Raw genomic sequence first — 113,870 nt, forward strand, 5'->3', positions numbered from 1 at the left:
ATCATAGCTTATGTCAGTGTCCGAAATTTGGGGGGTAGCTCAATTTACTGGTTATGAATCCTGACCCTACGCCGTGACCTCGAGCCAACGCGAAACAGAGAAGCAGTGGTGCTCTTTCGCGGCAATGTTCGCGACGGCCGCATCCGTTTTCGGCCTAAAGCCGCCATCAAATCCGCGGGAATGCTGCGGCGCAGTTTCAGAAAAGCGGGCATCTGCGTTGTCTTCGTGCGTGACCGAGCGTCAGACGGCCTGTTGCGAGGACATGTCGGAATTGAGCTTACTCCAGCGCGTCAACGAGAATGGCGTTAAGAGTCAAGCCAGAGCGCCGTAGCACGGCAAGAGACTGGAATTCATCAGATGCCCAGAACGCTTCGGCGTTCTTGCGGTTAGGAAATTCGAGGATGAAAGCAGCATCCGGCAAGGTTCCTCCTCCCTCCATGCGCTTGGGGCTACCGCCGCGGACGCAAAACTTCCCTTTATGCTGGTCCACGACATCCGGAATCCTGGAGAAGTAATCTTCCATCCAATCGCGATTGTGAATCAGCATCTGACCGATAATGAATGCCGTCATAGCGATTTCCTGAGCTGCGGTGGAACGGGTTCTGGCAGTGTAAGGTGCATTTTCTGCGCCGCAACATCGATGATCCAAGCGTCAGCCCGGATGAGTGCAATCTTCACCAAGACGACGGATGTGCGCACCGTGCCAAGGCGTAGGCGCACCGAGCCCTTCGGCGCATTTGGATGGACTTGGGTCGCCGAACGGTATGAACTCTGATCTGAGACAAATGAAGAGGACGAACCATGGCTGACGCCCGCTTGATCTCGGAGCACTGGGGAGCCGGCGACGTGTTTTCCAAGATCTATGCGGCCATGCTGGAGGCCGGCATCGATCCGTCTCGCGTCACGGTCGATCAGCTGGCGCCGGTCGATCATTTCCATGCACGCGGCTTTCCCGCAACGAGGGATCTCGCGGATGCTCTGCCGATCGGCGAGGACGAGCGCATCCTGGATATAGGATGCGGCGTCGGCGGGCCGGCGCGCTATCTGGCACAACGTTTCGGTTGCAGGGTGGATGGCATCGACATCACCGCCCCGTTTGTTGAAGCCGCGAATAAGTTGACGGACCTTGTCGGCCTTGAGGATCGCGTCACGATCCAGATCGCAGATGGGCAGAGCCTTCCCTTTGTGGACGCTCAATTCGATGGCGGCTATTCGCAGCATGTGACGATGAACGTCGCCGACAGGGACCGGTTCTTCGCTGAAGCGTTCCGCGTCCTGAAGCCGGGCGCGTTCTTCGCGCTCACCGAACATGGCCTCGGGCCAACTGGTGATCCGCACCACCCCGTGCCGTGGTCGCAGGACGGTGCAGGCGCTTTCTTGGTCCCGCCGTCCGAGACGGTGCAAAGCCTGTCGAAAGCCGGTTTCTCCCGAATCGGAGTGACCGACACGGGACAGGACTATCTGGACGCCTATCGGAGTGCGATCGCGGCGGCTGGTCGTGGCGAGCTGCCCGCCTTCGGCGTTCACATCCTCTTGGGGGAGACAGCCGACGAGAAGGTTCGGAACGCTGCGCGGAACATCGAGGAGCACAGAACGCACCCTGTGCAGATCATCTGCCGAAAGCCAGCCGCCTGACCGGACTTGCCTAACACGCACAGCAACGGCGACCTGTGGCGGCGCAGCTTGAGCGGGACATTCGGACCGAGAAGGAGCAACAGGTGGTGGGACCGGACAGAGCTATCGGGATCGTCGGCGGAACGGGCATGCTCGGACGAGCCATCGCGGATGCGCTTCTGGACCGTCAGGTCGTGTCGGCAAGGCAATTGTGGGTCGCGAACAGAAGTGGTGCCGAGGGCGCCTTTGATGACCACCCAGGTGTCAATATGACCACAAGCCATCAGGCTGTTGCCGATGCTTGCGACGTCATCCTGCTCGTCGTGCCGCCGGCCTCGGCGGCGAGCATCGCGATGGATGCGTCGGAGAGGCTGGTCATATCCGTCATGGCAGGGGTGTCGATCGCCCAACTTGGAACGTTCACCTGTGCACGGCGGATCATTCGCGCCATGAGCAGCCCCGCAGCCCGAGAAGGACTGGCATATTCGCCCTGGTGTGCCTCCGACGACGTCACAGCGGGCGATCGCAAATCAGCGGTAGCCATATTCGAAGCCTGCGGCCTCACGGACGAAGTCGAAAGCGAAGCTCATATTGAATGCTTCACCGCGATGACAGGTCCGGTGCCCGGCTTCGTCGCTTTCTACGCCAAGGCGATGGTGGATTACGCCGAGACCCAGGGGATCGCGCCGGACATCGCCAATCGCGCGGTGCGGCAACTTTTCCTCGGTGCAGGAACCTTGATGTCGACGGGCACGATGACCCCTGCCGAGCATGTGACACAGATGATCAACTACGCCGGAACGACTGCCGCCGGTCTGCAAGAGATGGATCGCTCCTCGATCACGAAAGACATCGCAAAGGGTCTCGATGCCGCCGTCGCGAGAACGCGCTCCATCGGATGATTGATGTGACGCTCGAGTAGATCGCTGCCGAGCCTGCGTCAGCGACCACCGACCACAGATCAACATTCTTTGAAGCTGGATTCTGCACCACCTTGCCTCGACAATACCTGCGCATCTTAGTCATTCGTGCAATGCGCAGCGAACGGCAGCTCCCCGCCCTTCGCGCCAGGGCAGATCATCATGCAGCGCCGGGCGTGAGCAATGACTATGGCCCCTCGAAGCAAACCATTCGCTCCCAAGAGTGATGACGCTTCGTGTATTGGTATCTGGCTTTAAGCCCAGCACCCTGGGAAGCCCTCGGGAGGCGTCGCTCAGGTCTGATCTCCCGCTGATGGCGAGCAAGAAGGGTGACCAGTCTTCGGCAGGAAATCACCTTCTGGCGCTTGAGGTGGATGAGGCCCCGTTCGACCGGGTCGAGGTCAACGTCGTCTCCACAGACGCGAGCAAGGGTATCGGCGTAGACATCTGTTGCCGTGACGGGCACCTGACAATTTCTCCGCCGCTGATATCGGCTGAGGATCGTAGCGACAGCTTGCGTCGGCTTAATGGTCTTCATCGGAGTTCCCACTGCTTCTAAGCGACCTCGTGTCCAGGGTCTCACCACCCAAGCCAGCCCCACTGCGCCATGCTCAGGCTCATACAGAGAGGGCACAACGGCCCTGAGCCGGATCCGCCGCCTCATGCCACGAACCGAACATCCCCTTCATACGCGAAAGGCGCCGGAGCGTCTGCTCCAGCGCCTCTGTCACCGTCTTTCAGAGAGTAGCCCAAGGACACCAGGCGATACGTTTCGCCCTTGACACCCCTTGCGCAGACTTATGCTTCCGTTTGCGCATTCATCTGCTTTCTCTGACTCCTCCAACACGCCCGTCGATCACCCGCACTTGGAATGCCCGCAGGACGCACAGGTCATGCAGCCTTCGACCATCCGCATGTCGTATTGCCCGCAGCTCGGGCAGGCCGGGCCGCGGGGGGCGCCGAGGTTCACGACCTCCGCCGTCGGGTCGGATTTCAGGCCCTTGCCCTCGCCCTCGATGAAACCGATGGCGATCATGTGCCGCTCGATCACGCCGCCGATCGCCGCGAGGATCGACGGGATGTACTTGCCCTGCATCCAGGCCCCGCCGCGAGGGTCGAAGACGGCCTTCAGCTCTTCGACCACGAAGGACACGTCGCCCCCGCGCCGGAATACCGCCGAGATCATCCGGGTCAGCGCCACGGTCCAGGCGAAATGCTCCATATTCTTGGAGTTGATGAACACCTCGAACGGCCGGCGATGCCCGCCGATGACGATGTCGTTGATCGTGATGTAGATCGCGTGCTCGCTGTCGGGCCATTTCAGCTTGTACGTCTGCCCCTCCAGCGTCTGCGGCCGGTCCAGCGGTTCCGACATGTAGATCACGTCGCCGCCCGGGGCGATCCCGTCCTCGACCGGCGCTTCGCCGGGGGCGTGGTCCGTCGTCTCGCTCACGCTCAGAACCGAGCCGGTCACCTCGTTCGGCCGATAGGTCGTGCAGCCTTTGCAGCCGGTTTCCCAGGCCTGCATGTAGACGTCCTTGAACGCCTCGAAGGAGATATCCTCGGGGCAGTTGATCGTCTTGGAGATCGACGAATCCACCCATTTCTGCGCCGCGGCCTGCATCTTCACATGCTCCGAGGGCTGCAGCGTCTGGGCGTTCACGAAATACTCCGGCAGCTCGGCCTCGCCGAACATGTCGCGCCAGAGCTGGACGGCGTAATCGACAACCTCTTCCTCGGTCCGCGAACCGTCCTTCTGCAGCACCTTGCGCGTGTAGGCATAGGCAAAGACCGGCTCGATCCCCGAGCTGACATTGCCGGCATAAAGGCTGATCGTGCCCGTCGGCGCGATCGAGGTCAGCAGCGCGTTGCGGATACCGTGTTCACGGATCGCGTCGCGCACGTCGTCGTCCATCTGCTGCATCGTGCCGGAGGCCAGGAAGGGCCCGGCCTCGAACAGCGGGAAGGCGCCCTTTTCCCTGGCCAGCTCGACCGAGGCGAGATAGGCGGCCCGGGCCACGCGATGCAGCCAATCCTCGGTCTGTGCGGCAGCCTCGTCCGAGCCATAGCGCAGGCCCATCATCAGCAGCGCATCGGCCAGACCGGTCACGCCCAGCCCGATCCGGCGCTTGTTGCGCGCCTCCGCTTCCTGTTCCGGAAGCGGGAATTTCGAGGCATCGACCACGTTGTCCATCATCCGAACGGCAGTCGCGACCAGATCCTCCAGCGCGGCATCGTCGATCGTCGCGCCCTCCTCGAAGGGGCGGTCCACCAAGCGGGCGAGGTTGATCGAGCCCAGCAGGCAGGCGCCGTAGGGCGGCAGGGGCTGTTCGCCGCAGGGGTTGGTCGCGGCGATGGTCTCGCAATAGGACAGGTTGTTGGCCTGGTTGATCCGGTCGATGAAGATCACGCCCGGCTCGGCGAAATCATAGGTCGATTTCATGATCCGGTTCCACAGGTCGCGGGCCTGAACCGTGTGATAGACCTTGTCGTCAAAGACCAGCTCCCACGGGCCGTCGGCCTTCACCGCCTCGAGGAAGGCATCGGTCACCAGCACCGACAGGTTGAACATGCGCAGCCGCGCGGCATCGCCCTTGGCGGTGACGAAATCCTCGATATCAGGGTGATCGCAGCGCATCGTCGCCATCATCGCCCCCCGGCGCGAGCCTGCGGACATGATCGTGCGGCACATCGCGTCCCAGACATCCATGAAGCTGAGCGGACCCGAGGCATCCGCCGCCACGCCGGTGACATTGGCGCCGCGCGGCCGGATGGTCGAGAAATCGTAGCCGATTCCGCCGCCCTGCTGCATGGTCAGCGCCGCCTCGCGCAGCATTTCGAAGATGCCGCCCATGCTGTCGGGGATCGTGCCCATGACAAAGCAGTTGAACAGCGTCACCGCGCGCGCCGTGCCGGCCCCGGCGGTGATCCGCCCGGCGGGAAGGTACTTGAAGTCCTCCAGCGCGGCATAGAACCGCTCTTCCCAGTGGTCCGGGTCCTTTTCCACCCGTGCGAGGTCACGCGCGATGCGGCGCCAGGTGTCCTCGACGGTAAGGTCGATCGGACTGCCGTCCGCCTCCTTGAAGCGGTACTTCATGTCCCAGATCTGTTCGGCAATGGGGGCGGCGAAACGGCTCATCGGGCGATTCCCTTTTTCGGCAGGAGGAACAAGGTATATCATTTGGCCCCTGCACCTCAACAGCTTGATGTCGGTCCCGTGGCCTCTACAATATAGGGCGGATTGTGGGGACGACTCTGTGGATAAGACGATACACTTGGTGAAGCTTTGCGTCGGCGCCGCAGCGGTCGAGGACCTGGAACACTGGCAGGCGACGGCCCGGGCGCGCGGGACGGACGGATTGCCGCGTCATGTGACACGGATGTGGCCCCGGCGCGAGGCGGAATTGCTCAACGGCGGGTCTCTGTTCTGGGTGTTCAAGGGGCTGGTGCTGTGCCGGCAGCAGGTGCTGCGACTGGACCCGGTCACGGGGTCCGACGGGATCGAGCGCTGCGGCATCGTGCTGGAGCACGAGGTGACCCGCACCCGCCCGCTGCCGCGCCGGCCGTTCCAGGGCTGGCGCTACCTGACGCCCGAGGATGCGCCCGAGGATCTACCCGCCGGCCACGCCAATGACGATGCGCTGCCGCCGAAGCTGGCGGCGGAGCTGGCGGATATCGGGGTACGCTAGGCGCCCGACACCAGGGGCCCGACAAAGGATGGCGCCTCCGGTCGGCTGTCCGGACGCAAAGCACCTGCCTGCCCTGCGCTCAGGTCAGGGCGATATCTCTCCTTCCCTTCGGATGACGCCGCCGCATTGGTCCGCGGCCGCGACCAGCGACCGACGCGTCTGAGGTCAAAATTAGCAAAGCCGCGCCCTGGGCGCCTTCCACCGCAATACGCCAACCGGCGGCTTCGTCGCTCTATCGGCATGACCGGCGGCATTGCGCCCCCCTTCCTCCTGTCTCTTGTCGCCGCATCGCGCGGGTACGACAGCGAAAAGGACAGTTCGGTAAATCATTTATTTGCCAGTCCGCCCGAACATGAAGGCGGCTCTCTCTGAAGGCGAGTCGCACCCCGGGCCCGCGATCACGCGCCCCGGGCCGGAGTTTGGAGGAGTCGCCGATGCGCGGCATGCTGGCCTACATGTCGATGATCCTGATGCTGTCCGCAGGTGCCTTGCGGGCAGAGGACGGCAGCTATGGCTGGGTCTCCCTTGGCGCCCGGACGGCAGGCCTGGCGACGCGCGTTGGGCCAAACGCGTCAACGGACCCATACGGGCCGGGCAGATACGGGGCGGCGGCGGATCTTTCGCCCCCGGCCCGGCTGGACTGGCATGGCAACACGACCACGCAGGCCGAGGGTGGTATGGCCGGGGCCGGGCTTTATGGCCGGCTGGCGCTTGGCCGGCACGAACTGTCGCTTGGCGGCGGGCTGACGCCGGACGGGTCCGGCAGCGTACAGCTGGGTCTTGGCGATGTCCTGCCCGGCCCGGACCGGTCCGTGTCATATGGCAGGCAACCGGAGCCGGCGGGCGTTCTGGAATATGGCCAGCAGGTGCCTCTGGCGCCCCGGCTCACGCTGCGCCCCTTTGCCCAGGCGCGTATGGGCGATGAGACCCTGGCCCGGCTTGGCACGGATCTCGTGATCGGGGACCTTGGCTACGGCGGCCTGGCACCGCGCAACCCGGTGACGGGCTTTCGCGCCGGCGCGACCGGCACGGGCGATCCCGGCTTTGCGCTGGTTCTGGGGGCCGACATCGCCCATGTGTCGGAAAGCCGCTACCTCGATGTGGGCATGGGCGAGGCCGCGCTGGCGCGCCATCGCGGCAGGCTGCGCGCGGGCGTGCATTACGGCAGTGGCGACCTGAATCTCTTCTACGGCATGACCTGGATGGAACAGGCGGTTCCGAACCGCCCGGACAGCCAGCTTCTCGGGGCGCTGCAGCTTCAACTGCGGTTTTGATGTCGCATTCCGGCACCACGACGTGCTGAGGGCTGCCGAGAATTACCACCATGCTAACTCACGGTGAAAAGACGCTGGTGCCCGCGCGCGACCTGTCGGTGCGCGAGGTCACTTAGATCTACATCCATCTGCCGCATCACCAGATCCTTTGAGCCAACGGGGCCGAGACCAAGAGCTTCCATGACGCGGCCTGAGCGCACCGGCCGGCCGTCCCCGGCGCGACCTGCGGCCCGGGGATATCCCGCGATCGCGGCGAATCCCGCGACCGGGGATTGACTCCCCCGCCCCATCCGGTATGAGCGCGGCTTCATTGGTGTTGGTGGCCCCCGCAAGGGGATGCCTGTCAGGGCTCGCATGATGCGGGTCCAGAGGACAACGCCCTTCATAGCCGGCCTTCCGGTCGGCGCCAAAGAAGGAGATCAGCCGTGACCAAACGCACGTCTGCCAAGTACAAGATCGACCGCCGCATGGGCGAAAACATCTGGGGCCGCGCCAAGTCCCCGGTCAACCGCCGCGAATACGGCCCCGGCCAGCACGGCCAGCGCCGCAAGGGCAAGCTGTCCGATTTCGGCATCCAGCTGCGCGCCAAGCAGAAGCTGAAGGGCTATTACGGCGACCTGACCGAAAAGCAGTTCCGCCGCATCTATTCCGAAGCCGAGCGGGTCAAGGGCGACACCGGTGAAAACCTCATCGGCCTGCTGGAGCGCCGCCTGGACGCGGTTGTCTACCGCGCCAAGTTCGTGCCGACCGTCTTCGCCGCCCGCCAGTTCGTGAACCACAAGCACGTGCGCGTGAACGGCAAGATCGTGAACATCCCCTCCTACCGCGTGAAGGAAGGCGACGTGATCGAGGTCCGCGACCGGTCCAAGCAGCTGGCCTCCGTGCTGGAAGCCTCGCAGCTGGTCGAGCGCGACGTGCCCGATTACCTGGACGTCGACCACAACAAGATGACCGCAACCTTCGTCCGCACCCCGTCGCTGGGCGATGTGCCCTACGCGGTGCAGATGGAACCGAACCTGGTCGTCGAATTCTACGCCAAGAACTGATCCCGATCAGGTCCCGAGATGTCGAAAGGCCGCGCCATCCGGGCGCGGCCTTTTGCGTTTCGGGAGTGTAGGGTGGGTTTTCAACCCACCGGTGCGCGGGCGGTGGGTTGAAAACCCACCCTACACTCCCGAACCATCCCGCCAGCGCCGCGGTTTGCCGCTTTCCAAGATTTCGACGCATGGGTAAGAGGTCGCAACGCAGGAGATCCGATCATGACACAGATCCAACCGCAGCCCGGCATCATGGACATCGCTCTCTACCAGGGCGGCAAGGCCCATGTGGACGGGGTGGCCAATGTCGTGAAACTGTCCTCGAACGAGAACCCGCTGGGCCCCTCGCCCGCCGCAGCCGAGGCCGTAAAGGCCAGCGTCTCGTCGCTGATGCTCTATCCCTCCTCCGATCACGCCCCCCTGCGCCACGCCATCGCCGAGGTGCACGGTCTGGATGCCGACCGGATCATCATCGGCGTCGGCTCGGACGAGATCATCGCCTTCCTGTGCCAGGCCTATGTGGGCCCAGGCGACGAGGTGATCCACACCGACCATTGCTTCGGCATGTACCGGATCTCGACCCTCGCCGCCGGCGGCACCCCGGTCGAGGTGCCCGAGCGCGAGCGCGTGACGGACGTGGACGCGATCCTCGCCGCCTGCACCGACCGCACGCGGCTGGTCTTCATCGCCAACCCGAACAACCCGACCGGCACCATGATCTCGCAGGCCGAGGTCGCGCGGCTGGCCGACGGTCTGCCCGAGCAGGCGCTGCTGGTGCTGGATGGCGCCTACGTCGAATACGTCGAGGGGTTCGACGGTCATGCAGGCCTCGTCGACAGCCGCCGCAACGTGGTGATGACCCGCACCTTCTCCAAGATCTACGGGCTGGGCGGTCTGCGCATCGGCTGGGGCTACGGTCCGGACCACGTGATCGACGTGCTCAACCGCGTGCGCGGGCCCTTCAACGTCTCCTCCACCGCGCTGATGGCCGCCGAGGCCGCCGTGCGCGATCAGGAGTGGGTGATCCATTGCCGGACCGAAAACGCCGCCTGGCGCGCCTGGCTGGCCGAGGCGCTGGCCGAAACAGGCGTGCCCTCGGACAGCTCCTGCACCAATTACATCCTCGCCCGCTTCGCCAGCGCCGAGGAGGCGAAGGGCTGCGTCGACTTCCTGCAATCGCGCGGGCTGCTGGTGCGCTACACCGCCAGCTTCAACCTTCCCGCCGCCGTCCGCATCACCATCGGGGACGAGGCCGCCTGCCGCCGCGTCGCCGAGGCCGTGCGCGACTTCAAATCCACCTGATCCAATCCACCCGACAGACGGACCTCGGAAGGCCCTTTTCCAATGCCAGTACTCTATGACCGCGTGGCGCTGATCGGCCTTGGCCTGATCGCTTCCTCGATGTTCTGGGCGATGAAACGTGCCGGACTGGCCGGAGAGGTCACAGGCTATGCGCGCTCGGCCGAAACCCGGGACACCGCGCGCGAGATCGGGCTGTGCGACCGGATCTGCGACACCGCGCGAGAGGCGGTCGAGGGCGCCGACCTTGTCGTGCTCGCCGTGCCCGTGGGAGCGATGGAGGCCGTGGCCCGCGACATCGCCCCGGTGCTGAAGCCCGGCGCCACGGTGACCGACGTCGGCTCGGTCAAGAAACAGGTGATCGAGGCCATCGGCCCCCACCTGCCCGACGGCGTGCATTTCATCCCCGGTCATCCGCTGGCCGGGACAGAGCATTCCGGCCCCCGCTCCGGCTTCGCCACGCTCTTCGACAACCGTTACACGCTGCTGACCCCGGTCGAGGGCACCGACGCGGAGGCGACCGACCGTCTCATCCGTCTGTGGGAGGGCATCGGCGCCCGGGTCGAGACGATGGATGCCGACCACCACGACCTGGTCCTGTCCGTCACATCGCACACTCCGCACCTGATCGCCTACACGATGGTCGGCGTCGCCGACGACCTGCGCCGGGTCACCGACAGCGAGGTCATCAAGTATTCGGCGGCGGGATTCCGCGACTTTACGCGGATTGCCGCCAGTGATCCGACCATGTGGCGGGATGTCTTTCTCAACAACAAGGACGCGACACTGGAAATCCTTGGCCGTTTCACGGAAGAATTGTTCGCGTTACAGAGGGCGATCCGAACGGGGGACGGAGATTTGCTGTTCGATTACTTTACGCGCACACGCGCCATCCGGCGCGGCATCATCGAAGCCGGCCAGGATACGGCGGCTCCGGATTTCGGGCGCGGCTTGCCCGGCGACGGCCGGAGCGACACGGGCGGGGCCGGCAAGAGCAGGGCCGACACGAGCAAGGCCGGCACGAGCAAGGCCGGCACATGAAACGGCGCGCCGCGGTACTGGGATTGGCCCTCGCCGCGGTCGCGGCCGGCAGCCTTCCCGCAGGATCCGAGGCCCCCGCGCGCTCGCTCCATCCCCAAGAGCGCCCCGGCATGTCCGTCGAGGTGACCCGCTCCGCTGCGGCGACCGATATGCTTGCGGTGGCCAAGGTGCCGCTTGCGGCCCCGCGCGTCGGCGGCCCGCAGCTGCCCGATCTGCGGCCCGCCCCGCGCCCGGTGTCCCAGCAGCTGATCGCGATTGCTGCCCGCGCGCCCGGCGCACCGGTCTTCAGCCCCGAGATGTCGCCCAGGCCCACATTCCGGCCTGACAGCGTCGTGCAGCAGGCGCTGTTCGGCAAGCGCAAGAAGCGCAAGGGATCGGTCTGCGGCAATATCGACATCCAGGGCGAGCGCATCGGCAGTTACGGCAAGGGCGGAGGCTGCCATATTCCCGACGCCGTGCGCGTGCGCTCTGTTTCGGGGGTAAAGCTTAGCACCTCGGCGCTGATGACCTGCGACACGGCCGAAGCGCTGAACACCTGGGTCGACAAGGCCGTGCAGCCGGCCTTCGGCAAGCGGGTGGTAGAGATCAAGGTGGCCGCCCACTACGCCTGCCGGACACGGAACAACCAGTCCGGGGCGAAATTGTCGGAACATGCCAAGGGGCGGGCGATCGACATCTCGGCCTTCACCCTGCGCAACGGCGAGCAGGTCACGGTGCTGCGCGACTGGAACCGGGGCAAGCTGGGCAAGGCGCTGGTGAAGACCCATGCCGCCGCCTGCGGGATCTTCGGCACGGTGCTGGGCCCGCGGTCGGACAGCTTTCACCGCGATCACTTCCACCTCGACACCGCCAATTACCGAAGCGGCGCTTATTGCCGCTGAGGCAGGGCGTTCACCGCCTGGCAGCCCAAGACCCGAACACCCCCAGGATGCCGGCCGGCAGCGGCTGCCCCCCAATACCCCCGGGATCCCGTGCCCGACCTGCGGGGCACACCGGGGTGGGCGGGCGGGAGGTGTGACCCGCAGGTCGTCCCGCCGCCACAGCTCAGCGCAGGATCAGCCGCGGTGCGGGCCCCAGCGGAATCGGCCCCAGCGCCACGACCCCGCCGGTCACGTTCAGCTGCACGTCCAGCGCCCCGGCATTCCCGCCCAACCCGGCGAGGAAGCCCAGGGCGCGTTCCGCCGATTGCGCCGCCGCCGGCGGCAGCGCGCCGGCTGCTTCGGCCATGCGCAGCATCTCGCGCCAGTTTTCCGCCCGGATCGTGATCTGCCCCTCGGGCACGCCCTCGGCATCCACGTCGAACCCACCGGCGGCCGAGATCCGCAGCGGGCCCCAGGCGACCTCGGCCAGCCGCAGGTCGATCCGCTGCGGCTGTGGCCGCCGTTCGTCCAGCGCGCGACGGTCCCAGGGCCGGTCGAACCGCACGTCCATGTCCATCGCCAGCGCCCCGAACGTGTCGGGCAGGCTCTCTGCCCCGCCCATCAGCCCGCGCAGCCGCGGTCCCGGCGCGAAATCCGGTATGTCCAGGAGGATCCCGTAGGTTTCGGCCACCGCCTCATCCTGCACCATCGCCATGGTCAGCCCCGCGCCCGAGGCCACCGGCCGCTCCGCCGCCTCCAGGCTCCAGGGCCCGGCGCTCAGCCCCATCGACCGCAACTGCAGCGCCAGCCCCACCGCAAGGTCGAGATCGGCCACCATGTCCGCGGCGGTCAGCACGGAGGTGTTGTCGAAATACGATATGTACTGCGGCGTGTCGGCAAAGCGCAGGCTCTGCCGCCCGGGCCAGACCGCCGGACTGTCGAGGCTGATCGCATCCGCGCTCCAGGCGCGGCCCGTGCCGGGATCGGCCAGCGCCGGTTCGCGCAGCACCGTCACATGGCGCAGCGGGAAGCCCCCGGTGGAGATCTCGGCATAATCCGCCTGCCAGCCCTCGGCTATGCGGGCGTCGAACCACCCGGTGATGGCCTGACGCAACACAAATGCCGTGCCGCCCCAGACAAGGCACCACAGCACCGCCAGCCCGACGAGAACCCTGATCAACCGCATGTTCTCTGCCCCTTTAACTCGTTCTTGATTTACGGTTTATAGACGCGGATTTGACAAGAGGTGCAAGATGACGATGTGGGTGTTCGGCTATGCCTCGCTGCTGTGGAACCCCGGGTTTCCGGTGGCCCGCCATGCGCTGGCGACGCTGCCGGGCTGGCACCGGTCGTTCTGCATGTATTCCATCCACCACCGCGGGACCGAGGATCACCCAGGCCTCGTCCTGGCCCTGGACGCCATGGATGCCGCCGCCTGCAAGGGTCAGGCCCTGCTTGTCGAGGCAGCCGCCGAGGAGGAGACCCTCGCCTACCTGCGCGAACGCGAACTAGTCTCGTCGGCCTACCTGGAAAAGACCCTGCCCGTGCAGCTGGATACCGGCGAGACGATCGAGGCGCTGACCTACGTGATCGACCCGGATCACGTGCAATACTGCGGTCACCTCACGCTTGAGGACCAGGCCCGCATCATTGCCACCGCCGTCGGCGGGCGCGGTCCGAACACCGAATATCTCTACAATACTGCCCGTCATCTGGCCGAGCTGGGCCTCCCCGATGCCGATCTGGACTGGTTAACCGAACGCGTTCGCTGCCTTGCGGCATAATATCTTGGCTCAAGCCTTGAAATATCTGTAGGTTCTCCTTCAGAGCAGTCGACTTCCAGGAGCAGCGCATGGCGCAGCCGGGCCGCGAGGCCAGACCCCATTTCTCCCAGCCCATCCGCCAGATCTTTCTGATGCTGATGGTCATCGTGCTGTCCGGCGCCGGCGCCTTCCTCGCGCTGCCGCGGGTCCTGCCCGTGTTCGAGGCCAATCCCTACCTGAACGGCTTCATCGTGCTGGTCTTCGCCATCGGGGTCATCGCCTGCTTCTGGCAGGTGTTCCAGCTGATCGGATCGGTCCGCTGGATCGAACATTTCGCCTCCGGAGAGATGACGGACACCGTCCGCGCGCCCCGCATCCTGGCGCCGCTGGCCACGATGCTGCGCTCGCGCCAGGCCCGGATGCAGCTGGGCTCGTCCTCGACCCGGTCAATCCTCGACTCGGTCGCCACCCGTATCGACGAGCTCCGCGAGATCACGCGCTATATCGTCAACCTTCTGATCTTTCTCGGCCTTCTCGGCACCTTCTACGGACTTGCCACCACCGTGCCGGCCGTGGTCGACACGATCCGCTCGCTCGCCCCGCAAGAGGGCGAGGCCAGCGTCGACATCTTCAACCGGCTGATGAGCGGGCTCGAAAGCCAGCTGGGCGGCATGGGCGTGGCCTTCGCCTCCTCGCTGCTGGGTCTCGCCGGCTCGCTGATCGTCGGCCTGCTGGAGCTTTTTGCCGGCCATGGCCAGAACCGCTTCTACCGCGAGCTGGAGGAATGGCTGAGCTCGATCACCCGCGTGGGTTTCGCCACCGAGGGCGAAGGCCCGGCGGAACTGGGCGCCCTGGGCGCGATGCTGGACCAGATGAACCAGAACATGACCGCGCTGCAGGAGATGTTCGCCCAGTCCGACGCCAGCCGCGCGGTGGTCGACGACAAGCTCGGCAACCTCGCCGACGCGGTGGCGCAGATGACCGAACGGCTCGACAAGCGCGACCAGTCCGCCGAGGCGCTGGCCCGCGTGGCCGAGGGGCAGGACCGCCTTGTGGATCTGCTGGCCCAGCAGGGCGCCGTCGCCGGCGAAGGCATGGATGCCGAAAGCCGCATGCGCCTGCGGTCGATAGACGTGCAGATGCTGCGCATACTTGAGGAAATGGCCGCCGGCCGGCAGGAAAGCCTGTCGGAGCTGCGCAAGGATATCGATCTGCTAGTCCGCAGCCTGGCGCCCCAGGGATCGCCCTCGGGACCCCGCGCCCTGCGCGCCGGCCGGCCGAACCGGGCCGAGGGGGACGGGTAAGCCATGGCGCTGTCCCGCCGCACCGGTCAGCGCTTCCAGGGCTCGATCTGGCCCGGCTTCGTCGATGCGATGACCGGCCTGCTTCTGGTGCTGATGTTCGTGCTGACGATCTTCATGATCGTGCAATTCGTGCTGCGCGAAACCATCACCGGGCAGGAGACCGAGCTCGACCAGCTCTCGACCGAGGTCAGTTCGCTCGCCCGGGCGCTGGGGCTGGAAGAACGGCGCTCCAGCCAGCTGGAGGCGCGGATGGGCGCGCTGAACGCCACGCTGAACGACACCCAGGAAGAGCTGACCGAGGCCGACGCCGCGCTGCAGGCCGCGCAGGCCAACATCGCCGCGCTGACCGCCGAACGGGCCGCCCAGGACCAGGCCCTGCAGGCCGCCCAGACCGAGATCACCGCCTTCGAGGCGCAGGTCGCCACCCTTCTGACCGCGCGCGACCGTGACCGCGATCGCATCGCCGCCCTGCAGGACACGCAGGAGGCGCTGGAAGAAGAACGCGCCGCGCTGGCCGACCGGCAGGACGAGCTGCTGTCGGAACAGGAGGCGCTGAACCTCGCCCTGGCGCAAAGCCGCACCGAGATCGACGCCCAGGCCGAGGCCGCCCGCCTGGCGGCCGCCCGCCGCGAGGCGCTGGAAGCGATGATCGCGGATCTTGAGACCCGGAACGAGACCCAGTCGGAGCGGGTCGCCGACCTTGAGGACCAGCTGAGCGACGAGGAAGCCGCCCGCCTCGCCGAGGCCGAGGCCGCGCGTGCCCTGCGCGCGCGTCTGGAAGACGCCGATGCCGAGCTGACGGCGATGACCATGGCCCTGGAGGCCCAGCGGCAGGAGGCGGAGGACACGCTGACCCTGCTCGCCGCCGCCGAGGCCGCCAAGTCGGACGCCGATGCGCGGCTGGCCGATGCTCTGGGCGCGCTTGACACCGCCACGACCCGCGCCAGCGAACGCGACGAACTCGCCGAACGCCTGACCGAGGTGCTGGCCCAGATGGAGGTCGCGCAGTCCGAGAACGCGGCGACCCTTGACGCGCTGCAGGCCGATCTGTCGCGCATTCGTCAGGAAAGTGCCGCGACCCGGGCCTCTCTGGTGGCCGAGCTGTCCTCGGCCCGCGCCGAGGCCGAAGCGATCCGCATCGCGCTGGAGGCAGAGCTGGCCCGGCTGCAATCCGAACGCGCCGCCGAACGCACGACGCAGCAGGCCGAAGTCGCGCGTCTGCAGACCGAACTGGCCGAGACCGAGGCCAACCTCTCGGCCCAGCTGGCCGCCCTGCGCGCGGAACGCGACGACAGCGAAGCCGCGCTGGCCGCCGGGCTGACCGAGGCCGAGGAACAGGCCGCCGCCCGCGCGGCGCTGGAACAATCCCTGGCCCGGCTGCGCGACGAGCTGGCCGCCGAACGAGCGGAGTTCGCCGCCGAGCGCGACGAGATCCTGAGCGAGGCCGACAAGACCCGCGCCGCCCTTTTGGCCGAGATTGCCGCGCTGCAGGCCGAACGGGACGAGACACAGGACACCCTGACCTCCGAGGTGGCGCGGCTGGAGGAAGAGAACGCCGCCGCCCGCCAGGCCGCCGAGGACCGGCTGGCCCGCCTGCAGGTCCAGCTGACCGAGGCCCGCGCGGCGGCCGAGGCCAATGCCGAAAGCCAGGCGTCGGTCGAGGCGCGGTTGCTGACGGCATTGGAATCGCTGGAGCGCGCCCAGGCCGCGGCCACGGATCGCGAAGTGCTGCAATCGCGGCTGATGGCGGCACTTGCCGCCCAGGCCGAGGCCGAGGAAGCCGCCGAGGCACGGCTGAGCGAGGCCGAGCAGCGGGCCGTCCTGCTGGCCACGGCGCGCAAGTCTCTGGCCGAGCAGGAGACTGTCTCGGAAGAGGCGCAGCGGCAGACGGAATTGCTGAACCAGCAGGTCGCCGCGCTGCGCACCCAGCTGAACCAGCTGCAGGGCCTACTGGACGAGGCGCGCGAACGCGACGCAGAGGCGCAGGTGCAGCTGGAATCGCTGGGCACCGAGCTGAATACCGCCCTGGCCCGGGCCGCCTCGGAAGAGCGCAGGCGCCGGCGGCTGGAGGAAGAGGCGCGCGCCGCCGCCGAGGCCGAGGCCGAGCGCCTGGCTGAAGAGGCCCGGCGGCTGGAGGCCGAGGCCACGGATCTGGAGAAATACCGCTCCGACTTCTTCGGCCGCCTGCGCGAGGTGCTGGGCAACCAGGAGGGCGTGCAGATCGTGGGCGACCGCTTCGTCTTCTCGTCCGAGGTGCTGTTCCCCTCGGGCGGCGCCAACCTGACGCCCGAGGGCCGCGACGAGATCGCCAAGATCGCGCGGATCCTGCAGGGCGTCGCGGACGACATCCCCGAGGGGATCGACTGGATCATCCGCGTGGACGGCCATACCGACGACGTGCCGATCCTGGGCGGCCAGTTCGCCGACAACTGGGAACTCAGCCAGGCGCGTGCGCTGTCGGTGGTGCGCTTCATGGTCGAACAGCTGGGCATCGCGCCCGACCGGCTGTCGGCCAACGGCTTCGGGGAATACCAGCCGATCAACCCCGCAGACACGGACGAGGCCCGCGCCCAGAACCGCCGGATCGAGCTGAAGCTGACCGAGAAGTAGGACCCACGCCGGCCTTGGCCGGGATCACCGCCATTGGCCCCCGGCGAAGGGGGCGCCAAACTGCTCTGCCCGGTACACAGATCTCACTGCATGGCCTCCTCCCCTGCCCTGGGCAAACCGGATGTCACCGGCCCGCCTGCCCCGCCATGGCCGAAAAGCCGCGCAACCGCCCCTGTCCCGGGCGCGCTCAGCCGCGTGGCGCCGAGGGTCAGAAGCTGCGCGCCCGCGCCCAGCTTGAACCGCGCCAGCCCGGGCGCGCGGTCTGTGTCCAGCGCCCCGAGGTCGATCCAGGCGTAGCCACGGGCCGACAGCCAGCGCGCCGCCTGCCAGAGCAGCAGGTTATGGGCGTGGCATCGCCGGCCCAGCTCGTCCGACCAGCCGATATGATAGCTTGCACCCTGGCCGTGCAGCAGAAAGAGCATCGCGGCCACCGTCGCCTTGCGATAGCGCGCCACGAAAAGCCGGGTCGCGCGGGCGCCGTTGAGGACCCGCCAGGCATGGGTGAAGGCGGCCGGCAAGCTGCGATAGCCCCGCCGCCGCGCCTGCGCCGCCTCGCGCAGCAGCAACCAATGGTCGGCCTCCTCGGGCAGGGGGGTGTTCCGGATGATCAAAGGCCCCTCTTGCGCGCGGCGCAGACGGTTGCGCCACTTGCCATGCATGGCGGCCAGCATCTGCGCCTCGGACCCCAGCGCAAGCCGCGCCTGGTTGGCCGGCGTCATCATCGGCAGCAGGCCGGAGTGCTGCATCACGTCCTGCCCGGCCAGCGGATCGCAGCTAAGCAATACCGCGCGGCAGTCACGGCGCAAGCGGGCCACCAGCGCCTCGGTTCCGGCGCGCGCGTCGGCCGGGCCGACGTCGGGCGCCCAGGTCGGCCCGCGGGAGACCAGTGCGACATCGCCAACCAGCGGCACGCGCCGAAGCAGCACCTGCGCGGTGGCCCGATGCGCCCCCGGGGTCCCAAGCGCGTAGCGGTCCACGCGCGATCCCATGGCCCGGCAGGTCGCGCCGTAGTGATCATGCTGTTGCATCGGAACCGGCCCCGTTGCGGCCAGCCGGTCCAGTTTCTGCCAATCCATGGGTCGGGATTAACCATCCGAAAACCTAAGACGCGGTAAACGGAACCCATGAAACTGCGAAAGCAAACGAGAGCGCCGCCGGTCCTTGGCATCTCGGCCGCGCGCCCCCGCCCGACGATGGCCGGGGCGTTCTGGCTGGCGCTGGCAATCGCCCTGCCGGCCGGCGCGCTGCTCTGCGGGGTCGAGGTGATCTGGCGCGTCGCGATGCGCTGACCGGGCATGCGCCGCGGATCAGCGGGCGTCAGCCGTCGATACGGTCGAGGAATTCGGCCAGCGTGGTCCGGTCCCCGGTGTCGTAGGGCGCCACGCGGCTGCGCCAGAGCGTTGCCTGGCTGCGCAGGATCAGCCCGTCGGACAGGATCTTCAGGTGGTTGGCGCGCAGGGTTTCCCCGGTCGAGGTGATATCGGCGATCGCTTCGGCGGTCTCGTTCTTCACCGTGCCCTCGGTCGCACCCTGGCTGTCGACCAGCATGTAGTCGGCCACGCCTTCGTCCCGCAGGAAATCACGGACAAGGCGATGATATTTCGTAGCAATCCGCAGGCGGTGGCCATGGGCGGCCCGGAACCCGGCGGCGGCGGCATCCAGATCGTCAAGCGTGTCCACGTCGACCCAGAAACGCGGCACCGCGAGGATCAGATCGGCATCGCCGAAGCCCATCGGCTGGATCTCTTCGACCTGCTGTTCCCAGCGGGCGAGCTTTTCGTGGATCAGGTCGGTGCCTGTGACGCCGAGGTGAATGCGCCCGGCGGCCAGTTCGCGCGGGATCTCTCCGGCCGACAAAAGCACCAGCGACACGCCCTCGATCCCCTCGACCATGCCGGCATATTCCCGGTCCGAGCCCGAGCGCGACAGGCGGATGCCACTGCGCTCGAACCAGTCGAAGGTCTTCTCCATCAGCCGCCCCTTGGACGGCACGCCAAGCTTCAGGGTCATCGCGCGGCCTCCCGCAGTTCGAGCATCAGGCCCGGGCGCAGCACGGCGCCGACGGCCGGGATCTCTGCCCCCTGGCCCAGCTGGCGGGTCAGCGCGTCATACCGCCCGCCGGTGGCGACCGGGGGCAGATCCGGCCGACCGAGGACCGAGAAGCCGAAGACGAAGCCGTCGTAATATTCCATGGACGTGCGGCCATAGCTGGCCTCGAATTCCAGGTCGTCGACGTCGATCCCGCGCCCCGCCAGCGCGGTCAGCCGCGATTCGAGCCCGTCGAGCGCCGGGGTGATCGCGGGCAGGTCCACCGCGATGTCGCGCAGCTGCTGCAGGGCGAAGGGCGCGGTTTCGCGCACCGCCAGCAGGGCGTCGATGCCGGCCAGCTCATGCGCGCTCATGGGCGGCGTTTCGGCCTCGTCGCGCAGCTCGCGCAGGCGGTGGACGATTTCGGCCCGGCTGCGCAGGCCGATCTCGGCCCCGGCACCGACGAAGGGATCGGCGGCGTCGAACAGCGCGGCGCGGGCGGGCGCGGGGCGCGCGGCGGCCGCGTAACGGTCCAGCAGGGTGCGGAAGCGACGCGGGCGCCAGATGTGGCGCAGCAGCATGTCCTTGCGGGCCCGGGTCGTGTGCAACCCCTGGACGGCGGCCTTGAGGATGCCGATATCGCCGGTGGCGGGACGCGCGGGAAGACCGTCAAGCGCCTGGGCAATCAGGGAAAACACCTCGGCATCGGCCTGGGCGGGATCGGTGCGGTCGAAGACCTCATAGCCGACCTGGATATATTCGTTGGCGCGGTCCGGATCATGCTCCTGACGGCGGAAGACCTCTCCGGCATAGGTGTAGCGCGCGGGTTCGGCGCCTTGGGACATATGCATCTGCACGACCGGCACGGTGAAATCCGGGCGCATCATCTGCTCGCCGCGCAGGGCGTCGGTGGCGGTATAGGCGCGGGCGCGGATTTCCTCGCCGTAGAGGTCGAGAAGCGTATCGGCGGGCTGCAGGATCGGGGTTTCGACCGGGCGGGCGCCGGCCGCCTCGAACCGGGCGCGCAGCTGTGCGGCCAGGGCGAGGATGTCGGCACGCGCGGGCTTTGACCGGGGCATCAGCCCTGTCCGTCCAGGATCTTGCGGATGGTCGCGACCAGCTCGCTGCGCGGCACTTCGACCTGCGAGGGGCGTTCCTTCCATTCCTCGAGCGTGGCGTTCTCGGCGATCTGCTTGCCGAGGATCAGGTCCTTGACCTGCACCACGCCGCGCGCCTTTTCGTCGGCGCCCTCGATGACGGCGGCGGGGCTGTCGCGGCGGTCGGCATACTTGAGCTGGTTGCCGAAGTTCTTCGGGTTGCCCAGGTAGACCTCGGCCCGGATGCCGGCATTGCGCAGTTCGGCGACCATGGCCTGGTAATCGGCCATGCGGTCGCGGTCCATGACGGTGACGACGACGGGGCCGTGGGCCTCGGAGTGGATCCGGCCCTTTTCGCGGAGCGCCGTGAGCAGGCGGTCGACGCCGATCGAGACGCCGGTGGCCGGAACGGCCTGGCCGGTGAACCGCTTGACGAGGTCGTCATAGCGGCCGCCCCCCGCGACCGAACCGAACTGGCGCTTGCGGCCCTTCTCGTCGAAGACCTCGAAGGTCAGCTCGGCCTCGTAGACCGGGCCGGTGTAGTAGCCGAGGCCGCGCACGACCGAAGGGTCGATGACAATGCGGTCGGGGCCGTAGCCGGCGGCGTCGAGCAATTCGGCGATCTGCCTCAGCTCGAGCACACCTTGACCACCGACGGCGTTGGTACCGATGGCCGCCGTAAGGTTGTCGAGTGTCTCCTGATTGCTCGAGCCCTTCGACGTCAGAAACTGGATAACAGGTTCGATCTGGTCATCGTTCAGTCCGACGCCATCAATGTAGGCCCCTGACGCATCAAGACGCCCTTTGCCGAGCAGTTCGCGCACTCCCGCTTCGCCAACCTTGTCGAACTTGTCGATCGTCCGCAGAACGCCCTGCATCCGCTCTTCGCCGCTCGGATCGCCTGCACCAATCGTTTCCGCGACCGCTTCTGGCTCGCCGAAGATGTTCCCGAGCACCCCGTTCAGGACCTTCCGGTTGTTGATCCGGATCAGGTAGTCGCCCCGTGGGATCCCAACGATTTCCAGCGCATCCGAGAGCATCGCGCAGATCTCGGCATCGGCGGCCATCGAGGCCGTGCCGACCGTATCCGCATCGCATTGGTAGAACTGGCGGAACCGCCCCGGCCCAGGCTTCTCGTTGCGCCAGACCGGGCCCATGGCGTAGCGCCTGTAGGGCGTGGGCAGGTCGTTGCGGTGCTGGGCGTAGACGCGGGCCAGCGGCGCGGTCAGGTCGTAGCGGAGCGCGACCCAGTCGCTGTCGTCCTCCTGCCAGGCGAAGACGCCTTCGTTCGGGCGATCCACGTCGGGAAGGAACTTGCCCAGCGCCTCGACCGTCTCGACCGCGCTCGATTCCAGCGCGTCGAAGCCGTAGCGATGGTAGACCCCGGCAATCGTCCGCAGCATCTCCGTGCGTTCGGTGACTTCCGGCCCGAAATAGTCGCGGAACCCTTTCGGGGTTTCCGCCTTGGGACGGGGCTGTTTCTTGGGCTTGGCCATGGGTCTGCATCCCCTCTTTTCGCGGCGCGGTCTAGCCGAAGGGCGGGGGCGGGGCAAGGCGCTGCGGGCAAACGGGGATGGGCGATGCGCCGCGGCGGGTTGACCGGCGCGGTGGGGTGAAACCCCACCCTAACGCGGGACCCCTGGACGGTGCCGGACATGGCCCGGGAAGGCGCCCCGCCCGCGCAGCTCTCCGGACGCCGGCGGCCTGACCTGAAGCGGACCTGTGAGGGCGCGCGCGGCAGAGACCCGGAGGCCGCGCCCCACCCCGGCCTTCGGCACGGTCGGCCCGTTGCCGCCCCGGCGCGCGCGCATTAATCTCGCGCCATGAGCAGCACGCCCGGATTCGTCCACCTCCGCCTTCACACCGAATATTCGCTTCTGGAAGGCGCCATGCGCCTGAAGAAACTGCCCGGCCAATGCGCCGGTCTGGGCATGCCCGCCGTGGCGGTGACGGATACCAACAACCTCTTCTGCGCGCTGGAATTCTCGGTCGGGGCGGCCGGCGCCGGGGTGCAGCCGATCATCGGCATGCAGACCGACCTCACCTATATCGTGCCCGAACCAGGCGCCAAGCCGAAGCCGCCCGCGCCGCTGGTCCTGCTGGCCCAGACCGAGGAGGGGTACGAGAACCTGATGGCGCTCAACACCTGCCTGTATGTCGGCAAGCAGGGCGAGCTGCCGCAGATCACCCTCGATCAGCTGGAGGCGCATGCCGCCGGTGTCATCTGCCTGACCGGCGGGCCGGACGGGCCGGTGGGCCGGCTGCTGCAGTCCGGGCACCGGGCCGATGCCGAGGCGCTGGTCCAGCGGCTGGCGAAGGCCTTTCCGAACCGGCTGTATATCGAGCTGCAGCGCCATCCGGGCGAGGATGGCCAGCCCGAGGCCGAGCGTCTGACCGAACGCGGCCACATCGAGATGGCCTATGCGATGGACCTGCCGCTGGTCGCGACAAACGATGTCTATTTCCCGAAACCGGACATGTACGAGGCCCACGATGCGCTGATCTGCATCGCCGAGGGCGCCTATGTCGACCAGCAGGAAGACCGCCGCCGGCTGACCGCGCAGCATTACCTGAAATCGCCGCAAGAGATGATCACGCTGTTCGCCGATCTGCCGGAGGCCGTCGAGAACACGGTGGAGATCGCCAAGCGCTGCGCCTTCATGGCCTATCGGCGCGATCCGATCCTGCCGAAATTCGCCGATGACGAGGTGGTCGAACTGCGCCGCCAGGCGGTTGAGGGGCTGAAGGCGCGGCTGGAGGTGATCCCCCATGCCGCCCCTGTCGAAGACTACGAGAAACGGCTGGAATTCGAGCTGGGCATCATCGAGGGGATGGGCTTTCCGGGCTACTTCCTGATCGTTGCGGACTTCATCAAGTGGGCCAAGGATCACGATATTCCGGTGGGACCTGGGCGCGGCTCGGGGGCCGGCAGCCTTGTCGCCTATGCGCTGACGATCACCAACCTCGACCCGCTGCGCTATTCGCTGCTGTTCGAGAGGTTCCTGAACCCCGAACGGGTTTCGATGCCCGACTTCGACATCGACTTCTGCATGGACCGCCGCGAAGAGGTGATCCGCTACGTGCAGGACAAGTATGGCCACGACAAGGTGGCGCAGATCATCACCTTCGGTGCGCTTCTGTCCAAGGCCGCCGTGCGCGACGTGGGCCGGGTGCTGCAGCTGCCCTATGGCCAAGTGGACCGGCTGTCGAAGATGATCCCGGTGGAGGGGGTGAAGCCCGTCTCGATCGAGAAGGCCTTGCAGGACGAGCCACGCCTGCGCGAGGAGGCCCGCAACGAGGAGGTGGTGAAGCGCCTGCTCACCTACGGCCAGCAGGTCGAGGGGCTGCTGCGGAACGCCTCGACCCACGCCGCCGGCGTGGTGATCGGCGACCGGCCGCTGGACCGGCTGGTGCCTCTGTACCAGGATCCGCGCTCGGACATGCCGGCGACCCAGTTCAACATGAAATGGGTGGAACAGGCCGGGTTGGTGAAGTTCGACTTTCTGGGTCTCAAGACCCTGACCGTGATCCAGAACGCGTTGGACCTGATCCTGAAATCCGGCCGCCCCCTGCACGTGGCCGCCGACGGCACCGAGCTTTACGAGCCGGTGCCGGGGACCGAGAACGACATCGACTCGATCCCGCTGGACGACGAGGCGACCTACAAGCTTTACGCCAGCGCCAAGACCGTGGCCGTGTTCCAGGTGGAAAGCTCGGGCATGATGGACGCGCTCAAGCGGATGCGCCCCACCTGTATCGAGGATATCGTCGCGCTCGTGGCGCTCTATCGTCCCGGCCCGATGGAGAACATCCCGACCTATTGCGAGGTGAAGAACGGGGTGAAACAGATCTCCTCGGTTCACCCGCTGATCGATTACATCCTCGAAGAGACCCAGGGCATCATCGTCTACCAGGAACAGGTGATGCAGATCGCCCAGGTCATGGCGGGCTATTCGCTGGGCGGCGCCGACCTTCTGCGCCGCGCCATGGGCAAGAAGATCAAGGAGGCGATGGACGCCGAGCGCCCGAAATTCACCAAGGGCGCGATGGACAACGGCGTGGACGAGGCCAAGGCGAAGGAGGTCTTCGACCTTCTGGAGAAATTCGCCAACTACGGTTTCAACAAGTCCCACGCGGCCGCCTACGCCGTGGTCAGCTACCAGACCGGCTGGCTCAAGGCGAACCACCCGGTGGAGTTCATGGCCGGCGTCATGAACTGCGATATCCACCTTACCGACAAGCTGGGCATCTATTTCGAAGAGGTCCGCAAGGGCCTGTCCCTGCCCTATATCCCGCCCTGCGTGAACCGGTCCGAGGCCACGTTCGACGTCAAGGACGGGCACCTGGTCTATGCGCTGGGGGCGTTGAAGAACGTGGGCCTCGAGGCGATGAAGCTGGTGACCGAGGCGCGTCGCGCCGGAGGCACGCCCGAAAACCCGGTCGAGCAGCCGTTCGTGAACCTCTACGATTTTGCACGGCGTGTGGACCTGAAGAAGGTCGGCAAGCGCCCGCTGGAGATGATGGCCCGCGCCGGCGCCTTCGATACGCTCGATCCCAATCGGCGCCGGGTGTTCGACAGCCTCGACGCGCTGGTGGCCTATTCGGCGGCGATCCACGAACAGAAGGCCTCCGCGCAGGTGTCGCTGTTCGGCGAGGCCGGCGACGATCTGCCCGAGCCGCGCCTCTCGCCCGCCTCCGACTGGTTGCCGGCCGAGCGGCTGGGCGAGGAATTCAAGGCGATCGGCTTCTACCTGACCGGCCATCCGCTGGACGACTACATGGGCCCGCTCAGGCGCCAGAACGTGCTGACGCTGGACGATGTGACGGCCAAGGCGCAGAACGGGCCGCTGATCGCCAAGCTCGCCGGTGTCGTTACCGCGCGGCAGGAGAGGAAATCGGCCAAGGGCAACCGGTTCGCCTTTGTCGGGATGTCCGATCCCACGGGCAATTACGAGGTCACCCTGTTCTCCGAGGCGCTGGAAGCCTCGCGGGAATTCCTCGACGCGGGGTCCAACGTGGTGGTGACGGTTGAGGCGACGATGGAATCGGACCAGCTGAAGCTGCTGGGCCGTTCGGTGGCGCCGATCGACAGTGTCGCGGCGGCGGCGGGCGGAACCTTTGGCCTGCGGATCTACATCGAGGATGCGGCGGCGGTCTCGACCGTGGCCGGTGTTCTGGACCAGGCGAAACAGGCCGCCAAGCAGGCCGCGCGGGGGCCGGTGCAGCTGTGCCTGCAGCATCCGTCGCTGCCGGGCGAGGTGGACATGGATCTGGGGTCCGATTTCGCGGTGAACCCCCAGGTGAAGGGCGCGCTGAAGTCGCTGGACGGGGTGGTCACGGTCGAGGATCTCTGAGGCCGGGATACGGTCACCGTCCCGGCCGCCGATGTAGGGTGGGGTTTCACCCCACCGCCTGCCTGACACGCGGGCGCCGCGGATCAGTAATGCGGCGGCCTCTCGTTGCCGAAGACCGCGCCGCCCGTGCCCTCGGCCTCGCGGTGGGCCTCGCGCTGCATCAGCATGGCCACCCGGCGGGTCAGCACATCGATCTCGCGGGCCTGGCCGGCAACCACATCGCTCAGCTCGTCGACGCTGCGCATCAGCTGCGCGATCTTTTCTTCCAAATCCTGCATGGCATGCAGGTAACGCACGGGCGGCCCCGCGCCAAGCCTCATGTGCGGCGCATCCGCTTGTCGGTCCTGACGGACCGCCGCGCTGTTCAATGAAATACTTAGCCGAAAGGCAAACTGTCTTGACCGAATCGCAGGCGCCTGAATACTTAGCCACATGACTAACCAAATGGATGCCTTCTTTGCCGCCCTGTCGGATCCCACACGGCGGGCGGTGATCGAACGCCTTGTCTCCGGCCCTGCCCCGGTCGGAGAGCTGCACGCGCCGCATGACATCGCGCTGCCCACGTTTCTCAAGCATCTCAAGGTGCTGGAAGCCAGCGGCCTGGTGCGATCCGAAAAGAAAGGCCGCGTGCGCATCGTGCATATCGAGGCCGCGCCGCTGGCCGAGGCCGAGCATTGGCTGCAGAGGCAACGCCGCATCTGGGAGAGCCGGCTGGACCGGCTGGGCGCCCTGGCCGAGCGGCTGGAACGTGAGCGTATGAGTACCGGAGAGACCCCATGAGCGATGCCTGCCAAGATGCCTGCCACTTCGACACCCTGACCCTGACGCGCGAGATCGGCTGCCCGCCGGACCGGCTGTTTGCCCTGATGACCGACCGCGCGGCCCGGGCGATCTGGTCCGCGCCCAGCGAGGACGTGCAGATCGAGATCGACGAATGCGACATCCGCGAGGGCGGCCGCGAGGTCGCGCGCTGCGGCCCCAGGGAAACGCCGGAGTTCCAGGTGGTGTCGACCTTCCACCGCGTCGCGCCCCCCGCGCAGCTGATCCTGACCGAAACGCTGTCCGTCGGCGGCGACCTGCTCTCGGTCTCGCTGGTGTCGCAGGAGGTGCAGGCGACCGGGACCGGCAGCCTGCTCAAGGTCACGCTGCAGATCGTCAGCGTCTCGGGCGCCGAAACGCTGGACGGCTATGGCGAAGGCTGGAACGGCGCGCTGGACAGCCTGGCGAAAATGGCCAGGGCCGGGGTCGAACAGGTGCAATAGGCGCAGCCTGGCCGCTGCCGCCGCGCCGGACCGCGTCAAGGGCGGGGCCGAACGAAAGACAACGCTTGCCGAACGGGCAATTGCCCCTGAAACTTGCAGTCCGGACCGGCGGGCTCTTGCCTCGCAGCGGCGTTGCCGCTTTTCTGTGCAGGACAGGGCCGCGCCTTTGCTTTCCGCCGCATCGGGCCGGGGCGCGCCACGGGCCCCGGGACAACAGACAGCGGCAGGCGAACGCATATGAAGATCACGTTCCGTCTCAACGGCGAAACGGTCACGCTCGGGAATGCGCCGGTGACGGCCACGCTTCTCGACTGGCTCCGCGAGGAACGGCGCCTGACAGGCACCAAGGAGGGCTGCAACGAGGGCGATTGCGGCGCCTGTTCGGTGATCGTCACCGACGAGGCCGGGGCCAGGACGCTGAACGCCTGCATCCTCTTCCTGCCCCAGCTCGACGGCAAGGCCGTGCGCACGGTCGAGGGCCTTTCGGGCCCCGACGGCACGCTGCATCCCGTGCAACAGGCCATGGTCAGCCATCACGGCAGCCAGTGCGGCTTCTGCACGCCGGGCTTCCTTGCCTCGATGGCCTGCGCGCATCTGAACGGGCAGACGGACCATGACGACCGGCTCGCCGGAAACCTCTGCCGCTGCACCGGCTATGCGCCGATCATCCGCGCGGCCGAGGCCGCCGCAAGCGCGCCGGTGCCCGAGTGGATGCACGACACGGCCCCGACGGCCGAGGGCGCCTCGGAATATGCGCCGGGCAACGCCGATGAGCTCGCCCGGATCTACCAGGCCGAGCCGAAGGCCACGCTGGTGGCGGGGGCCACGGATGTCGGGCTCTGGGTGACAAAGCAGCTGCGCGACATTGCGCCGGTCATCTTCCTGAACCGCTGCGCGGACCTGAAGACCGTCGAAGTCACGGAGACCGGGGTCCGCGCCGGCGCCATGGTCGACATGGAACAGTGGCGCGCCGCGATGGCGCCGCTGCACCCCTCCTATGCCGAGATGCTGCGCCGCTACGGCTCGGTCCAGGTGCGCGGCGCGGCGACGCTGGGCGGCAACATCGCCAATGGCTCCCCCATTGGCGACAACCCGCCCGTGCTGATCGCGCTTGGCGCCACGCTGCACCTGCGCAAGGGCGACGACAGGCGCGCAATGCCGCTGGAGGAGTTCTTCCTCGACTACGGCCGCCAGGATCGCGACCCGGGCGAATTCGTCGAGGCGGTGAGCTTTCCGCGGCAGGCCGACACCCTGCGGGTCTACAAGCTGTCGAAACGGTTTGACCAGGATATCTCGGCCGTCTGCGGCGCCTTCAACATAACGGTCGAGAGCGGCCGCGTGACCGACGCGCGCATCGCCTTCGGCGGCATGGCCGGCGTGCCGAAACGCGCCTCGCACACGGAAATGGCGCTGCGCGACACACCGTGGACCGCCGACAGCATCGACACCGCCCGCGCCGCGCTGGAGCGGGATTTCCAGCCGATGGACGACATGCGCGCCTCGGCCGCCTATCGGCTGGACGCGGCGGGCGCGATGCTGCAGCGGCATTTCGCGGACAGCCAGGGGCTGGTCACATCGGTGCTGGAGGTCCGCGCATGAGTGTCGCGAAACCCCTGCCCCATGATGCCGCCGCGCTGCACGTGACCGGACAGGCGCGCTATGTCGACGACATCCCCCTGCCCGCAGACGCGCTGCACCTGGCCTTCGGCCTGTCGGAAATCGCGCGCGGGCATATCACGCAGATGGACCTGGACGCGGTGCGCGCGGCGCCCGGCGTCGTGGCGGTGCTGACGGCCGACGACCTGCCCTTCGCCAACGATGTCTCGCCCTCGGCCCATGACGAACCGCTGCTGAGCGACGGCACCGTGCATTACCTTGGCCAGCCCCTGTTCCTGGTGGCCGCCACCACCCACCTGGCCGCGCGCAAGGCGGCGCGGCTGGCCGAGGTCACCTATTCCGAGGAGCCCCCGATCCTGACGATCGAGGAGGCGCTGGCCGCCGACAGCCGGTTCGAGGAAGGCCCGCGCGTCTACGGGCGCGGCAACGTCGACGCCGCGCTGGCCAAGGCGCCGCGCAAGGTCTCGGGGCAGTTCGAGATCGGCGGGCAGGAGCATTTCTACCTCGAAAGCCAGGCCGCCATTGCCCTGCCGCAGGAAGGCGGGGACATGCTCGTGGGGTCGTCCACCCAGCATCCGTCCGAGATCCAGCACAAGGTCGCCGATGCGCTTGGCGTGCCGATGCATGCCGTCCGGGTGGAAACCCGGCGCATGGGCGGCGGCTTTGGCGGGAAGGAGAGCCAGGGCAACGCGCTGGCCATCGCCTGCGCGCTGGTGGCGCGGGCCACGGGGCACGCGGCCTCGATGCGCTACGACCGCGACGACGACATGACCATCACCGGCAAGCGGCACGACTTCCGCATCGACTATACCGCCGGCTTCGACGACGACGGCAAGCTGCTGGCGGTGGATGTCACCCATTACACCCGCTGCGGCTGGGGCATGGACCTGTCGCTGCCCGTGGCCGACCGCGCCATGCTGCATGCCGACAACGCCTACTGGATCCCCGAGATCCGCATCACCTCGCACCGGCTGAAGACCAACATGCAAAGCGCCACGGCCTTCCGGGGCTTTGGCGGGCCGCAGGGCATGATCGGCATGGAGCGGATCATGGATCACATCGCCCATGATCTTGGGATGGATCCGGTGGAGCTGCGGCGCGTGAACTACTATCCGTCGGCGCAGGCGGTGAGCGCGGATGCCTCCGGCGGGAGTATTTCCCCAAAGATGAAGGCAAAGACGCCCTATGGCCAGACGGTCGAGGATTTCGAGCTGCACGAGATGACCGAGGCGCTGCTGGCCTCGTCGGATTACGCGGCGCGGAAGGCGGCGGTGGACACATGGAACGCCGAGAACCCGATCTTGAAGAAGGGGATCGCCTTTTCGCCGGTGAAGTTCGGGATTTCCTTCACGCTCACCCATCTCAACCAGGCGGGCGCGCTGGTGCATGTCTACCAGGACGGCTCCATCCACCTGAACCATGGTGGGACCGAGATGGGACAGGGCCTGTTCCAGAAGGTCGCGCAGGTGGCCGCCGCCCGCTTCGGCGTGGGGCTTGAGGCGGTGAAGATCACCGCGACCGATACCGCCAAGGTGCCCAACACCTCGGCCACGGCGGCCTCGTCGGGCAGCGATCTGAACGGCATGGCGGTCAAGGCCGCCTGCGACACGATCCGCGATCGCATGGCCGCCTATCTCGCGCAGGTCTACCAGGCGGATATCTCGGAGGTGCGGTTCGCCGACGGGCATGTGTCGGTCGGGTCCGAGACCATGACCTTCGCCGAGGCTGCCGGGCGCGCCTATGCCGGGCGGGTCAGCCTGTCGTCCACGGGGTTCTACAAGACGCCCAAGGTCGACTGGGACCGGATCAAGGGCGACGGGCGGCCGTTCTTCTACTTTGCCTATGGTGCGGCGATCACCGAGGTCGCGGTGGACCGGCTGACCGGCGAGAACCGGATCCTGCGGGCCGATATCCTGCATGACGCCGGCGCCTCGCTGAACCCCGCGATCGACATCGGCCAGATCGAAGGCGCCTATGTGCAGGGCGCCGGCTGGCTCACGACCGAGGAACTGGTCTGGGACGACAAGGGGCGGCTGCGCACCCATGCGCCCTCGACCTACAAGATCCCCGCCTGTTCGGACCGGCCCGACGTCTTCAACGTCACGCTCTGGGACACGGAGAACCGCGAGGACACGATCTATCGCTCCAAGGCGGTGGGCGAGCCGCCCTTCATGCTGGGCATTTCGGCCTGGCTGGCGCTGAGCCATGCGGTGGCGGCCTGTGGCACGGGCTATCCCGCGCTGAACGCGCCCGCCACGGCCGAAGAGGTCTGGCGCGCGATCCGGGGAATGGGCCGGGGGATGGGCGATGGCGTTTGAGATCGAAGCGCTGCGCCGCGCGCTGGCCCGGGGGCCGGTCTGGCGGGTCGTGGTGGCAGAGGTGAAGGGCTCTGCCCCGCGCGAGGTCGGCGCCGCGATGCTGGTCTGGGACGGCGGGCAAAGCGGGACCATCGGCGGCGGCGCGCTGGAATTCGAGGCGGCCGAGGCCGCGCGGGCCGGGCGCTGCGGCCTGAGCCGGCAGGCGCTTGGCCCGGATCTAGGCCAGTGCTGCGGCGGGGCGGTGACGCTGTTGACCGAACGGTTCGTGGCCGAGGATCTGGCGCGCATCGGGGGCGAGGTCTTTGCCCGCCCCGTTGCGGCCGACGGGCCGGTGCCGCTGGCGGTGGAACGGATCCTCGCCCGGGCGCGCGACCGGGGCGAGATCCCCGCGCCGCTGCTGGTCGACGGCTGGATGGTGGAGCCGGTGGCGCAGGCGGCGCGGCCGCTGTGGATCTGGGGCGCGGGGCATGTGGGCCGGGCGCTGGTGGATGTGCTGGCGCCCCTGCCCGATCTTGCGATCACATGGGTCGACACCGGGCCCGAGCGCTTTCCCGAGACGATCCCCGAGGGCGTGACCATGGTGCCGGCGGCCGCCCCCGCCGCGCTGGTGCCCCGTGCCCCGAAGGAGGCCGAGCATTTGATCCTGACCTATTCCCACGCGCTGGACCTGGAGCTGTGCCATGCGCTGCTGCTGCACGGCTTTGCCTTTGCCGGGCTGATCGGCTCGGCCACCAAATGGGCGCGGTTCCGCAGCCGGCTGGCCGGGCTGGGCCATGGGCCGGAGCAGATCGCGCGGATCACCTGCCCGATCGGCGACCCGTCGCTGGGCAAGCATCCCCAGGCCATCGCCCTTGGCGTCGGCGCGCAGCTCCTCGCGCCCTTGCGGGGCGCGCGTCGCGAGGTGCGGGCATGAGCGTCCTGCTAAGCATAAAGGGCCTGACCAAGGCCTATCCCGGCGTGGTCGCCAACGATCAGGTGTCCTTCGACATCGGCGAGGGTGAGGTGCATGCCCTGCTGGGCGAGAACGGCGCCGGGAAATCCACGCTGGTCAAGATGATCTACGGCCTGGTGAAGCCCGACAGCGGCGAGATGACCCTGCGCGGCGCGCCCTATGCCCCGCCCGAGCCCAGTGCCGCGCGCGCCGACGGCATCGCCATGGTGTTCCAGCATTTCTCGCTCTTCGACGCGCTGAACGTGGCCGAGAACATCGCGCTTGGCATGGAGGATCCGCCGCCGATGCGCGATCTGGCCCGCCGCATCCGCGAGGTGTCCGAAACCTACGGCCTGCCGCTGGATCCCGCGCGCATTGTCGGCGACCTGTCGGCCGGGGAACGCCAGAGGGTCGAGATCATCCGCTGTCTGCTGCAGGACCCCAAGCTGCTGATCATGGACGAGCCGACCTCCGTTCTGACCCCGCAGGAGGTGCAGATCCTTTTCGAGACGCTGCGCAAGCTCAGCTCGGAGGGCACCGCAATCCTTTACATCTCGCACAAGCTGGAGGAGATCCGCGCGCTGTGCGACACCGCCACGATCCTGCGGCTGGGCAAGAACGTGGGCACCTGTGTCCCGCGCGAGACCACGGCGCGGGAGATGGCCGAAATGATGGTGGGCAGCGCGCTGCAGTCACCGGAACGGTCTGGCCGCGCGCTGGGAGAGGTGGCGCTGGAGATCAGGGGGCTGTCGGCGGCCTCTCCCTCGGCCTTCGGAACGTCCCTGAAAGACCTGAGCCTTTCGGTGCGCAAGGGCGAGATCCTGGGCATCGGCGGGGTTGCGGGCAACGGGCAGGACGAATTGCTGGCCGTGCTGTCGGGCGAGATCGTGACCAGGGGTGATGCCGTGGCGCTGCACGGGCAGCCGGTGGGCGCCTTGGGGCCGGCGCAGCGCCGGGCGCTGGGGCTGCTGACCGCGCCCGAGGAACGGCTGGGCCATGCCGCCGCGCCGGACATGAGCCTGACCGAGAACGCCATGCTGACCGGCGCCGCGCGCGAGGGGCTGGTGGGCAACGGGTTCCTGCGCTGGGGCAAGGCAAAGGACTTCGCCCAGCGCATCATCGAGGCCTTCGACGTGCGCACACCGGGGCCGGAGAATGCCGCGCGGTCGCTGTCGGGCGGGAACCTGCAGAAATTCGTCATCGGACGCGAGGTGCTGCAACGGCCCGAGGTGCTGGTGGTGAACCAGCCGACCTGGGGCGTGGACGCGGCCGCCGCCGCGGCGATCCGGCAGGCGCTGCTGGATCTGGCCACGGGCGACACGGCGCTGGTGGTGATCAGCCAGGACCTCGACGAGCTGATGGAGATCGCCGACAATTTCGCCGCCCTGAACGAAGGCCGCCTGACGCCGCCCCGCCCGACCGCCGGGCTGACGATCGACGAGATCGGCCTGATGATGGGCGGCGCCCACGGAATGGAGGTGGCGCATGTGTGATCACAAGGCGCAGCCGGGCAGCGGCCGACCTGGAGGCCGCATTGCCACATTCGGCCAGCGTGGGCTCTCAAAGGCATCCATGCCGCGCGGGCTGCTGGTGACATCGCCAAAGCGGTCTCCGGGGGGAGGTGTTCGGAGGGGGCGGATCGTCCACTGGGCGATCCTGAACCCCACCTCACCGCTGCCCGGTTGCGCCGGGCGTGACGGATGGACGGGGCAGTTCGGAAAGGCCCATTCATGATCAAACTCGAAAAACGGCCGCAGCCATCGGACCTCTGGTCGGTGGCCACGCCCATCGTCGCGGTGCTGGCGACGATGATCTTCGGCGGCATCCTCTTCGCCTTCCTTGGCGAGAACCCGTTCGAGGCGATCCGCACCATCTTCTGGGATCCGCTCTTCAGCGAATTCGCCTTCTACTACCGCCCGCAGCTGCTGGTCAAAGGCGCGCCGCTGGTGCTGATCGCGATCGGGCTCAGCCTTGGGTTCCGGGCCGGAATCTGGAACATCGGCGCCGAGGGGCAGTACATCATGGGCGCCATCTTCGGCGCGGCGGTGGGGCTGGCCTTCTACCCGCTCGACAGCATGATCGTCTTCCCGCTGATGATCCTGGGCGGCGCGCTTGGCGGCTGGATCTGGGCGATGATCCCCGCGATCCTCAAGGTGAAATTCGGCACGAACGAGATCCTCGTCTCGCTCATGCTGGTCTACGTGGCCGAGCAGTTCCTGGCCGCCGCCTCGCTGTCCTTTCTCAAGAACCCCGAGGGCTTCGGCTTCCCCGGCAGCCGCAACCTGCAGCAATACCCCGCCGCCCATAACGCCGAGATCTTCGCAGGCTCGGGCATGCACTGGGGCGTGGCATTCGCCTTCATCGCGGTGATCTTCGCCTATGTCCTGCTGAACCGGCACATGCTGGGCTTCCAGATCCGCCTGACCGGCGAGGCGCCCCGCGCCGCGCGCTTCTCGGGCGTGAAACCGGCGCGGCTGATCCTCTTTTGCCTTGGCACTTCCGGTGCGCTGGCCGGGCTGGCCGGGCTTTTCGAGGTCGCGGGCCCCGCCGGCCAGATCACCATCGATTTCAACGTGGGCTACGGGTTCACCGCGATCATCGTGGCCTTCCTTGGCCGGCTGCACCCGGTGGGCATCCTGCTGGCCGGCGGGCTGATGGCGCTGACCTATATCGGCGGCGAGATCGCGCAGTCGAACCTGGGCCTGCCGGCGGCGGCGATCCAGGTGTTCCAGGGCATGCTGCTGTTCTTCCTGCTGGCCTTCGACCTGCTCACCAACTACCGCATCCGGTTCGCAAAGCGGGAGGTCGCGTGATGTCCGCACAGACCGAGCACCCCTTCGCGCCCCGCCGGCCACGGGCGCCAAGGGCAGCCCCCGACAGCGGGGAGGGCGGGCGGGAGCTGACGGGGGCTGCCCGGCCCTCCGCGGCGCGCATCCCCTGCCCCAACCGCCGCCACGACCTGACCGGAGCCACCCCATGGACCTGAGCGCCATCAATCCCGTCCTGCTGATCGCCTCGCTGATGGTCGCGGCCACGCCCCTGCTGCTGGCCGCGATCGGAGAGCTTGTCGTGGAACGCGCGGGCGTTCTGAACCTCGGTGTCGAGGGCATGATGATCACCGGCGCGATCTGCGGCTTTGCCATCGCGGTGGAAACCGGCTCGCCGGTTCTGGGGTTCATCGCAGCCGCCCTTGGGGGCGCGCTGCTTTCGGTGCTCTTCGCGATCCTCACGCAATTCGCCCTGGCCAACCAGGTGGCATCGGGCCTGGCGCTGACCCTCTTCGGCCTCGGCCTGTCGTCCCTTCTGGGCCAGCGCTACGTGGGCATCAAACCGCCCGAGACCGGAGACGCCTTCGGCGCCCTGGGCGATATCCCGGTGATCGGTCCGATCCTCTTCGGCCATGACCTGATGCTCTATGTCGGCATCCTGATCGTCGCCGGCGTCTGGGCGTTGCTGAAATTCACCCGCGCCGGGCTGATCCTGCGCGCGGTGGGCGAGAACCACGATGCGGCCCATGCGCTGGGCTACAAGGTCAAGCGCATCCGGGTGATGGCGATCCTCTTCGGCGGTGCCTGCGCGGGTCTCGGCGGGGCCTACATCAGCCTGATCCGCGTGCCACAATGGACCGAGGGCATGACCGCGGGCATCGGCTGGATCGCCCTCGCCCTGGTGGTCTTTGCCAGCTGGAAGCCCTGGCGCGTCCTGATCGGTGCCTATCTTTTCGGCGGCGTCACCGTGCTTCAGCTTAATCTGCAGGCGGCAGGTGTTGCGATCCCTGTCGAATATCTTGCAATGTCGCCCTACCTGATCACGATCCTCGTGCTCGTGATCCTGTCCGCGGACAAGAGCAATGCCCCGGCCTCGCTTGGCCGGACCTTCCATGCCTCAAGCTGATCGCTGCGGGGCCAAAGACCTGAACGATAGGGGATTTCGATGAAACGTACTGCACTTCTGGCCGGGGTCGCCCTGGCCCTGGGCCTGGCCGGCGCGGCCGTGGCCCAGACCAAGGTCGGCTTTGTCTATGTCGGCCCGGTGGGCGACGGCGGCTGGACCTACGAACACAACCAGGGCCGCCTGGCGGTCGAAGAGGAATTCGGCGACCAGGTCGAAACCGTCTACGTCGAGAACGTGGCCGAGGGCCCCGATGCCGAACGTGTCATCACCCAGATGGCGCTGCAGGGCGCGGACCTGATCTTCACCACCTCCTTCGGCTACATGGACCCGACCGTGAATGTCGCGGCCAAGTTCCCGGACGTGAAGTTCGAACACGCCACCGGTTACAAGACCGCGCCCAACGTCTCCACCTACTCCGCCCGCTTCTATGAAGGCCGCGCGGTGCAGGGCACGATCGCCGGCATGATGACCGAGAGCAACATCATCGGCTACATCGGCTCCTACCCGATCCCCGAAGTGATCCGCGGCATCAACTCGGCCTATATCCACGCCAAGAAGGTGAACCCGGATGTCGAGTTCAAGATCGTCTGGGCCTACACCTGGTTCGATCCCGCGAAAGAGGCCGACGCCGCCAAGGTGCTGATCGAACAGGGCGCGGACGTGATCCTGCAGCACACCGACTCCACCGCGCCGCTTGCCGCCGCCAAGGCCGCCGGCAACGTGATCGGCTTCGGCCAGGCCTCGGACATGGCCGAATACAAGCCCTCGCCGCGGGTCTCCTCTATCATCGACAACTGGGCGCCCTATTACATCCAGCGCACCCGCGACGTGATGGACGGCACCTGGGAAAGCCAGTCGGTCTGGCAGGGGATCGACGCCGGCATGGTCGAAATCGGCGAGATCACCGACACCGTCCCGGAAGAAGCGAAGGCCGCCGCGCTCGAGGTCATGAACGGGATCGCCAACGGCGAGTATCACCCCTTCACCGGCCCGCTGAACAAGCAGGACGGCACGCCCTGGCTGGCCGAGGGCGAAATCGCCGATGACGGCACCCTGGCCGGCATGAACTTCTACGTCGAGGGCCTGACCGGCGAGATCCCGCAGTAAGCGGCGCTTGCCCGGGCCCGCGTGCGCCCCGAAAACAGCAAAGGCCCCGTCCACCGACGGGGCCTTTCCGCGTTCTGTTCATGGCGAGAGCCGGCACGCCTCCCTCTAGGCGAGCCGGTCGTGTCCCGCAGTCGGACCGCGCAGCCGGAACATGCCAGCCTGCCAGGGATGTAGGGTGGGGTTTCACCCCACCGCCCGGGTCACAGCCGCGACAGCAGCTCCATCTTCTTCTCGGCGAATTCCTCATCCGAGATGATGCCCTTGTCCCGCAGGCCGCCCAGCTTCTCGAGCGTTGCGAAGATCTCGTCGCTGTTGCCCGACGGCGCCGGCCCCGGGGCCGGCGCGGCGTATGGCTCCGGCGCGGGCTCCTGCATCTGCTGTGGCACCGGGTCGGATTCGGGCATCTGCTGCGGCTCCTGCACCGGCTCCCCGCCCACCGGCACCACCGGCAGGTCGGCCACACGGACCAGCCCGAACTGGCTGGTGAAGGTCAGCGACTGATCGCCGCCCTGCTGCTGGCCGAAGCCGCCGATATTGTGCTGGCCGGTGTCATAGACCGTGACCTGCCCGTTCAGCAGGATCGCCAGCCGGCAGCTACCAGGAAAATAGGCGTATTTGAGATCATTCTGCGACCCCACCGAGGCCGGCTGCCCCAGGTCCTGCGGCCACCAGTTGCCCTGGCCAGAGCCGGACACGAAAAGGCTAGACTGGCCGAAACCGCCGCCACCGCCCTGCATCTGCATCTGGCCGCCGCCCTGGCTCTGCCCCTGATAGGAGCTGCTCTGGTTCTGGTAGCTCGCCGGCGGCTGGAACACCTGATTGGCGGCCAGCGTGTTCGACAATTCCGAACACAGCCCGTCCACCCGCGCCTTCAGCCCGTTGTTGAACATGTCGCCGATCATCGTCATGCCGCCCATCGACCACTGGCCCATGCCGCCCAGCTCCCAGTGGTTGAACTGCGCCTGGCTGCCGCCGCCCTGGCTGAGCGAGACCAGCACATGGGTCACGGCGTCCGGGCTGAAACCGTGGCGCGCGGCCACGTCGTTCACGATCGATTGCCCCTCGGGGGTGAGCAGTGTCATCAGAGGTCTCCCATCCGTTCTGTTCGGTTTTCGGAACCGCGCGATGGTCTGGCGATCGCGGGGGGCCTAACATGCACCCGGCACCTGCGGTAGGGGTAATATCCCGGACAACGGGCCGGTCCTGTTCCGTGTTCCTGACAGATGGCGCGCTCAGGGACTTTTCAAGCCCCGGTGAGAGTGACAAAGAAGACGAATGAACAAACTTGCGACCTTGACCCATTCGCCCGCTGGGCGCTTTTCCTTCGGAACGATGCAATTCGGCGGCGCGGCGGATGCCTTGGCCAGCGAGTCCATGTACGAGACATGCCGCGCCGCCGGGATTACCCATTTCGACACCGCCCACATGTACACCGACGGCGCCTCGGAAACGCTGCTCGGCCAGTTCGTCGCCCCCGAGCGCGAGAACGTCTTCGTCGCGACCAAGGTGGGCTTCACCGGGGGCGCCTCGGCCGCGAACATGCGCGCGCAGTTCGACACCTGCCGCCAGAGGCTGGGCATGGACGAGGTCGACGCGCTCTACCTGCACCGGTTCGATCCCGACACCGACCTGCGCGAAACGATGGAATGCTTCGCCGCGCTGAAGGCCGAGGGGCTGATCCGCTACGTGGGCCTGTCCAACTTCGCCGCGTGGCAGGTGATGAAGGCCGTGCGCCTCGCCGCGGAATTCGATTTGCAGGTCGACCTGCTGCAACCGATGTACAGCCTGGTGACGCGCCAGGCCGAGGTCGAGATCCTGCCGATGTGCGCCGACCAGGGCATCACCGCCGTCACCTATTCACCGCTGGGCGCCGGGCTGCTGACCGGCAAGTACACCCGTGGCCCCGCCGACGGCCGCCTGACCGAGGATCAGCGCTACAAGGCGCGCTACGCCCCCGGCCACATGGCCCGCGCCGCCGAGGGCCTTGCCGCCCTGGCCGAGGAGCTGGGCACCCATCCCGCCACGCTCGCCGTGGCCTGGGTCGCCGCGCATCCCACCGCCCCGGTGCCGATCCTGTCGGGCCGCTCGGCCGAGCAGCTGACGCCCTCGCTCGCCGCGATGGGGCACCCGATGCCGCCCGAGCTTTACGCCCGGATCGCGGCGCTGTCGCCCACCCCGCCGCCGGCGACCGACCGGATCGAGGAGCAGGCATGACACGCAAGCTGCCCCCCACCGCAAGCTTCGCCGAAGCCGCGGGGGGCGACCGGCTCTACGCACCCTCGGCCGAGCGCAACGCCGCGCCGATCGCGCAGCTGCTGGCCCTTGTCGCGCCCCGAACGGGCCGCGCGCTGGAGATCGCCAGCGGCACGGGCCAGCACGTGGTGGTCTTTGCCGAAACCCTGCCCGGCCTGACCTGGCAGCCCACCGAGCCCGACCCGGCCCGCCGCGCCAGCATCGACGCCCATGCCGCCGAGGCCGGGCTGGACAGCATCCGCGCGGCGCAACCGCTGGACGCCTGCACCGCCGGCTGGTCCGGGGACTGGCCGGGCCAGGACCTGATCGTGCTCAGCAACCTGCTGCACCTCGTCAGCCAGCCCGAGGCGCTCACCCTGCTGTCCGAGGCCGCGCAGGCGCTGGCACCCGGCGGGGTCTTCGTGATCTACGGCCCCTTCAGGCGCGACGGCAAGCTGACCAGCGAAGGCGACGAGACCTTCGACGGCCAGCTGCGCGAGGCCGATCCGGCCATCGGCTACAAGAATGACGCCGAGATCCGCGAGGCGCTGACCGAGGCCGGGCTTGAGATCCTCCGCCAGGTCGAGATGCCCGCCAACAACCTGGCCCTGGTCGCCCGGCGCGGCGCCTGAACATGCCCTGTCGCCCGATATCCCTCCACCCCGGCCGCCGCGCCTGCTGCGGGGGGCTGGATGAGGTATTTATACCAAGAAGAAGACAGGGCCGCGCGACTGTCCCACGCGTGGGACACGGGCCGGCCGACGTGAAATCAAAGGGTTGCAGGCGCGCATTTACTTTTCGTTCATAAGTGCCACACCCTGTCTTCTCCTTTGTCCAAATACTCCGTTGAACCGGATCCCGCCCGCTCCTGCCCGCAGGCCGGCGCGCCGTCTCTGTCCCACTGATCCAGATCAAGGACAGCCCGGCCGCGCCATGATGTAGGCGGACATGTTCCAATATCAGAATGTGTGAAGGACGACCGAGATGAGCTGGACAGAGAAACTCGACCAGACCCGCGCAGGGCTGCGGGTGCTGAACACCGCCATTCCCGAGACCGCCAGGGGCTTTGGCGCGCTGTCGAAGGCGGCGAAACAGGGCGGTGCGCTGGATCTAAAGACAAAGGAGTTCGTCGCGCTGGCCATCGCCATCGCCGACCGCTGCGAGCCCTGTATCATGCTGCACGTGGACGCCCTGCAAAAGACCGGCGCCAGCCGCGAGGAGCTGGCGGACGTGCTGGGCATGTGCATCCAGATGGGCGGCGGCCCGTCGATGATGTATGCCGCCAAGGCGCTGGAATGCTGGGACGAACTGACCGCCTGAGCCGGAGCCGCCGACCAGCATGGAGCCTGATCCCAGACCGCGGGACGGGGCGCAGAATTTTCGGCGAAAATTCTGGTCCCGCTCCGGTGTCAGGCTGCGGGACGGATCCCGGGGCCGCGATCAGGCCGGGGGCAGGATCTTGCCCGGGTTCATGATGTTGTCCGGGTCGATGGCCGCCTTGATCGCCTGCATGTAGCGGATCGCGGGGCCCAGCTCCTGCTCCATGTATTTCCGCTTGCCCTGCCCGATGCCGTGTTCGCCCGTGCAGGTCCCGTCCATCGAGATCGCCAGCTTGGCCAGCCAGGCGACATAGCCCTCGGCCTTTTCGAGCTCGGCCGGGTCGGATTTGTCGATCAGCGGGGACATGTGGAAATTGCCGTCGCCCACATGGCCCACCACGGGGCAGAGGATCCCAAGCTCGTCCGCCTTCGCCACCGCCAGGGCCACGCATTCGGCCAGCCGCGAGATCGGCACGCAGGCATCCGTCGCCACCGCCGAGGCGCCGGGCCGCAGTTGCAGCGAGGCCCAGTAGAAATCGTGCCGCGCCTTCCAGAGCCTGTTGCGTTCCTCGGTCGAGGTGGTCCATTCGAACCCGGTGCCGCCGACCTCTTCGGAGATCATGCCGAAGCTTTCGGCCTGTTCGGCCACGCCCGCGGTCGAGCCGTGGAATTCCAGCAGCAGCAGCGGTTCCTCGGGCAGGCCGAGCTTGGAATAGAGGTTCACCGCCTTCACCGCCATGGCATCCATCAGCTCCATCCGGGCGACCGGAATGCCGTACTGGATCGCCATCATCGCCGCCTGGCAGGCCGCGTCCAGCGTCGGGAAGGAACAGCGCGCGGCCGAGATCGCCTCGGGGATGCCCTGCAGGCGCAGGGTGATCGCGGTGATCAGGCCCAGCGTGCCTTCGGAGCCGACCAGCAGGCGCGTCAGGTCATAGCCGGCCGAGGTCTTCTTGGCCCGCTGCGCGGTGCGGATGATGGTGCCGTCGGGCATCACCGCCTCGAGCGCGATGATGTTGTCCTTCATCGTGCCGTAGCGCACCGCGTTGGTGCCCGAGGCCCGCGTCGCGGCCATGCCACCCAGCGAGGCATTGGCGCCCGGATCGATGGGAAAGAACAGGCCCTTGTCACGCAGCGCCACGTTCAGGTCCTCGCGGGTGACGCCGGGCTGCACGACCACGTCCAGATCCTCCGGGTGTACGGCGAGGATGCGGTTCATGCGGTTGAAATCGACACAGATGCCGCCGGCGGGCGCGTTCACGTGGCCCTCCAGAGAGGATCCGACGCCGAAGGCGATCACCGGCACCTTGTGGGCGGCGCAGGTGCGCACGATCTCGGCGACCTCTTCGGTGGTCTCGGGGAAGACCACGGCATCGGGGGCCTGGGTTTCCAGCCAGGTGGTGGTGTGGCCGTGCTGGTCACGGATCGCCCGGCCGGTCTGAAGCCGGTCGCCGAAGCGCTGCGTCAGGCTGGCGATCACGGTGGCGATCCCCGTTTCGTTCCGCTCAAGCGTGTCTGCGTGTCCCATTCATGTCCCCTTCGAAAGTCGGCGCGACATTGGACCTCTGTGCGCCGGGGGGCAAGGCAGATCGTGGCGGCGGGGTGGGTGGGCGGGCGCCGGCACGATCTGCCTTGCCCCCCGCCCTGACCCTGATCGGCCCGGTCGATGCCCCGTCACCGGCCGAGCGCAATGCCCTCGCGCCGTGGATCGGCGCCGCCCAGCAGCGTCTCGCCGATCTCGATCGCGTGCAGGCCCGAATTCAGGCCGCGCTGGTTCACCTCGAAGCCCAGCGCCTCGAGCCCGGCGACCTGGTCTTCGGTTTCCACGTCATAGGTGCCGAAGCGGTTGACCGCGTGGGGCATCGCCACGGCCTCCTGCACGTTCATGCCCCAGTCGGCCCAGGCGATCACCGCCTGGGTGACATAGCCGATGATCCGGCTGCCCCCCGGCGAGCCCACCGCCAGCACCGGCGCGCCGTCCCGCAGCACGATGGTCGGCGCCATCGACGACCGCGGCCGCTTGCCCGGCTCCACCCGGTTGGCGATGGGGCGGCCGTCGCTGTGGGTGCGGAAGGAGAAATCCGTCAGTTCGTTGTTCAGCAGGAAGCCCCCCACCATCAGCCGCGAACCGAAGGCGTTCTCGATCGTGGTGGTCATCGACAGGACGTTGCCGTCGGCATCGACGATGGAGATATGCGAGGTCGAGGGAAACTCGATCGAGGCATCGTCGGCCCAGAGCAGCGCGTGGTCGTATTCGGGTTCGCCCGGCGCGACCTCGTCCAGCGCCATGTCGCCCTGCAGCAGTTCGGCGCGGGAAGCGAGGTAATCCTCGGCCAGCAGCCCCTTCACCGGCACCGGCACGTAATCGGTATCGGCCATGTAGCGGCCCCGGTCCGCGAAGGCCAGGCGCGAGGCGTCGCCGATCAGCCGCCAGGCCTGCGGATCCTGCGCGCCCATGGCGGCCAGGTCGAAGCCGTTCAGCATTCCCAGGATCTGACCCACCGTCAGCGCGCCCGACGACGGCGGGCCCATGCCGCAGACCTCGAAGGCACGGTAGGGCGCGCAGACCGGCGCGCGTTCGACCACCTGGTAAAGCGCAAGATCGGCCTGGCTGAGCACGCCGGGATTGCCCGGCGCGGTCTGCACCGTCTCGACGATCTGCTGGGCCATCTTGCCCATGTAGAAGGACCGCATCCCGTTGGCCGCCAGCAGCCGCAGGGTCAGCGCATAGGGCTGGTTGACCAGCGTCTCGCCCGCCTCGATCGGGGCGCCATCGGGGAAGAAATAGGCCGCCGTATCCGCGAAGTGGCTCAGGCGCTCGGCATCGCCGGCGACCAGCTCGGCCAGGCGGGGAGAGACCTCGAACCCGTCGGAGGCGAGGCGGATGGCGTCGTCGAAGAGATCGGGCCAGGGCAGACGGCCCCATTTGCGATAGGCCTGTTCCATCAGCGCGGGCGTGCCCGGCGTGCCGACCGAAAGGCCGCCCACCACGGCATCGAAGAAGCCCAGGGGTTCGCCCGCATCGTCCTGGAACAACGTCGGCGTGGCCTGCATCGGTGCGGTCTCGCGCCCGTCGAGGGTGGTGAGGCGCTGTTCGGCCGCATCCCAGTAGACCATGAAGGCGCCGCCGCCGAGGCCGGAGGATTGCGGCTCCACCAGGCCCAGGACGGTTTGCACGGCGATCATCGCGTCGACCGCGCTGCCGCCCTTTTCCAGGATCTTCGCGCCCGCGGCCACGGCCAGCGGGTTGGCGGCGGCGACCATCCATTCCTGCGCCTCGACCGGGCGGCCGTCGGCCTTGGCCTGCAGCGCGGCGTCGATGGCGGCGTGATCCGAGGCGGTGGCGACCGAGGTCGGTGCCTCGGGCGCGACGGTGTCGGCGGCGTCCTGGGCCCAGGCCAGGCCCGGGATCGCAAGCATCGTGATGGCGGACAGACAGATTCGGCGCATGTTTCTCTCCCATTCCTGCGCCCACGCTACACGGCCCGCGCCCGCGGTCAAAACCCGGCGGTTCGGTTCCGGGACGTTCGGCGAAGTTGCGGCGCGCTCCGAGGGGACGCTTACCCAAGCGGATAGACCGCCAGAGCCTCGTACTCCGCGCCTTCGGGGCGCAGGGTGGAGGCGTAGAGCCCCATGGAGGATGCCGGGACAGCGGACAGCGCAAAGCCCGCGTGAGCTTCGAGGAACCGCGCCAGCGCCTGCGGATCGGCGCGCGCGGTACGGCCGAAGCGGGCGAGCGTGACATGCGGGCGGAAGCGGCGGCGCTCCAGCACCATCCCCGTGGCCCGGGCCGCGCGTGTGACATGGTGCTGAAGATCGCAGAGCGCGGGCGTGTCCTCGACCACTGCATAAAGAAGGCGCGGCGTCTCGGCGCTGCCGAAGAGGTCGAGCCCGGCGATCCGCAGCGTCAGGGCGACCGGCGGCAGCGACTCCAGAGCGTGGTGCAGCTCTTCCAGCTCCTCCTCGCCGGCGTCGCCGAGGAAGGCCAGCGTCAGGTGCAGGTTCTCGCGCGGGACGATGCGCCCGGTCCGCAGATGCATCTGCAGATCCTCCAGCGCATCCAGCCACGTCTCCGGCAGATCGACGGCCACGAAGTCGCGCATGGCTGTCCTTTCGCACGGGGTCCCTGGACCGGTCCGGTCCGGCTGCGGACCCGGTTACAGCATCGACGGCACGACCTGGTCCGGCGGCCGGTGCCCGTCCTCGAAGGTCTTGATGTTGATGATGACCTTCTCGCCCATCTCCATCCGCCCCTCCAGCGTGGCAGAGCCCATATGCGGCAGCAGCACGACGTTGGGCAGCTCGCGCAGGCGCGGGTTGATGTCGGTGCCGAACTCGTAGACGTCCAGCCCGGCGCCGGCGATCTCTCCGGCGCGCAGCATCCGGGTCAGGGCGTTTTCGTCGATCACCTCGCCACGCGAGGTGTTCACGATCACCGCGTCGGGCTTCATCAGCTTCAGCCGCCGGGCGTTCATCAGGTGGAAGGTCGAGGGCGTGGCCGGGGTATGGATCGTCAGGATGTCCATCCGCGACACCATCCGGTCGAGGCTTTCCCACCAGGTCACGCCCAGCTCGTCCTCGGTCTCGGGGCGCAGGCGGCCACGATCGTGGTAATGCACCTGCATCCCGAAGGCCTGCGCGCGCCGGGCCACCGCCTGGCCGATCCGGCCCATGCCAAGGATCCCCAGCCGCCGGCCCGCGATTCGCCCGCCGAGATAGGCGGTCGGCGCCCAGCCAGGCCAGTCGCCCTTCTGCATCACGGCAAGCCCCTCGGGGATGCGGCGGGTGACGGCAAGGATCAGCGCCATGGTCATGTCGGCGGTGTCCTCGGTCAGCACGTCGGGCGTGTTCGACACAAGGATCCCGCGCTGCCGCGCCGTGGCCACGTCGATATTGTCGACCCCTGCCCCGTAATTCGCGATCAGCTTCAGCTGCGGCCCCGCCTGGCCGATCAGCGCCGCGTCGATCTCGTCGGTGATCGTGGGCACCAGCACATCGGCGCGCTGCACCGCCGCGACCAGCTGATCGCGGTCCATCGGCGTATCCTCGCTGCGCAGCTCCACCTTGAACAGCTCGCTCAGGCGCTTCTCCACCGCTTCGGGCAACCGTCGCGTCACGACAACACTCAGCCGATCTCTTGCCATTCCTGCCTCCGCTTTAGTTTCACCGCCGGCCCGGCCGTGGCATGATAGATCCTGGTCAAAGGGGCACGAGACCCCGCAAGACCGTTCGCCGCCTTTATACGGCGGCAGTCGGGCAGAAAAAACAGGCAAACGGACACACGACGGTGGTACCCAGGGCATCCGGCAGAGGCCGTGTCTTTTCCTTTTTCCTTTCGACCGTTGTCGCGGCATGCGTCGCGCTTCCCCTCGCGGCGCAGGAGCGGCGCGGGCCGGTCACCAACCTTCCGCTTCCCCGCTATGTCTCGATGAAGGCGATGGAAGGCAACGTGCGCCGTGGCCCGTCGCTGTCGCATCGCATCGACTGGGTGTTCAAGCGGCGCGGCATGCCGCTGATGATCACGGCCGAGCACGGGCACTGGCGCCGCGTGCAGGACCGCGACGGCGCCGGCGGCTGGGTGCATTACGCGCTGATCTCGGGCGTGCGCACGGTGCTGATCGAAAAGGACATGGTCGAGGGCCACAGCCGCCCCGACCCGAATTCGCCGGTGGCGGCGGTGTTCGAGATGGGCGTCGTGGCCAAGCTGGGCGATTGCGATCCCGACTGGTGCCGGATCTCGGCCGGGGGCTACCGCGGCTGGGTCGAGAAATCCGCGCTGTGGGGCGTGGCCCCGGACGAGCTGCGCGACTGACGGGCGGGGCCTGCCAGCTGGCAGGCTGCCCCGGTGCGCGGCCTGGCCTGCCTGCGCCGCGTGCGACCTGCGCGCCCCCCTGCCCTGTCCGATCCGCACATCCCATCGCCGCGCCGCGCCCGGCCCCTTCCGTCGGATCCACCGCTTTCAGTGCCTCCGACATCTGCCCCCTGAAAATGTCAAAAAATCGCGCGAACGCTCTTGCGCTGGTCGAGCAGTCGGCGTAATCAGCCGCCCACGTTGGGGTGTAGCCAAGCGGTAAGGCAGCGGTTTTTGGTACCGTGTACCGTAGGTTCGAATCCTACCACCCCAGCCACTTCTCTCAGATCGATGTCAGCGCCGCCGTGGATCCCAAGGCCCGGTACCGCCAGGCGCCCCCGCTGAAGGCGTGCCTTCGGGATCGGCATGATCCTGCAGGTGTCGGGGACAGGTCAGGGAAAGCGCGGATGAGATACCGGGCGCGGCGCCCGGCGACGTGGGCCACTGCCGATCACCAGCCGGACGCGGACGGGGCGCCGGCACATCCGCTCTCTTCAGGGTGAGCAACACGCAGGCAAGCCGCCGGGCGCCCTACGTCACCTGCGCCGCTCAGTCCGCCTGCCGCAGCCAGTCCATGATCGCGGGGCGCACGCTTTGCTCTCCGCGGTGGCGCGCATCGGCGATGATGCGGCGCAGTGCCGGCAGGTCGGCGCGCATCAGCAGGCTCTTGACCGGCCCGATCGACGCCGGCCGCATCGACAGCGACCGGATCCCGATCGCCGCGAAACAGACCGCCTCGATCGGCCGGCCCGCATCCTCGCCGCAGAAGCTGAGCGGCGTGCCCGAGATCTGGCACCGCTCCACGATCCGTTCGATCAGGCTGAGGAAGCTGGTGTTCAGCGTGTCGTAGCGCCGCCGCACCCGCTCGTTCTCGCGGTCGGCGGCGAAGAAGAACTGCTTCAGGTCGTTCCCGCCGATCGAGACGAAATCGACCTCGTCGAAGAATTTCTGCGGCGCGAAGGCCATCGAGGGCGTCTCGAGCATGGCGCCGACCTTCAGCGTCTCGGGCAACAGATGGCCCAGCCGCTCTTCGCGCGCGATGGCCTTGTCGACCTCGGCCCGGGCGGCGCGATATTCCTCGAACTGGGCGATGAAGGGGAACATGATCGTCATCGGCCGCCCGTTCGCGGCCCGGATCAGCGCCTGCAGCTGCATCCGCAGCACGCCCGGCTTGTCGAGGCCGACGCGGATCGCGCGCCAGCCCAGGGCCGGGTTGGGCTCGTCCGTGGGCTTCATGTAGGGCAGCACCTTGTCCGACCCGATGTCCAGCGTGCGGAACACCACCGGCTTGCCGCCCGCCGCGTCCAGCACCCGCGCATAGGTCTGCGCGAGTTCCTCGCGCTGGGGCATCTTGTTGCGGATCAGGAACTGCAGCTCGGTCCGGAACAGGCCGACGCCCTCGGCCCCCGACCCCGCGAGCGAGGGCAGATCGGCCATCAGGCCCGCGTTCATGAACAGCCCGACCCGCTCGCCGCAGGCGGTCACCGCCGGCTTGTCGCGGATCGAGGCATAGCGTTCCTGCGCCTTGGCCTGCATCGCGATCTTGTCGCGGAAGGACTTGGCCACCGCATCCTCGGGCCGCAGATGCACGATGCCCTGGTCGCCATCGACCAGGATATGATCGCCGTTCAGCGCCTCGTTCGTGATGCGTTCGGCATGAACCACCAGCGGGATCGCCAGCGCGCGGGCCACGATCGCCGCATGCGACCCGACCGAGCCTTCTTCCAGCACGATCCCCTTCAGCCGCCGGCCGTACTCCAGAAGCTCGCCGGGGCCGATGTTGCGCGCCACCAGGATCGGGTCCACCGGCAGGGTCGCGCCGGTCTCGGCCCCCTGCCCCGTCAGGATCCGCAGCAGCCGGTTCGACAGGTCGTCCAGGTCGGCCAGCCGCTCGCGCAGATAGGTGTCCTGCACCTCGGCCATGCGGCTGCGGGCGATGGATTGCTCCTTTTCCACCGCGGCCTCGGCCGACAGGCCATTGGCGATGTCCGCTTCCATGCGGCGCATCCAGCCGCGGGAATTGGCGAACATGCGGTAGGCTTCCAGAACCTGCAGCTGCTCGTTGTCGCCCGAGCCGGTATGGGCCAGCATCTCGTCCACGCTGACGCGCAGCCGGTCGACGGCGTCGTTCAGCCGCTCGCGCTCCTTGTCGGGATCATCGGCAATCGGGTTGGTGACAACCACGCGCGGCTCGTGCAGCCAGACATGGCCCTCGGCCGCGCCCTCCTGCCCGGTGGTGCATTTCAGCGTGACCGGCTGCTGGTGCAGTGCCTCCATCGCCGCGCCCTCGCCCACGAAGGCGCCCAGCTCGGCCATCTCGGCCAGCACCATGGCGACCACTTCCAGCGCATAGACCTCGTCGGCGGAATAGACCCGGCGGTCGCGCGACTGCACGACCAGAACGCCCAGGATCTCGCCCAGGCGCTGCACGGGAATGCCAAGGAAGGAGGAATAGCGTTCCTCCCCCGTCTCCGGCATGTAGCGGAACCCCTTCTCCGAGGGCGCGTCGGGCGTGTTGATGACCTTGCCGCGCAGGCCCACGCGGCCCACCAGGCCCTCGCCCAGCCGCATCCGCGTCTGGTGCACGGCCTCGGGCTTCAGCCCTTCGGTGGCGCACAGCTCCAGCGTGTCGTCATCTCGGAACAGGTAGATCGAGCAGACCTCGGTCTGCATGCTGTCGGCAATCAGATGCGTGATCCGGTCCAGCCGCGCCTGGCCCGGCTCGTCGCTGGCCATAGCGGTCCGAAGCCGCCCGAGCAGCTTCCGGCTTTCGCTTTCGCTCCGCTCGATCATCTAAGGATCGGCGCTCCCCTCATTCGCCCGGCGTTCCGGCCGGCTCAATGCTTAGACCACAGACAGCCCGGAAGACAAAAGAGAAATTATGCAACCTGACGTTGTTTTCTTCGGGGCGCACTCTGCCCACGCCCGATCTTGCGGCGCCGGCCTGCACTGCGGACCGGTCGCGCATGTCGTCCTCAGCCGGCTTTTTCCAGTTCAAACGCGTCGTGCAGCGCCTGCACGGCCAGCTCGGTGTACTTGCGATCGACCAGGACCGAGATCTTGATCTCGGAGGTGGTGATGACCTTGATGTTGATCCCCTCGTCCGACAGCGCCTTGAACATGCGCGCGGCGACCCCGGTGTGGGACCGCATGCCGATGCCCACCACCGAAATCTTGGCGACGGCCGTATCGGCGATCAGCTCGCGATAGTTCAGGACCGCGTCGGCCATGGCCTTTTCCAGCGCCTGCTCGGCGCGGGCCACCTGGTTGGTGGGGCAGGAGAAGGTCATGTCGGTGCGCCCTTCTTCCGAGATGTTCTGGACGATCATGTCCACGTTGACCCCGGCCTCGCTGAGCGCCGAGAAGATCGTCGCGGCGATGCCGGGACGGTCCGCGACCGAGATCAGCGTCAGCTTGGCCTCGTCGCGGGAATGGGCCACACCGGCCACGACATTGGATTCCATGATGTCCTCCTCGGCACAGACGAGCGTGCCGGCATTGTCCGATTGTTCCTCGAAGCTCGACAGAACGCGCAGGCGCACGCCGTAGCGCATCGCCAGCTCGACCGAGCGGGTCTGCAGCACCTTGGCGCCGAGGCTCGCCAGTTCCAGCATTTCCTCGAAGGCGATACGGTCCAGCTTGCGCGCCTTCTCGCAGATCCGCGGGTCGGTGGTATAGACGCCGTCCACGTCGGTGTAGATGTCGCAGCGCACCGCGTCGAAGGCGGCGGCAAAGGCCACGGCGGTGGTGTCGCTGCCACCCCGGCCCAGCGTAGTGATCCGCCCCTCGGGCGAGATCCCCTGGAAGCCGGCGACCACGGCCACCTGCATGCCCTCGGCGAACTTCGCCATGATGTTGTCGGTCGGGATCCCCTCGATCCGCGCGGCGGAATGCGAGGACGAGGTCTGCACCGGCACCTGCCAGCCCTGCCAGCTGCGCGCCGGGACATCCATTTCCTGCAGCGTCAGCGCCATCAGCCCGGCGGTCACGTTCTCGCCCGAGGCCACGACGGCATCGTATTCGCGGGCGTCGAACAGCGGCGAGGTCTCCTCGACCCAGCCGACAAGTTCGTTGGTGCGCCCGGCCATGGCCGAGACGATGACGATGACATTGTGTCCCTTGGCGACCTCGACGCCGACGCGCTTGGCGGCGCGGCGGATCCGGTCGAGGTTGGCAACGGAGGTGCCGCCGAATTTCATGACCAGAACGGACATCGGGGTACAGATCCTTGGGTATTTGGGTCAGGGGCCTCATAAGGCAGCCATGCGCCGGGGGCAAGGCGGGCCGATGCGCCACGATCGCCTCGGCCACGCCCCACCCTGTCGAGCTCGGCGCCTGTCCGCCACGTCGGCGCGACCCACCCGCGTGGCCGAGGCGATCGTGGCACCCCCGGGCGGCATCGCCCTTGCCCTGCGGCTTTGAACGCCCCTGTCGGGATCAGCGCCGGGCCGCGCGCGCGGCGGCCGCGGGGCACGGGGTGGGCGGGTGGGCGTGACCCGTGGGCGACGCGCGCGCGGCCCCTCAGGCCCGGGCCCGGCACACATGGCAGAGGCCACGCGCCGGGCCACAGCGCCCACGAATTAGGCGCCTGCTCCACCACGCACAGGCCCGCCAAGCAACACCCGCCCCGACAGCATCACCCATGTTCGGAAAGTCCAGGCCGCGCCCGTCCAGCTCGGCGCCTCAATAGGCGTGCGGCCGCCCGTCCCAGGTCTCGAAACAGCCCGTCGTCCCGACCGACAGCGCGTCGAACCGCTGGATGAGCCCTTCCGCCGCCTGCTCCGGCGTAAGCTCGGCCGAGGCGCCGCCCATCTCGGTCTGCACCCAGCCCGGATGATAGATCCCCACGGCAAGCCCCTCGTCCTTCAGGTCCGTCGCCAGGTTCCGGCCCAGGTTCAGCACCGCCGCCTTCGACGCACGGTAGATATAGCTGCCCCCCGGCGCCCGCTCCTGAGAGGCCATCTGCGACGAGATGATCGCGATCTTGCCCGCCTCCGCCTGCCGCAACTGCGGCAACAGCGCCCGGATCACCAGGAACACGCCCGTCACGTTCACGGCGAAGCTCTGCGCCCAAAGTTCGGGCTCATACCCGCTCTCCAGCCGCTGCCCCTTCTCCAGGTAGACTCCCGCGTTGCACACCAGCAGGTCGAGCGGCCCCTCGACCGCCTGCGCCATCGCCTCCACCGAGGCCGGGTCGCTCACGTCCAGCGCAAGCTCGGCCGAGCCATCCCGCGCCGTCGCCAGCACCTCGTGGCCTTCGGCGCGGTAGCGCGCCGCCATCTCGGCGCCGATCCCGCGATTGCCGCCGGTAATCAGGATCTTCATGGGGTCAGTTCGTCTTTCGATTGGGCAGGAACGGAAGCGGCGCCACCGGCACCCCCTCCTCCACCAGCTTGCGCGCCTCCTCGGGCCGCGCCTCGCCGTAGATCGCGCGCTCCGGGCTGTCGCCATTGTGGATCGCCCGCGCCTCCGCGGCGAATTCCAGCCCGACGTAATCGGCCTTCTGCTCGACCTGCTTGCGCAAGGCCGCCACGGCCTTCTCGATGTCCGAGGCCGGCGCCTTCAGCGCGCCCTGCCCCGGGCGCGGCGCCTCCTTCGGGCGGCCGTCCGCCGAATCGCGGGACGGCCGCACGCGGGGGGCCATCATCGTCTTGGTCACCTCGGTGGATCCGCAGACAGCGCAGCCGACCATCCCGGCAACAGAGAGCTTGTCGAAGGCTTCAGCCGACTGGAACCAGCTTTCGAATGCATGGCCATCGGCACATTTCAACGAATATCGGATCATTCGGATCTCTCGGAAACTGTTGCCTGATACATAATCCATCCCGGCCCGACATCAAGCCGCGCCGCGCCCCTCGCGGATCATGGCACAGCCCCGCAGCCAAAGCCGCTCAGGAGGCGGGCAGAGGCCGCCCGGAAACCGACAGGCCCGTCTCAGCCCCGGCTCAGCCCAGCCGCATCCGCTCCTGCAGGCGCTCGATCAGCACCTCGCGCGGAACATCGGCCTCGATCGCCAGGCGGCGCAGGCCGAAATGCACATGCGCGATGTCCTGGTAATACTGGGTATAGATGTAGTTCGTCGTGGCCCCCGCCACCGCGCCCAGCACGGGCACCGTCTGTGTCGCCAGCTTCTGGCCCAGCACCGTCGCCAGCCGCGGCGCCACGGCGCTGATCATCTTGCGCACCGTGCCGCCCGTCAGCGTCATCCGCAGCGTGTAGAACCCCAGGTCCGCGCCGTCATCCTGCTCCAGCGGGCCGGCGGCCGACAACACGCGAATGCAATCGAAGGTCACGCTGTCCGCCTCGGGGTCGAACCCCTCGCGCCGCGCCACGTCCTGGATCGCGCGCAGGATCAGCGTGGTGGTCAGCGGCAGCTCAACCAGAGCCGTCGTCGCCCCGCCAAAGCCCCCGGCCGCCCCCAGCGCCGAGGCCACGGCGGTGTTGACCCAGCGTTTCTGGTCCGGCACGGCCGCGCGGCTGCCGCTGGCGGCGCGCATGGAGACGCGCAGCGCCGCCTCGGTCGCGTCGACCAGGTTGTTGCGCACGCCCGCGGGCAGCTTGTCGATCAGCGCGTCGGCCTTGTTTCCCGCAAGATTCAGCATCCGCAGGGCCGGCCCGCTCGCCGCCCGGTACTGGCGCGCCAGCCGGTCAAGCTCGGCCTCGATGTCCACCGGGGTGGCGTGAATGATGTCGGTCATGGCACGATCCTTCATGGATCAAAGATCGGCGCAACCGGGCCCTGTTTCAATGGCCGATGACGATCCACGCCGGTTTACCCGGGGTCAGACGCGGGTTTTCCGCCGAGCTGGGCGGGCCACCACGGGCCTCAGGGCCAGAAGCGCCCGATATGCCTCAGCCCGCCCTGTCCGACGTCATGTCCGACGCCGGATCCCGCCATTTCGTGACAAGACCGCCAATGCCGTCCCAGGCGCCCGGTTCCAGAGCGTGGCCCAGCACGCGGTCGGGGTTCGTGGGCGGCGGCATCTCGACGTTGTCCAGCCTTTCGAACCCGAAACGCCCGTAATAGGGCGCGTCGCCCACCAGCATGACCCGGGCCCAGCCCCGCGACCGCGCGGCATCCAGCCCGCCCTGGATCAGCATGGCGCCCAGCCCTTCGCCCTGGTGCGTCGGGTGCACCGCCACCGGCCCAAGCAGCAGCGCGGGAACCCCTCCGACCAGCACCGGCCAGAACCGGATCGCCCCGGCCAGCGCGCCGGTCTCGTCCCGGGCTGTTCGCGCCAGCTCGCGCACCGGGGCCACGTCATCGCGAAACCGGTAAGAGGACAGAGCCTCGCGTCCGGGCGCAAAGCAGGTGTCGTAGAGAGCTTCGACCTCCCACCAGTCGTCGGGCAGTTCTGCAGAGAGCGATAACAAGGCGGGTCGTGATCCGGGTCTGGGGCTGGCCTTCGCCCTAGCACGCGGGTAACCCGGGGGCAAATCCAAGAGGAGACGTGCATGTTCTACCGCCCCGAAAACGGCCATGGCCTGCCGCACAACCCGTTCAACGCCATCGTCTCGCCGCGCCCGATCGGGTGGATCTCGTCCCGCGATGCGGACGGGGTGCGCAACCTGGCGCCCTATTCCTTTTTCAACGCGGTGGCCTACACGCCGCCGCAGGTGATGTTCGCCTCGACCTCGGCGAAGGACGACCAGGACAACACCAAGGATTCCGTGGCCAATATCCGCGACACCGGGGTGTTCTGCGTGAACATCGTGGAATACGCGGCGCGGGACGTGATGAACCGCACCTCGGCCACCCTGCCGCGCGGGGTCGACGAATTCGACCATGCCGGGATCGAGGCCGCGGCCTGCGAGACGATCGACTGCCACCGCGTGGCCAACGCGCCCGCGTCCCTGGAATGCAGGCTGACCCAGATCGTGGATCTGCCGGGCCAGTCCAACAAGGTGGTCTTCGGCGAAGTCACCGGCGTGCACATGCGCGACGATTGCATGGTGGACGGCCTTTTCGACGTGACCCGGTTCCAGCCCCTGACCCGGCTGGGCTACCGCGACTATTCGGTGATCACCGAGCTCTTCTCGCTCGCACGTCCCGACGATTGAGCGGCTTGAACCCTGCTTTCAGGCTCTGTCGGTGACCTGCCGCGGGCCTGCTTGCAGACATGGGTCAGCGGCATCGCTCGGGCCGGCCGACGGCATGGCAAGACGCGTGCAAAGCGTTACCAAAACGTAAAAACGCCCCCGTAACCCATTGAAAGGTCACGGGGGCGTTCCTGTCCCACGCGTGGGACATCTTTCAGTGCCCGCCGAGGATCCCGGTCCGGACCGAGTAGTTCACCGCCAGCGCGTAATCCGGGTCGTCATCGCTGTCGATCATCAGGTGCCCGGCCTTGTTCAGCAGCCGGTGGCAATCCCGGCTCAGGTGACGCAGCTGGATCTCCTTGCCCTCGGCCTCGTACTTGGCGGCGACATTCTCGATCGCCTGCAGGGCCGACTGGTCGACCACGCGGCTGTCGGCGAAATCCACCACCACGATGGCCGGGTCCGCCTTGGGATCGAAGAGCTCGATGAACCCCTCGGACGAGCCGAAGAACAGCGGCCCCTGCACCTGGTAGACCTTGGCGCCCTCGGGGGTGCGGTAGCTTTTGGCATGGATCCGGCGGGCGTTGTTCCAGGCATAGGCCAGGGCCGAGACGATCACGCCCACGACCACCGCCACGGCGAGATCCTCAAGCACGGTGACCACGGTCACCAGCAGGATCACGAAAGCATCCATCGGCGGCACCCGGCGCATGATCTTGAACGAGTTCCAGGCGAAGGTCCCGATCACCACCATGAACATCACGCCCACCAGCGCGGCCAGCGGGATCTGTTCGATCAGCGGCGAGGCCACGAGGATGAAGAGCAGCAGGAACAGTGCCGCCGCGATCCCCGCGATCCGGGTGCGGCCGCCGGATTTCACGTTGATCATCGACTGCCCGATCATCGCGCAGCCGCCCATGCCGCCGAAGAAGCCGGTGACCGTGTTGGCCAGGCCCTGGGCGATGCATTCCTGGCTGGCCCCGCCGCGCTTGCCGGTCATCTCGCCGACAAGGTTCAGGGTCAGCAGGCTCTCGATCAGGCCGATCGCGGCCAGGATCACCGAATAGGGCAGGATGATCTGCAACGTTTCCCAGGTCAGCGGCACGGCCGGGATGTGGAACGGCGGCAGCCCGCCCTCGATCGAGGCCATGTCGCCCACGCGGGGCACGTCGATGCCGAAGACGATCACGATCAGCGCCACGATGCCGATGCCGGCCAGCGGCGCCGGGATCGCCTTGGTCAGTTTCGGCATCGCCCAGATGATCGCCATGGTCAGCGCCACCAGCCCCAGCATCAGGTAGAGCGGCCCGCCGGTCAGCCATTCGCCGCCAGACATGCCGTGCCCGTTGCTTTCCATGGTGCCCGGCACCTTGAACTGGGTCATCTGCGCCAGGAAGATCACGATCGCCAGCCCGTTCACGAAGCCCAGCATCACCGGATGCGGCACCAGGCGGATGAACTTGCCCCATTGCATGATGCCCGCGAACATCTGCAGGATGCCCATCAGCACCACGGTGGCAAAGAGGTATTCCACCCCGTGCTCGGCCACTAGCGCGACCATGACCACCGCCAGCGCGCCCGTCGCGCCCGAGATCATGCCCGGCCGGCCGCCGAAGACCGCCGTAATCAGCCCGACCATGAACGCCGCATAAAGCCCGACCAGCGGGTGCACCCCGGCGACGAAGGCAAAGGCCACCGCCTCGGGCACCAGCGCCAGCGCCACGGTCAGGCCCGACAGCACGTCGGTGCGGACCTGCGACGGCGTCAGGTCATCCCCGCCGTTCAGGCGGAGGTCGGGAAGGGTCAAACGATTGGTCAGCGCGCCCAGGTTGGAGCGGGGCATGGCAATTCCTGCGATAAAGGGATGTTTGCGATGGCGCTACCGTACGCGCCGCGATGCGGCAACTCCATGCGACCAAAGGGGTAGCGGCCATGCGCGCAGCGCATAGCAGACCCCGTCGCACCATTTCCTATGGCCAGCGCCGAGCCGAATCCCTAGCTTGCGGATAACCAATTATCAACGGCTGAGGTAAAGATGACCACCACCAAGATCGCGGTGATCGGCGGATCGGGGCTTTATGACATCGACGGGCTGGAAGACCAGGAATGGGTCGAGGTCGACACCCCCTGGGGCAAGCCCTCGGATGCGATCCTGACCGGCACGCTCCAGGGCCTGCCGATCTGCTTCCTGCCCCGCCACGGGCGCGGCCACGTGCACGGTCCGACCACGGTGCCCTACCGCGCAAATATCGACGCGCTGAAGCGGCTGGGCGTGACCGACGTGATCTCGATCTCGGCCTGCGGATCCTTCCGCGAGGAGATGGCGCCTGGCGATTTCGTCATCGTCGACCAGTTCATCGACCGCACCTTCGCGCGCGAAAAGAGCTTCTTCGGCACCGGTTGCGCGGCCCATGTCAGCGTCGCCCATCCCACCTGCGACCGTCTGCGCGCGGCCTGCCTGTCGGCGGCTCTGGACGCGACGATCCCGGTGCATGACGGCGGCACCTACCTCGCGATGGAGGGGCCGCAGTTCTCGACCCTGGCGGAATCGAAGCTTTACCGCGACAACTGGGGCTGCGACGTGATCGGCATGACCAACATGCCCGAGGCCAAACTCGCCCGCGAGGCCGAGCTCTGCTATGCTTCGGTGGCGATGATCACCGATTACGACAGCTGGCATCCCGATCACGGCGAGGTCGACGTGACCCGGATCATCGAGACTCTGCACGGCAATGCCGACAAGGCAAAATCGCTTGTTCTGGGACTGCCGGCGGTGCTGAACCATGCGCGCGACACCTGTCCGCATGGCTGCGACCGGGCGCTGGAATATGCGATCCTGACCGCGCCCGAGAAACGCGACCCCGAGGTGCTGGCAAAGCTCGACGCGGTCGCAGGCCGCGTTCTGTGATGGATCCGGCGCTCTGGCTCACCTTCGTTGCGGCTTCGGCGGCGCTGCTGCTGCTGCCGGGGCCGACCGTTCTGCTGGTGCTGAGCTATGCGCTGTCCAAGGGGCGCGGCGTGGCGGTGGCCTGCGCGCTTGGCGTGGCGACGGGGGATTTCATCGCGATGAGTGCCTCGCTGGTGGGGCTGGGGGCGCTGGTGGCGACCTCGGCCACGCTGTTTTCCGTGCTGAAATGGATCGGCGCGGTCTACCTGGTCTGGCTGGGCATCAAGCTGCTGCGCTCGGCGCCAAGCGACGGGCTGGAGGTCACCGCGCGCGAGGTGACGGCGCGCGGGGTCTATGGACATGCGGCCACGGTGACGGCGCTGAACCCGAAATCCATCGCCTTCTTCACCGCCTTCGTGCCGCAGTTCATCCGTCCGGCCGAGCCGCTGGCGCCGCAATTCACGGTGCTGATCGCCACATTCGTCGGGCTCGCCGTGCTGAACACGCTGGCCTACGCGCTGCTGGCCGACCGGCTGCGGCAGGTGATCGGGCGGCCCCGGGTTCTGACCTGGCTGACGCGGGCCGGGGGCAGCACGCTGATCGCCATGGGGGTCATGACCGCCCTGCTGCGGCGCCCCGCGACCTGACGCGACAGATCCGACCGTAGCACCCTGCCCCGCTGCGGGGCCTCTCCGGTCCGGCCGGGGGGGCCGTTCCGGCTCGGCCCGCCGCGTCGCCGGTGTCTTCGCCTGATCTTTTATCGATCTGCGGGAACAAACCCCGTTCAGGCGTCGTTCTCCTTCATGAATTTCCGGATAAAACCGCGGATTTCGCGCGCTGCGCTGGTGTCGAGCTTCTTGCAGAGATCGACAAAGGCGTCGCGCTCGTCCTTGTCCAGACGCAGGACCAGCTGGCTGTTCTTTTTCCCAGCCTTGTCTGACTTCTTGTTCACGTCTTTTTCGTCCTCGTCTTGACTTTGCGCACAGGCAATGTATATACACTGCATATACAAATGATGGTCAATCCAAATACCTATACGCAAAGGAAAAGAAAATGTCACTTCTCACCGCATCCCAGATGCTGACCCGCGACCGCATGGACTGGAACAAGCCGCACCTGACGTGGATTTCGGCAAAGCTCTATCGCCTGTTCCGCGATTGCTGATTGCCGAAGGCGGTGCTTGCAAAGGCGTCCGCCTTGGGCCAAACCTCTGATCGCCCGAGCGACAAGAGCGACAGAGGAGGGTGTCATGCCCAACCAGACATCCGTGAAGGATTACATCCGGACGATCGTCGATTTCCCGCACGAGGGGATCCTGTTCCGGGACGTCACCACCCTGTTCGCAGATCCGCGCGGCTTCCGCATGGCCATCGACCAGATGTTGCACCCCTACGCGGGGATGCGCATCGACAAGGTCGTGGGGCTGGAGGCGCGCGGCTTCATCCTGGGCGGCGCCATCGCGCACCAGCTGAGCGTCGGCTTCGTGCCGGTGCGCAAGAAGGGCAAGCTGCCGGGCACCACGATCTCCGAGGACTACACGCTGGAATACGGCGAGGCGGTTGTCGAACTGCATGACGACGCGATCGCGGCCGGAGAGAAGGTGCTGGTGGTCGATGACCTGCTGGCCACCGGCGGCACGGCGGCAGCCGGCATCAAGCTGGTCGAACGGCTGGGCGGAGAGATCGTCGGCTGCGCCTTCGTCATCGACCTGCCGGATCTTGGCGGGCGCAAGAAGCTGGAGGCGCTCGGCATGGACGTGCATTGCCTCTGCGCGTTCGAGGGGCTCTGAGAGACCCCACACGGATACGGAGCCGCCCCGGAAGGGGCGGAGACGGCCCCTAGCCCCGCAGCACTGCACCGGGGTTCATGATGCCCGCAGGGTCCAGCGCCGCCTTGATCGCGCGCATCGCCATCAGCTTCGTCGGATCGCCATAACGCTCCAGGTCCCCGACCTTGGCGCGCCCGACCCCGTGCTCGGCGCTGAAGGAGCCTTCGTACCGCGCGACCAGGTCATGCACGAGCCCGGTGACCTCGGGCGCGGCCTTGCGCGCCTCGTCCCGGTCCTGCCCGGGGGCAGGAAAGATATTGTAGTGCAGGTTGCCGTCGCCCACGTGACCGAAACAATTGATCCGGTAGGGCCCAAGCGCCGCGATCGCCGCATCGGCCTCGGCAATGAAGTCCGGCAGCGCGCTCAGGGGAAGCGAGATGTCATGGCTTGCGACGGCGCCGATCAGGCGGTTGCCCTCGGGGATGTTCTCGCGCACGTTCCAGAAGTCATCGCGCTGCGCCGCGCTCTGGGCGATCAGCCCGTCGGTGACAAGGCCCGCCTCGAACGCCGCCTCGAAAAGGCCTGCCAGCGCCTCCTCCGGGTCCAGACCGGCGGCCAGCCCGACCTCGATCAGCACCGACCAGGTCGGCGGCTCGTCCCAGGGCAGGCGCACCTGCGGCAGGGTCTCGGCCAGGAAATCCATCCCCTGCCGGTGGATCAGCTCGAAGGCCGAGATCGCCTCTCCCAACCGGCCGCGCGCCATTGACAGAAGGCGCAGCGCGGCCTGCGGGTCAGTCACGGCCAGGAAGGCTGTCCCCTGCCCCGCCGGGACCGGTGAAAGCTTCAGCGCGGCGGCGGTGATGATACCCAGCGTGCCCTCGGCCCCGACCAGCAGGTTGCGCAGGTCGTAGCCGGTGTTGTCCTTCCTCAGCCGCCTGAGCCCCTGCAGGATCGACCCGTCGGGCAGCACCGCCTCGATCCCGAGGCACAGATCCCGGGCCGAGCCGTAGCGCAGCACGTTGACGCCGCCGGCATTGGTCGACAGCGTCCCGCCGATCCGGGCCGAACCTTCGGCGGCGAGCGAGAGCGGGAAAAGACGGTCGGCCTCCTGCGCGGCGGCCTGCACGTCGGCCAGGATCGCGCCGGCCTCGGCGATCAGCACGAATTCCTCCGGGTAGACGGCACGGATGCGATCCATCCGCTCCAGCGACAGGATCAGCGGCGCGGGCCCATGCTGCGCGACCTGCCCGCCGACCAGACCGGTGCCGCCGCCATAGGGCACCACGGGTACGCCCGCGCGGGCGGCGGCGGTGATCAGGATGGCGACCTCCTCGGTGCTGTGCGGCAGGGCCAGCAGGCCGGGCGTTCCGGGGTACTTGCCCCGGGGCTCTTCCATGTAACGGGTCTCGGCCGGGCGCAGGCGGTCGCGCGGCAGATCAAGGCGTTCGGCAAAGGCCGCATCGGCAGGGGACAGTGTCATGATGCGGTTTAGAGCGCGGAACGCCCCGAAGGGCAAGACAGCGCTCTGTCGCGTCCGGCGCGGGCGGCGGGCGTGGTCAATCCTCCGCCGCCGGCGCGGACAGAAAGTCCGGCTGCAGCACCACGATGGTCGGCCGGTCCGGCAGGGTCCTGAGCGAGACCTCGATCGACGACGTGCCGGGCACCTCGATCGCGAATTCGTCCTGCATGCCAACAAGAAATGCCTCGAGCGAATAGCCCGAGAACCAGTGCATCGGGATTACGACAGAGGATTTCAGGCGTTTCAACGTCGCCATCATCTCGGGCAGCGGCAGGGTCATGCCGCCGTCGACCGGGGCCATGACCACGTCGAGCCGGCCGAGGGCGGCGAATTGTTCGTCGTTGGGAATGTGGTGCAGATGGCCCAGGTGGCCGATGCAGAGCCCCTCGACCTCGAAGACGAAGATTGAATTGCCGTTCTCCTCGACCCCGCCGCCATAGGGCGACCGGATGTCGGTTGAGACGTTGCGGATCAGCATCTCGCCCAGGTCGAGGTAATGGTCGACGCCCTCGCCGAAAACGCCCCAGCCTTCCATCACGTGGGGGATCGCCGGATCGGGGGCGGAGGTCCAGTGCGAGGAATGGGCGTGGTTCATGGTGACGATGTCGGGGATCAGCGGGGCGGTGCCGATATAGCCGGTGTAATCCGTCACGGCGGTCAGCCCGCCGCGGGTCTGCAGCAGAAAGCTGGCGTGGCTGATGTAATGCAGCCGGACGGTGTAGTCGGGAAGCGGATCGGTCCAGGCGGCCTTGTGTAGGTATTCGAGCCCGGGCGCGGCATCGGCGATGGCGATGCAATGGCTCGGGCGGCGGGCCTGCTCCTGCGCGGAGACAGAGCCTGCGGCGAGCGCGCCGAGGCCTGCAAGAAGGCAGAGAAGATGGCGCATGATCAGTCCCCCCGGTGTTACCAAGGGTAAGCTTAGGTCCGGGGCGGACCAAGGCCAGAAAATCCGGCCCTGCTCAAGCGGTCGTGACCGCGTGACCCTTGCGGTGCCTAGCCCGGGGGCGCGCGGTGGGGTGAAACCCCACCCTACGGTGGGTGGCGAAGGACCAGAGCGCGCGCGGACCGTCGAGACGACAGCACCTCACCGCCCGGCCTCCCGTGCGGCGGGTGCGCGCCCTCAGCCGACGTCGGTCTTGCCGCGGCGGTCGGAGCGGAGCGCGGCATAGAGCACGTGGGTGCGCCAGCGGCCGTCGATCTGCAGGTAGCTTTGCGCAACGCCTTCGTACTTGAAGCCCGAGCTTTCAAGCAGCCCGCGCGAGGCGGCGTTCTCGGGCAGGCAGGCGGCCTCGATCCGCGACAGGTCGAGCCGGGTGAAGGCGAAATGCACCACCCCGCCGATCGCCTCGCGCATGTAGCCCAGCCGGGCAAAGGGCTTGCCCGTCCAGTAGCCCAGCGTACCGGCCTGCGCCGGGCCGCGCCGGATGTTGTCCAGCGTGATCGCCCCCACCAGAACCTCGTCCTCGCGCCGGAACAGGAACAGCGGCAGGGCCGAGCCCGAGGCGACCGAGCGCTGCGCCCAGTAGACCCGGTTGGTGAACGCCTTGCGCGTCAGGTGATCGGGCGCCCAGGTGGGTTCCCATTGCACGAGGTAGTCGTGGCTTTCCCGCCGCAGCGACGTCCAGGCGCGGAAATCCGAATGGTTGGGCGGACGGAGCGTGAGGCGCTCCGTTTCGATCTTCAGTTTCCGTTTGGTCAGCAACATGCCCGTGACACCCTGCCCGCCGTCACGCGGTGCGCAGCTCCTGCATCTCGGCCAGGCTCGGCGCGCCGTCGATCGGCCCGTAGAGCGCCAGGGCGGCAGGTGCCGTCACGGCCATGTCCTCGGCGAAGGCGCGCACGTCCTCGGTGGTCACGGCGTCGATCTTGGCGACGGAGTCCTCAAGTGGCGGCACCTTGTTCCAGATCTGCACCAGCCGCGCGAGCCGCTCGGCCCGGTTCGACGGGCTTTCCAGCCCCATCAGCATGCCGGCCTTCATCTGGGCGCGGGCACGGGCGACCTCGACCTCGCTCAGGTCGTCGGCGGCGCGCTTCATTTCCTGGATGGTGATCCGGGCCAGGTCGCGGACCTCGTCCCCGCTGGTGCCGGCGTAGATCGTCGTGGTGCCGGTATCGCCATAGGCGCCGGTCTGAGCAAAGATCGTGTAACACAGCCCCCGGTTCTCGCGCACCTCCTGGAACAGGCGCGAGGACATCCCCCCGCCGAGCGCGCAGGAATAGATCTGCGAGGTATAGATCCGGTCGTCGCGATAGCCGGGCCCTTCGAAGGCCAGCGCGAAATGCGCCTGCTCCAGCGGTTTGGAACGCCGGATCTCGCCCCCGGTGAAATGCGCGAGCTCGACATCGGTGCCGGATTTCGGGGTCAGGTGGCCGAACAGATCCTCGGCCAGCTTCACCAGCACGTCGTGGTCGACGGCACCGGCGGCGGCGATGATCATGTGTTCGGGGCGGTAATGCTCGTCGACGAAGGCGGCCAGGTCGTCCTTGTTGAACTTGCCCACCCGCTCGGCCGGGCCGAGGATCGTGCGGCCCAGCGGCTGATCGCGATAGCTTTCCTCCTGCAGCCAGTCGAAGATCACGTCGTCGGGCGTGTCATAGGCCTGACCGATCTCCTGCAGGATAACGCCACGCTCGACCTCGATCTCGCGCGCGTCGAAGACCGGGTTCAGCACGATGTCGGAAATCACGTCCATCGCCAGCGGCACGTCCTGCTTCAGGACGCGGGCGTAATAGGCCGTGACCTCGCGCGAGGTATAGGCGTTGATGTAGCCACCGACATCCTCGATCGCCTCGGCGATCTGCAGGGCCGACCGGGTCTTCGTGCCCTTGAAGGCCATGTGTTCGAGGAAATGCGCGATGCCATTCTGTTCGATCCGCTCGTGGCGTCCACCGGCGGCAACCCAGACCCCGATGGAGGCGGATTGCAGGCTTGGCATCACTTCGCTGACGATGCGGACGCCGTTCGGAAGCCGGTCCAGTCTGACAGTCAATTCGCAATTTGCTCCGTAATAAATGCCTCGACCGAGCCCAGGTCGTTGGCGATCCGGGTCAGTCGTTCCGAACGTTCATACAGGTCTGCCATCCGGGGGGGAAGGGGCGGAAAGACGCCGCTGGCCGCTTCCACCGCGTCAGGGAACTTGGCGGGATGGGCGGTGGCCAGCGTGATCATCGGCACGGCCGGGTCGCGTTTCTCGTTCGCGACCTTCACGCCGACGGCGGAATGCGGGCACAGCAGCTCTCCGCTGGCTTCCAGCGTGGCGCGGATCGTGGCGCGGGTCTCGTCCTCGGAGGCGCGGCCGGAGGTGAAGGTCTCCTGCAGCATCTCGAGCGCACCCTGGCTGACGTCGAAGCCGCCCTGCTTGAGTTCGTCCATCAGCTGCGCCACCGCGCGGCCGTCGCGGCCATAGGCGTCAAACAGCACCCGTTCGAAGTTGGAGCTGACCTGGATGTCCATCGAGGGGCTGATCGACGGAACCGTGGGGCCCTTGTGATAGCCCTGCCCTTGGATGCAACGGTGCAGGATGTCGTTCTGGTTGGTCGCGACCACCAGCTGTTCGATCGGCAGGCCCATGCGCCCGGCGATGTAGCCGGCGAAGATGTCGCCGAAGTTTCCGGTGGGCACGGTGAAGCTGACCTTGCGGTAGGGCGCGCCGAGGCTCACGGCGGAGGAGAAGTAATAGACGACCTGCGCCAGAACCCGCGCCCAGTTGATCGAGTTCACACCCGCCAGCCGCACCCGGTCGCGGAACTCGAAATCGTTGAACATGTCCTTCACCAGCGCCTGGCAATCGTCGAAATCGCCATCGACGGCCAGGGCACGGACATTGCCCTCGACGGGCGTGGTCATCTGGCGGCGCTGCACTTCGGAGACGCGGCCATGGGGGAAGAGGATGAAGACATCCACGTTCTCAAGCCCCTTGAACGCCTCGATCGCGGCCGAGCCCGTATCGCCCGAGGTGGCGCCGACGATGGTCACCCGTTCGCCGGCACGGGCCAGCGAGACCTGGAACATCTGCCCGATCAGCTGCATCGCGAAGTCCTTGAAGGCCAGGGTCGGCCCGTGGAACAGCTCGAGCAGGAAGTGGTTGCTGTCCAGTTGCTTCAGCGGCGCGCGGGCGACATGGCCGAAATCGGCATAGGCGCGGGCGATGATGTCCTCGAACTCGTCGTCGGTGAAGGTGTCGCCGACAAAGGGTCGCATGATGCGAAAGGCGGTTTCCTCGTAGGGCAGCCCGCTCAGCGCGGCGATGTCGTCCGCGCTCATCTGCGGGATCTCGCCGGGCACGTAAAGCCCGCCGTCGCGGGCAAGCCCGGTCAGCATCGCCTGTTCGAAGGTCAGTTCCGGCGCCATGCCGCGGGTGGAGATATAGCTCATGTCGTTGGGCCCTTGGGTTCGGAGGCGCGCAGGCGCCGGGCGAAGAACCAGGTCATCACCACCCAGACGAGGGCCAGCAGGAACCAGGTAATCGCGTATTGCAGGTGATCGTTCGGAATGCCGGACGTGTCCACCGGCATCGGCAGGATGGTCGGATCGGTGCGTGTGGCGGCGATCAGCAGGACCGGCTCGGTCCCCAGCTCGGCGGCCATCGACGTGACGTCGCGGGCAAACCACAGGCGCGCCTCGGGATCCGGGTCGGGGGTGAACCCGTCGACCTCGTCCGGCCAGTGCAGGTTGCCGGTGATCTCGGCCGCTCCGGTGCTGCGCGGGGTGTCTTCGTCGGTGATCTCGAGGAAGCCGCGATCCAGAAGGATCGTCCGGCCCCCGACCCGGAAGGGCGCGATCACGCGGTAGCCGGGACCCACCTTTTTCAGCGAGGCCAGCACCAGGATCTCGTCGTCCAGGATCTCTCCCTCGACGATGACGGGCAGGAAGGGCGTTGTCGCGGGCGTGGGATTGTCCGGCAGGGGCACCGGGGCGGCGCCGATCTCGGACTCGATCCGGGCCAGCATGTCCTCTTTCCAGGCCAGCCGCTGCATCTGCCATACGCCCAGCCAGACCAGCGTGGCGGTGCCGGCCAGCCCGATCAGCAACAGGAAGAGAATGCGGCGCATGGGAAGGTCTTCTTGGGTGTTACGGTGAGAGGGATCGGGTGGCGGGGTATCTGGCGGGCCGTCCTCTGGAAAATGCAAAAGCGCGCGGAGATCTCCGCGCGCTTCGCTTGTGTCGGGTTGGCGGATGATTTTCAACCGCCAATCAGTGATCAGAGCAGCGAGACGCCCCAGAGGTAGATGGCGAAGAAGAGGAACAGCCACACCACGTCGACGAAGTGCCAGTACCAGGCGGCGGCCTCGAAGCCGATGTGGCTTTCGGGGGTGAAATCGCCCTTGGACGACCGCAGGAAGCAGATGAACAGGAAGATCGTGCCGATGATCACGTGGAAGCCGTGGAAACCGGTGGCCATGAAGAAGTTCGAGTAGAACTCGTCCCCGCCGAATTCCCAGCCCTCGTGGGCCAGCAGTTCGTAATATTCGAAGGCCTGCAGCGCGGTAAAGAACAGGCCCAGCACCACGGCGATCAGCAGGCCCTGCACGAGCGGCTTGCGAATGTTGCCATGGACCAGCGAATGGTGTGCCCAGGTCACGGCGCAGCCCGAAAGCAGAAGCACCAGGGTGTTCATCAGCGGCAGGTGGAAGGCATCGACCGGGTGGATCAGCGGCGCCTCATAGGTGCTGCCGAAATAATCCTGCATCGGGTAGATGGCGTGCTTGAAGAAGGACCAGAACCAGGCCGCGAAGAACATCACCTCGGACATGATGAAGAGGATGAAGCCATAGCGCAGGCCGATGCGGACGACGGGCGTATGGTCGCCGGCATGCTCTTCGGCGATGGTTTCGCTCCACCAGGCGTACATGGTGTAAAGCGTCAGCGCGAAGCCGATGAGGCAGAGCCATGCGCCGCTGCCATGCATCCACAGCACGGCGCCGAAAAGCATCATGAACGCGGCGACCGCCGCGACGAGCGGCCAGATCGACGGTTGCAGAATGTGGAAATCGTGGTTCTTAGCGTGTGCCATCGGCGTTGTCCCTCACCTTTCGGACGATGTGATTGCCCCTGCCTGCGCGTCCGTCAAGGCGGCAAAGTCTTCGGGCAGGTCGATTTCATAGAACGTGTAGCTGAGCGTGATCGTATGGACGAACTTGCCGTCCTGGTCGGTCACGATCTCCGGGTCGACGAAGAAGGTGACCGGCATCTGCACCCGTTCGCCGGGCTGCAGCACCTGTTCGGTGAAGCAGAAACAGTCGATCTTGGAGAAGAATACGCCGGCCGTGTAGGGGGCGACGTTATAGGACGCCTGCCCCGCGATCGGGCGGTCGGTGGGGTTGTAGGCCTCGTAGAAGGCCAGCCCCGTCTCGCCGATCTTCAGCTCCATCTCTCGCTGGACCGGCTTGAATTCCCAGGCCATGCCCTTTTCGCGCGAAGCATCGAAGCGGACCTTGATGGTCTCGTCCAGGACGGTATCGGATCCGGCCTCGGCAGTGCTGGTATAGCCGCCGTAGCCGGTCACCCGGCAGAACCAGTTGTAAAGCGGGATCGCGGCCCAGGCCATGGCGCCCATGAAGACGACGACGCTGACCAGCTGGATGACCGTCTTGCGCTTTGGCGTCATCGGGAATTCTCCTGCTGCTGCGGTTGGGTCGCGACGAAATCCCCCGAGGAGACCTTGGCAACGGTCAGTCCGAAGATGATCGCGATGAACGCCGCCAGCACGAGGCCGACGCCCAGGTTGCGGCTTCGGCGGCGCTGGTGAAGCTCGTGGGTGACGCGAAAGCTCATGCCCAGCCTCCCAGCCCGTAAAGGCGCAGCGCGGCCTCGACCAGGATCGCCAGGAAATGGGCGAAGAGGTAGATCAGCGAGATCCGGAAGAACCGGCGCTCGACCGCGAAATTGTCGGCCTCCGACATCGCCTCGTCCCGGCGGAAGATCTTCCAGGCACCGACAAGGAAGATCGCGTTCAGCACCACGGCGGTCGCCAGATAGACCGGGCCGCCGAGCGCGGTGAACCCGGTGCCGATGGCCAGCGCAGCCAGCAGGATCGTGTAGACGAGGATATGAACCCGGGTGGACCGGCGGCCGTGGGTCACGGTCAGCATCGGCACCCCGGCATCGTCGTAATCGTTGCGCATGAACAGCGCGAGCGCCCAGAAATGCGGGGGCGTCCACATGAAGGTCAGCGCGAACATCAGCCAGGGTTCGATCGACATCGTGCCCGTGGCCGCGACCCAGCCGATCACCGGCGGAAAGGCCCCGGCGGCGCCCCCGATCACGATGTTCTGCGGCGTCGAGCGCTTCAGCCACATCGTGTAGATCACGACGTAGAAGAAGATGGTGAAGGCCAGCATCGCCCCGGCCAGCGCATTGGTCGCCAACCACAGCAGGACGACCGAGAACACCGACAGCGTCAGCCCGATCGCCAGCGCCTCGTCCCCCGTGACCTTGCCCGAGGGAATCGGCCGCTTGCGCGTGCGCTTCATCACCCGGTCGATATCGGCATCCCACCACATGTTCAGCGCGCCCGAGGCGCCGCCGCCCACGGCGATGAAGAGAATCGCGCAGAACCCCACGAAGGGATTGAGGTCTTCGGGCGCGGCCAGCAGGCCGACAAAGGCCGTGAACACCACCAGCGACATGACCCGCGGCTTCAGCAGGGCAAAGTAATCCCCGAAGCTCGCTTCATCGTCCTTGGCGGTGATGGAATAGCTGGCGTCGCTCATCAGAGGTCTTTCTGCTCCGTCAGGCGGACCATCGCGGCCCGCCTGGCTTCAGGCTCGCGCGGCACGCGGCCGCGCGCGGCTCAGTTCGAGGCGACGCGGAAGTCGCGCGGGGTGCCCGCATACTGGTCGATCGCGCCTTCCAGCCATTCCTCGTAGGCCTCTTCGCTGACGACCTTCACGGTGATCGGCATGTAGGCGTGGTCCTTGCCGCACAGCTCGGAGCACTGGCCGAAGTAGATGCCCTCTTCCTCGGCTTCGAACCAGAGCTGCGCCAGGCGGCCCGGCACGGCGTCCTGCTTCACGCCGAAGGCGGGGATCGTCCAGGCGTGGATCACGTCGGCGCCGGTCACGTTCATGACGATGGTCTTGCCGACCGGGATCACGACGGCGGTGTCGGTCGCCAGGAGGTATTCGTCATCGGCGTAGCCGTATTCGGCCAGCTGGTCGCGCTCCAGCTTGAAGCTTTCGAAGCCGAAGTCGTGATCGGTGTATTCATAGCCCCAGTACCACTGGTAGCCGGTCACCTTGATCGTGATGTCCGCCTCGGGGATCTCCTGCTGCTTGAACAGCACCGGCAGCGAGAAGGCGCCGATGAAGACCAGGATGACGACCGGAATCAGCGTCCAGGCGATCTCGATCGTGGAATGGTGGGTAAAGGTGGCGGGCTTCGGGTTGTTCTTCGCGTTGTAGCGGACGATGCAGATCCCCAGCAGGACCATGACGAAGACCGTGATCAGCGTGATGATGATCAGCAGCAGGTGATCCAGCGAGTGGATGTCGCGCGCCAGTTCCGTCGCCGCCGGCTGGAAGCCCAGCTTGCCCGAAACAGGCTTGCCGATGACCTCCAGGTCCTCCTGCGCCGCGAGGGGAAGCGCGGTGAGGGCCGCGAAAAGGCCCGAAAGGGTGAAAACGTTTTTCATATCGTGTCCTGTCGGTTCATCCGCAATGTGCCACAGACGTCCACGGGCAGGCCGCCCGCGACCGGTTGTCTTTGAGCCAGCTAGAAAACATATTCAACCGCACAGATAAAGATGTCTGTGCGCGTCAAACAGACGCTTCTGACAACTCTTGACTATGACGAAGGGCTTATCCCGATGACCGCAGACAGCGCCACCCCCTTTCGACCGCTGACCGATGCCCTCGACCGCGAGGCGGCGCTGCGCGTGCTGCGGCAGGCCACGGACGGCGCCGACGACGGGGAATTGTTCTTCGAACGCCGCAAGTCGGAGGCCCTGGTTTTCGATGACGGCCGCCTGCGAAACGCCACCTATGACGCCTCCGAAGGCTTCGGTCTGCGCGCGGTGCGCGGCGAGGTGACCGGCTACGCCCATTCCACCGAGATTTCCGAATCCGCCCTGCTGCGCGCGGCCGAGACGACGCGCCTGGCCGTCGGCGACGGTGGCGGCACCTGGGCCGACGCGCCCCAGGCGACCAATCTGCGCCTTTACGGCGACGACGACCCGATTGCCGGCCTCCCCTTCCCTGTCAAGGTGGACACCCTGCGCGAGATCGACGCCTTCCTGCGCGACCTCGACCGCCGCGTGGTGCAGGTGACCGCCTCGCTCTCGGCCGGGCTGCAGGAGGTCGAGATCCTGCGCCCCGACGGCATTTCGGTGCGCGACGTGCGGCCGATGACGCGGATGAACGTCTCGGTCATCGTCGAAGAAAACGGCCGGCGCGAGAGCGGCACCGCCGGCGGTGGCGGGCGCGTGGGGCTCGACGGGCTGATCGAGCGTGGCTCCTGGGAGGAAAAGGCCCGCGAGGCGCTGCGCATCGCGCTGGTGAACCTTGGCGCCGAGCCCGCCCCGGCCGGCATCATGGAGGTGGCACTCGGCCCCGGCTGGCCCGGGATCCTTCTGCACGAAGCGGTGGGCCACGGGCTGGAGGGCGATTTCAACCGCAAGAAATCCTCGGCCTTTGCCGGGCTGATGGGCCAGCAGGTGGCCGCGAAGGGGGTCACGGTTCTGGACGACGGGACGATCCCGGACCGGCGCGGTTCGATCACCGTGGACGACGAGGGCACGCCCTCGGCCCGCAACGTGCTGATCGAGGATGGCGTGCTGGTCGGCTACATGCAGGACCGGCAGAACGCGCGGCTGATGGGTGTGCCGGCCACCGGCAACGGGCGGCGGCAAAGCTATGCCCACGCGCCGATGCCGCGGATGACCAACACCTACATGCTGGGCGGCCATGCCACCCCGGGCGATATCGTGGCCGACATAAAGGACGGGATCTGGGCCGTGGGATTCGGCGGCGGGCAGGTCGACATCACCAACGGCAAGTTCGTCTTCTCCTGCACCGAGGCCTACCGCGTGAAGAACGGCAAGGTCGGCGCACCGGTCAAGGGTGCCACTTTGATCGGCGACGGGGCCACCGCGCTGACGAAGATCCGCGCGCTTGGCAACGACATGGCGCTGGACCCGGGCCTGGGCAATTGCGGCAAGAACGGCCAGTGGGTTCCGGTGGGCGTGGGCCAGCCGACCCTCCTGATCGACGGGCTGACGGTGGGCGGCGCAGCGGTCTGACAGGGTTTTCAGGGGCTTGGCCGGAGGGTGCGCGGGTTTTCGCGAAAAAAAGCGAAAAACGCCCTGCGATTCACTCCCCGTTAACCCTTCCAGTCGTAGATCTGTCCTTGCAGAAGGCGGAGCCACGGATGACCGAAGACCGAATTTCTTCCACTCACCCCCCACTCCCACCCACCACGGAAGAAGATCGGTTTACGTGGCTCCGTCTTTTGCGTTCGCGTCGTGTCGGTGCAACCACCTTTCACCGCCTCATGGCCGAACACGGATCGGCGCAGAACGCGCTGATCGCGCTGCCTGAAGTGGCTCGCGCTGCTGGCATCGAGGACTATGAAATATGTCCTGCCGGCGTTATCGAAGCCGAGATCAAGGCCGCAAAAGCCGCCGAAGCGCGGCTTTTGTGCCTTGGCTCGGACGATTACCCCGAATTCCTGGCCGATCTCTCGGATGCGCCGCCGATGCTTTGGGCCATCGGCGACATCGCCCTGCTGAAACGGCCGATGGTGTCGATCGTGGGCGCACGGAACGCCTCGTCGCTGGGTCTGCGCATGGCGCGCGCCCTGGCGCGAGAGTTGGGGGCGGAGGGATTCGCCGTGGTCTCGGGCCTGGCCCGGGGCATCGACACGGAAGCGCATCGCGCGGCGCTGGACACCGGGACGGTCGCCGTGATGGCCGGCGGGGTGGATCAGATCTACCCGGTCGAAAACGCGCGCCTGGCCCATGACATCGCCCGCAAGGGACTGCGCCTGTCTGAACAGCCGATGGGGATGCAGCCCCGGTCGCGCCATTTTCCAAGCCGCAACCGAATCATTTCCGGTGTCTCGCGCGCCGTCGTCGTGGTCGAGGCCGCGGCACGCTCCGGCAGCCTGATCACCGCGCGGGATGCGCTGGACCAGGGGCGCGAGGTGCTGGCCGTGCCGGGCCACCCGCTCGACGCCCGCGCCTCGGGCTGCAACATGCTGATCCGCGACGGCGCGACGCTGGTCCGGTCGGGTGAGGACGTGATCACGGCGCTGACGCCGCTGGTCGAACCCTTTGGCCTGAAGCCGGAACAGCCTGTCCGGCCGCGCCTGGTTGCATCCCGTGCCCCCGAACCTGCCACACCGCCCCAAAAGGGCCCCGGCGCTCCGGCTCAACCCGTGGTGGCCGCCGACCCAGCGACAGATCCGGCGCAGGAGGCGGCCTCCGTTCGAGGACAGACCGCAGCAGGTCCGCAGATCGGGCAAGAGGCCAACGGATCCAGCCCCGCGTCGTCCCAAGCGGCTCCGGCCGTGCCGCCGCATGTGCCCCCGCCCGACCGCCGCAGCCTGCGGGAAACGGCGGCCTTGCATCAGCAGATCCTCGACCGGCTCGGCCCCTCCCCCGTGGCGGAGGACCAGCTGATCCGCGATCTCGCCAGCTCCCCCCAGGCGGTCGCCCCGGTGTTGATCGATCTCGAACTCGACGGGCAGGTGCGCCGGGAATCGGGCGGTCTTCTGACCCGCCTGTCCTGAGCCGCCGCGCCGTTCCAGATGCCTCTTCGTGCAGCGTTTCAGGCAGCGATCACCGCGGCTTTTCCGCCGCGATTGACAATCCCCTCTTGCACACCACATCTTCGGCGGCCAATAACCGCCCGGTACCCGTGCCTTGAGGATTTCCGCTAAATGCCCGTAGTCGTTGTCGAATCTCCGGCCAAAGCCAAGACGATCAACAAGTATCTCGGCTCTGACTACACCGTTCTGGCCTCTTATGGCCATGTCCGTGACCTTCCTCCGAAGGACGGATCGGTGGATCCCGAGCACGATTTCGAGATGCTGTGGGAGGTCGGTTCCGACAGCAAGAAGCACATAAAGGCGATCGCGGACGCCCTGGCCGAGGACAATGCCCTGATCCTCGCGACCGACCCCGACCGCGAGGGAGAGGCGATCAGCTGGCACCTGCAGGAAGCGCTGACCAAGCGCCGGTCGATCAAGAAGGACACGCCGGTCAGCCGCGTCGTGTTCAACGCGATCACCAAGGATGCCGTCACCCAGGCGATGCAGAACCCGCGCCAGGTCGACATGCCGCTGGTCGAGGCCTACCTCGCCCGCCGCGCGCTGGATTACCTCGTGGGCTTCAACCTCAGCCCCGTGCTGTGGCGCAAGCTGCCCGGCGCGAAATCCGCCGGTCGGGTGCAATCGGTCTGCCTTCGCCTGATCGTCGAGCGCGAGATGGAGATCGAGGCCTTCCGCCCCCGCGAATACTGGTCCGTGAAGGCGATCCTCACCACCCCGCGCGGCCAGGAGTTCGAGGCCCGTCTGGTCAGCCTCGCCGGAGACAAGCTTGACCGGTTCGACATCGAGAACGAGACCCAGGCCGAGCTTGCCGTGCAGGCGATCAACAGCCGCGATCTTAAGATCACCTCGGTCGAGGCAAAGCCCGCCTCGCGCAACCCCTCGGCGCCCTTCATGACCTCGACCCTGCAGCAGGAGGCAAGCCGCAAGTTCGGCATGGGCGCGCGGCAGGCGATGTCCTCGGCGCAGCGCCTCTACGAGGCTGGCTACATTACTTATATGCGGACCGACGGTATCGACATGGCGCCCGAGGCGGTCACCGCCGCGCGGGACGAGATCGCGTCGCGCTACGGCAAGGAATACGTCCCGGGCGAACCGCGGGTCTACAAGAACAAGGCCAAGAACGCGCAGGAAGCGCACGAATGCATCCGCCCCACCGACATGAGCCGCGATGCCGCCGGCCTGAAGGTGACGGACGAGGATCAGCGCAAGCTTTACGACCTGATCTGGAAGCGGACGCTGGCCTGCCAGATGGAATCGGCCCGGCTGGAACGGACCACGGTGGAAATCGGCAGCGCGGATGGCCAGGTCGGCCTGCGCGCGACGGGCCAGGTTGTCCTGTTCGACGGGTTCCTGCGGGTCTACGAGGAAGGCCGCGACGACGCCGAGGTCAGCGACGACGACAAGCGCCTGCCGCAGGTCCACGAGGGCGAGAAGGCCGACAAGAAAGGCATCACGCCCGAACAGCATTTCACCCAGCCGCCACCCCGCTATACCGAGGCCACGCTGGTCAAGCGGATGGAAGAGCTGGGCATCGGGCGCCCATCGACCTATGCGTCGATCGTCACGACGATCCAGGATCGCGGCTATGTGCTGAAGGACAAGAACCGGCTGATCCCCGAGGACAAGGGCCGGCTGGTGATCGCCTTCCTCGAGAATTATTTCCGCCGCTACGTCGGCTATGATTTCACCGCCGGGCTCGAGGACGAGCTTGACGAGGTCAGCGCGGGCGATGCCGATTACAAGGAAGTGCTGCGCAAGTTCTGGCAGGATTTCTCGGCCGCGATCGCCGAAACGGCCGATCTGCGAATCACCGAGGTGCTGGAAAAGATCAACGAGGTGCTGGAGCCGCACCTGTTCCCGCCCAACGAGGACGGCACCGATCCGCGGCTCTGCCCGAATTGCGGAAACGGCCGGCTGTCGATGCGCACGGCGCGGTCGGGCGGCGCCTTCATCGGCTGTTCGAACTATCCCGAATGCCGCTACACCCGCCCCTTCGGCCCCCCGGGCCAGGAGGATCCCAGCGATATTCCGCCTGAGGGCAAGGTGCTGGGCGAAGATGCCGGTGACAAGATCTATGCGTTCAAGGGCCGGTTCGGGCCTTATGTCCAGCGTGGGGAAGCGACGGAGGAGCAGCCCAAGCCGCCGCGCCAGTCGATCCCCAAGCCCTGGCCGCCAAGCGAGGTGACGCTGGAACAGGCCGTGAAGCTGCTGGCTCTGCCGCGTGAGATCGGCCCGCACCCGGAAGACGGGGTGATGATCTGGGCCAATATCGGTCGCTACGGGCCGTACCTGAAGCACGCCGATTCGATTTCCTTCAAGGGCGGCACCAACGCCAACCTCGAAAGCGTCGAGGACGTGTGGGACATCGGGATGAACCGCGCTGTGGAAATCCTGGCCTCCAAGCCCAAGCGGGGCAAGGCGGCGGCGGCCACGCCTCTCAAGGAGCTGGGCGAACACCCCGAGCTGGGCGGCGCGATCAATGTCATGAAGGGGCGCTATGGCCCCTACGTGAAGTGGGAGAAGGTCAATGCGACCCTTCCCAACGAGGTCGAGCCGGAAGACGTGACCCTGGACTACGCCGTGCAGCTGGTGGACGAGAAGGCCGCCAAGTCCGGCAAGGGCAAGAAGAAGGCGGCCCCCAAAAAGGCGGCCCCGAAGAAGACGGCAGCCAAGAAACCCGCGGCGAAGAAGCCCGCCGCGTCCTCGACCGCGAAGAAACCCGCCGCCAAGAAAAAGTCAGCCTGAGGGCTGTTGCCCCCGAACGCTCCGTCGCGTCCTGACCACGCGTGCTGTCTGGTTGACAGCCGCGCGTGGCCGATGGCATTCGAGATCAGGCGCACGCGGCCCGAGGGCCATCGCGCGCGGAGGATCAATTCAGCAAAAGGCGGGGAAAGCTCTTCATGAAGAAAGTCTATGGCTCGGCCCAGGAAGCGCTCGACGGGGTGCTGTTTGACGGGATGCTGGTTGCGGCGGGTGGCTTTGGCCTGTGCGGCATTCCCGAGCTGCTCCTGCAGGCGATCAAGGAGGCCGGGACCAAGGACCTGACCTTCGCCTCCAACAATGCCGGGGTGGACGATTTCGGCATCGGCATCCTGCTGCAGACCAAGCAGGTGAAGAAGATGATCTCGTCCTACGTGGGCGAGAACGCCGAGTTCATGCGCCAGTACCTCAGCGGCGAGCTGGAGCTGGAATTCAACCCGCAGGGCACGCTGGCCGAACGCATGCGCGCCGCGGGCTGCGGCATTCCGGGCTTCTATACCAAGACCGGCGTCGGCACCCAGATCGCCGAGGGCAAGGAACACAAGGAATTCAACGGCGAGACCTACATCCTCGAAGAGGGGATCTTTGCCGACCTGTCGATCGTCAAGGCCTGGAAGGCCGATGACACCGGCAACCTCGTGTTCCGCAAGACCGCGCGCAACTTCAACCCGCCGGCGGCCATGTGCGGCAAGATCTGCGTGGCCGAAGTCGAGGAAATCGTGCCGCGCGGAGAGCTGGACCCGGACATGATCCACCTGCCCGGCATCTACGTGCACCGCATCGTGCAGGGCGAACATGAAAAGCGTATCGAACAGCGCACCGTGCGCAAGCGGGAGGAAGCCTGATGCCCTGGGATCGCAACCAGATGGCCGCACGCGCGGCGGAAGAGCTTGAAGACGGCATGTACGTGAACCTCGGCATCGGGATCCCGACGCTGGTGGCGAACTACGTGGGAGACAAGGACATCACCCTGCAGTCGGAGAATGGCATGCTGGGCATGGGCCCCTTCCCCATCGAGGGCGAAGAGGATCCGGACCTGATCAACGCCGGCAAGCAGACCATCACCGAACTGAACCGCACCGCCTATTTCGACAGCGCGCTGAGCTTCGGCATGATCCGGGGCGGCAAGATCGCCGCGGCGATCCTGGGCGCGATGGAAGTGGCCGAGAATGGCGACCTCGCGAACTGGATGATCCCGGGCAAGCTGGTCAAGGGCATGGGCGGCGCCATGGACCTGGTGGCCGGCGTGGGCCGCGTGGTCGTGGTGATGGATCACACCAACAAGCACGGCGAGTCGAAGGTTCTGAAGGCCTGCACCCTGCCGCTGACCGGGACGGGCGTCGTCAACCGGATCATCACCAACCTCGGCGTGCTCGACGTGGTCGAGGGTGGCCTGAAGATCGTGGAATGCGCCGAGGGCGTGACCGAGGACGAGATCCGCGCCGCAACCGAAGCGACGATCGTCAACTGAACCGAAGGGGCGCGGGCCGCACAGGCCGGGCCGCGTCCCAAAGCCTCCGCCCGTAGCAGTGTCGTCCGGAGCTGCCATTGGTGCGCCATTGGTCCGAGCACGACTGGCAACGGCGCCACCACGCCCCGCTTTGGCGCGCGACCCTTTCAACTGGCAACGCAACCGCCGGTCAGGCAGATCGGCGCGGCGTCAGCGGGACGAATTCAATTCGACGTGGCGAAGACACAGCCGTCCGAGATCAGCTCGGGCGGGGTGATGCACAGCGCCTTGGCGACCTGGAACGCGGCCAGCACCTTGGGCACGTAATCCCGCGTCTCGGGGAAGGGTGGTACCCCGCCATGGGTGCGCACGGATCCCGGCCCGGCATTGTAACCGGCCAGCACCAGGATCGGATCAGCGTCGAACTCCGTCATCAGCCAGTCGAGATAGCGCACGCCGCCGGCGATGTTCTGCTCCGGCACAAGGCTGTCGGCCACGCCGAATTCCCTGGCCGTCTCCGGCATCAGCTGCATCAGCCCCTGCGCGCCGGCCTTGCTGACCGCATCCGCCCGGCCTGCGCTTTCGACCGCGATCACCGCCAGCACCAGGGCCGGCGAGACGCGGGTGCCGACGGTAGAGGTCAGGATCGGGATGGCCCGCGCGCTGGCGATGTCGCTCAGGTTCTGAAGGCGTGGCGCGGCCACCGGCCCCGCGGCGGCGATGGCGGCCAGGGCGGATTGCAGACGGCCGGGGCCGGTATCGGCCAGCGCGGGCGAAATCCGGTCCCAGAACCAGTCATAGCTTCCGCCGACCCTCCGGGACCCCGGCGCTACGGCGGCCACCGGGATCTCTGCCGCGGCAGGCGGAGGCGCGGCCGGGCGCGCCGGTGTGGCGTCGGGATCGATCTGGACGGTAATGCGGCGCGACGTTCCGGGCTTGGGCGGCTTGACCCGCTTGGCCGAAAATTCGGGGAAAGGCGCAGGCGCACCGCCGCCGTCCTGGGCCGCGGCCTCGACGGCCAGCGCACAGGCAAGGCAGGACGCCATCATTCGAATGGCATTCATGTCTGGACCTCGGACTGCTCGATCCTGTTTGTTTTGCCAAGAGCTTTAACCAGGCCCCGGTCATTGGCCAGAAATTCCCGCGAATATTGTGGCCGATCGGACAGATTCAGGCGAATCCGTTGCCTTTTCGCCAAGCGCATGATGCCGGAAATCTGAAATTATCAATAATTAACAAAGGCCTATCCGGAAATTAACGAAATGTAGCGTCCAGCCGAAAATTTCCCAAAGCCTGCCCAAATCTTGCCACGGCCGCTGGGCCATATGTCCGCATCCATCGACGGACGCGGCCAGAAGACGAGAGAGCAGGTCATCGGACGGCGGGGGATTTGAACCCAACTTCTGATCCTTTGGAGGGACATCACAATGATCAAGTTCATCAAGAACTTCCGCAAGAACGAAGACGGCGCTGTCACGGTTGACTGGGTCGTGCTGACCGCAGCTGTCGTCGCCCTGGCAGGTGCCGCCTACACCTCGATCCAGTCCGGCGCATCCGACCTGACCAGCTCGACCGGTTCGTTCATCGAAGGCAAGGCTCCGTCGGGCTCGTAAGGTCGGCCTTTCCCGATCCGCTCATGAAGGGGGCCGCGCCATATGGCGCGGCCCCTTCTCGTTTGCGATGCCGGCATCGTCCGCGTCGCGGCCCCCCCCTTGGACGCCCAGCCAGACGATTGACGCCCCGGTTTCCACAATCGCGCATGACCGTTTCCCAAACGGCGGCGAGAACAAGGAAATACCTCTTTTCACGCCGCATTCCCGCCCCAATCCGGCGGCTAAATGTCCCCATACCGCGATGGACGGCCGGTTGGAGAGAGCCGGCACGAAAGGACAGCGCGGAGACGCTCACACTCAAATCCCTGGAGGGACACCAATGATCAAGTTCATCAAAAACTTCCGCAAAGACGAAGACGGCGCTGTCACGGTTGACTGGGTCGTGCTGACCGCAGCCGTCGTCGCCCTGGCCGGCGCCGCCTACACCTCGATCGAGTCCGGCGCGTCCAACCTGACCAGCTCGACCGGCTCCTTCATCGAAGGCAAGGCACCGTCCGGCTCCTAAGATCGACCCAGGGTCAATCGAAGCCATCCGGCCACGCCTTGCTATCCAGGGCGTGGCCGCTTTTTCTCAGCACCCTGCCAAGAAGAGGAATTTCCGATGTTCAAGATATTTTCAAAGCTCTGGCACGACGAAGACGGTGCTGTCACCGTCGACTGGGTGGTCCTGACCGCCGCTGTCGTGGCGCTGGCGGGAACGGCCTACTTCTCGATCCAGAACGCATCCGGCGGTGTCGGATCCGGTGTCGGCGACTACCTGACCAACGTGCAGGTCGAATAAATCGGTCCGCACGGCAAGATGCGCCCGTAAACGATTGATCCCTTTCCGGCAGGCTGTCCCCGTGGACATGCAGGCCGCGCAGCCGGGATCGGCCTGCCTCGATCGCCAAGAGGTGCTGCGGACCCGTCGCGGCAGCCACCTGCCCTGCCGGCCCCACGCGCCGCCCGGAGAATCCGGGCCGCCCGGTCCGGTCTGCCCCCAGCCATCCCTGGACACCGCCCTGCCCCGCGCCGCGCCGCTTGCCGCGTGGCCGCCAGGTTTCCTATCGCGGCGCCCGGCCCGACAAACCGCCCCGAAATGCCGCAACGGCTCCCTGCCCTGTCCCTGATTTGGACACATTCCGGGGCCATTCCGTCCATCAGATCAGACAGCTTCACCCTTTCGTCCCGCAAACGGCGAAAGACCACAAAGAGGTACCGAGGATGCGTGCAGTATTCGGACTGGTCCTGATCGTCGGGGTCGCCCTTGCGGGCGGTGCCGTGATGATGGCCAAAAACTACATCTCCGCCTACCAGACGGAACTCGCCCGCGAACGGTCGGCCCGCGAGGCCGCCGTGCCCACCGTCGACGTCATGGTCGCCCGGCGTGCCCTGCGCTATGGCGAGATCCTTGCCGAGGACGATGTCCGCCCCGTCCGCTGGCCCGAGAACGCCATACCCGAAGGCGCCTTCACCTCGGCCGAGGCGCTTTTCGCCGACAATGGCGAGAACCGCTATGTCCTGCGCGCCATGGAGAAGGACGAGGCGATCCTCGCGCTCAAGGTCACCGAACCGGGCGAGGATGCCGGTATCACCTCGCGGCTGGAACGCGGCATGCGCGCCTATGCCATCCGGGTCGACGTGGCCACCGGCGTGTCGGGCTTTCTGCGGCCGGGCGACCGGGTGGACGTCTACTGGACCGGGTCCCTGCGCGGCGCCTTCGAGGGCGGCAACGGCGAGCTGACCAAGTTGATCGGCACCAACATCCAGCTGATCGCCATCGACCAGACCGCCGGCGGCGACATCGACGGCACCGTCATCGCCCGGACCGTCACCGTGGCGGCCGACCCTCAGCAGGTCGCGGCCCTGGCGCAGGGCCAGAACACCGGCCGCCTGTCGCTGGCTCTTGTCGGCGCCGGGGATGACACCGTGGCCGCGGCCATGGACATGGACCAGCGCATCCTGCTGGGGATCGAGGATGACCGCGCCCCGCAGAAGCAGGAAGCCAAGGTCTGCACCATCCGCACCCGCCGCGGGGCCGAGGTGGTCGACATCCCGATCCCCTGCACCAACTGATCCGCAACGGCCCAGCCTGTCCCCGACTGCCGCCCCAATCACTCCGGGGCGGCATTTTTCATGGCCTGTGTTGCGACTTGTCCACAACGCCCGGGCGAGCCGGGCGCGTCAGCGTTGCAAAAAAGCCGAAAGTCTCGCAAGGTGATGCCAAGTCCGGGCGCAAAGACCCGACCCCAGAGGCGTGATCGGAAAGGCAGGTCACATGACAATTCGGAAGACGTTCGGCGCGGCCCTTCTGGGGCTGTCGGTTGCCGTCGCGCAGATGCCAGGCGCGGTCTCGGCCGAGATCCTGCGCGAGGTCAATCGCGGGGCCGCCTCGACGCTTGACGTGCCGATGAACCGCGCCGTGGTCGTCGAAAGCGACGTGCCCTTCGCCGAGCTGTCGATCGCCAACCCCGGCATTGCCGATATCTCGTCGCTGTCGGACCGCACGATCTATGTTCTGGGCAAGAGCCCGGGGTTGACCACGCTGACGCTGCTGGACGGCGCCGGCCAGCTGATCACCAACGTGACGGTCAAGGTCTCGGCCGATGTGACCGAATTCAAGGAACGCCTGCGCCAGATCCTGCCCGACGAGCGGATCGAGGTGCGCACCGCAAATGACGGCATCGTGCTGTCGGGCATGGTGTCCAGCACGCAGCGCATGCAGCGCGCGCTGGACCTGGCCGAACGCTATGCGCCCGAACGGGTGTCGAACCTGATGAGCGTCGGCGGCGTGCAGCAGGTCATGCTGAAGGTCCGCTTTGCCGAGATGCAGCGCTCGGTCTCGAAATCCCTGTCCGCCTCGCTGGGGCTGAACGGCACGATGTTCGGCTCCAACCTTGGCGTCAGCGGCGGCACCGGCACGCTGAACACCTCTGGCGCGGTGAACCGTGCGTTCAACGGCAACATCCCGGCGACAAACGAGAATACCGGTGCCGTGCTGTTCGGTTTCAACGCCGGATCGATGCAGGTGGGCCTGCTGCTGGAGGCGCTGGAACAGAAGGGCGTCGTGCGCTCGCTGGCCGAACCGAACCTGACCGCGCTGTCGGGCCAGGAGGCCAAGTTCCTGGCCGGCGGCGAATATCCCGTGCCGATCGCCCAGGACCTGGGCCAGATCGGGGTCGAGTTCAAACCCTTCGGTATAGCGCTGAACTTCATACCGCGCGTGATCGACAACGACGTCATCAACCTCGAACTCGAAGCCTCGGTCTCGGCCATCGACAGTTCCAACGGCATCGTCGTCAACGGCTTCGAGATCGACGCCTTCACCCTGCGCACCACCTCCACCACGGTCGAACTGCGCGACGGCGAAAGCTTTGCCATCGCCGGCCTGATCGAGGACAGCTTCCTCGACAGTGCCGCGCAGCTGCCCTGGCTGGGCGATGTGCCGGTGCTGGGCGCGCTGTTCCGCAGCGCCGATTACCAGCGCAACAACACCGAGCTGGTGATCATCATCACCGCGCATCTCGTCACGCCCACGCGGGGCGAGGCACTGGCCCTGCCCACCGACCGGGTCCGGCCGCCCAGCGAACGCGACCTGTTCCTGTTCGGAAAGGTCGCCGATACCAACCGGCCCAGGGGCGGCGCGGCGGGCGAAGTCGCCAGCCAGGATTTCAACGGGTCCTACGGCTATGTCATGGATTGAGCGGGAGACGGCGGCGATGACGGGCGACAGCAAGGCGGCCAAAAGGGCCTGGGCCATGGCGTCCGCGCTCGCCCTTGTCCTCCTCGCGGGCTGCAACTACGAGGCCGGCTACGAGGTCGACGGCGGCACCTTCGGGGATGCAAGCTATAACAACGAGCAGGTCCAGACCGGCGCCAAGCAATATGTCGACACGCTGAACGACAGGTTCTCGGCCGAAGTGCCAACGACGATCACCTTCGCCTTCGACAGCGCCTATCTCGACAACACGGCGCGCGCCACGCTGACGCGGCAGGCCCAGTGGATCCGCCAGTTCCCCGAAGTACGCTTCAGCGTCTACGGCCACACCGACGCCGTGGGCTCCGCCGCCTACAACAAGCAGCTCGGCCTGCGCCGGGCCCAGGCGGCCGTCGCCTACCTGACCAGCCACGGCATCAGCCGTTCCCGGCTCGAGGCGCTGGTGTCCTTCGGAGAGACCCAGCCCGCCATCGTGACCTCGGGCCGCGAGCGCGCGAACCGGCGCACGGTGACCCAGGTCTCGGGCTTCGTCGGGCGGCACCCGACGGTGATGGACGGCAAGTATGCCCAGATCATTTACCGGGATTACGTCCAAAGCGCGGCATCCGCCACGACCCTGACCGGGATCGAGAGCGAAGTTCTCGCCGACTGACAATCGAAGGGACGGCGCCTCACCGTAGCCGTTTTCCCTACAATTGGGGCTTTTGAGCCCCAATCTCGCCACCATTCCCCCCGAGATTGCAGAACGTGGGCCACCTGCGCCCCGGCCGATTCCCGTTTCATCGCCCGGCGCCCAGGTCCCCGGAGAAAAGGTCTTTGTTTACCGGACTCCGTCTACGCTGGAAGAGGGACCGAAAGATGAGTGGTGCGATGCCGCAACCAGAGCCGACGCCGATCGTCGCCTGCACGATCAGCCGGGACGTTCAGAACTTCGATCTGCTGATCGAGGACATGGAAACGGCCATGGGCGAAAGCTGGGGCGATCTTGGCTTTGCCGAGGCGCTGGCCTTCTTCGGCCAGCCCGAGGCCGACGGCCTTGAATTTGTCGCAATTGCCATCGATTCCGCCGACGAAGACAACCTTGTCCTGCTGGGAGAGATCATCACCCAGGCCAAGGCCCGTGACATCAGGGTCATCCTCATCGCCGAGGACGTGACCCCGGCCTCGCTGCACCAGCTGCTGCGCAAGGGCGCGGACGAATTCGTCCCCTACCCCCTGCCCGAGCAGGAGCTGCAGATGGCGATCGACCGGCTGAACGATGCGCCGCCCCCCGAACAGACGCCGCCACCGGCCCCCGTGCTGAAATCCGGTACCGACAAGGAAGGCGCGCTGCTGGTCGCCCATGGGCTGGCCGGCGGGTCCGGCGCCACGACACTGGCGGTGAACCTCGCGTGGGAGCTGGCCAATATCGAGGACGACCACCCCCATTCCGTCTGCCTGATCGACCTGGACCTTCAATTCGGCTCGGTCGCGACCTATCTCGACCTGCCCCGCCGCGAGGCGGTGTTCGAGATGCTGACCGACACCGAGGAGATGGACGACGAGGTCTTCGGCGCCGCCCTGCTGTCCTTCGAGGACAAGCTTCAGGTGCTGACCGCGCCCACCGACATGCTGCCGCTGGACCTGATCGGCCCCGAGGACGTGGAGCGCATCATCGCCATGGCGCGCAAGCATTTCGACTATGTCGTGGTCGATCTGCCCTCGACCATCGTGCAATGGAGCGAAACGGTCCTGCAGGCCGCCCATGTCTATTTCGCGCTGCTTGAGCTCGACATGCGCTCGGCCCAGAACACGCTGCGCCTGAAGCGGGCCCTGCAATCCGAGGACCTGCCCTTCAGCAAGCTGCGCTTTGTCCTGAACCGGGCGCCGAAATTCACCGACCTCAGCGGCAAGAGCCGGGTCAAGCGGATGGCCGAATCCCTGGGCATCTCGATCGACCTGCAGCTGCCCGACGGCGGGCGCCAGGTGCCGCAATGCTGCGACCATGGCCTGCCTCTGGCCGCGTCGGCGGCCAAGAACCCGCTGCGCAAGGAAATCCTGAAACTCGCCAAGTCAGTCCATGAACTGGGCCGGAACGAGGCCGCCGCAGCCTGACCGGCCGGCACGTACGTACCCCGGGGGTAACCGATGTTCTCACGCTACAAGAAAAGCACCGACGGCGCGCCCAAAAAGGTGCCCTCCGCCGCCAGGGCGCTGCCCCAGGCGCCGGCCGAACAGGCCAGCGCCCCCGCCGCCCCGCAACAGCCGCAGGTGGCACCGGCCAAGCCGACCTCGCTGCGCCGCCCGCAGCAGGCCGCGCGCCCCGCCGACGTGCAGGGCGCCGAGAAAGAGCGCAAGCGCAAGGAGCGGATGCAGGAGATCAAGCTCGAGCTGCACCGCGACCTTCTCGAACACCTGAACCTCGCCGCGCTGGAAACCGCGTCCGAGAAGGACCTGCGCAACGAGATCAGCCAGATCACCGGCGAGATCCTCGAGGACAAGGGCATCGTCCTGAACCGCGATGACCGGCAGACCCTGAACAAGGAACTCTACGACGAGGTTCGCGGCCTCGGCCCGCTGGAGACGCTGCTGCAGGACGACACGGTCAACGATATCCTCGTCAACGGCCCGCACCAGATCTTCATCGAACGCAACGGCAAGCTCGAACTCAGCGACGTCACCTTCAAGGACGAACGCCACCTGCTGCGGATCATCGACAAGATCGTCTCGGCCGTGGGCCGGCGCGTGGACGAATCGAACCCCTATGTCGACGCCCGTCTCAAGGACGGGTCGCGCTTCAACGCCATGGTGCCGCCCATCGCGGTGGATGGCTCTCTGGTGTCGATCCGGAAGTTCAAGAAGGACAAGCTGCAGATCGACGACCTGGTCAATTTCGGCGCCTTCACCGAAGAGATGGCCGCCTATCTCCAGGCCGCCGTCGCCACCCGGCTGAACATCATCGTCTCGGGCGGGACCGGCTCGGGCAAGACGACAACGCTCAACGCGCTCAGCTCCTTCATCGACAACTCGGAACGGATCCTCACGATCGAGGACACCGCCGAACTCCAGCTGCAGCAGACCCATGTCGGCCGCATGGAAAGCCGCCCGCCCAACGTCGAGGGCAAGGGCGAGGTCAGCCCGCGCGACTGTCTCAAGAACGCCCTGCGGATGCGCCCCGACCGCATCATCGTCGGCGAGACGCGCGGATCCGAGGTGATCGACATGCTGCAGGCGATGAACACCGGCCACGACGGATCCATGACCACGATCCACGCCAACTCGGCCCGCGACGGGATCTCGCGCCTCGAAAACATGATCGCCATGGCCGGGATCGAAATGCCGATCAAGGCGGTGCGCTCGCAGATCGCCAGCGCCGTCAACCTGATCGTGCAGGCCTCGCGCCTGCAGGACGGCTCGCGCCGGATGACCTCGATCACCGAGGTGACCGGCATGGAAGGCGACGTGATCTCCATGCAGGAGATCTTTCGCTACCAGCGCGTCGGCCTCACCCCCGACAACAAGATCATCGGCCATTTCACCGCCACCGGCGTGCGCAGCCATTTCTCGGAACGGTTCCGCATGTGGGGCTATGACCTGCCCGCCTCGATCTACGAACCCACCCGGATGGAGACCCGCTGATGCAACTTTCGGCAGAACCGGTCATCTATGGCCTGATCTTCATCGGCGTTCTCGTCCTGGTCGAAGGCGTCTACCTGGTCGCCTTCGGCAAGTCGATCAGCCTCAACAGCAAGGTCAACCGCCGGCTCGAGATGCTCGACAAGGGCGCGGGCCGCGAACAGGTGCTGGAGCAACTCCGCAAGGAGATGCAGCAGCACATGAAGTCGCAGTCGATCCCGCTGTATTCCCTGCTCGCCGACAAGGCGCAGAAGGCGGCGATCGCGTTTTCGCCCCGCCAGCTGATCATGCTGATGGGCGGGCTGGCCGCGGTGGCCTTCGTCGGGCTCTCGGTCGGCACCACCGCCGATCTGCCGATCCGCATCGCCGCCTCGATCGGCATCGGCGTCGCCGCCGTCTACATGTGGGTCAACAAGAAGGCCAAGAAGCGGATCGACATGATCCAGGAACAGCTGCCCGACGCGGTGGAACTCATGGTCCGCTCCCTGCGCGTCGGTCACCCGTTCTCCTCCGCCGTGCAGATCGTCGCCAAGGAGGTCGAGGACCCGCTGGCCACCGAATTCGGCATCATCGCCGACGAAAGCGCCTATGGCCGCGACATGGGCGACGCGCTGAAAGAGATGTCCGAACGGCTCGACCTGCAGGATCTCCGCTTCCTCGCCGTCGCCGTGACCATCCAGCAGCAATCGGGCGGCAACCTGGCCGAGATCCTCGCCGGGCTGGCCAAGGTGATCCGCGCCCGCTTCCGCCTGTTCCGCCGGGTGAAGGCCATCACCGCCGAAGCGCAATGGTCGGGCAAGTTCCTGTCGGGCTTCCCGCTGTTCTGCCTCGTCGCGATCCTGGCCAACGATCCCGGCTATTACGACGAGGTGCTGGACCACGCCTATTTCATCCCCGCCTGTTTCATCGTCGGCATCATGCTGACCGCAAACGTCTTCGTGATGCGCATGCTCACCAACATCAAGGTCTGAGGTCAGCCGATGGATTTCATTCAGAATATCAACGACATCCTCACCGGCTCGCTGGGCCCCTTCGGCCCGCTGATCGCCGTGGGCGTGATCGGCCTTGTCATGATCCTCGTGACCGTGCCGCTGCTGCTGAACCAGCCCGAGGATCCGCTGAAGAAGCTCCAGCGCTCCAACAGCGAAGAGAAGAAGGGCAAGCCCAAGAAAGAGCGTCTGCGCCAGGCCGGGCGGAACGAACAGCTCGACCGGTTCGCCACCTTCCTCGAACCGCAGAACCAGGAAGAGCTGTCGTCGATGCAGCTGAAGCTGCGGCAGGCCGGCTACATGTCCAAGGACGCGGTGCGGCTTTATACCTTCATGCAGTTCGCGCTGGGTATCATCGGGCTGGTCATCGGCTTCACCTACGTCATCCTGCTGGGCCACGGCGACGGGATGGAGACGCAGCAGCGGCTGATGTACCTGCTGGGCCCCGGCGCCGTGGGCTACCTGCTGCCGAAATACTGGGTCACCCGCCGGGTCGAGGAGCGCAAGGAGAAGATCACCCAGGGCTTTCCCGACGCGCTCGACATGATGCTTGTCTGCGTCGAGGCCGGCCAGTCGCTGGATCAGGCGATCATCCGCGTCGCTAAGGAGATCCGCGCCTCCTTCCCCGACCTTGCCGACGAATTCGAGATCGTCTCGCACGAGATGAAGGCGGGCAAGGACAAGGAGCGCGTGCTGCGCGACTTCGCCACCCGCTGCGGCGTGCAGGACGTGTCGTCGTTCGTGACCGTGATGATCCAGTCGCAAAGCTTCGGCACATCCATCGCCGAGGCGCTGCGGGTCTATGCCGGCGAGATGCGCGACAAGCGCGTGATGCGCGCCGAAGAGGCGGCAAACAAGTTGCCAACCAAAATGACGCTTGCCACAATGACGCTTACGGTGCCGCCGCTGCTGATCATCCTTGTCGGACCTTCGGCCAACGGCATCGCCAACCTGGGCAACATGAGCAACTAGACCAATGACATTCCCCGGTGCCGGCCGTCAGGCAAGGGTCGGCACCTTCCTTCTGGGCCTGATGGCCCTGGCGGCGTGTTCCCAGCCCGGGATCGCGCCGTCGGGCACGGACGGAGTCTATGCCCCGGGCGTCAACCTGCGCAAACCGGCCGTCGACGGGCTCGTCGTCGGCAACCGGCTGGTCGATGCCGGCCACTACGAACTCGCGCTCGAGGCCTATACCCGCGCCGCCCTGGACGACGGCATGTCGCCCGAGATCCTGCTGGGCGTGGGCACCGCCAACCTTGGCCTCGGCCGGCTGGGCCAGGCCGAAAGCCAGCTGCGCCGCGCGACCGAAGCCCGCCCCGACTGGCCCGATGCCTGGAACAACCTGGGCGTGCTGCTGATGGAACGGGGCGAATGGTCGGAGGCCGAAGGTGTCTTTCGGAAGGCCTACGCGCTGGATAATGGCGAAAGTGACTCAATCCGGGATAATTTGCGCCTGGCACTCGCAAAAAACGAATTTCCTGATACTGTCGGTGATCAAAGCGATGACTATGCATTGGTGCGCCGGGGAGGCGTTGTCCTCCTGACACAGACCCCCTGAAGGGGGCGCCCAGCGGGGCACCATGAGGCAAGAGCAGCAAGGGACGCAGGAAAATGCGCCATCGGTATATCCTGCCAGTCGCCCTGGCAGCGGTCTCGGGCCTGTCGGCCTGTGCCGACAAGGGTGAGGAAACCGTCGAACGCGCCTTCCAGGAGGTCAACGTCGTCGATGAAAGCAACCTGAACGAGGTCATGCTGACCGTCGCCGACCCGAACGAGGCGGTCAGCTATTTCACCCGCGCCACCGGCGACACGCCCGACCGGATCGACCTGCAGCGCGGGCTCGCGCTGTCGCTGGTGCGCGCCAAACGCTCGACCGAGGGCGTGGCCGCCTGGAAGAAGGTCGTCGCCATGCCGGGCAGCACCGCCGACGACAAGGTCGAACTGGCCGACGCGCTGATCCGCGCCGGGCAATGGGACCAGGCCGAAACCGTCCTCGACCAGGTGCCGCCCACCCACGAGACCTTCAAGCGCTACCGGCTGGAGGCGATGGTCGCCGACGGCAACAAGGAATGGACCCGCGCCGACAGCTTCTACGAGGTCGCCGTGGGCCTGACCACGCAGCCCTCGGGCGTGCTGAACAACTGGGGCTATTCCAAGCTCTCGCGCGGCGATTTCGCCGAGGCCGAGCGGCTGTTCGGCGAGGCGATCCGCCAGGATCCGACATTGTTCACCGCCAAGAACAACATCGTCCTGGCCCGTGGCGCACAACGCAACTATATCCTTCCAGTGATCCCGATGGACCAGGTCGAACGCGCGCAGCTGCTGCACACGATGGCGCTTTCGGCGATCAAGCAGGGCGACGTCGAGACCGGCAAGAGCCTTCTGCGCGATGCCATCGACACCCATCCGCAGCATTTCGAGGCCGCCTCGCGCGCGCTGCAGGCGCTGGAGGCCTGAGGCCGTGCAGATCCCGGCGACACAGGCCCTGGTCTTCGTGCCCTTCGTGCTGCCGATCTGCCTCTACGTCGCCTTCACCGACCTGCGCGCAATGCGCATCACCAACCAGGCGGTGATCTGTCTTGCGCTGGTCTTCGTGGTGCTGGGCCCCTTCCTCATGCCCCTGCCCGATTACGGCTGGCGCTGGGTGCAGATGGCCGCCGCGCTGGGGATCGGCATCGCGCTGAACGCCGCCGGCGCCATGGGTGCGGGGGATTCCAAGTTCATCGCCGCTGCCGCGCCCTTCATCGACATGGGCGATATCCCGGCCCTGATAAAGCTGCTGGCTGCCGTGCTGCTGGCCGCCGTGGTCACCCACCGCGTGATCAAGCACACGCCCCTGCGCCGCGTCGCGCCGCACTGGGACAGCTGGAACAAGACCGGCGATTTTCCCATGGGCCTGGCCCTGGGCGGCACGCTGGCCTTCTACCTCATCCTCGGCGCGCTCTACGGGAGCTGACCCGCGCCCCCGCGGCCCAAGAATTTTAGACTAAAATTCTTGCACCACAGCCGCCATCGCGCCCGCCTCGCTCCACCCTTTTCCCCGATTTCCGCCACAATCCCGTGGCACCACGATCCCCGACGAAACCGGGGACCCGACCGATGAACATGCAGCCCGTGGGCGTCACCGCGCCCCCCTCTCCCAGGACACTCGCCGAGATCGAGCTGCCCATGGTCATGATGCGGGACATCCTGCTCAAGACCATGTTCCGCAAGACGCTCGACCTGGTAAGCGAGATCAGCCAGGCGATCTGTCTGCCGGTCCCGATCACCCAGGAACTCGTGGACCTCGCCCGCGAACAGAAGCTGCTGGAAGCCACCGGCACGCTCAACGCCAATTCCGGCAACGAGATGGGCTACCAGCTGACCGACCAGGGCAGAAGCCGCGCGCTGGATGCGCTGTCACAGTCGGAATATTTCGGCGCCATGCCGGTGCCGCTGCACATCTATTCCGAGCAGGTCAAACGCCAGTCGATCCGCAACATCCAGGTCACGCGCGACCAGCTGACCACCGCCATGGGCCACCTGATCCTGCCGTCCTCGCTGCTCGATCACCTGGGCCCCGCCGTCAGCGCCGGCCGCTCGATCCTGATGTACGGCCCGCCCGGCAACGGCAAATCCTCGATTTCCAACGGCATTCGCGACGCGCTCGGCGATCGGGTCTACGTGCCCCGCGCCATCGAATATGCCGGCCAGGTCATCACCGTCTACGACCCGATCGTGCACAACGCCCTGCCCGATATCGTCGACGACCCCGGCTCGCTCCGCCGCGCCAGGCGGTTCGACCAGCGCTATGTCTGCTGCGAACGGCCCACCGTTGTCACCGGCGGAGAGCTGAGCCTGTCGATGCTCGACCTGGTCTACAACCCCACCGCGCGCACCTACCAGGCGCCGCTGCAGCTGAAATCCACCGGCGGGATCTTCATCGTCGACGACCTCGGGCGTCAGGCCGAACCGCCGCAGGCGCTGGTCAACCGCTGGATCGTGCCGCTGGAGGAAGGCAAGGACATCCTCGGCCTGCAATCGGGCGAGAAGTTCGAGGTGCCCTTCGACACGCTGGTGATCTTCTCCACCAACTTCCACCCGAACGAGATCTTCGACAAGGCGGCGCTGCGCCGGATCTTCTTCAAGATCAAGATCGACGGGCCGGACCAGGAGAACTTCCTGAAGATCTTCGCGCTTGTGGCGCGCAAGAAGAAGGTGCCCCTGAACGAGAAGGCGCTCGTCCACCTGATCCGGACGAAATACCCGACGATCAACAACGAATTCGCCAACTACCAGCCGGTGTTCCTGATCGACCAGATGATCGCGATCTGCGAATTCGAAGGCATCCCCTACCAGATGACGCCCGAGCTGATCGACCGCGCCTGGGACAACATGTTCGTCCGCGACGAACATATCGTGAAATAGGCAATGCAAGAGGCCCGGGGCGCATCGCCGCCGGGCCTCGCTCCTCTCCTCCGTGTCTCTCTTCTAGCGCGCCGCTATTCCGCCGGCTGCACCTGCGGCCCCGGCCCCCGGCCGGTCACCGGTGCCTTGTCCTGCAACGGCAGCTCGATCATCAGCAGCGAGATCCCGCAGGCCAGCAGCGACAGCACGCATGCAATCCAGAACACCGGGTGCAGCGCCGCGGCGATGCCCTGGGTCACGATCTCCTGCATCTGCGGATCCATCGCGGCGATCATCTCGTTCGTCAGCCCGCGCGGCGCCCCTTCCAAAGCGCCATCCAGCCGGGATTGCAGACCGGCGGCGAAGATCGCGCCGAAGGTTGCCGTACCGACCGACCCGCCGATCAGGCGGAACATGTTGGCCGAGGCGGTGCCGATCCCGATCATCTGCGGCGGCACGGCGTTCTGGATCGCGGTCACGCCCACGCCCATCGTCGGCCCGATGCCCAGCCCCACGAACAGCATGGTGACGGCGATCCACCAGTTCGGCGTATGCGCATGGGTCATCGCCATCGACACCAGCGCCAGCGACAGCACCGCGGTCGAGGCCACGGGCAGCAGCCGGTAATGCCCGGTGCGCGCCATGATCTGCCCCGCCAGTGTCGAGGCCCCGATCAGCCCCGCCATCATCGGAAAGACGAAAAGGCCCGAGGCCGCCGGCGACATCCCCTTCACCACCTGCATGAAGAAGGGCACGAAGGTGATCGTGCCGAACATCGTCACGCCGATGATCATGCCGACCGAATTCGAGACGACGAAATTGTTGATGCGGAACAGCTGCAGCGGCAGGATCGGTTCTTCGGCGCGGCTTTCGATCCGCAGGAAGACGCCCAGCATCACCAGCACGGCCAGGATCAGCGCGATCACCATCGGGCTGCTCCAGGGCAGGACGGATCCGCCCAGGCTGGCCGTCAGCACGGTCAGCGACAGCACCGCCGTCAGGCTGGCCGCGCCGGCATAGTCGATCTTCACCCGGCCGCGTCCGGGCGTGCGCCGAAGCGCCAGAGACAGCACCGTCATCGCGACAAGCCCCAGCGGCAGGTTCACGAGGAAGATCCACTGCCAGCTGAAATGCTGCACGATGAAGCCCCCCGCCAGCGGCCCCACCACCGTCGACAGGCCAAAGACCGACCCCAGGATCCCCTGGTACCGCCCCCTCTCGCGCGGCGAGACATTGTCGGCCACGGTCGCCATCGACGACACGATCAGCCCGCCGCCGCCCAGCCCCTGAACGAACCGGCCGACGATCAGCACCCAAAGCTCGGGCGCCAGCGCACAAAGCACCGAGCCCGCCAGGAACACGCCGATGCCCGCCTGCATCACGATCTTGCGGCCAAACAGATCGCCCAGCTTGCCAAAGACCGGCGCGCTGACCGTCGCCGCCATCAGGTAAGAGGTGATCACCCAGGTGATCTGGTCCAGACCGCCCAGGTCGCCCAGAATCACGGGCAGCGCCGTGGTCACCACGGTCTGGCCAAGTGACGCAAGAAACAGCACAGCCGAGACCGCGAAGAACAGCGCGATAAGCCGCCTGGGCTCCAGGTCGTCCGCGGAGCTTGGGATTGATTCTGTCACGTGTTAATCCTTGAGACCAATTCGCCTCTCCCGCTGACCGAAGACCAAGCGGAACCAGAGGCATCCGCCCCTTGCGGAGCTTACAATACGGGTGTCACAGGCAGGTATATGCAGATTGCAATTACATGTCAATGTCACGTATAATGCACACAGGGCCGGTGGGGATGCCGGCACCAACGGAGGACAAGCCAATCGCAGGCTGCAGCAACGAACTCACCGACTTTCTGGAAAAGGCGGGGATCGACCACCGAACGACAGAGGCCGCCCTGGACATCGACGCTTCTCTCCAGCAATGGCGCCGCCGCGTGTCCAAGCGCGAGCTGGGCACCGCCGCGCTGGACGCCTTCGGCCTCTCGGACGAGATCGACCTCGCGCAGCTCGATGTGCTCTTCGCGATCTCTCCGCCGCTGAACGAATTCTGGGACGACGAGGGCACGGACGAGACGATGGTCTCCACCATCGCCGCGCGCCTGCGGATCGACCCGTCGCGCGCCTCGCGCCTGGTGAGCGAGCTGATCACCAAGGAACTCGCACAGCGCAGCGTCAGCCAGCGCGACGCCCGCCGCACCATCGTCGAACTCACCGAAAGGGGCGAGGCCATCGTCTTCGCCGCCCGCCGGTTCAAGTTCCTGGTGCTTGGCGAATTCCTGTCGGGCTGGACGGATGAAGAGATCGCCGCCTTCGTGCCGTTGATGGAACGCTTCGTCGCCTGGACCGACGATGCCGGGCGGCTGGGCCGGGAACGCTTCGCGCACGAGATCTCGGAGCTGACCGCCGAGCTGAAAAAGACCCTGCCGGCGGCCTGACCGACCGGCACGAGGCCGCGATGGACACGACCCCCGAGCAAACCGCCGACCAGACCAGCACCCAGACCATGGGCGCGGATCCGGGCCACCGCCCGATCCCGTCCCGCATCACCGACTGGTTCTCAGGGCGCGGCTGGCAGGTGCACCCGCACCAGCAGGCCATGGTCGACCGCGCGGACCAGCCCGCCACCCTGCTGATCGCCCCCACCGGCGGCGGCAAGACGATGGCCGGTTTCCTGCCCACCCTGGCGGAACTGGCCGAGGGCGGGCACGACGGGCTGCACACGCTCTACATCTCGCCGCTCAAGGCACTGGCCGCCGATATCAAGCGCAACCTGCGCACCCCCGTGGACGAGATCGGCCTGCCCATCCGCATCGAGGACCGCACCGGCGACACCTCGGCCACCGTCCGCAAGCGCCAGCGCGCCGACCCGCCGCATATCCTGCTGACCACGCCCGAAAGCCTCGCGCTGCTGACCTCCTACGAAGACGCCGCGCGCACCTTCGCCGGTGTGCAGCGCGTGGTGGTGGACGAGATCCACGCGCTGGCCGAATCCAAGCGCGGCGATCAGCTGATGCTGGCGCTGGCCCGGCTGCAAACCCTCGCCCCCGGCCTGCGCCGCGTCGGCCTCTCGGCCACGGTCGAGGACCCGGCCGCCATCGCCCGCCTGCTCGCCCGCCACCCCGATCCCTGCGCCATCCTGCAGGCCGATCCCGGCCCGGCGCCCGACATCGCCATGCTCAGGACCGACGAACGCCCACCCTGGGCCGGCGGCGGCGCGGCCTATGCGATCCGCGCCGTGCTGGACCAGGTGAAACAGCACCGCACCACGCTGATCTTCCACAACACCCGCGCCCAGGCGGAAATCTTTTTCCACAACCTCTGGCTCGCCAATGAAGACAGCCTGCCCATCGGCATCCACCATGGCTCTCTCGACCGGGTGCAGCGCGAGCGGGTCGAGGCGGCGATGGTCCGGGGCGATCTGCGCGCGATTGTCTGCACCGGCTCTCTGGATCTGGGCATCGACTGGGGCGACGTGGACCTGGTCATCCAGATCGGCGCGCCCAAGAACGTCAAGCGCCTGGTCCAGCGCATCGGCCGCGCCAACCACCGCTACAACGCGCCCTCCAAGGCGCTGCTGGTCCCCGCCAACCGCTTCGAGGTGGTCGAATGCGTCGCTGCCCTGGAAGCCGTGCGAGACAACGACCTGGACGGAGAGCCGCGCGGCCCCGGCCCTCTGGACGTGCTCTGCCAGCAGATCTTGATCGCCGCCTGCTCGGGCCCGTTCGACGCCGACGCGCTTTTTGCCGAGGTCAGGACCGCCGGCGCCTATGCTACCCTGTCGCGCGCCGCCTTCGACGATTGCCTCGATTTCTGCGCCACCGGCGGCTACGCCCTGCGCGCCTACGACCAGTGGCAGCGCCTGAAACAACGCCCCGATGGGCTCTGGCAATTGCGCGACCCACGCTCGGCCCAGCGGATCCGCATGAACATCGGCACGATCCAGGACAGTGAAACCCTGAAGGTCCGCCTGCGCCGCAACCGCGGCGGCAAGCCGCTGGGCGAGATCGAGGAAGGCTTCGCCGCCTCCCTCTCCCCCGGTGACACCTTCCTGATCGGCGGCCAGATCGTGCGCTACGAGGGGCTGCGCGAAACCGTGGTCGAGGTGTCGCGCGATGCCCACCGCAAGCCCAAGATCGCGGTCTTCTCCGGCACGAAATTCGCCACCTCCACCCAGCTGTCGAACCGCATCCTCGACATGTTCGCGCAAGGCGCCTGGCCCCAGCTGCCCGGCCATACCGCCGAATGGCTGGCGCTCCAGCGCGAGGTCTCGCGCCTGCCCGAACGCGGCCGGCTGCTGATCGAAAGCTTCCCCCATGACGGGCGCGAACATATCTGCATCTACGGCTTCGCCGGGCGCAACGCGCAGCAGACGCTGGGTCTTTTGCTGACCAAGCGGCTTGAGGAAACCGGCCTTGCGCCCATGGGGTTCGTGTCGACCGATTACGCCACGCTGATCTGGGGGCTCGACGCGGTGATCGACCCTGCGCCACTGTTCGACATCGACGCCCTGCGCGACGGGCTTGACCGCTGGCTGGCCGGCAACGCGGTGATGAAGCGCACCTTCCGCGCCTCGGCCACCATTGCCGGGCTGATCGACCGCAACGTGATGGGCCCGCGCAAGACCGGGCGGCAGATGACCATGTCGTCGGACATCCTCTACGACACGCTGCTGAAATACGATCCCGACCACCTGACCATGCGCATCACCCGGACCGAGGCGCTGCGCGGTCTCGTCGATTTCGGCCGGATCGAAGAGATGATCGCGCGGACCTCCGGCATCGACCTTTTGCGCCTGAAGCGCGTTACACCGCTGGCCGCGCCGCTTTTCCTGGAACATGGCCGCGTGCCGGTGGCGGGCTCGGCCGAAGACCGACTGCTGGCCGAAGAGACCGAGGCGCTGATGTCCGCCGCCGGCCTCGACGGCGCGCTCAGCTGACCCTCTTGCGCAAGCGCGCGGGATAGGCCAAGGAACGGAGCATGAACGCTCTTCAGACCACCCAGCCCCGGACGCACGACTTCACCCTCGCCGGTGCCCGGCTGACCGCCCTGCCCTCCGGCGCGCTATGGTGGGCGGCCGAAAGCCTGCTCTGCGTGTCGGACCTGCACCTGTGCAAGGCCGAACGTCACGCCCGCCGTGGCGGCGCGCCCCTGCCGCCCTACGAGACGCGCGATACGCTGCAGCGCCTGTCCGATGCCCTGCAGGCCACGGGCGCCCGCACGGTGATCTGCCTTGGCGACAGTTTCGACGACCTCGCCGCCGCGCGCGCCCTGCCCGAGGCCGAACGGCTGGAGCTGACGGGCCTGATGGCGGGCCGCGACTGGATCTGGATCGAGGGCAACCACGATCCCGGCCCCGTGGATCTTGGCGGCACCCACCTGGCCCAGCTCACGATGGGCCCGCTCACCTTCCGCCACATCGCCGACCCTTCGGCGCGCGGAGAGATCTCGGGCCATTACCACCCCAAGGCGCAGGTGAAGACCCGCCTTCGCCGGATCTCGCGCCCGGCCTTCCTGCTGGACCGCGACCGCCTGATCCTGCCTGCATTCGGCACCTTCACCGGCGGGCTGCGCAGCACCGCACCGGAACTGTCCCGCCTGATGCGGCCCGAGGCGCTGGCGATCCTCACGGGGCAATCCGCACAGCCGGTGCCCATGCCCCGCTGACGGCGCCGGGCCGCGAGGTCGCGCTGGAGTATTTTTACAAAGGTGAAGACAGGGGCGTGGCGCGCCGGATCATGAACAGATCGTTAATCCGCGCTTGCAACCTCTTGATTTCAAAAGGCCGGCACCCTGTCCCACGCGTGGGACATTCCGCAACCCCCTGCTTCATCTTTGCCCAAATACTCAATCCGGCCGAGCCACCCGCGCATCGGCCGGATCAGATAAGCCCGGCATCCTCAAGCTCGGGCATATAGGTCCGGCTCACCGGCACGCGGTCGCCGTTGACGAGCCTCAGGTAGGTCTTGCCCCGCTCCTTCTCGGCGCCCTGCACCGCCTGGCGCGCGACCCAGTGGCTGCGGTGGGTGCAGAAGCCGTCGACCGTGTCCATCTCCTCCACCGCGTCGCCAAAGCGCAGGCGGATGGCATATTCGCCCTCGGTCGTGACCACCATCACCCGGTGGTCGTTCACGTTCAGCCGGATGATCCGCCCGTCGAAGCTGCCGGGCAGGCGGCGGATCAGGCGGGGCGGTTCGGCCGCCGGGGCGGCGTCCGCGGACGCGGCTTCGAGGATGGGCGCGGCGGATTCGGGACGGGCCACGAAATGGGTCCGGATCACGCGGCGCATGGCACAGACGCCGATGGTGATGCAGGCCACGAAGAACATGAGTCGCAGGAAGGACAGCGGCGCGGATCCCGGTTCATGGGCGATGGCCCAGTCCACAGTCCAGACCACCGGCGTGAAGACCACGCTCATCAGCACCACTACCAGCCCGTCCCGCCGCCAGGGCCTGTCGTCCGGGACCAGCCGCGCCGCAAGCCGGCGCAGCCCCGCGCTGACGAAGCTGGACGAGACAATGACCAGCCCCCAGAACAAAAGGCGCTGGGTAAAGGACATCGAGCCATAGGTGCCGAAGGGCCCGGCCAGTGCCACCAGGACGGAGCCCAGCGACCAGACGAGTAAATGAATGTTCCTCTGGTTCAGCCCGACGGCGCCACGGAGCAGTTCAGTCATGCAATCTGCTGGTATCTGAAAACGATCGGTCATTTTCTAGCGGCAAGACGGCGGTCTCGCAAACCGGAAATTGACCGGACACGCCGATGGCTGCCAGAGAGCCCGCTGCATGCGCACACGCGGGGTGTCGCGCCCCGGGGGGGCGGGGCGCGACATGGGGTCATGCCCTGTCTGGGCCGGCTCAGGGCGTCAGCCCTTCGGGTTCGTCCAGCCCGTTGAGGCGGGCGCAGGCGGTGACCGTATTGGCAAGAAGGCAGGCGATGGTCATCGGGCCGACCCCGCCGGGCACCGGCGTGATGGCGCCGGCCACGGCGGCGCAGCTGTCGTAATCGCAATCGCCGACCAGGCGGGTCTTGCCCTCGCCCTTCTCGGGCGCGTCGATCCGGTTGATGCCCACGTCGATCACCGAGGCGCCGGGCTTGATCCAGTCGCCGGTGACCATCTGCGGACGTCCCACGGCGGCCACGACGATATCGGCGCGTTTCACCACCTCGGGCAGGTCCTTTGTGCGGGAATGCGCGATGGTCACCGTGCAGCTTTCGCCCAGCAGCAGTTGCGCCATCGGCTTGCCCACGATGTTCGACCGGCCGATCACCACCGCGTTCAGCCCCGACAGCGACCCCAGGTGATCGCGCAGCAGCATCAGGGAGCCCAACGGCGTGCAGGGCACCATCGCCTTCTGGCCCGTACCCAGAAGCCCGACGTTCGAGATGTGGAACCCGTCCACGTCCTTGGCCGGTGCGATGGCGTTGATCACCTTGTCCGCGTCCATGTGATCCGGCAGCGGCAGCTGCACCAGGATGCCATGCACCTGCGGGTCCTTGTTCAGCGTCTCGACCAGGTCCAGCAGGTCAGCCTCGGGCGTATCGGCGTCCAGCTTGTGCTCGAACGAGGCCATGCCGGCCTCCACCGTCTGCTTGCCCTTGGAGCGCACGTAGACCTGGCTTGCCGGGTCCTCGCCGACCAGCACCACGGCCAGGCCCGGGGTGATCCCGTGATCCGCCTTCATCTTCGCCACGTGCTTGGCCACCTGGCCGCGCACCCTGGCCGCAAAGGCCTTTCCGTCAATGACTTCCGCCGTCATCGCAACCTCTCATCTGCTTCGTTTCCCATCCCGGGGCGCGCCCCGGCCCCTTCAGGGCCGACGGGCAGCGGGGGCTCGATGCCCCCGATGGCCGTTCTCCGGCCCCGGGCCGATCGCCGCGGCGCTCTCTTGCCGTGTTATCCCGACACGCCACAACGCCACAGGACCAATGCGACATTCGGCGGGGAAATTGCGGCCCGGGCACAGGTGTCCCGCTTTGGCATCGGAAACCGCAGGGTCTCAGGGGGCCCAGGCCCGCTGTGCCGGCAGCCAGAGCGTCAGGTGATCGCCCCGCCGCAGCGTCCCGGGCCGTTCGACCCAGGCCGTCACTCCGCGCCGGCCGGCGGCGGCGCGCTTGAACGCCTTGCCGTGACCCGGCTCGTCCGCCTCGATCTCGCGCGCGGGCAGGTTGCAGGGCAGGTTCTCCATGTCCACCGTCAGCGCCACGCCCGAAGGTCCCTGCAGCCGCGACGACGGCGGGACATGGGTGAAATCGGGGATCCCCTTCACCACCACCGAGGCTCCGAGCAGGCCCGGATCCAGCGCCTCCAACCCGATGTCGGCGGCGATTCCCGCCAGTTCCTCCTCGGACAGGATCGTCAGCTGCCGCACGTTCCGGATCTCGGTGCCCTTGGGATAAAGCTCCTTCACCCGCACGCAGGCCGGCCGCGTCGCGCCCTCGTGCCGTGCGCCGTCAAGCCCGTGGAATCCCAGCTCCAGCGCGTCCTGCGCGCCCGAGCGCAGCCCCTGCCTCGCCGGGGCCATGCCCAGCCAGACGACCTCTCCGACATGCTCACTCTCGCGATAGACCGACGCCATGGGTCCCGTCCTTTCCTGAAGCCCGTGGTCCCGCATATAGCGCTGCGGACAAAAGAAAAACCCGCAGGCCGGGACCTGCGGGTTTCGATGGCTGTCCGATGAGGATCAGACCGAAGGTTCGGGCTCCATTCCGCCGTCGGGCGGGCTCTTCTTCGGCTTGGTCTTCGGGATTGCGGTGACCGAGGGCGTGTTGCCCTGGTCCGGCGTGTCGCCCTTGTCATCGCCGGATTGCGGCGGCTCGCCCCGGATCACGCGCTGGATCTCGTCGCCGGTCAGCGTCTCGTATTCCAGCAGGCCCTGCGCCAGGCGTTCCCATTGCTCCTGCTGTTCCATCAGGATCGCATGCGCGCGCTCATAGCCTTCCTGGATGTAGCGCCGCACCTCTTCCTCGATCATTTCCTTTGTATGCGCCGACACCGAGAAGCCCGCGGTATTGCCCTGGTAGCCCTCGTGCGCCTCGGCGTAGTCGATGTTGCCGACCTTGTCGGACATGCCCCATCGCATCACCATGGCGCGCGCCAGCTGGCTGGCCTGCATGATGTCGCCGGCGGGGCCGTTCGACACGTGATCGGCGCCGTACTTGATGATCTCGGCGGCCTTGCCGGCCATGGTCATCGCCAGCTTCTGTTCGCATTCGTCGCGGTGATAGTTCAGCCGGTCAATCTCGGGCAAGGACACCACCATGCCGAGCGCCCCGCCACGGGGGATGATCGTCGCCTTGTAGACCGGGTCGCATTCCGGCAGCGCAAGGCCCACGATGGCGTGGCCGGCCTCGTGATAGGCGGTTTTTTCCTTCTGGTCCTGGGTCAGGACCATGGACCGCCGCTCGGCGCCCATCATCACCTTGTCCTTGGCGTTCTCGAAATCTTCCATCGTCACGAAACGACGTCCGACACGGGCGGCCATCAGAGCCGCCTCGTTGACCAGGTTGGCCAGATCGGCGCCCGAGAAGCCGGGCGTGCCGCGCGCGATGATGCGCAGGTCGACATCGGGGCCCAGCGGGGTCTTGCGGGCGTGGACACCCAGGATCTTCTCGCGGCCCTTGATGTCGGGGTTGCCGACGGTGACCTGGCGGTCGAACCGGCCCGGGCGCAGCAGCGCCGGGTCCAGCACGTCCTTGCGGTTGGTCGCGGCGATGATGATCACGCCCTCGTTGGCCTCGAACCCGTCCATCTCGACCAGCAGCTGGTTGAGCGTCTGTTCGCGTTCGTCGTTGCCGCCGCCATAGCCGGCGCCACGATGGCGGCCCACGGCGTCGATCTCGTCGATGAAGACGATACAGGGGGCGTTCTTCTTGGCCTGTTCGAACATGTCGCGGACACGGGACGCACCCACACCCACGAACATTTCAACGAAATCCGAACCGGAAATCGTGAAGAACGGCACGCCGGCCTCGCCTGCGATGGCCCGCGCGAGCAGCGTCTTACCGGTGCCCGGAGGGCCGACCAGCAGCGCGCCCTTGGGAATCTTGCCGCCGAGTCGCGAGAATTTCTGCGGGTTGCGCAGGAATTCGACGATCTCTTCCAGCTCTTCCTTGGCCTCGTCGATGCCCGCGACATCGTCGAAGGTCACGCGGCCGTGCTTTTCGGTCAGCATCTTGGCCTTGGATTTGCCAAAGCCCATGGCACCGCCTTTGCCGCCGCCCTGCATCCGGTTCATGAAGTAGATCCAGACACCGATCAGAAGAAGGAACGGCAGCAGCGAGACGATGAAGGCCTGGAAGCCGGATTGCTGCTGCTGCTCCGCACGGACCGGAACATCGTTTTCAATCAACAGCCTGGTGATCTCGGCGTCTTCGGGCTTGATGGTCACGTAGTCCTGACCGTCGGCACCGCGGAAACGCACCTGTTCCCCGTCGAGCGTCACCTGGTTGACCTCGCCCCCCTCCACGGAGGCCACGAAGTCGGAATAGCTGATCTCGCGGCTCTGCAGCGTGCCCCCGGATCCGCTGAACAGGTTGAACAGCGCAAGGATCAACAGGAACAGGACCACCCAGAACGCGATGTTACGTGCATTTCCCAAGGGAATTCTCCTGACTGCAGGGCCGACATGCCGTCGGCCCGGTTGTCCATAAGATAGAGATCATGTGCCGAGGTTCAATTGGATAATAGTGCGGCAAAGAACGCCTCGGGGCTCTCCTGCAGGTTTGCATGCCATCCGTTGGCCATTCCGGCAAGCGGCGCGGCCACCAGTTCCTCGCCCCGCCACACCGCCGGCGACGCCATGAGCGCGGCGTAGGGCCGCCCCGTCTCGCGCCAGCCGGGGGTCTGGCCTAGCCCGGTGCGACCCAGCGTCCCGATGACCAGATCGTCGCGATCGGCCGCGCCCGCGGCGGTGACGGCCGGGGCGGTCAGGCGCCAGCGCCCGTCCCAAAGCTCTCCCGGGGCGGCGGATTGCGCGCGGGCGAAGGCGTATTCGCGGCAGATCCAGATCGAGGAGCCCGCGACCAAGATGCGGCAGCCCGCCAGCGTGGCGCCGCGGCCGTGGCGCAGCGCGTCGATCGCCTCGGTCATGGCCGCGCGGCGCGGGGGGTAATCGGTGCGCCCGATCCACATCACCGCGCAGAGCAGCAGCCGGCGCGCGATCTCCCGCGGGAGGGTGCGGAAGCGCCGCAGGTCGACGACCACATCGCCGCCGTCGACGGCGGCGATGTCGCGGGCGGTCAGGAACGTGTGCCAGTCCAGCGCCTCGCGCGCCTCGGCCATGTGGCTGGCCACGGCCGCCAGACTACGCGCCGTCAGCCCCAGCGGCTCAAGCTGTTCGAGGATGCGCCGCGCCTGGACCCGTTCGAACCGGGAATCCTCGTTCGAGGGGTCTTCGCACCAGGAGATCCCGTTGCGCCGCAGGTAATCTCGCAGCTGCGCCCGGCTCACCCCCAGCATCGGCCGCAGCAGCGTCACCCCATGCATCGTGCGCCGCACCGGCATGGCGGCCAGCCCGTTGACCCCCGAGGCCCGCGCCAGCCGCATCAGGACCGTCTCGGCCTGGTCGTCGGCGGTATGGCCCAACGCCACCTGCGTGATCCGCCGCTCGCGCGCCCAGTCGGCGATCAGGCGATAACGCGCGTCGCGGGCGGCCGCCTGCAGGTTGCCCTGCCGGTCCCAGCCTTCCCAGGTCAGCGTGACGTGGGGAATGTCCAGCCGCTCCGCCAGAGCGGCGACCGTCTCGGCCTCCTGCAGGGCTTCGGGGCGCAGGCCGTGGTTCACCGTGACCGCCTGCAGCTCGATCGTGCCGGCGGGGAAGGCGCGCGTCAGGATATGCAGAAGGGCGACGGAATCCCCGCCGCCCGAAACGGCAACCCCAATCCGGTCCGGCGGGGTTGCATGGAACTGGGATCGCACGACCGATATGATATCGGTGTCGGCCCCGGTCACTGGCAGCCCAGTGCCTCCATCTCCGCCTGGGCGGTCGGCACCGAACCGGACATCGGGAAGCGGGCCGAAACCTCGGCGAGGGTCAGGCAGGCCTGGTCGCCCTGCCCCAGCTTTCCAAGCGAGCTGCCCAGCAGTGTCAGCGCCTCGGGCGCGACCTGCCCGGTGGGATCGGCGCTGAAGCTGGCAAGATAGGCGCGCGCGGCTTCGCGCGTGTCCTCCAGCCCCGTCAGCGCCTTGCCGCGCTTCAGTTGCGCCTCGGCGGCGAGCGGGCTGCCCGGATAGTTGGTCACGAAGCGCTGGAAACCGTCGGCGGCCTCGCGGTAGCGGGACTCCGCCAGCGCGGTATTGGCGGCGTCGAAATCCGCGCGCTCGCCGATGGCAAGCTCGGTCTGGCCGCCGCTGTTCGCCGGCGGTGTCGGCGGCGCCGGCTGGGCCGGGGCTGCGGCGTCTCCGCCCAGGGTGGTGGTGTCGCCCAGCTGGCTGACATCGCCGCCCTCCAGCTCCACCAGCCGGAATTCGAGATCGCCGATCCGGTTGGTGCCGTCGCGCACGATCTCCTCGATGCGGAACTCCAGCTGCTCGGTCCGCGCGGTCAGCGTCTGCAGGGCGCTCTCCATCGAAGCGACGCGCTCCAGCACCGTGTCGCCGCTCAGCTGAACCGAAGGTGTGCCGGTGGTCGAGAGTTCGCGCTTGAGCTTCTGCACCTCGACATAAAGCATCGAAAGCTCCTGCCGGATGTCCGCCAGGGTCTGCTGGTCCTGCGCCAAGGCCGGCGCGGGGTGCAGGGTCAGAACAGCAAGCGCACAGGCCAGAGCAACGCCGGGAAGCCGAAGCCGCATGATGTTACCCCGTCAACCCGGCCGCGAGCACGGTGACCGCGCGGCGGTTCTTGGCATAGCAGGCCTCGACGCTGCAGATTTCCACGGGGCGTTCCTTGCCGTAGGAGACCGTGCGCAGCCGGTTGGCCGCGACCCCGCGCGAGATCAGGTATTCGCGCGCCGCGTTGGCCCGGCGTTCGCCGAGCGCCACGTTGTATTCGCGGGTGCCCTGTTCGTCGGCATGGCCCTCGATCGTGGCGGTGTAATCGGGGTTCTGGATCAGCCAGGTGGCCTGCCCGTTCAGGGTCTGGCGCGCGGCGTCGTTCAGGGTCGATTCATCGACCAGAAAGAACACGCGGTCGCCCACCGCCTGCTGGAAATAGACCGGCGAGCGGGGATCTGCCGCCGAACCGCCGGCCCCGCCGATGGCGCCGACGCTTCCCGGCGCCGGCGTGGTGATGTCGTTCAGCGCGTCATCCTTGTTGGAGCACGCGGCAAGAAGCCCCGCCACCAGGAAAACCGCCAGCCTGCACGCAGACTTCATGCCTCTACCTCTGGATCATTCTGTTTTTTCATTGGCCCGGTCCTTAACACAGCATCCACGTGTTGTTAACAAATCTGCCCCGATTCGGCAGCCTCCCGCCACAGGGACCGCCGCGCGGCGACACCGGTGGCGCGGATCCGGGTGCAGAGAGCGCCGGCCATAGCGCCGCTACTGCTGCAGCGGCGACCAGGCCGGGTCCGATGCCCCGTCCGGTGTCGGCACCGGTTTCAGGTTCCGGCCCGAGATATCGACCGAGTAAAGCTGTGCCCGCCCCTCGGTGCCCTGGCTTTCACGGGTGAACATGATCACGCGGCCATTTGGCGACCATGTCGGGCCTTCGTCCAGGAACGAAGCCGTGAGCAACCGCTCGCCGGTGCCGTCGGTGCGCATGACGCCGATGTGGAAGCGGCCATTGTTCTGCTTGGTGAAGGCGATCAGATCGCCGCGCGGGGACCAGACCGGCGTGCCGTAGCGGCCCGCCCCGGACGAGATCCGCCGCGCCTCGCCGCCACCGGCGGGCATGATGTAAAGCTGCTGGCCGCCGGAGCGGTCGCTTTCGAAGACAATCTGGCTGCCGTCCGGAGAATAGCTCGGCGCCGTCTCGATCGAGGGTGCGTTGGTCAGCCGGGTCCGCGCGCCGGTCGCCAGGTCCATCGAGAAGATGTCGGTATTGCCGCCCTGCGCCTGGGAAAACACCACCGTCCGCCCGTTGGGCGAGAAGCGCGGCGCGAAGGACATCGAGCCTTCCTGCGTTTCCAGAACCCGGCGCTGCACCTGGCCCACGTCCATCACGTAGATCCTGGGCACGCCGCTTTCATAGCTGGTGTAAAGCACCCGGTCACCCGTGGGCGAGAAGCGCGGCGCCAGCACCAGCGCGTTGCTGTCGGTCAGGTACTGGATGTTGGCCCCGTCGTAATCCATCACCGCCAGACGCTTGCGCCGGTCGTTTTTCGGCCCGCTTTCCGAGACAAAGACCACGCGGCTGTCGAAATAGGGCGCCTCGCCGGTGATGCGGGAATAGACCGTGTCGGCCACCTTGTGTGCCATGCGGCGCCAGCCCTCGGTGGTGCCGACGAATTGCAGGCCCGATCCGACCTCGACCCCCGAGAAGACATCGTAGATGCGGAACTGCACCGTCAGCCGGTCGCCCGACAGCGCCACCGAGCCGGTGATCAGCGCCTGGGCGTTGATCGTCTTCCAGTCGGCGAACTGCACCGGCGCGCCGAAATCGCTGACGGTGGAGATATGGGCCGAGGCCGGGATCTCGCGGAAGAGGCCGGTGCCCGACAGATCCGAGGCGATGACCCGCGCCAGCGAAGTGCCGTATTCCGCCGCCGCCTCGCTTTGCGGGACGAAATCGGGCACCGCGAAGGGCATCGGCTCGATCACGCCGTCGGTGATCTCGATCCGCAATGGCCCCTGCTGGGCCGAGACCGTCGTCGGCGCCGTGAGAGCCATCATGATGGGCAGGATCAGCGCCGTCAGCGCCGCAGGAAGGAAACTCTGGACCGCTCGTCTCATCTGTACTGCATGTTCTCGGGGTTGAAGGTCATTTCGATGTCGCGCCATTGCTCGTATTTCTCTGCCGGCAGGGGATAGCCCTGCTGCCCGCAGCGGATGATGGCCCGACGCGCCGCGTCGAACGCCTGCTGTGCGGCGGTCTGGTCGCCGCCGCTGAAAGACACCAGCCGGATCGAATTGGTCACCGGGCGCCCGTCCGGTGTCATTGCCACGCCCACGACCACTGTGGTCGCCAGGGCGGCGGATGACAAGGATCCCACGCTCCAGCACTGCGAAACACCCACGCGCAGCGCCTCGCGCTCGCCGCCGGTGAGCGGAGGACCGGCAGGTGCCGGGGTCGAGGCGCCGGCCTGGCCCAGCGCGGCGGCCACCGCATCGTCCACCGCCTGGCTGCGGTCGGGGGATTCGGTCTCGGGCTCCGGTTCGGATGGCGTTTCGGGCTGCGCGGTCTCGACCGGCGCCTCCGCCGGGGCGGAGGGGCGCGGACGGTCGGGGCGCGTGGCCGGACGGCGCGACGCTGTCGGCGCGGCGGTGGCGGGCGGCGCCGGTTCGGGGTCCGGCTCGGCCTCCGGCTCCGGCGGCTGATCGGTCGCCTCCTCGGGTGCGGCGGCGTCGCGGGCCTCGGGCGCCTCCTGATCCAGCCCGTCGGGAGAGACCGGTGCCTCTGTCACGGGGTCGGGCCGCGCGTCGGGCGGCGGCGGTGGCGCCGGGGTCGAGGCCTGGCGATCCACCGGCGCGGGTTCGGGCCGGGTCTCGGGAGTCAGTACCGCGGTGTCGTTCGCCGGGGGCTCCGGCGGGGTCGGCTCGGGCAGGTCCTGGGACAGCTCGGGCTCGGGCGGCTGCGGGGCCTCGGGCACGGGCGGCGCCTCGGGGGCGGCCTCGGGTGTCTCGGGCGCAACCGGATCCTGGCGCTCGGGCGGGGTTTCCTCCGTCACCTGCGGCGCGGGCTCCTCCGGGGCAAGCTCTTCGGGCTGGTCCAGGTTGCCGGGCGTTTCGGTGAATTCAGGCCCCGTGCGGGGGGCGGAGAGCGCGGCGTATTCCTCGGCCGAGATCAGAGAGACCTCGGTCACCGTCACCGGCTCCGGTTCGGAGCGGAAGAATCCCCCCACGATCACCCAGACCACCAGTCCGACGTGTGCGATCCCCGATATGGCCGTGCCTGTCTGCACCGCCTGCGCCTCACCCGTCCGACGCGTCGTCCAGCGTCGGGCCGCCGCTGTCCGTCACCAGGCCGATGTTCGAGAAGCCGCCGGCATTGAGAGCGCCCATGACCTCCATCACCACCGAATAGGGCACGCGCCCGTCCGCGCGCAGGAAAACACGGTCCGAGGTCCGCTCGGCGATGATGCCGCGCAGGCGGCTGACCAGCTCTTCGCGGGGCACGTCGGTGGTCTGGATCTGCACCGCGCCCTCGGCGGTGACGGTCACGGTCAGCGGCTCTTCCTCGGCCTCGGGCAGCGCGTTGGCCGCCGTGCGGGGCAGTTCGACCGGAACGCCCACGGTCAGCAAAGGCGCGGCCACCATGAAGATGATCAGCAGCACCATCATCACGTCGACGAAGGGCGTGACGTTGATCTCGGCCATGGGGCGCGCGCGGCGGTGTCCCCGCTTGCGCGTCCGGCGCTCGGTGTTCTGGATGGCGGCGCCCATGGCTCAGCTGTCCAGCTGGCGCGACAGGATGGTGGCGAATTCGTCGGCGAAGGTTTCGTACCCCGCAACGATCCGGTCCCCGTCGGACGACAGCTTGTTGTAGAAGATCACCGCCGGGATGGCGGCAAAGAGGCCGAGGCCCGTGGCCATCAGCGCCTCGGCGATACCGGGCGCCACGACGGCAAGGTTGGTGTTCTGCTGTTCGGCGATGTCGATGAAGGCGGTCATGATGCCCCAGACCGTTCCGAAGAGCCCGACGAAGGGTGCCGTCGCGCCGATCGTGGCCAGGACCGACAGGCCCGAGGCCTGGGCTTCGGCCTCCTTGGCGATGGCCACGTCCATCGACCGGTCGATCCGGTCCATGGCGCCGCCGATCAGCCGCCCGTCCTCGCGGTGCGACCGGCGCCATTCGGCCATGCCGGCAATGAACACCCGGTCAATCGCGCTGCGCGGCGCATTGGCGATCTGGTCGAACAGCCCGTCCAGGGGCTCTCCGGACCAGAATTCGCGGTCGAAGGTTTTGGCCCGGCTGCGCGCGATGCGGAAAGCCATGTGTTTCTGGATGATGATCGCCCAGGACCAGAACGATGACAGCAGCAAAGCCAGCATCACCAGCTTCACTGTCAGGGTCGCACGCAGGAAAAGTCCCCAGGCCGAAAAATCAATCGCCTGGGCCGCTGCCAGAGTTTCCGTTTCCATCCGCCTGCTCGTCGCTCACTTGGAAAGTGGGGCCGGTTCCGGCCGTTTGTTTGCGGAAAAGTTAATGCATTCCCCGGCAGAAGGCCACCGGAACCACCGGAAACGTGATCATAATCCGCGACCGAGTGCGCGAATCTCTGCCGGGAGCCGGGTCGGACGGCCCGAAACCTCCATCGAAACAACGGTGACGCGGGCGGTGAAGACCACCTGCCGGTCGCGCAGCACCACCTGCTCCAGCCGCAGCCGCGCGCCGGTGACGTCCAGGACACGGGTTTCCACGGTCAGCTCGTCCTCGAACCGCGCAGCCGAGAGGTAGTCACAGTCCATGTGCCGCACGACGAACACCACCCCCGCTTCGCGCAGGGCGATCTGGTCGATGCCCAGAGACTTCACCCACTGGCTGCGGGCGCGTTCGATGAAACGCAGGTAATTGGCGTGATAGACGATGCCACCCATGTCGGTGTCTTCGTAATAGACCTGCAGGGTGAAGGTGTGGGTCATGGGATGTCCTTGCGGTGGCGGGCAAAGGCGCGGGTGGCGGTCATTGCGCCGCCTGCATCCGCGCGGACAGCCGCAGCGCCATTGCGGGGTCCTGGTCCATCGCCGGCAGCACCGGGTCATAGGCCGCCCGGATCAGCGCCGCGATATCGGGGCGCAGCAGCACCGTCTCGCCCGCGCGTCCCAGCACCGAGCGGTCGGCAAAGGCGGTGTCGGACCACAGCAGCACGGTCTGCGCCACCTGCGCCAGGGCCAGGTCCTCGGCGGGGACGGACGACAGCGCCTCGTCCATCCGCAGGAAGACGAAGGCCGCCTTGATTGCGCCGGCCTTGTCGAAGCGGAAGATCCGGTACTGGTTCGCCTGTGCCGCGACCAGCCGGTCGAGCAGCGGACCAAGGTCCGGGATCAGCCGGTCGAGGTCGGGCAGCTCGCGCAGCTCGTCCCAGTCGCGGAAGAAGAAGACCATGCAATTGGCGCCCAGCTCGGGGTCGGTCTCGGTCAGCAGCGGCTGGTCGGCCAGCGTCGCGACCGCCTCGAAGGCGCCCTTGACCGTGGCCAGCGTCGCATCGTCCACGCCGATCACCACCGGCGCGATCGGCCGCCCCCAGCGGGCAAAAAGAAAGCTGCCGTCGGCGCGGGTGAACAGCGCCTCGATCTCGGAAGGGTCAAGCAAATCGGTCATGGGGGACGCTTTAGGCGGCGTGCGGGCGTCAGGCAAGGGCGGCCGCCTCACGGCGCAAAGGCATAGCCGAAGCGCGCGATATCCGTGGCACAGGCCCGGCCCACCGCCTCGGCCGCCGCATCGGTGTAATAGCCGCGGAAGTCGCGGTCCCGGTCCGAGCCGTTCTCGACCGGCAGTTCCAGCCGGAAGCCAAGTTGCCCCCAGAGCGGTGCGGCGTCGGCGTCCAGATGTTCCAGCCGGATATAGAGCGCGCATTGCTCCACCCCGTCGGCGCGGGTCATGTAGCTGGCGGCGGGGCTGGCGCGCAGGCCGGCCAGCACGCCGGGATCGCTGGCGAAATCGGTGAAGTCCATCCGCTGCGCCTTGGCGACGGTGGGATGATCGAACCCCTGCGCGCGCAGCCAGTGGTAATAGCTGACCATCCGGTCCCAGGGATTGCGCACCAGCGTGAAGGCGAACAGCCCTTTCAGCTCATCCAGCGCGACAAGCCCGTCGATATCGGCCAGCGTGGAATGTTTCCACAGCCGCCCCCGGCTCTCCACCCCCTTCACGCGCTTGCGCCGGCGCCGTGCCTTCGGCGTGTCGCCCAGCAGGATGTCGTCCTTCATGGCCCGGCCTTCCAGCGCCAGCGCCATCGCCGTGCCGCCGGTCTTTGGAATGTGAACAAAGACATAGCCCCGTCCGCGGCTGAGGATCATCCCGCCCCCTATGCGGCCCTTTTCATTGCCGGCCCAACCCCGCATTATGCCGCCCTGTCAGTACCATAAGACGCATCAGCCGGGAGGGGAACCATGGGGTGGATGAGCGACGAGACGGGCCTTGGGAAATGTGCGGCCAACCACGTGCCGCTGACGCCCCTGTCGGGCCTGCGCCGGGCGGCGGATGTCTACCGTGACGAACTGGCCGTGGTCCACGGTGACCACCGCAAGACCTATGCCGAATACATCGAAAGGGTCACGCGCCTGGCCTCGGCCCTGGCGGCGATGGGCGTGGCACCGGGCGAGGTCGTGGCGACCATCCTGCCCAACATCCCCGCCCATGCCGAGGCGCATTTCGGGGTGCCCGCCTGCGGCGCCGTGCTGAACGCGATCAACACGCGGCTCGATGCGCATACGGTCGCCTATATCTTCACCCATGGCGAGGCGAAGGTGGCACTGGTCGACAGCCAGTTCCTGCCCGTGGCCGAGGCCGCCATCGCCGAGATGGACAGCGACGGCCCCGTGATCATCGAGGTGCCGGACGAGGCCCATGGCCACCCCGCCTCGGGCCGCTACCGGACCTACGAGGATCTGCTGGCCTCGGGCGATCCCGGCTATGACTGGGTCCTGCCGGAGGACGAATGGGAGAGCCTCGCGCTCAACTACACATCCGGCACCACGGGCAAGCCCAAGGGCGTGGTCTATTCGCACCGCGGGGCCTATCTGAACGCCATGGGCCAGGTGATCAGCTGGAACATGGTGCAGCGCCCCCGCTACCTGACGATCGTGCCGCTGTTTCACTGCAACGGCTGGTGTCACACCTGGATGATGCCGATGGTCGGCGGCTGCGTGGTCTGCTGCCGCGACATCACCGCGCCCGCGATCTTCGACGCCATCGCCGACGAACATGTCACCCATTTCGGCGGCGCGCCCATCGTGCTGAACATGCTCATCAACGCGCCCAGGCACGAACGGCGGGATTTCGGCCATGTGGTCGAGGTCTTCACCGCCGGCGCGCCCCCCGCCCCCGCGACCCTGTCCAAGATCGAACCGATGGGCTTCAACGTCACCCATGTCTACGGGCTGACCGAGGTCTACGGCCCGGCGACCGAATGCACCTGGGGTCCCGGGCTCGACCGTCTGACGGGGACCGAGCGGGCCAAGGCCAAGGCGCGCCAGGGCGTGGCGATGCCCTTCATGGAACATGTCACCGTGGTCGACGAGAACATGGCCCAGATCCCGATGAACGCCGAAGCCGATGGCGAGATCGTGTTTCGCGGCAATGGCGTGATGAAGGGCTATTACAAGAACCCGGAAGCCACCGAGGAGGCCTTCAAGGGCGGCTACTTCCACTCCGGCGACATCGCGATCCAGCACCCCGACACCTACGTCCAGATCACCGACCGCGCCAAGGACATCATCATCTCCGGGGGCGAGAACATCTCTTCGGTCGAGATCGAGGCGGCGCTGATGGATCACCCGGCGGTGTCGCTGGCCGCCGTGGTGGCGAAGCCGGACGAGAAATGGGGCGAGGTGCCCTGCGCCTTTGTCGAGCTGAAGGCGGGCGAGACGGTCGACGAAGCCGAGATGATCGCCCATGCCCGCGAGAGGATCGCCCATTACAAGGCGCCGAAAAAGGTCGTGTTCCAGGAGCTTCCCAAGACCTCGACCGGCAAGATCCAGAAGTTCGAACTGCGCAACCTGGCCAAAACCCTGTGACGCGGGTGATTCGGCCACCCGCATTGCCGCCCGGACACAGGGCGTGATAGGCTCGGCCAAAAGAACGAGGCGGCAGACCCCACATCCATGACGGCGTTAACCCGGTACCAACGCATCGAAGCCACGGGGCTTTGGCGGGCCCGGCCCGAGGACCAGCGCCGAGAAGTCGTCGTGTCCCTGGGCGAGGCGACGCTCGTGATCACGGATCTCAACGACCGGGCGCTGACCCATTGGTCGCTGGCGGCGGTGCTGCGGGACAATCCCGGCGAGCGGCCGGCGATCTTCTATCCCGACGGCGATCCCGGCGAGACGCTGGAACTTGCCGAGTCCGAAGGCGACATGATCGACGCGATCGAAACGCTGCGCAAGGCGATCGACCGCGCCCGGCCGAAGCCGGGGCGGCTGCGGTCGGTAGGGATATTGGTGTCGGTCGTGGCGGTGGTACTGCTGGGCATCTTCTGGGTGCCCGGGGCGCTGAAACAGCAGGCCCTGACGGTGGTCCCCGCCATCAAGCGGCAGGAGATCGGGCGTTCGATGCTGCGCCGGGCAGAAAGGGTCTCGGGCCGGGCCTGCACACTGAGCGATGCGCGCGGGCCGCTGGCCCGGCTGGCGGCCCGCACCGGCGTGCGCGAGATCGCGGTGATGCCCGGCGGTGTGCGCGAAGCGCTGGCCCTGCCCGGCGGTCTCGTCATCCTGAACCGGTCCCTGATCGAGGATCACGAGGATCCTGCCGTCGCCGCCGGCCACATCCTGGCCGAGCGCGCCCGCGCGGGCCGGCGCGATCCGCTGGACGCGCTGCTCAGCTATGCCGGGCCGATGGCGTCGTTCCGGCTGCTGACCACCGGCGAGATCACCAACGAAACGCTGACCGAATACACCGAATACGCCCTGACCCGTCCGCGGCCGGACCTGCCGGAAGAGGTGCTTCTGGCCGCCTTTACCGAAGCCAGGGTGCCCTCGACCCCCTTTGCCTATGCCGTCGATGCCACGGGTGAATCCGTTCTTTCCCTGATCGAGGCCGACCCGATGACCGGCCTTGAGGCCCCGGCGGTGATGACCGACCGGGACTGGGTGATGCTGCAGAACATCTGCCTGGCCGATTGATCCCGGCGTATGGGGACCCGGGCCGCTGCCTGAACCCCGCCCGCATTTGCCGAACCGGATCGCCTCAGCGCAACAGCCGCGCCCCGGAATACCCCGCGCCGCGCACCTTGTTGAGCGCATCCTGCGCTGCGCCGGCGCTGGTATAGGGTCCGGCCAGGACAAGCGGGTAGGTCTTGTTGCCCTGTTTCGCCATGCCCAGCCGCGTACTCAGCCCGCTGGCGCGCGCGAGCTGCTTCGCCGCGCGCCGCGCATCGGCCTCGGAGCCGAAGGCGCCGACCCGCACGTAACTCGGCTTGGTCTGCGCTTGCGGCGTGGCGGTCTTGGCGGCGGCCGGCGCGGTCTGCGCCTTGGCCGCGACGCCGCCATACAGCGGATCGGTGACCGAGGCGGAGGTGTCCCGGCTTTGCACCCGGTTGCGCTGGATCCGTACCACCGGCACGTTCTGCGGCTTCACGATCTGGCGCGGCACACCGTCCTGCCAGACCTGCGCCATCTGGGCATTGCCCGTGGCCGTGCCCACACCGCGGTTCGGGTTCAGCCGGTCGTCGTCCCAGACCCGCCGATAGCCCGGCGGCACCGTGGCCGCGCGCTGTGTCGGCGGCGCAAGCGTCCGCTCGGCCCGTTGCGGGTTCAGCCGGCCATCGTCCCAGACCGGGCGATAGCCTTCGGGCACCGGCAGGTTTTGCGCATTGGCGCGCTCTTCGTAGACATGCAACGGAATGACCCGCGTATTCGGCCCGATCACGGCGGTCGAAGCGGTCGTCGTCGTGGTGCTGCGCGGCTTCGGCACCGGCTGCGGCGCGGGCGCTGCGACGCGTTGCGGCGTGGTCGTCCGGGGCGCCGGGGGCGTCACGCGCGGGGCCGGCGCAGGTTCGGATTTCGTGGTCTGGAACACGGTCGGCGGCGGCGCCGGAGACGGCTCTCGCGTTGTGGTCGGCGCGGCAAAAAGCGGCGGCGGGGCCTGCCGGGGCGCGGCCGCCGGCGCGGGATCGGATTTCGTCGTCTCGAAGACCGCGGGCGGCGGGGCCGATGACGGCGTGCGGACCGGGGCCGGCGCGGCGGGTGTG

General features: G+C 67.3%; 104 protein-coding genes and 1 tRNA gene (1 of these 105 running past the window's edge). 56 read left to right on the forward strand and 49 right to left on the reverse strand.

The genetic code is table 11. The annotated features are described in order from the left end of the window. Positions 1-277 precede the first annotated feature (277 nt). On the reverse strand, positions 278-571 hold the full coding sequence (locus ATO3_RS20385) for a DUF1330 domain-containing protein (protein WP_088651756.1): 294 nt from the start codon (positions 569-571) through the stop codon (positions 278-280). A gap of 230 nt (positions 572-801) precedes the next feature. On the opposite strand from ATO3_RS20385, the gene ATO3_RS20390 reads away from it, so the two are divergent. Both ATO3_RS20390 and ATO3_RS20395 read left to right on the forward strand, forming a co-directional pair. Next, a complete protein-coding gene (locus tag ATO3_RS20390) occupies positions 802-1,635 on the forward strand; it encodes a class I SAM-dependent methyltransferase (RefSeq protein ID WP_088651757.1) in 834 nt (277 codons plus the stop codon). Between the two features lie 83 nt (positions 1,636-1,718). Beyond that, positions 1,719-2,516 carry a pyrroline-5-carboxylate reductase family protein gene (locus ATO3_RS20395; RefSeq protein WP_233152234.1) on the forward strand — a complete coding sequence of 266 codons (798 nt, stop codon included), beginning with the start codon at positions 1,719-1,721 and terminating at the stop codon, positions 2,514-2,516. An 874-nt stretch (positions 2,517-3,390) separates the two neighbouring features. On the opposite strand, the gene ATO3_RS20405 is transcribed toward ATO3_RS20395, so the two are convergent. Then, positions 3,391-5,673: an adenosylcobalamin-dependent ribonucleoside-diphosphate reductase gene (locus tag ATO3_RS20405; RefSeq protein WP_088651759.1), complete on the reverse strand. Its 2,283-nt coding sequence runs from the start codon at positions 5,671-5,673 to the stop codon at positions 3,391-3,393. A gap of 118 nt (positions 5,674-5,791) precedes the next feature. On the opposite strand from ATO3_RS20405, the gene ATO3_RS20410 reads away from it, so the two are divergent. The 6 genes from ATO3_RS20410 to ATO3_RS20435 all read left to right on the forward strand — a co-directional run bounded on the left by ATO3_RS20410 (position 5,792) and on the right by ATO3_RS20435 (position 11,755). Beyond that, the gene (locus ATO3_RS20410; protein ID WP_088651760.1) at positions 5,792-6,223 is read left to right on the forward strand and encodes a DUF1489 family protein; all 432 of its coding nucleotides are present in this window, start codon (positions 5,792-5,794) and stop codon (positions 6,221-6,223) included. A gap of 434 nt (positions 6,224-6,657) precedes the next feature. Next, positions 6,658-7,497, forward strand: coding sequence for a lipid A-modifier LpxR family protein (locus ATO3_RS20415; RefSeq protein WP_088651761.1), 840 nt, complete (start codon positions 6,658-6,660; stop codon positions 7,495-7,497). Positions 7,498-7,922: 425 nt separating this feature from the next. Next, complete coding sequence (rpsD, locus tag ATO3_RS20420; protein ID WP_088651762.1) at positions 7,923-8,543, forward strand: 30S ribosomal protein S4; 621 nt, start codon at positions 7,923-7,925, stop codon at positions 8,541-8,543. Positions 8,544-8,756: 213 nt separating this feature from the next. Further along, entirely contained in the window at positions 8,757-9,836 is a 1,080-nt protein-coding gene (hisC, locus tag ATO3_RS20425) for a histidinol-phosphate transaminase (RefSeq protein ID WP_088651763.1), read from the forward strand. Between the two features lie 42 nt (positions 9,837-9,878). Beyond that, the gene (locus ATO3_RS20430) at positions 9,879-10,874 is read left to right on the forward strand and encodes a prephenate/arogenate dehydrogenase family protein (protein WP_088651764.1); all 996 of its coding nucleotides are present in this window, start codon (positions 9,879-9,881) and stop codon (positions 10,872-10,874) included. Between the two features lie 110 nt (positions 10,875-10,984). After that, a complete protein-coding gene (locus ATO3_RS20435) occupies positions 10,985-11,755 on the forward strand; it encodes an extensin-like domain-containing protein (protein WP_233152235.1) in 771 nt (256 codons plus the stop codon). Between the two features lie 163 nt (positions 11,756-11,918). On the opposite strand, the gene ATO3_RS20440 is transcribed toward ATO3_RS20435, so the two are convergent. Then, positions 11,919-12,920, reverse strand: a complete 1,002-nt coding sequence (locus tag ATO3_RS20440; RefSeq protein ID WP_088651766.1) for a DUF2125 domain-containing protein — start codon at positions 12,918-12,920, stop codon at positions 11,919-11,921. Positions 12,921-12,987: 67 nt separating this feature from the next. Between ATO3_RS20440 and ATO3_RS20445 the strand changes: the two genes are divergently transcribed. The 3 genes from ATO3_RS20445 (at position 12,988) to ATO3_RS20455 (ending at position 17,411) form a co-directional block, all read left to right on the forward strand. Then, complete coding sequence (locus ATO3_RS20445) at positions 12,988-13,518, forward strand: gamma-glutamylcyclotransferase (protein ID WP_088651767.1); 531 nt, start codon at positions 12,988-12,990, stop codon at positions 13,516-13,518. Between the two features lie 68 nt (positions 13,519-13,586). Continuing rightward, positions 13,587-14,801: a biopolymer transporter ExbB gene (locus ATO3_RS20450; RefSeq protein ID WP_088651768.1), complete on the forward strand. Its 1,215-nt coding sequence runs from the start codon at positions 13,587-13,589 to the stop codon at positions 14,799-14,801. A 3-nt stretch (positions 14,802-14,804) separates the two neighbouring features. Then, positions 14,805-17,411, forward strand: coding sequence for a peptidoglycan -binding protein (locus tag ATO3_RS20455; RefSeq protein ID WP_088651769.1), 2,607 nt, complete (start codon positions 14,805-14,807; stop codon positions 17,409-17,411). Between the two features lie 83 nt (positions 17,412-17,494). Here ATO3_RS20455 and ATO3_RS20460 read toward each other — a convergent pair whose 3' ends face one another. Next, complete coding sequence (locus ATO3_RS20460) at positions 17,495-18,487, reverse strand: lipid II:glycine glycyltransferase FemX (protein ID WP_088651770.1); 993 nt, start codon at positions 18,485-18,487, stop codon at positions 17,495-17,497. A gap of 48 nt (positions 18,488-18,535) precedes the next feature. On the opposite strand from ATO3_RS20460, the gene ATO3_RS28870 reads away from it, so the two are divergent. Then, positions 18,536-18,700 carry a hypothetical protein gene (locus tag ATO3_RS28870; protein ID WP_158218029.1) on the forward strand — a complete coding sequence of 55 codons (165 nt, stop codon included), beginning with the start codon at positions 18,536-18,538 and terminating at the stop codon, positions 18,698-18,700. A gap of 28 nt (positions 18,701-18,728) precedes the next feature. On the opposite strand, the gene hisG is transcribed toward ATO3_RS28870, so the two are convergent. The 3 genes from hisG to hisS are packed head-to-tail and all read right to left on the reverse strand — an operon-like array spanning position 18,729 to position 22,032. Further along, positions 18,729-19,421 (reverse strand): ATP phosphoribosyltransferase, encoded by a 693-nt coding sequence (hisG, locus tag ATO3_RS20465; protein WP_088651771.1) that lies wholly within the window; start codon positions 19,419-19,421, stop codon positions 18,729-18,731. Next, positions 19,418-20,518, reverse strand: coding sequence for an ATP phosphoribosyltransferase regulatory subunit (locus tag ATO3_RS20470; RefSeq protein ID WP_088651772.1), 1,101 nt, complete (start codon positions 20,516-20,518; stop codon positions 19,418-19,420). Before ATO3_RS20470 ends, hisG begins: the two co-directional genes overlap by 4 nt. Beyond that, complete coding sequence (gene hisS / locus ATO3_RS20475; RefSeq protein WP_088651773.1) at positions 20,518-22,032, reverse strand: histidine--tRNA ligase; 1,515 nt, start codon at positions 22,030-22,032, stop codon at positions 20,518-20,520. Before hisS ends, ATO3_RS20470 begins: the two co-directional genes overlap by 1 nt. A gap of 327 nt (positions 22,033-22,359) precedes the next feature. On the opposite strand from hisS, the gene dnaE reads away from it, so the two are divergent. Beyond that, on the forward strand, positions 22,360-25,890 hold the full coding sequence (gene dnaE, locus ATO3_RS20480) for a DNA polymerase III subunit alpha (RefSeq protein WP_088651774.1): 3,531 nt from the start codon (positions 22,360-22,362) through the stop codon (positions 25,888-25,890). Between the two features lie 83 nt (positions 25,891-25,973). On the opposite strand, the gene ATO3_RS20485 is transcribed toward dnaE, so the two are convergent. After that, positions 25,974-26,168 carry a SlyX family protein gene (locus ATO3_RS20485; RefSeq protein ID WP_088651872.1) on the reverse strand — a complete coding sequence of 65 codons (195 nt, stop codon included), beginning with the start codon at positions 26,166-26,168 and terminating at the stop codon, positions 25,974-25,976. Positions 26,169-26,322: 154 nt separating this feature from the next. Here ATO3_RS20485 and ATO3_RS20490 point away from each other — a divergent pair, with 154 nt between their 5' ends. The 9 genes from ATO3_RS20490 (at position 26,323) to ATO3_RS20530 (ending at position 37,019) form a co-directional block, all read left to right on the forward strand. Next, a complete protein-coding gene (locus ATO3_RS20490; RefSeq protein ID WP_088651775.1) occupies positions 26,323-26,670 on the forward strand; it encodes an ArsR/SmtB family transcription factor in 348 nt (115 codons plus the stop codon). Beyond that, positions 26,667-27,152: an SRPBCC domain-containing protein gene (locus ATO3_RS20495; RefSeq protein ID WP_088651776.1), complete on the forward strand. Its 486-nt coding sequence runs from the start codon at positions 26,667-26,669 to the stop codon at positions 27,150-27,152. Before ATO3_RS20490 ends, ATO3_RS20495 begins: the two co-directional genes overlap by 4 nt. Positions 27,153-27,389: 237 nt before the next feature. Next, positions 27,390-28,751, forward strand: coding sequence for a xanthine dehydrogenase small subunit (gene xdhA / locus ATO3_RS20500; protein ID WP_088651777.1), 1,362 nt, complete (start codon positions 27,390-27,392; stop codon positions 28,749-28,751). Beyond that, the gene (gene xdhB, locus ATO3_RS20505) at positions 28,748-31,087 is read left to right on the forward strand and encodes a xanthine dehydrogenase molybdopterin binding subunit (RefSeq protein ID WP_088651778.1); all 2,340 of its coding nucleotides are present in this window, start codon (positions 28,748-28,750) and stop codon (positions 31,085-31,087) included. The genes xdhA and xdhB overlap by 4 nt, the downstream gene beginning before the upstream one ends. Then, complete coding sequence (gene xdhC, locus ATO3_RS20510) at positions 31,077-32,000, forward strand: xanthine dehydrogenase accessory protein XdhC (RefSeq protein WP_088651779.1); 924 nt, start codon at positions 31,077-31,079, stop codon at positions 31,998-32,000. The genes xdhB and xdhC overlap by 11 nt, the downstream gene beginning before the upstream one ends. Then, entirely contained in the window at positions 31,997-33,511 is a 1,515-nt protein-coding gene (locus ATO3_RS20515) for an ABC transporter ATP-binding protein (RefSeq protein WP_088651780.1), read from the forward strand. The genes xdhC and ATO3_RS20515 overlap by 4 nt, the downstream gene beginning before the upstream one ends. A gap of 237 nt (positions 33,512-33,748) precedes the next feature. Further along, entirely contained in the window at positions 33,749-34,831 is a 1,083-nt protein-coding gene (locus tag ATO3_RS20520) for an ABC transporter permease (protein WP_088651781.1), read from the forward strand. Between the two features lie 163 nt (positions 34,832-34,994). Next, positions 34,995-35,912: an ABC transporter permease gene (locus tag ATO3_RS20525; RefSeq protein WP_088651782.1), complete on the forward strand. Its 918-nt coding sequence runs from the start codon at positions 34,995-34,997 to the stop codon at positions 35,910-35,912. Positions 35,913-35,951: 39 nt separating this feature from the next. Then, positions 35,952-37,019 carry a BMP family ABC transporter substrate-binding protein gene (locus ATO3_RS20530; RefSeq protein WP_088651783.1) on the forward strand — a complete coding sequence of 356 codons (1,068 nt, stop codon included), beginning with the start codon at positions 35,952-35,954 and terminating at the stop codon, positions 37,017-37,019. A gap of 200 nt (positions 37,020-37,219) precedes the next feature. Here ATO3_RS20530 and ATO3_RS20535 read toward each other — a convergent pair whose 3' ends face one another. Next, positions 37,220-38,101: an SHOCT domain-containing protein gene (locus tag ATO3_RS20535; RefSeq protein WP_088651784.1), complete on the reverse strand. Its 882-nt coding sequence runs from the start codon at positions 38,099-38,101 to the stop codon at positions 37,220-37,222. A gap of 193 nt (positions 38,102-38,294) precedes the next feature. On the opposite strand from ATO3_RS20535, the gene ATO3_RS20540 reads away from it, so the two are divergent. From ATO3_RS20540 to ATO3_RS20550, 3 genes are all read left to right on the forward strand, one after another. After that, positions 38,295-39,233, forward strand: coding sequence for an aldo/keto reductase (locus tag ATO3_RS20540; protein ID WP_088651785.1), 939 nt, complete (start codon positions 38,295-38,297; stop codon positions 39,231-39,233). Beyond that, the gene (locus tag ATO3_RS20545; RefSeq protein WP_088651786.1) at positions 39,230-39,883 is read left to right on the forward strand and encodes a DUF938 domain-containing protein; all 654 of its coding nucleotides are present in this window, start codon (positions 39,230-39,232) and stop codon (positions 39,881-39,883) included. Before ATO3_RS20540 ends, ATO3_RS20545 begins: the two co-directional genes overlap by 4 nt. A 352-nt stretch (positions 39,884-40,235) precedes the next feature. Further along, complete coding sequence (locus ATO3_RS20550; protein WP_088651787.1) at positions 40,236-40,571, forward strand: carboxymuconolactone decarboxylase family protein; 336 nt, start codon at positions 40,236-40,238, stop codon at positions 40,569-40,571. 120 nt (positions 40,572-40,691) lie between these two features. On the opposite strand, the gene ATO3_RS20555 is transcribed toward ATO3_RS20550, so the two are convergent. The 4 genes from ATO3_RS20555 to ATO3_RS20570 form a co-directional block, all read right to left on the reverse strand. Next, a complete protein-coding gene (locus ATO3_RS20555; RefSeq protein WP_088651788.1) occupies positions 40,692-42,098 on the reverse strand; it encodes an FAD-binding oxidoreductase in 1,407 nt (468 codons plus the stop codon). 146 nt (positions 42,099-42,244) lie between these two features. Then, on the reverse strand, positions 42,245-44,020 hold the full coding sequence (gene ggt / locus ATO3_RS20560) for a gamma-glutamyltransferase (protein ID WP_088651789.1): 1,776 nt from the start codon (positions 44,018-44,020) through the stop codon (positions 42,245-42,247). Between the two features lie 110 nt (positions 44,021-44,130). Beyond that, a complete protein-coding gene (gene thpR / locus ATO3_RS20565; RefSeq protein WP_088651790.1) occupies positions 44,131-44,673 on the reverse strand; it encodes an RNA 2',3'-cyclic phosphodiesterase in 543 nt (180 codons plus the stop codon). Positions 44,674-44,727: 54 nt separating this feature from the next. Then, the gene (locus ATO3_RS20570) at positions 44,728-45,714 is read right to left on the reverse strand and encodes a 2-hydroxyacid dehydrogenase (protein WP_088651791.1); all 987 of its coding nucleotides are present in this window, start codon (positions 45,712-45,714) and stop codon (positions 44,728-44,730) included. A gap of 143 nt (positions 45,715-45,857) precedes the next feature. Between ATO3_RS20570 and ATO3_RS20575 the strand changes: the two genes are divergently transcribed. Further along, positions 45,858-46,382, forward strand: coding sequence for an SH3 domain-containing protein (locus ATO3_RS20575; RefSeq protein ID WP_233152236.1), 525 nt, complete (start codon positions 45,858-45,860; stop codon positions 46,380-46,382). 241 nt (positions 46,383-46,623) lie between these two features. Further along, a tRNA-Gln gene (locus tag ATO3_RS20580) sits at positions 46,624-46,698 on the forward strand. 272 nt (positions 46,699-46,970) lie between these two features. Here the strand turns inward: ATO3_RS20580 and ptsP are convergent. The 6 genes from ptsP to ATO3_RS20610 form a co-directional block, all read right to left on the reverse strand. Beyond that, on the reverse strand, positions 46,971-49,214 hold the full coding sequence (gene ptsP / locus ATO3_RS20585; RefSeq protein ID WP_088651793.1) for a phosphoenolpyruvate--protein phosphotransferase: 2,244 nt from the start codon (positions 49,212-49,214) through the stop codon (positions 46,971-46,973). 182 nt (positions 49,215-49,396) lie between these two features. Next, entirely contained in the window at positions 49,397-50,635 is a 1,239-nt protein-coding gene (locus ATO3_RS20590) for an aspartate kinase (RefSeq protein ID WP_088651794.1), read from the reverse strand. A 469-nt stretch (positions 50,636-51,104) separates the two neighbouring features. After that, a complete protein-coding gene (locus ATO3_RS20595; protein WP_088651795.1) occupies positions 51,105-51,746 on the reverse strand; it encodes an SDR family oxidoreductase in 642 nt (213 codons plus the stop codon). 4 nt (positions 51,747-51,750) lie between these two features. Beyond that, a complete protein-coding gene (locus tag ATO3_RS20600) occupies positions 51,751-52,206 on the reverse strand; it encodes a DUF1178 family protein (protein WP_088651796.1) in 456 nt (151 codons plus the stop codon). 160 nt (positions 52,207-52,366) lie between these two features. Further along, on the reverse strand, positions 52,367-53,119 hold the full coding sequence (locus ATO3_RS20605; protein WP_088651797.1) for an EcsC family protein: 753 nt from the start codon (positions 53,117-53,119) through the stop codon (positions 52,367-52,369). A 154-nt stretch (positions 53,120-53,273) separates the two neighbouring features. Then, entirely contained in the window at positions 53,274-53,795 is a 522-nt protein-coding gene (locus tag ATO3_RS20610; RefSeq protein ID WP_088651798.1) for a GNAT family N-acetyltransferase, read from the reverse strand. An 81-nt stretch (positions 53,796-53,876) separates the two neighbouring features. On the opposite strand from ATO3_RS20610, the gene ATO3_RS20615 reads away from it, so the two are divergent. Then, positions 53,877-54,482, forward strand: coding sequence for a flavin reductase family protein (locus ATO3_RS20615; RefSeq protein ID WP_088651799.1), 606 nt, complete (start codon positions 53,877-53,879; stop codon positions 54,480-54,482). A gap of 193 nt (positions 54,483-54,675) precedes the next feature. Here the strand turns inward: ATO3_RS20615 and ATO3_RS20620 are convergent, their stop codons facing one another. Further along, on the reverse strand, positions 54,676-56,304 hold the full coding sequence (locus ATO3_RS20620) for a SulP family inorganic anion transporter (protein ID WP_088651800.1): 1,629 nt from the start codon (positions 56,302-56,304) through the stop codon (positions 54,676-54,678). 192 nt (positions 56,305-56,496) lie between these two features. On the opposite strand from ATO3_RS20620, the gene ATO3_RS20625 reads away from it, so the two are divergent. Then, positions 56,497-57,369: an S-methyl-5'-thioadenosine phosphorylase gene (locus ATO3_RS20625; RefSeq protein WP_088651801.1), complete on the forward strand. Its 873-nt coding sequence runs from the start codon at positions 56,497-56,499 to the stop codon at positions 57,367-57,369. Further along, a complete protein-coding gene (locus ATO3_RS20630) occupies positions 57,369-57,995 on the forward strand; it encodes a LysE family translocator (protein WP_088651802.1) in 627 nt (208 codons plus the stop codon). The genes ATO3_RS20625 and ATO3_RS20630 overlap by 1 nt, the downstream gene beginning before the upstream one ends. A 137-nt stretch (positions 57,996-58,132) precedes the next feature. On the opposite strand, the gene ATO3_RS20635 is transcribed toward ATO3_RS20630, so the two are convergent. Then, on the reverse strand, positions 58,133-58,300 hold the full coding sequence (locus ATO3_RS20635) for a hypothetical protein (RefSeq protein ID WP_198963329.1): 168 nt from the start codon (positions 58,298-58,300) through the stop codon (positions 58,133-58,135). Between the two features lie 297 nt (positions 58,301-58,597). On the opposite strand from ATO3_RS20635, the gene ATO3_RS20640 reads away from it, so the two are divergent. Next, positions 58,598-59,137, forward strand: coding sequence for an adenine phosphoribosyltransferase (locus tag ATO3_RS20640; RefSeq protein WP_088651804.1), 540 nt, complete (start codon positions 58,598-58,600; stop codon positions 59,135-59,137). A gap of 49 nt (positions 59,138-59,186) precedes the next feature. Here the strand turns inward: ATO3_RS20640 and ATO3_RS20645 are convergent, their stop codons facing one another. From ATO3_RS20645 to coxB, 11 genes are all read right to left on the reverse strand, one after another. Beyond that, positions 59,187-60,596: an FAD-binding oxidoreductase gene (locus ATO3_RS20645; RefSeq protein ID WP_088651873.1), complete on the reverse strand. Its 1,410-nt coding sequence runs from the start codon at positions 60,594-60,596 to the stop codon at positions 59,187-59,189. Positions 60,597-60,672: 76 nt separating this feature from the next. Then, positions 60,673-61,521 (reverse strand): MBL fold metallo-hydrolase, encoded by an 849-nt coding sequence (locus ATO3_RS20650; RefSeq protein ID WP_088651805.1) that lies wholly within the window; start codon positions 61,519-61,521, stop codon positions 60,673-60,675. Between the two features lie 234 nt (positions 61,522-61,755). Next, positions 61,756-62,340: a GNAT family N-acetyltransferase gene (locus ATO3_RS20655; RefSeq protein WP_088651806.1), complete on the reverse strand. Its 585-nt coding sequence runs from the start codon at positions 62,338-62,340 to the stop codon at positions 61,756-61,758. Positions 62,341-62,362: 22 nt separating this feature from the next. Continuing rightward, positions 62,363-63,625 carry a M16 family metallopeptidase gene (locus tag ATO3_RS20660; protein ID WP_088651807.1) on the reverse strand — a complete coding sequence of 421 codons (1,263 nt, stop codon included), beginning with the start codon at positions 63,623-63,625 and terminating at the stop codon, positions 62,363-62,365. Continuing rightward, a complete protein-coding gene (gene thrC / locus ATO3_RS20665; RefSeq protein WP_088651808.1) occupies positions 63,622-65,010 on the reverse strand; it encodes a threonine synthase in 1,389 nt (462 codons plus the stop codon). The genes ATO3_RS20660 and thrC overlap by 4 nt, the downstream gene beginning before the upstream one ends. Continuing rightward, positions 65,007-65,687 carry an SURF1 family protein gene (locus tag ATO3_RS20670; RefSeq protein ID WP_088651809.1) on the reverse strand — a complete coding sequence of 227 codons (681 nt, stop codon included), beginning with the start codon at positions 65,685-65,687 and terminating at the stop codon, positions 65,007-65,009. Before ATO3_RS20670 ends, thrC begins: the two co-directional genes overlap by 4 nt. 149 nt (positions 65,688-65,836) lie before the next feature. After that, the gene (locus ATO3_RS20675) at positions 65,837-66,649 is read right to left on the reverse strand and encodes a cytochrome c oxidase subunit 3 (protein WP_088651810.1); all 813 of its coding nucleotides are present in this window, start codon (positions 66,647-66,649) and stop codon (positions 65,837-65,839) included. 12 nt (positions 66,650-66,661) lie between these two features. Continuing rightward, positions 66,662-67,243, reverse strand: coding sequence for a cytochrome c oxidase assembly protein (locus ATO3_RS20680; protein ID WP_088651811.1), 582 nt, complete (start codon positions 67,241-67,243; stop codon positions 66,662-66,664). Next, a complete protein-coding gene (locus ATO3_RS29050; RefSeq protein ID WP_198963330.1) occupies positions 67,240-67,410 on the reverse strand; it encodes a hypothetical protein in 171 nt (56 codons plus the stop codon). The genes ATO3_RS20680 and ATO3_RS29050 overlap by 4 nt, the downstream gene beginning before the upstream one ends. After that, the gene (gene cyoE, locus ATO3_RS20685; RefSeq protein ID WP_088651812.1) at positions 67,407-68,348 is read right to left on the reverse strand and encodes a heme o synthase; all 942 of its coding nucleotides are present in this window, start codon (positions 68,346-68,348) and stop codon (positions 67,407-67,409) included. The genes ATO3_RS29050 and cyoE overlap by 4 nt, the downstream gene beginning before the upstream one ends. Positions 68,349-68,428: 80 nt before the next feature. After that, positions 68,429-69,268: a cytochrome c oxidase subunit II gene (gene coxB / locus ATO3_RS20690; RefSeq protein WP_088651813.1), complete on the reverse strand. Its 840-nt coding sequence runs from the start codon at positions 69,266-69,268 to the stop codon at positions 68,429-68,431. A gap of 174 nt (positions 69,269-69,442) precedes the next feature. Between coxB and tldD the strand changes: the two genes are divergently transcribed. From tldD to ATO3_RS20715, 5 genes are all read left to right on the forward strand, one after another. Further along, complete coding sequence (tldD, locus tag ATO3_RS20695) at positions 69,443-70,873, forward strand: metalloprotease TldD (RefSeq protein WP_088651874.1); 1,431 nt, start codon at positions 69,443-69,445, stop codon at positions 70,871-70,873. 128 nt (positions 70,874-71,001) lie between these two features. After that, positions 71,002-72,363: a DNA-processing protein DprA gene (dprA, locus tag ATO3_RS20700; protein ID WP_088651814.1), complete on the forward strand. Its 1,362-nt coding sequence runs from the start codon at positions 71,002-71,004 to the stop codon at positions 72,361-72,363. A 150-nt stretch (positions 72,364-72,513) separates the two neighbouring features. Further along, complete coding sequence (gene topA, locus ATO3_RS20705; RefSeq protein ID WP_088651815.1) at positions 72,514-75,150, forward strand: type I DNA topoisomerase; 2,637 nt, start codon at positions 72,514-72,516, stop codon at positions 75,148-75,150. 155 nt (positions 75,151-75,305) lie between these two features. Then, positions 75,306-76,010, forward strand: a complete 705-nt coding sequence (locus ATO3_RS20710) for a CoA transferase subunit A (protein ID WP_088651816.1) — start codon at positions 75,306-75,308, stop codon at positions 76,008-76,010. Continuing rightward, a complete protein-coding gene (locus ATO3_RS20715; protein WP_088651817.1) occupies positions 76,010-76,636 on the forward strand; it encodes a 3-oxoacid CoA-transferase subunit B in 627 nt (208 codons plus the stop codon). Before ATO3_RS20710 ends, ATO3_RS20715 begins: the two co-directional genes overlap by 1 nt. 203 nt (positions 76,637-76,839) lie before the next feature. Here ATO3_RS20715 and ATO3_RS20720 read toward each other — a convergent pair whose 3' ends face one another. After that, positions 76,840-77,679 (reverse strand): lytic transglycosylase domain-containing protein, encoded by an 840-nt coding sequence (locus ATO3_RS20720; RefSeq protein ID WP_233152237.1) that lies wholly within the window; start codon positions 77,677-77,679, stop codon positions 76,840-76,842. A gap of 363 nt (positions 77,680-78,042) precedes the next feature. On the opposite strand from ATO3_RS20720, the gene ATO3_RS20725 reads away from it, so the two are divergent. The 14 genes from ATO3_RS20725 (at position 78,043) to ATO3_RS20790 (ending at position 90,936) form a co-directional block, all read left to right on the forward strand. Beyond that, positions 78,043-78,228, forward strand: a complete 186-nt coding sequence (locus ATO3_RS20725) for a hypothetical protein (protein WP_088651818.1) — start codon at positions 78,043-78,045, stop codon at positions 78,226-78,228. Between the two features lie 319 nt (positions 78,229-78,547). Beyond that, a complete protein-coding gene (locus tag ATO3_RS20730; protein WP_088651819.1) occupies positions 78,548-78,733 on the forward strand; it encodes a hypothetical protein in 186 nt (61 codons plus the stop codon). Positions 78,734-78,829: 96 nt separating this feature from the next. Further along, a complete protein-coding gene (locus tag ATO3_RS20735) occupies positions 78,830-79,009 on the forward strand; it encodes a hypothetical protein (RefSeq protein WP_088651820.1) in 180 nt (59 codons plus the stop codon). 422 nt (positions 79,010-79,431) lie between these two features. Then, entirely contained in the window at positions 79,432-80,283 is an 852-nt protein-coding gene (gene cpaB, locus ATO3_RS20740) for a Flp pilus assembly protein CpaB (RefSeq protein WP_088651821.1), read from the forward strand. A 202-nt stretch (positions 80,284-80,485) separates the two neighbouring features. Next, positions 80,486-81,910: a type II and III secretion system protein family protein gene (locus ATO3_RS20745; protein WP_088651822.1), complete on the forward strand. Its 1,425-nt coding sequence runs from the start codon at positions 80,486-80,488 to the stop codon at positions 81,908-81,910. Positions 81,911-81,926: 16 nt separating this feature from the next. Beyond that, entirely contained in the window at positions 81,927-82,577 is a 651-nt protein-coding gene (locus ATO3_RS20750; RefSeq protein WP_408630824.1) for an OmpA family protein, read from the forward strand. A gap of 206 nt (positions 82,578-82,783) precedes the next feature. Then, a complete protein-coding gene (locus ATO3_RS20755) occupies positions 82,784-84,019 on the forward strand; it encodes an AAA family ATPase (protein ID WP_088651824.1) in 1,236 nt (411 codons plus the stop codon). 33 nt (positions 84,020-84,052) lie between these two features. After that, on the forward strand, positions 84,053-85,543 hold the full coding sequence (locus tag ATO3_RS20760; RefSeq protein ID WP_233152238.1) for a CpaF family protein: 1,491 nt from the start codon (positions 84,053-84,055) through the stop codon (positions 85,541-85,543). Beyond that, the gene (locus tag ATO3_RS20765; RefSeq protein ID WP_088651825.1) at positions 85,543-86,511 is read left to right on the forward strand and encodes a type II secretion system F family protein; all 969 of its coding nucleotides are present in this window, start codon (positions 85,543-85,545) and stop codon (positions 86,509-86,511) included. Before ATO3_RS20760 ends, ATO3_RS20765 begins: the two co-directional genes overlap by 1 nt. A gap of 9 nt (positions 86,512-86,520) precedes the next feature. Then, positions 86,521-87,501, forward strand: a complete 981-nt coding sequence (locus ATO3_RS20770; protein ID WP_088651826.1) for a type II secretion system F family protein — start codon at positions 86,521-86,523, stop codon at positions 87,499-87,501. A 4-nt stretch (positions 87,502-87,505) separates the two neighbouring features. After that, entirely contained in the window at positions 87,506-88,087 is a 582-nt protein-coding gene (locus tag ATO3_RS20775) for a tetratricopeptide repeat protein (RefSeq protein ID WP_198963331.1), read from the forward strand. A 53-nt stretch (positions 88,088-88,140) separates the two neighbouring features. Beyond that, positions 88,141-88,986 carry a tetratricopeptide repeat protein gene (locus ATO3_RS20780; protein WP_088651827.1) on the forward strand — a complete coding sequence of 282 codons (846 nt, stop codon included), beginning with the start codon at positions 88,141-88,143 and terminating at the stop codon, positions 88,984-88,986. Positions 88,987-88,990: 4 nt separating this feature from the next. Further along, complete coding sequence (locus tag ATO3_RS20785; RefSeq protein ID WP_233152239.1) at positions 88,991-89,485, forward strand: A24 family peptidase; 495 nt, start codon at positions 88,991-88,993, stop codon at positions 89,483-89,485. Positions 89,486-89,628: 143 nt separating this feature from the next. Then, positions 89,629-90,936: a P-loop NTPase family protein gene (locus ATO3_RS20790; RefSeq protein ID WP_088651829.1), complete on the forward strand. Its 1,308-nt coding sequence runs from the start codon at positions 89,629-89,631 to the stop codon at positions 90,934-90,936. A 74-nt stretch (positions 90,937-91,010) separates the two neighbouring features. Here the strand turns inward: ATO3_RS20790 and ATO3_RS20795 are convergent, their stop codons facing one another. Next, positions 91,011-92,549 carry an MDR family MFS transporter gene (locus ATO3_RS20795; protein ID WP_088651830.1) on the reverse strand — a complete coding sequence of 513 codons (1,539 nt, stop codon included), beginning with the start codon at positions 92,547-92,549 and terminating at the stop codon, positions 91,011-91,013. Positions 92,550-92,713: 164 nt separating this feature from the next. Here ATO3_RS20795 and ATO3_RS20800 point away from each other — a divergent pair, with 164 nt between their 5' ends. The 3 genes from ATO3_RS20800 to pdeM all read left to right on the forward strand — a co-directional run bounded on the left by ATO3_RS20800 (position 92,714) and on the right by pdeM (position 96,584). Further along, complete coding sequence (locus ATO3_RS20800; protein WP_088651831.1) at positions 92,714-93,355, forward strand: MarR family winged helix-turn-helix transcriptional regulator; 642 nt, start codon at positions 92,714-92,716, stop codon at positions 93,353-93,355. A gap of 68 nt (positions 93,356-93,423) precedes the next feature. After that, the gene (locus ATO3_RS20805; protein WP_088651878.1) at positions 93,424-95,856 is read left to right on the forward strand and encodes a ligase-associated DNA damage response DEXH box helicase; all 2,433 of its coding nucleotides are present in this window, start codon (positions 93,424-93,426) and stop codon (positions 95,854-95,856) included. Between the two features lie 41 nt (positions 95,857-95,897). Then, on the forward strand, positions 95,898-96,584 hold the full coding sequence (gene pdeM / locus ATO3_RS20810; protein ID WP_088651832.1) for a ligase-associated DNA damage response endonuclease PdeM: 687 nt from the start codon (positions 95,898-95,900) through the stop codon (positions 96,582-96,584). Between the two features lie 214 nt (positions 96,585-96,798). On the opposite strand, the gene ATO3_RS20815 is transcribed toward pdeM, so the two are convergent. The 14 genes from ATO3_RS20815 to ATO3_RS20880 form a co-directional block, all read right to left on the reverse strand. Next, a complete protein-coding gene (locus ATO3_RS20815) occupies positions 96,799-97,593 on the reverse strand; it encodes a LytTR family DNA-binding domain-containing protein (RefSeq protein ID WP_143747316.1) in 795 nt (264 codons plus the stop codon). A 181-nt stretch (positions 97,594-97,774) separates the two neighbouring features. Further along, positions 97,775-98,677, reverse strand: a complete 903-nt coding sequence (gene folD / locus ATO3_RS20820; RefSeq protein ID WP_088651834.1) for a bifunctional methylenetetrahydrofolate dehydrogenase/methenyltetrahydrofolate cyclohydrolase FolD — start codon at positions 98,675-98,677, stop codon at positions 97,775-97,777. A 240-nt stretch (positions 98,678-98,917) separates the two neighbouring features. Continuing rightward, positions 98,918-99,496, reverse strand: a complete 579-nt coding sequence (locus ATO3_RS20825; RefSeq protein ID WP_088651835.1) for an MOSC domain-containing protein — start codon at positions 99,494-99,496, stop codon at positions 98,918-98,920. 105 nt (positions 99,497-99,601) lie between these two features. Continuing rightward, positions 99,602-101,518 (reverse strand): ATP-dependent zinc metalloprotease FtsH, encoded by a 1,917-nt coding sequence (gene ftsH, locus ATO3_RS20830; protein WP_088651836.1) that lies wholly within the window; start codon positions 101,516-101,518, stop codon positions 99,602-99,604. Between the two features lie 74 nt (positions 101,519-101,592). After that, on the reverse strand, positions 101,593-102,870 hold the full coding sequence (gene tilS / locus ATO3_RS20835) for a tRNA lysidine(34) synthetase TilS (protein ID WP_088651837.1): 1,278 nt from the start codon (positions 102,868-102,870) through the stop codon (positions 101,593-101,595). After that, complete coding sequence (gene ybgF / locus ATO3_RS20840; RefSeq protein ID WP_088651838.1) at positions 102,867-103,709, reverse strand: tol-pal system protein YbgF; 843 nt, start codon at positions 103,707-103,709, stop codon at positions 102,867-102,869. Before ybgF ends, tilS begins: the two co-directional genes overlap by 4 nt. A 4-nt stretch (positions 103,710-103,713) precedes the next feature. Then, on the reverse strand, positions 103,714-104,232 hold the full coding sequence (pal, locus tag ATO3_RS20845; RefSeq protein ID WP_088651839.1) for a peptidoglycan-associated lipoprotein Pal: 519 nt from the start codon (positions 104,230-104,232) through the stop codon (positions 103,714-103,716). Between the two features lie 168 nt (positions 104,233-104,400). Continuing rightward, positions 104,401-105,753: a Tol-Pal system beta propeller repeat protein TolB gene (gene tolB / locus ATO3_RS20850; RefSeq protein ID WP_088651840.1), complete on the reverse strand. Its 1,353-nt coding sequence runs from the start codon at positions 105,751-105,753 to the stop codon at positions 104,401-104,403. Then, a complete protein-coding gene (locus ATO3_RS20855) occupies positions 105,750-106,922 on the reverse strand; it encodes an energy transducer TonB (RefSeq protein ID WP_088651841.1) in 1,173 nt (390 codons plus the stop codon). The genes tolB and ATO3_RS20855 overlap by 4 nt, the downstream gene beginning before the upstream one ends. A 10-nt stretch (positions 106,923-106,932) precedes the next feature. After that, entirely contained in the window at positions 106,933-107,403 is a 471-nt protein-coding gene (tolR, locus tag ATO3_RS20860; RefSeq protein ID WP_088651842.1) for a protein TolR, read from the reverse strand. 3 nt (positions 107,404-107,406) lie between these two features. Further along, entirely contained in the window at positions 107,407-108,102 is a 696-nt protein-coding gene (gene tolQ, locus ATO3_RS20865) for a protein TolQ (RefSeq protein WP_088651843.1), read from the reverse strand. 108 nt (positions 108,103-108,210) lie between these two features. Continuing rightward, positions 108,211-108,603 carry a tol-pal system-associated acyl-CoA thioesterase gene (gene ybgC / locus ATO3_RS20870; protein WP_088651844.1) on the reverse strand — a complete coding sequence of 131 codons (393 nt, stop codon included), beginning with the start codon at positions 108,601-108,603 and terminating at the stop codon, positions 108,211-108,213. A gap of 40 nt (positions 108,604-108,643) precedes the next feature. Then, positions 108,644-109,282 carry a hypothetical protein gene (locus ATO3_RS20875; protein WP_198963332.1) on the reverse strand — a complete coding sequence of 213 codons (639 nt, stop codon included), beginning with the start codon at positions 109,280-109,282 and terminating at the stop codon, positions 108,644-108,646. Positions 109,283-109,329: 47 nt separating this feature from the next. Continuing rightward, entirely contained in the window at positions 109,330-109,980 is a 651-nt protein-coding gene (locus ATO3_RS20880) for a sulfotransferase family protein (RefSeq protein ID WP_088651845.1), read from the reverse strand. A gap of 93 nt (positions 109,981-110,073) precedes the next feature. Here ATO3_RS20880 and ATO3_RS20885 point away from each other — a divergent pair, with 93 nt between their 5' ends. Together ATO3_RS20885 and ATO3_RS20890 are read left to right on the forward strand one after the other, a co-directional pair. Further along, on the forward strand, positions 110,074-111,699 hold the full coding sequence (locus ATO3_RS20885; protein WP_088651846.1) for an AMP-binding protein: 1,626 nt from the start codon (positions 110,074-110,076) through the stop codon (positions 111,697-111,699). An 87-nt stretch (positions 111,700-111,786) separates the two neighbouring features. Then, on the forward strand, positions 111,787-112,803 hold the full coding sequence (locus ATO3_RS20890; RefSeq protein ID WP_088651847.1) for a hypothetical protein: 1,017 nt from the start codon (positions 111,787-111,789) through the stop codon (positions 112,801-112,803). Between the two features lie 64 nt (positions 112,804-112,867). On the opposite strand, the gene ATO3_RS29270 is transcribed toward ATO3_RS20890, so the two are convergent. Continuing rightward, entirely contained in the window at positions 112,868-113,518 is a 651-nt protein-coding gene (locus tag ATO3_RS29270; RefSeq protein ID WP_233152240.1) for an SPOR domain-containing protein, read from the reverse strand. Positions 113,519-113,522: 4 nt separating this feature from the next. Between ATO3_RS29270 and ATO3_RS29275 the strand changes: the two genes are divergently transcribed. Then, positions 113,523-113,870, forward strand: partial view of a hypothetical protein gene (locus tag ATO3_RS29275; protein WP_233152241.1) — the 5' portion only. Its footprint extends 156 nt past the window's final position; 348 of the gene's 504 nt are visible here — the first part of the coding sequence; the start codon lies at positions 113,523-113,525; its stop codon lies off the right edge, out of view.

Origin of the sequence: Marinibacterium profundimaris (assembly GCF_002210095.1) — a bacterium.
Taxonomy (GTDB): Bacteria; Pseudomonadota; Alphaproteobacteria; order Rhodobacterales; family Rhodobacteraceae; genus Marinibacterium; species Marinibacterium profundimaris.

Bases quoted from the DNA above. Each gene is read 5' to 3' on its own strand.
- ATO3_RS20520 (WP_088651781.1), top strand. From the start codon at position 33,749: ATGATCAAACTCGAAAAACGGCCGCAGCCATCGGACCTCTGGTCGGTG.
- folD (WP_088651834.1), bottom strand. From the start codon at position 98,677: ATGACGGCGGAAGTCATTGACGGAAAGGCCTTTGCGGCCAGGGTGCGC.
- tolQ (WP_088651843.1), bottom strand. From the start codon at position 108,102: ATGGAAACGGAAACTCTGGCAGCGGCCCAGGCGATTGATTTTTCGGCC.
- ATO3_RS20755 (WP_088651824.1), top strand. From the start codon at position 82,784: ATGAGTGGTGCGATGCCGCAACCAGAGCCGACGCCGATCGTCGCCTGC.
- ATO3_RS20735 (WP_088651820.1), top strand. From the start codon at position 78,830: ATGTTCAAGATATTTTCAAAGCTCTGGCACGACGAAGACGGTGCTGTC.
- ATO3_RS20555 (WP_088651788.1), bottom strand. From the start codon at position 42,098: ATGGGACACGCAGACACGCTTGAGCGGAACGAAACGGGGATCGCCACC.
- hisC (WP_088651763.1), top strand. From the start codon at position 8,757: ATGACACAGATCCAACCGCAGCCCGGCATCATGGACATCGCTCTCTAC.
- ATO3_RS20890 (WP_088651847.1), top strand. From the start codon at position 111,787: ATGACGGCGTTAACCCGGTACCAACGCATCGAAGCCACGGGGCTTTGG.
- ATO3_RS20460 (WP_088651770.1), bottom strand. From the start codon at position 18,487: ATGGATTGGCAGAAACTGGACCGGCTGGCCGCAACGGGGCCGGTTCCG.
- ATO3_RS20780 (WP_088651827.1), top strand. From the start codon at position 88,141: ATGCGCCATCGGTATATCCTGCCAGTCGCCCTGGCAGCGGTCTCGGGC.
- ATO3_RS20790 (WP_088651829.1), top strand. From the start codon at position 89,629: ATGAACATGCAGCCCGTGGGCGTCACCGCGCCCCCCTCTCCCAGGACA.
- ATO3_RS20715 (WP_088651817.1), top strand. From the start codon at position 76,010: ATGCCCTGGGATCGCAACCAGATGGCCGCACGCGCGGCGGAAGAGCTT.
- ATO3_RS29050 (WP_198963330.1), bottom strand. From the start codon at position 67,410: ATGAGCTTTCGCGTCACCCACGAGCTTCACCAGCGCCGCCGAAGCCGC.
- ATO3_RS20545 (WP_088651786.1), top strand. From the start codon at position 39,230: ATGACACGCAAGCTGCCCCCCACCGCAAGCTTCGCCGAAGCCGCGGGG.
- ATO3_RS20415 (WP_088651761.1), top strand. From the start codon at position 6,658: ATGCGCGGCATGCTGGCCTACATGTCGATGATCCTGATGCTGTCCGCA.
- cyoE (WP_088651812.1), bottom strand. From the start codon at position 68,348: ATGAGCGACGCCAGCTATTCCATCACCGCCAAGGACGATGAAGCGAGC.
- pal (WP_088651839.1), bottom strand. From the start codon at position 104,232: ATGAAGTCTGCGTGCAGGCTGGCGGTTTTCCTGGTGGCGGGGCTTCTT.
- ATO3_RS20745 (WP_088651822.1), top strand. From the start codon at position 80,486: ATGACAATTCGGAAGACGTTCGGCGCGGCCCTTCTGGGGCTGTCGGTT.
- ATO3_RS20605 (WP_088651797.1), bottom strand. From the start codon at position 53,119: ATGACCGACATCATTCACGCCACCCCGGTGGACATCGAGGCCGAGCTT.
- ATO3_RS20430 (WP_088651764.1), top strand. From the start codon at position 9,879: ATGCCAGTACTCTATGACCGCGTGGCGCTGATCGGCCTTGGCCTGATC.
- ATO3_RS20385 (WP_088651756.1), bottom strand. From the start codon at position 571: ATGACGGCATTCATTATCGGTCAGATGCTGATTCACAATCGCGATTGG.
- ATO3_RS20570 (WP_088651791.1), bottom strand. From the start codon at position 45,714: ATGGCAAGAGATCGGCTGAGTGTTGTCGTGACGCGACGGTTGCCCGAA.
- pdeM (WP_088651832.1), top strand. From the start codon at position 95,898: ATGAACGCTCTTCAGACCACCCAGCCCCGGACGCACGACTTCACCCTC.
- ATO3_RS20750 (WP_408630824.1), top strand. From the start codon at position 81,927: ATGACGGGCGACAGCAAGGCGGCCAAAAGGGCCTGGGCCATGGCGTCC.
- hisG (WP_088651771.1), bottom strand. From the start codon at position 19,421: ATGACCCTGAAGCTTGGCGTGCCGTCCAAGGGGCGGCTGATGGAGAAG.
- ATO3_RS20595 (WP_088651795.1), bottom strand. From the start codon at position 51,746: ATGAAGATCCTGATTACCGGCGGCAATCGCGGGATCGGCGCCGAGATG.
- ATO3_RS20445 (WP_088651767.1), top strand. From the start codon at position 12,988: ATGACGATGTGGGTGTTCGGCTATGCCTCGCTGCTGTGGAACCCCGGG.
- ATO3_RS20515 (WP_088651780.1), top strand. From the start codon at position 31,997: ATGAGCGTCCTGCTAAGCATAAAGGGCCTGACCAAGGCCTATCCCGGC.
- ATO3_RS20620 (WP_088651800.1), bottom strand. From the start codon at position 56,304: ATGCCCCGCTCCAACCTGGGCGCGCTGACCAATCGTTTGACCCTTCCC.
- ybgF (WP_088651838.1), bottom strand. From the start codon at position 103,709: ATGCGGCTTCGGCTTCCCGGCGTTGCTCTGGCCTGTGCGCTTGCTGTT.
- ATO3_RS20530 (WP_088651783.1), top strand. From the start codon at position 35,952: ATGAAACGTACTGCACTTCTGGCCGGGGTCGCCCTGGCCCTGGGCCTG.
- ATO3_RS20615 (WP_088651799.1), top strand. From the start codon at position 53,877: ATGTTCTACCGCCCCGAAAACGGCCATGGCCTGCCGCACAACCCGTTC.
- ATO3_RS20455 (WP_088651769.1), top strand. From the start codon at position 14,805: ATGGCGCTGTCCCGCCGCACCGGTCAGCGCTTCCAGGGCTCGATCTGG.
- ATO3_RS20815 (WP_143747316.1), bottom strand. From the start codon at position 97,593: ATGACTGAACTGCTCCGTGGCGCCGTCGGGCTGAACCAGAGGAACATT.
- ATO3_RS20525 (WP_088651782.1), top strand. From the start codon at position 34,995: ATGGACCTGAGCGCCATCAATCCCGTCCTGCTGATCGCCTCGCTGATG.
- ATO3_RS20670 (WP_088651809.1), bottom strand. From the start codon at position 65,687: ATGCGCCGCATTCTCTTCCTGTTGCTGATCGGGCTGGCCGGCACCGCC.
- ATO3_RS20765 (WP_088651825.1), top strand. From the start codon at position 85,543: ATGCAACTTTCGGCAGAACCGGTCATCTATGGCCTGATCTTCATCGGC.
- ATO3_RS20775 (WP_198963331.1), top strand. From the start codon at position 87,506: ATGACATTCCCCGGTGCCGGCCGTCAGGCAAGGGTCGGCACCTTCCTT.
- ATO3_RS20550 (WP_088651787.1), top strand. From the start codon at position 40,236: ATGAGCTGGACAGAGAAACTCGACCAGACCCGCGCAGGGCTGCGGGTG.
- tolR (WP_088651842.1), bottom strand. From the start codon at position 107,403: ATGGGCGCCGCCATCCAGAACACCGAGCGCCGGACGCGCAAGCGGGGA.
- ATO3_RS20720 (WP_233152237.1), bottom strand. From the start codon at position 77,679: ATGAATGCCATTCGAATGATGGCGTCCTGCCTTGCCTGTGCGCTGGCC.
- ATO3_RS20640 (WP_088651804.1), top strand. From the start codon at position 58,598: ATGCCCAACCAGACATCCGTGAAGGATTACATCCGGACGATCGTCGAT.
- dnaE (WP_088651774.1), top strand. From the start codon at position 22,360: ATGAGCAGCACGCCCGGATTCGTCCACCTCCGCCTTCACACCGAATAT.
- ATO3_RS20470 (WP_088651772.1), bottom strand. From the start codon at position 20,518: ATGCCCCGGTCAAAGCCCGCGCGTGCCGACATCCTCGCCCTGGCCGCA.
- ATO3_RS20880 (WP_088651845.1), bottom strand. From the start codon at position 109,980: ATGATCCTCAGCCGCGGACGGGGCTATGTCTTTGTTCACATTCCAAAG.
- ATO3_RS20590 (WP_088651794.1), bottom strand. From the start codon at position 50,635: ATGTCCGTTCTGGTCATGAAATTCGGCGGCACCTCCGTTGCCAACCTC.
- ATO3_RS20675 (WP_088651810.1), bottom strand. From the start codon at position 66,649: ATGGCACACGCTAAGAACCACGATTTCCACATTCTGCAACCGTCGATC.
- ATO3_RS20725 (WP_088651818.1), top strand. From the start codon at position 78,043: ATGATCAAGTTCATCAAGAACTTCCGCAAGAACGAAGACGGCGCTGTC.
- cpaB (WP_088651821.1), top strand. From the start codon at position 79,432: ATGCGTGCAGTATTCGGACTGGTCCTGATCGTCGGGGTCGCCCTTGCG.
- ATO3_RS20535 (WP_088651784.1), bottom strand. From the start codon at position 38,101: ATGACACTGCTCACCCCCGAGGGGCAATCGATCGTGAACGACGTGGCC.
- ATO3_RS20435 (WP_233152235.1), top strand. From the start codon at position 10,985: ATGTCCGTCGAGGTGACCCGCTCCGCTGCGGCGACCGATATGCTTGCG.
- ATO3_RS20630 (WP_088651802.1), top strand. From the start codon at position 57,369: ATGGATCCGGCGCTCTGGCTCACCTTCGTTGCGGCTTCGGCGGCGCTG.
- ATO3_RS20730 (WP_088651819.1), top strand. From the start codon at position 78,548: ATGATCAAGTTCATCAAAAACTTCCGCAAAGACGAAGACGGCGCTGTC.
- ATO3_RS20825 (WP_088651835.1), bottom strand. From the start codon at position 99,496: ATGGCGTCGGTCTATCGCGAGAGTGAGCATGTCGGAGAGGTCGTCTGG.
- ATO3_RS20710 (WP_088651816.1), top strand. From the start codon at position 75,306: ATGAAGAAAGTCTATGGCTCGGCCCAGGAAGCGCTCGACGGGGTGCTG.
- ptsP (WP_088651793.1), bottom strand. From the start codon at position 49,214: ATGATCGAGCGGAGCGAAAGCGAAAGCCGGAAGCTGCTCGGGCGGCTT.
- ATO3_RS20760 (WP_233152238.1), top strand. From the start codon at position 84,053: ATGTTCTCACGCTACAAGAAAAGCACCGACGGCGCGCCCAAAAAGGTG.
- xdhC (WP_088651779.1), top strand. From the start codon at position 31,077: ATGGCGTTTGAGATCGAAGCGCTGCGCCGCGCGCTGGCCCGGGGGCCG.
- tolB (WP_088651840.1), bottom strand. From the start codon at position 105,753: ATGAGACGAGCGGTCCAGAGTTTCCTTCCTGCGGCGCTGACGGCGCTG.
- tldD (WP_088651874.1), top strand. From the start codon at position 69,443: ATGACCGCAGACAGCGCCACCCCCTTTCGACCGCTGACCGATGCCCTC.
- ATO3_RS20645 (WP_088651873.1), bottom strand. From the start codon at position 60,596: ATGACACTGTCCCCTGCCGATGCGGCCTTTGCCGAACGCCTTGATCTG.
- ATO3_RS20405 (WP_088651759.1), bottom strand. From the start codon at position 5,673: ATGAGCCGTTTCGCCGCCCCCATTGCCGAACAGATCTGGGACATGAAG.
- dprA (WP_088651814.1), top strand. From the start codon at position 71,002: ATGACCGAAGACCGAATTTCTTCCACTCACCCCCCACTCCCACCCACC.
- xdhB (WP_088651778.1), top strand. From the start codon at position 28,748: ATGAGTGTCGCGAAACCCCTGCCCCATGATGCCGCCGCGCTGCACGTG.
- ATO3_RS20540 (WP_088651785.1), top strand. From the start codon at position 38,295: ATGAACAAACTTGCGACCTTGACCCATTCGCCCGCTGGGCGCTTTTCC.
- ATO3_RS20650 (WP_088651805.1), bottom strand. From the start codon at position 61,521: ATGCGCCATCTTCTCTGCCTTCTTGCAGGCCTCGGCGCGCTCGCCGCA.
- ATO3_RS20680 (WP_088651811.1), bottom strand. From the start codon at position 67,243: ATGACGCCAAAGCGCAAGACGGTCATCCAGCTGGTCAGCGTCGTCGTC.
- ATO3_RS20800 (WP_088651831.1), top strand. From the start codon at position 92,714: ATGCCGGCACCAACGGAGGACAAGCCAATCGCAGGCTGCAGCAACGAA.
- xdhA (WP_088651777.1), top strand. From the start codon at position 27,390: ATGAAGATCACGTTCCGTCTCAACGGCGAAACGGTCACGCTCGGGAAT.
- ATO3_RS20885 (WP_088651846.1), top strand. From the start codon at position 110,074: ATGGGGTGGATGAGCGACGAGACGGGCCTTGGGAAATGTGCGGCCAAC.
- thrC (WP_088651808.1), bottom strand. From the start codon at position 65,010: ATGAGCTATATCTCCACCCGCGGCATGGCGCCGGAACTGACCTTCGAA.
- hisS (WP_088651773.1), bottom strand. From the start codon at position 22,032: ATGGCCAAGCCCAAGAAACAGCCCCGTCCCAAGGCGGAAACCCCGAAA.
- ATO3_RS28870 (WP_158218029.1), top strand. From the start codon at position 18,536: ATGAAACTGCGAAAGCAAACGAGAGCGCCGCCGGTCCTTGGCATCTCG.
- ATO3_RS20495 (WP_088651776.1), top strand. From the start codon at position 26,667: ATGAGCGATGCCTGCCAAGATGCCTGCCACTTCGACACCCTGACCCTG.
- ATO3_RS20600 (WP_088651796.1), bottom strand. From the start codon at position 52,206: ATGATCCGATATTCGTTGAAATGTGCCGATGGCCATGCATTCGAAAGC.
- ggt (WP_088651789.1), bottom strand. From the start codon at position 44,020: ATGCGCCGAATCTGTCTGTCCGCCATCACGATGCTTGCGATCCCGGGC.
- topA (WP_088651815.1), top strand. From the start codon at position 72,514: ATGCCCGTAGTCGTTGTCGAATCTCCGGCCAAAGCCAAGACGATCAAC.
- ATO3_RS20440 (WP_088651766.1), bottom strand. From the start codon at position 12,920: ATGCGGTTGATCAGGGTTCTCGTCGGGCTGGCGGTGCTGTGGTGCCTT.
- ATO3_RS20805 (WP_088651878.1), top strand. From the start codon at position 93,424: ATGGGCGCGGATCCGGGCCACCGCCCGATCCCGTCCCGCATCACCGAC.
- ATO3_RS20390 (WP_088651757.1), top strand. From the start codon at position 802: ATGGCTGACGCCCGCTTGATCTCGGAGCACTGGGGAGCCGGCGACGTG.
- ATO3_RS20490 (WP_088651775.1), top strand. From the start codon at position 26,323: ATGACTAACCAAATGGATGCCTTCTTTGCCGCCCTGTCGGATCCCACA.
- ATO3_RS20655 (WP_088651806.1), bottom strand. From the start codon at position 62,340: ATGTTGCTGACCAAACGGAAACTGAAGATCGAAACGGAGCGCCTCACG.
- coxB (WP_088651813.1), bottom strand. From the start codon at position 69,268: ATGAAAAACGTTTTCACCCTTTCGGGCCTTTTCGCGGCCCTCACCGCG.
- ATO3_RS20770 (WP_088651826.1), top strand. From the start codon at position 86,521: ATGGATTTCATTCAGAATATCAACGACATCCTCACCGGCTCGCTGGGC.
- ATO3_RS20875 (WP_198963332.1), bottom strand. From the start codon at position 109,282: ATGACCGATTTGCTTGACCCTTCCGAGATCGAGGCGCTGTTCACCCGC.
- thpR (WP_088651790.1), bottom strand. From the start codon at position 44,673: ATGCGCGACTTCGTGGCCGTCGATCTGCCGGAGACGTGGCTGGATGCG.
- ATO3_RS20625 (WP_088651801.1), top strand. From the start codon at position 56,497: ATGACCACCACCAAGATCGCGGTGATCGGCGGATCGGGGCTTTATGAC.
- ybgC (WP_088651844.1), bottom strand. From the start codon at position 108,603: ATGACCCACACCTTCACCCTGCAGGTCTATTACGAAGACACCGACATG.
- ATO3_RS20450 (WP_088651768.1), top strand. From the start codon at position 13,587: ATGGCGCAGCCGGGCCGCGAGGCCAGACCCCATTTCTCCCAGCCCATC.
- ATO3_RS20485 (WP_088651872.1), bottom strand. From the start codon at position 26,168: ATGCAGGATTTGGAAGAAAAGATCGCGCAGCTGATGCGCAGCGTCGAC.